The sequence below is a fragment of the Cronobacter sp. HA18006 genome, assembly GCF_011605445.1.
GTDB lineage: Bacteria > Pseudomonadota > Gammaproteobacteria > Enterobacterales > Enterobacteriaceae > Cronobacter > Cronobacter sakazakii.
Genome location: NZ_JAANQB010000011.1, coordinates 571886 through 686469 on the forward strand (window position 1 = coordinate 571886; position 114584 = coordinate 686469).

Here is a 114584-nt window from a genome sequence, read left to right on the forward strand (position 1 = left end):
TTCAAAAAATTTGCAGGCAGATAATGTGGTCTGAATATTCCCTGGAAGTGGTGGACGCCGTGGCGCGCACCGGCAGCTTTACCGCAGCCGCCGCAGAACTGCACCGCGTGCCTTCTGCCGTCAGCTATACGGTGCGCCAGCTTGAGGAGTGGCTTGCGGTATCGCTCTTTGAGCGCCGCCATCGCGATGTGGTTCTGACGCCAGCCGGGGCCTGGTTTTTGCGGGAAGGACGTTCTGTTATCAAAAAAATGATGATCACCCGTCAGCAGTGCCAGCAAATCGCCAACGGATGGCGCGGACAGCTCTCCATCGCGGTGGATAATATCGTGCGCCCGGAACGCGTCCGGCGGCTGGTGCTTGATTTCTACCGGCACTTTTCTGATGTTGAGTTGCAGGTGTCGCAGGAAGTCTTTAACGGCGTCTGGGACGCGCTGGCGGACGGCCGTGTGGAACTTGCCATCGGTGCCACACAGGCGATTCCGGTCGGCGGGCGCTTCGCGTTTCGTGATATGGGCATGCTGAGCTGGCGTTGCGTAGTGGCGCACCATCATCCGCTGGCACAGCACGCGGGCGCGCTCAGCGACGACAGGCTGCGCGATTACCCCTCGCTGGTGCTGGAAGATACATCGCGATCGCTGCCCAAGCGCATTACCTGGCTTCTGGATAACCAGCGGCGCGTGGTGGTGCCGGACTGGCACTGCGCCGCCGATGCGCTCAGCGAGGGGCTCTGTATCGGCATGGTGCCGACGCATTTCGCGAAGCCATGGCTCGATAGCGGGGAGTGGCGCGCGTTGAAGCTGGAAAACCCGTTCCCGGACGCCGCCTGCTGTCTGACGTGGCGGCAAAGCGACGCCTCGCCCGCGCTGCGCTGGCTGCTCGATTATCTGGGGGACAGTGAAACGCTGAACACGGAGTGGCTGCGGGAGCCGCAGTGATACGGCTCCCGGAAGGATTAACGGCGATAGTCGCGGAACGGGCCGTCCGCCACCGAGCGGCGTTCGATCAGGCGCGGATGCACCTCAATCGTCTGCGACTCTTCGCGCTTATTCACGATGCGGTCGAGCAGCATATTGAACGCGGTCTGGCCGAGCGTTTCTTTTGGCTGATGGATCGTCGTCAGTGCCGGGCTAAAGAAACGCGCGTTGCGTACGTTGTCGTAGCCGATGATCGAAATATCCTGCGGCACGCGCAGGCCCATTTCATCGGCGGCGCAGATAGCGCCCATCGCCATGATATCGCCGCCGCAGAACACGGCAGTCGGGCGCTGCGGCTGCGAGAGGATCTGCTGCATGGCGCGGTAACCAGATTCCGGCTCGAAATCGCCCTGCACGATCCAGTTTTCCGGCACTTTGATGGCCGCTTCTTCCAGCGCTTTCATAAAGCCTGAGAAACGACCGACGCCGGTGTTACGCTCAAGCTGCCCCGGAATCACGCCAATATCACGATGGCCGCGCTCAATCAGATAACGCCCGGCGAGATAACCGCCATGGAACGCGTTATCGATAACCGAGTCGGTAAAATCGGCTTTCGCTTCACCCCAGTCCATCACCACCATCGGGATATGACGGTACTCTTCAAGCGTGGAAAGCAGCGGCTGCGGGTATTCCGAGCACATCACCAGCAGGCCGTCGACGCGCTTTTGCGCCATCATAGACAGATACGCGCGCTGCTTTTCCAGATTGTTATGCGCGTTGCCCAAAATCAGCGTATAGCCTTTGGCGAAGCAGCTGTTTTCAACGGCTTCGATAATTTCCGCGAAATAGGGCGCTTCGCTACTGGTCGCCAGCAGCCCGATAGATTTGGTGTGATTCACCTTCAGGCTGCGCGCCACGGCGCTTGGCGAATAGTGTAATTCTTTGATAGCCGCCCAAACCGCATTGCGCGTCTCTTCCGCCACAAAACGGGTTTTGTTAATCACATGTGAGACTGTTGTTGTGGAAACGTTGGCTCGCTTCGCGACGTCTTTAATTGTTGCCATTAATAATCACTCCAGACCCCTGGCTGAGCCCTGCAAAATCACGGGTTAATCGTTTGCCTGTACACACCCCTGACTGCCGCGAGGGGAGTGCGGCATGCCGGGAAACGCGACATTTTTCGTGAGGAGGGGTCGATGGCCGGTACCGAATAAAGTAGCGACGAATTTTGGCTTATCTTTATCGAAAGGGGAAGAGGGAAAACGCATATCTGGTTAAATGTCGCAGGATTTTTCGGCCCGTTTATGCAAAAATGCGCACTACCTGTTTTTTATGGGGTCTTTAAGGAGAATACCATGAGTACCGATCTGAAATTTTCGCTGGTCACGACGCTGGTTGTACTGGGCCTGATTGTGGCGGGCGCATTTACCGCCATTCTGCATTAAGCGACAGGCGGGAGCGCACCTGTTCTCCCGCTTTCTTAAACTTTTCTTGCGTTTAAGCGCCGATTCCCCGCCGTTTTCTTTCTTTTTCCCGTTATTCCCTTTAGATTCGCTAATAACAATGAGCGCGTGTTCTTAACAGCTGCGCAATAATATTTTGCTGTTTTTGTCACTTATCTTTTCTGACCGAGAGTGTCATCCTTTTCTGCATCCTGCTGTAACGTCGGGCGTTCCCGGCGCTGTTGTACAATTTCTGGAGCAATGAATGAAAGTCAATTTTCCGTTACTGGCACTGGCTATCGGTGCTTTTGGCATTGGCACGACCGAGTTTTCCCCGATGGGGTTGTTGCCGGTAATAGCGAACGGCGTCAACGTCTCCATTCCGGCCGCCGGTATGCTGATTAGCGCCTACGCCGTCGGCGTGATGGTAGGCGCACCGCTGATGACGCTTTTACTGTCGCACCGCGCACGGCGTAGCGCGCTGATTTTTCTGATGGCGATTTTTACGCTCGGTAACGTGCTTTCAGCACTGGCACCGGATTATATGACGCTGATGGCCTCGCGTATCCTCACCAGCCTTAACCATGGGGCGTTCTTCGGCCTCGGCTCGGTGGTTGCGGCAAGCGTCGTGCCGAAGCATAAACAGGCGAGCGCCGTCGCGACGATGTTTATGGGGCTGACCATCGCCAATATCGGCGGTGTGCCAGCGGCGACCTGGCTTGGTGAAACCATCGGCTGGCGAATGTCATTTCTGGCGACGGCCGGTCTTGGCCTGGTGGCGATGGCGAGCCTCTGGTTTTCCCTGCCAAAAGGCGGCAGCGGCGAGCGCCCGGATGTGAAAAGCGAACTCGCGGTGTTGATGCGCCCGCAGGTGGTGAGCGCGCTGTTGACAACCGTGCTTGGCGCGGGCGCGATGTTCACGCTCTATACCTATATCGCGCCGGTTCTGCACCATATCACTGATGCCAGCGCGGCCTTCGTGACCGCCATGCTGGTGCTGATTGGCGTTGGATTTTCCATCGGCAACTATCTGGGTGGCCGCCTGGCGGACCGCTCGGTGAGCGGCACGCTGAAAGGCTTCCTGATGCTGCTTATCGTCATTATGGCGGCTATTCCGTGGCTTGCGAAAACGGAAATCGGCGCGGCGGTGAGCATGGTAGTATGGGGGGCTGCGACCTTCGCGGTAGTGCCGCCTCTGCAGATGCGCGTGATGCGTGTCGCCAGCGAAGCGCCGGGCCTGTCGTCATCGGTGAATATCGGGGCGTTTAATCTCGGTAACGCGCTTGGCGCGGCGGCGGGCGGGGCCGTTATCCATGCGGGCTTCGGCTATAGCGTAGTGCCAGTGATGGGCGCGCTGATTGCCGCACTCGGCCTGCTGCTGGTGCTGATCTCCAGCCGTCGCGAAGCGCAAATGGCGTGCAGCGCTGAATAATCCATGCTGCCATATAAAAGAAAACGGAGAAGGGTGACCTTCTCCGTTTTTTTGTGAGGATAAATCGATTAACGAATAGTGCGCGGCGTCATCACCCGGCGCGCGCCGACATAGTGACGCTGCCAGTAATCTTCGCTCAGCGAGGTTATCTGGATTTCCTGGCCGCTGCGCGGTGACTGAATAAATTTGCCGTTGCCGACATAGACGCCGACGTGATCGGCGGTGCCACGGCCCTGAGTGCGGAAGAACACCAGGTCGCCGCTTTCCAGCTCGCCACGGTTAACCGGCGCGGCGTCGCGCAGGTGATACATTTCGTTGGCGGTGCGCGGAATGCGGAATTTCACCAGATCTTTATAGGCATACCAGACGAGGCCGCTGCAGTCGAAACCGGTACGCGGCGACGTGCCGCCCCAGTGGTACGGCTTGCCTATCTGGTTCATCAGCTTGTTCATGGCGGTGGTCTGGGCTTTCTTCACGCGCGCTTTGTGTGCGTCGGCAATCGTGAGCGGCCCGTTCACGCATTTGGCTTTGCGGTTTTTTCGTGTTTTGGCACAGGTTTGCGCGCTCAGGCGGTTGCTGGCCTGTTTGCCAGAAGTGGTGGAGATGCTGCGGGAAGCGGTTTTACTGACGGAAGAGGTGGTTTTGCTGGTGCGTTTTGCGGTGCTGTTTCGCTTCTCGCTGGCGGTTTTCGACGTTTTGGTTTTCGTTGCGTTGTTACTTTTCTTGGCGGTTTTTGTGCTGGTTTTCTTTTTCACCGTACTGGCGTGCGCTTTTTGCACCTTCGAGGCGCGCGTCTGCTCCGACGCCTGCGCGAACGGTGCAAAAGCCAGTGATGAAGTCATTAATAAAGCACAGAGCGTGAGAGCAATTTTTGTTTTGCGCGCCACTGAGCATTCCCCTGCATAAAGCCGGCAATCATGCCAACGGATGAATTTTAAGAGCTTGCTGATTCTAATCTAAAAAAATGACCAAAGTTAAGCAGCAAATCGTCTTCTGAACGTAGTTTCGTTAACCGGCGCACTCTTTTTCGCCAGTTGCCGCTGCGCCGACGCGCATTTTAGCGCGCCTTCTCAGAGGAGAATATCGGCAGCTTACAGAAAAGTGTTATTATTTGCTTCTCTTTCACCACGGCACGGCACCGGGCTTAAGCGCAAGATTATGCATTTTCGGGACGCTCCGGAGCCGCTACAATGTAAAGCTAACGCCGTAATGACGCTTGAGGAAGTAAGACAATGAGCACTACGCTTGAAAAAATTCAACGCCAGATCGCTGAAAACCCGATTCTGCTGTACATGAAAGGCTCCCCGAAACTGCCGAGCTGCGGCTTCTCCGCACAGGCGGTACAGGCGCTGTCTGCCTGCGGCGAGCGTTTTGCGTATGTCGATATCCTGCAAAACCCGGATATCCGTGCAGAACTGCCGAAATACGCTAACTGGCCCACCTTCCCGCAGCTGTGGGTGGATGGCGAACTGGTCGGTGGCTGCGATATCGTTATCGAAATGTATCAGCGCGGCGAACTGCAGACGCTTATCAAAGAGACGGCGGCGAAATATAATTCGGCCACGCCGGACGCAGAGTAATCCCGTTGCGCGTTATCGCGCAGACCAAAAAGCGGCCCTGAGAGGCCGCTTTTTTTTGCGCTGCGTTAGCTTATTCGCCGTCCTGCGGCGTCGCGTTTTCTGCGGCGAGCGGCGGCACCGGCCAGCCGCCCAGACGCTTCCAGCGGTTAACGATTTCACAAAACAGCAGGGCGGTTTGCTCGGTGTCGTAAAGTGCCGAATGCGCCTGGGTGCTGTCAAACGGCATGCCCGCCGCGATACACGCTTTTGCGAGCACCGTCTGGCCAAGCGCCAGCCCGCTTAACGCCGCGGTGTCGAACGTCACAAACGGGTGGAACGGATTACGTTTGAGCGACGCGCGCTCGGCGGCCGCCATCATAAAACTGTGATCGAACGTGGCGTTGTGCGCCACCATAATCGCGCGGTTGCAGTTACTCTCTTTCATGCCCTTGCGCACCATTTTAAAAATGGCATGCAGCGCGTCATATTCGCTGACGGCGCCGCGCAGCGGATTGTGCGGATCGATACCGTTAAAGGCCAGCGCTTCCGGCTGGAGAATAGCGCCTTCAAAAGGCTCAACGTGAAAATGCAGTGTTTCATCGGGGGTGAGCCAGCCGTCAGCATCCATTTTCAGCGTCACGGCGGCGATTTCCAGCAGCGCGTCGGTTTTGGCGTTAAAACCGGCGGTTTCCACATCGATGACAACAGGGTAAAAGCCACGAAAACGGTCGGACAGACCGGTCAGTTGAGCGTTATCGGACATCAGCGTCTCTTAAGTTTGGGGAATTAAAGCAGCGCGCATTATGGCAAATTTCACGACGGGATGCAGCAAGGCGGGCAGAACGCCCGCCGGAGGGATCAGTTGCCGAGGCCGCGACCCGCGTCTTTCTCTTCGATAAGTTCGATTTTGTAACCATCCGGATCTTCAACAAACGCGATAACGGTGGTGCCGCCTTTGACCGGGCCCGCTTCACGGGTGACGTTGCCGCCGTTGTTGCGGATGCGCTCGCAGGCTTCTGCGGCGTTATCAACGCTGATGGCGATATGACCGTAAGCCGTGCCGAGCTCATAGCTCTCCACGCCCCAGTTGTAAGTCAGCTCGATCACAGCTTCTTCGCTCTCCGGGCCGTAACCAACAAACGCCAGGGAATATTTGTATTCCGGGTTTTCACTGGTGCGCAGCAGTTTCATGCCGAGTACGTTGGTGTAGAAATCGATAGAGCGTTGCAGGTCGCCAACGCGCAGCATGGTGTGAAGTAAGCGCATAAGATCCTCTTAAATAAACGGCTTGTGATAATGCTTTTGGGTGAAACAGGGTTTTAGTATAGCGGCGGAAGGCCGCCGCTATCAATTTGGATCACAGGGTGGGGTAATCGATGTAGCCTTCCGCGCCGCCGCCGTAGAAGGATTCCGGGCGCTGCGGGTTAAGCTCCGCTTTTTTACGCAGACGTTCAACGAGATCCGGGTTAGCGATATAGTCGCGGCCAAACGCCACGGCATCGATAAGCCCTTTCTGGATCAGCGCTTCCGCTTTCTCACGGGTGTACGCGCCTGCGCCGATGATGGCGCCATCGAAACGCTCACGCACTTTCTGGCGGAATTCGTCAGTGTAAGGCACGCCGCCCGCCCAGTCCGGCTCGGACATATGCAGGTACGCAATGCCGCGCTTGTTCAGCTCTTCGATGAGGTACAGCGCGTCAGCTTCTTCGTTCGGGCCGTTATCCACGTTCTGGAAAGAGCCAATCGGCGACACGCGAATACCGATGCGATCGGCACTCCACTCTTTACACACCGCATCGACCACTTCCAGTACCAGACGCGCGCGGTTTTCCACGCTGCCGCCATACTGGTCGGTGCGGTGGTTAGAGGACGGCGACAGGAACTGGTGCAGCAAATAACCGTGGGCGGAGTGCAGCTCTGCCATATCGAAACCGGCGTCGCGCGCATTGCCGACCGCCTTGCGAAAATCATCTACGATGCCCGGGATTTCGTGCGTTTCCAGCGCGCGCGGCGTGGTGGTGTCGACACGGATAGCTTTGCCGTTTTCATCACGCAGCGACGTACGGGTACCGGAGTTAATCGCAGAAGGCGCGACCGGCGCTTCGCCGCCCGGCTGAATGCTGCTGTGCGAGATACGGCCGGTGTGCCACAGCTGAACGGCGATGCGGCCATCGGCCCCGTGCACCGCAGCCGTGATTTTCTTCCACGCGGCGATCTGTTCCTCGCTGTGCAGGCCCGGCGCGCCCGCGTAGCCTTTGGCCTGCGCGGAAATCTGGGTGGCTTCGCTGATGATAAGCCCGGCGCTGGCGCGCTGGCGGTAATACTCCGCCATCATCGCGGTTGGAATATCGCCCGGTTCGATGCTGCGCAGGCGGGTCAGCGGGGCCATGAATACGCGGTTAGGGGCGGTAACAGCGCCCACTTTCAGCGGGGTAAACAGCTTTTCGTCTTGCATAGTCACTCCTGAGTAGACCGGTCGTCTTGTAATGAGCGAAATAAAAAAGCGCTGCCTTGCGGCAGGCGCTCTCTTCAAAGGATTTCTTTAACGTGCGCCAGCGCGTTTTCGAGCGGCGCGCCGCTGCGCGACACTTTGGCCTGCAGGCTTGCGCCAAGCCAGAGCACGTATAACACCTGCGCCCGCTGTTGCGCGCTACCGCTGAAGGTCAGCGCCTCTGCATCGCGGCCGCGCTCAAGCGCCTCTGCCAGCAGGGCGATGACCTGCGCCGCACCTTTATCAAGCGCGCCGCGCATATCTTCCGACAGATCGCACACTTCCGCAGAGAGCTTCACGGTCAGGCAGCCCATCATTTTGCCCGTCTGGCAGTAATGGTGAAGCGTCTGTTCAAACCAGGCGATTAGCTGCTCGCGCGCCGGGCCCGCCGGGTCGAAGTGTTGCTCAAGGCATGCCTGATACCGGGCGTAGTGACGCTCCAGCATCGCCACGCCAAACGCCTCTTTCGAGCGAAAGTAGTGGTAGAAGGAGCCTTTCGGTACGCCCGCGGTTTTTAACAGCTCGCTTAATCCCATGCCGGTAAAGCCGCGTTGCAGGCAGAGCTGCTCGCCGGTGGCAAGAAGATGTTCGCGCGTGTCGTGTTCAGGTGTTCGGTTCATACAATCCAATCTAATAGACCGGTCGGTCTAATGCAAGTCGCCTCAGTGAAAACCGCCAGAAACGTTAATTTTTCCGGCAGGCGCTAAGCATATCCTCCTGCGGCTGATAAAGCGAAGTCTGGATGTTCATGATGCCCAGCACCGTTGAGAAGAGATTGTCCTGAGACACCTCATCCGTCGCCGCGCGTTTGCCGAGACAGGCTGTATCGACGCCATACTGACGCGCGTAATCGCCGGAGAGCCAGAACAGCATCGGAATGTGCGTCTGCTGCTCAGGGGCCAGCATATACGGCGCGCCGTGCAGATAGATGCCATTCTCGCCGAGCGATTCGCCGTGGTCTGAAAGATAGACCAGCGCGGTGTTCATGGTGTCCTGACGCTTACGCAGCGCATCTATGGTGCGGCTCAGGACATCGTCGGTATACAGAATGGTATTGTCATACGTGTTAATCAGCGCCTGGCGGTCGCAATTCTGGATTTCATTGGTGTCGCAGGTCGGCGTAAAACGGCGGAAATTATCCGGGTAGCGGCGGTAATAAGCCGGGCCGTGGCTGCCCATCAGATGCAGAACAATCACAGAGTCCTGTTTCACGCCATCCAGGATATTATCGAAACGCCACAGCAGCGCGTCGTCGAGGCAGGAGCCTTCTTTACACAGATCGTTAAGCTTCCATTCAGTCATGTCTGTATGTGGAATGCGGTTACAGGCCCCTTTACAGCCGCCGTCGTTATCACGCCACAGCACATTGACGCCCGCATGCGCCAGCACGTCCATCAGCCCTTCCTGATGATGCGCAAGCCCGGCATCATAATGCGCCCGCGGCATCCCGGAGAACATGCAGGGCACGGACACCGCCGTTTCCGTGCCGCAGGAAGTGGCGTGCGGATAGAACACCACGCCCTGTTTTTTAAGCTGCGGATTGGTCTCGCGCTCATAACCGCCAAGCGAATAGTTCTGTTCGCGGGAGGCTTCGCCAATCACCACCACCAGCACGGTTTTTTTCGCCTGCTGGCGGATCACCGGGCCTTTTTTGGCATCTTCGCCGATGCGCACCAGCGTCTGGTCGCCCGCAAAATACCGTGAATGGGTATATTTTACGATGCCGCTGAGGTAGTTGGGCGGCGTCACCATTTTGGCGATGTTTTTATTGTTGCGAAACAGCGAGGCGTAGTCCTTATAAAAGAGCGACGCCACCAGAATGATAATCAGCAGGCTCGCGAGAATGCTGACCAGACGGCGCAGGGCAGTCCACAGCAGACTGCCTGAAATCACTTCAATGCGGCTAAACAGTAATGCAGGCACCACACCCGCGATAAGCAACCAGCCGATTAGCTGGGGCGTAATCAGCGCTCCGGCCTCCTGGGGATTGGTCTCGAAGATATTGACCATCATGTTCTGGTCAATCACGGCACCGTAGGTATACATAAAATAACTGCTGGCGGCAGAGCCAAACAGCAAGATAACCAGTACGGGTTTACGCAGCCAGGGCACATTGATAATGCTGAAAATGACCAGCCAGGCGCAGAACAGCACCAGCGGTACGCTTGCAGCGAAGAGGATATCGTGAAAATGATGCGGTGCAATAATCGTCCAGCAGCGGGCGATAAACAGCGCATTTATCAGGGTGAAAAGCAGGGCGCTAAAAAGGTTAAAACGTAAATCGCTCCAGCGCCATTTTTTAATCATTGCCATCAGTAAGCTCCATTAATGATGACATCAGTGTAAGACGTAAAGATTAGTTAAACCTTAATCCGTTTTTAAGAGTGGGAGCTTGAGAGTAAACAGCAGGTCAACAATACAGGAATGAGGATGATAAATCGGCGTGATAACAGGTCGACTTGCAACCCGACGCCGTTCAGGCTTCAATTGTAACTATCATGTTAACGAGGAATCGTTGTGGCCGAGCAGCTTGAGTTTTTCCCCGTTCCCAGTCCGTGCCGTGGGATCTGCCAGTCCGATGAACGTGGCTACTGCCGTGGCTGTATGCGCAGCCGCGACGAGCGTTTCAACTGGCAGAAGATGAGCGATTCGCAAAAGCAGGAGGTGTTGCGCCTCTGCCGCCAGCGTATGCTCCGTAAGCTGCGCGCCACTCGCCCCGATCCAGACGAAGAACCACAGCAGCCTTCACTGTTTTAACCGCGTCGCTTGCGTATAATCGCCACAATTTTCCTTTCTGAGGTAAGTACTTATGGTTGAGCGTATTCTTATGGCACCCCAGGGGCCGACATTTTCACGTCTGGTGATGGGGTACTGGCGTTTAATGGAGTGGAACTACTCCGCCCGCGAGCTGGTCGGGTTTATTGAGCAGCATCTGGAGCTTGGGATCACCACCGTCGATCACGCGGATATTTATGGTAATTATCAGTGCGAAGCGGCGTTTGGTGAGGCGCTGCGTCTGGCACCGCATCTGCGCGACAAGATGGAAATCGTCACCAAATGCGGTATCGCCACGACCGCGAAGCCGGAAAACGTGATTGGTCATTACATCACCGAGCGTGCGCATATTGTGCAGAGCGCCGAAAACTCCCTGCGGCATCTGCATACTGATGTGCTGGATCTGCTGCTGATCCATCGTCCCGATCCGTTGATGGATGCCGATGAGATTGCCGAAGCATTTCTTGAGCTGCATAAAAGCGGCAAAGTGCGTCACTTTGGCGTTTCTAACTTCACGCCTGCGCAGTTCTCCTTGGTGCAGTCGCGTCTGCCGTTTACGCTCGCCACCAATCAGGTTGAGATTTCGCCAGTACATCAGCCGCTGCTGCTGGACGGAACACTGGATCTGCTTCAGCAACTGCGCATTCGCCCGATGGCCTGGTCATGCCTGGGCGGCGGGCGGCTGTTCAGTGATGAAAGTTTTGCGCCGCTGCGTGCCGAGCTGCATCAGGTCGCAGAAGAGACGGGCGCGCAGACTATCGAGCAGGTCGTTTATGCCTGGGTGATGCGTCTGCCATCGTGCCCGCTGCCGATTATCGGCTCGGGGAAAATCGACCGCGTGAAAAGCGCGGTGGGCGCGCTGTCACTTGAAATGTCTCGCCAGCAGTGGTTCCGCATTCGCAAGGCCGCGCTCGGTTACGACGTGCCCTGACAGCCAGATTCCCTCCATTCCGGTGAAATTCATTACCTTGTTATAGACTTACGGGAATCACCTGAAACTGGAGGGAATATGAAGCGATTAACACTGGCGGCGATGGCGCTGCTCGTATGCGGTGCCGCGCAGGCCGCCAGCGAAGAAGTGGAACTACACCTGGTGACTGACAAAGGCGTAGGTCAGTCCGTCGGGATGGTCAAAATCACTGAAACCGATAAAGGTCTGGAGTTCGCGCCCGATCTTAACGGCCTTCCGCCAGGCGATCACGGCTTTCACATTCATGCCAAAGGCAACTGCGAACCCGCCATGAAAGACGGCAAAATGGTCGCGGCAGAAGCCGCTGGCGGCCACTTCGACCCGCAAAATACCGGTAAACACGCCGGGCCGGAAGGCGACGGACATTTAGGTGACCTGCCGGTGCTGGCGGTGAACAACGACGGCAAAGCCACCGACCCGGTGACCGCACCGCGCATCAAAAAGCTGGATGAAGTGAAGGGCAAAGCGCTGATGGTACATGTCGGCGGCGATAACCTGTCCGATCATCCGAAACCGCTGGGCGGCGGCGGTGCCCGTTACGCCTGCGGCGTTATTTAACCGCTCGCCGGGCGTTGTCCTCCTGCGGTGAGGGCGACGCCTGTTCCAGCTGTGACAGCGAACACCACAGGCGCCAGATAATTCCCGCCAGCCGCCGCGCGTCCGGCTGATGATGGCGCGCAAGCGTAAAGCTGATGCGTTCAAGCTCGCCGAGCGCCGCCGCTAGCGGCCGCTGGCGAACCCCTTTAACGCTCATGACATCCCGCAGCGTTTCGATGCAGATATCACGCACCTGCGAGAGCGGGTCAGCGCGGGTTTCCCATTCGCGCAGTTGCCAGACCACGTGCGAACAGTTCAGCAGCACCACGCCCCAGCGCAGCAGCCAGCGGCGCGTGGCGTCATCTTTACTGTTGCTGAGCTGGCTGATGTGATGATAAACCAGCGATTCAAACGCCGCTTCACCGCGCTGCGGAACGCGGCTGAGCTGATCGATAAATCCGCGACGCAGGGCGCGGATATGGCGCAGCCCCTTACGCCGGTCAGAGCCGGGCCGAAGTACGGCGAATGCCACCCAGCAGAATGCCACGCCGCAAATCTTCGCCAGATTATCATTCAGAAAATCCGCCAGATCGTAAACCGGCGGGTTCGTCACCGCGATAAACGAGCCCATAAAGACAATCAGCTGTCCCCATAGCCCCGCAAAGCGCGGCTGTTGTAGCTTCAGGAGCTGCATCGTGGTCAGTAGCGGGAAGAGAAACAACAGAAACTGCCAGAGATCGGTGACCTGTACCATCAGCCCGAATTTCACCACAAAGCTGAACAGCGTCAGGAGTAACAGCGTGCGCAGCAGCAGGTTGAGCGAATTATGCGGCGATGGTGAGGCGGAATAAAGCACGCAGCTTATCGCGGCAAGCGTCAGCGCGCCGCTGCCCGACTCCCAGCGGGTGTTAATCGCCCAGGCGCCAATCAGTGTGATGACGCAAAAGGTGCGAAGCGCACTCCACAGCGCCTCGGTGTTATCGGTATGGCGCGCCAGCGGCGGCGCGGCTGGCACGCTTATCGTGTCGTCGGGAATGGGGGTATCAAGCCTGGCAATCCAGCGCTGACAGTTCATCCAGACGCGGCAGAAATCGCGCAGCCGCAGCCAGAACGCCTGATGGCGAAAATCACTGTTTTCATCTGGAGCGAGTGCGACCAGAAGGCGCGCCACCCGCAGCGGGCAGGGCTTCGGATGGCCGAGCTCTTCCAGCAACGCCTCAAGCCCGGCCCACAGGCTTTGCGGCGGCTGTGGCCAGTTCATCAACAGGCGGCGCAGTCCGGAGATATAACTGGTCAGTCGCAGTTGCTGGTGCAGCAGATAATTCAGCAACTGGTTCTGCTGGCGGATACGGTAATGGCTCCAGAACGCCTGGATGCGCAGCACGTTGAGCGTCAGCACCTGCGTAATCACGCCCTCATGGGCGGTGCGGATGGCGTCGGTGGTTTGCGGTTTCCACAGCAGGCTGGCGTGCTCCAGCAGACGCGCCTGCATTTTGCGCAGCGCGCCGAGAAACGTCACGCTGTCGGGCTGGCCCGGCATCACCATCATCATCAGGCCACCGCACAAAATGCCGACGATCACTTCGCAGACGCGCGACTGGGCGATATTCCAGAGCTCTGTGGTTTCAACCGTATTGACCAGTGGAAAAGCGATGATGGCGGCGGTATATCCGGCAAGCTGAAAGGCGTAGGCGGCGTTGTTATGAAAATAGCCCGAAACCCAGGTGCAGAGCGCGAGCCACAGCGCCATTGCCCAGGTGAATAACCACGGATCGTTAAGCGTATGCCCGGCGATAATGAGCGCGGCGCTGGCTCCAATCAGGCTGCCAGCGATGCGTCCGAGACTTTTGCTGATAACGCCGCCCACCGTCGGGAAACTCACTACGGCGGCCGAGGTCATCGCCCAGTAGGGCTCGTCAAGTTCCAGCACATAGGCGATAGTCAGCGCAAGCGACATCGCGATGCCGTTGCGCAGCGCGTAGCGCCACTGCGCGGGCGTCGCTTTGCCCCACGGGGATCGCTGCCAGGTGAGCCATTCGAGATTCATGAGCGGCGCTTAGTCGGTGAGCGAAACGGTGCAGGTGGTGCCGGACACCAGCGTCACGCCATCGGGCAGGCTGTCGAGCGCGATACGCACCGGCACGCGCTGCGCGAGCCGCACCCACGGCACGTTAGGCTTGATATCGGCGACGAGACTGCTGTCGCTCTCGACGCTCTGATCGTAAATGGCGCGTCCGATGCTCTCTACTTTGCCATGCAGCGGCGTATGGGTGCTGTAGAGCAAGATCTGCGCGCGGGCGCCTTCGCGGATATGGCGCAGTTTGGTCTCTTCAAAATAGCCCACCACGTAGAACGAGTGGCTGTCCACCAGTGCGAAGACCGGCTGACCCTGGCTTGCGTAATTCCCAACGCGGCTGGAGAGATTGGTCACCCAGCCATCGACGGGCGCTACCATATGCGTCTGCTCAAGCTGCCAGCGTGCCTGCTCAAGCGACGCTTCGGCCATTTTCAGCGCGGCCTGCGCGGCTTTTACGCTGATATTCGCGGTGTCGAGATCTTCGGCGGAAATATAGTTTTGCGGCAGATGGCGGCGGCGGTTCGCTTCGTTATTGGCTTTGGCAAGATCGGTCTGCGCACGGGCGATTTGCGCTTCGGCGTTCAGCACCGCGATGCGGTAGGGCGTGTCGTCTATCGTGAACAGCAATTCGCCCGCTTTGACTTTCTGGTTGTCGCGCACCAGCAGGCGCGTAATGGTGCCGGAGACCTGCGGCGTGATATTCACCTGCTCGGCGCGAACTTTTCCATCACGCGTCCAGGGCGACTGCATGTAGTAATTCCAGACCAGCCAGCCTGCCAGCAGAGCGGCTGCAACCACAAAGAGCGTGGAGAAATATTTCAGAGTTTTCAGACGCATGAGATTACCACACAATCAGCATCAGCAGCCCGAGGCTGACTGACAAAACGAACAGGGAAAGATCCATTAATGTCGGGTGCCAGATGTCGCCCGCGTAAATCCAGTCACGCAGCAGACGGTGCACTATCAGCCAGATAAAAAAACCGAGAATAACGGCCTTAAAAAGGGGAGGGAAATAGACCGACGCACCGGCGACGAGATCCGAAAGCGCGAACCCTGATGTGAAGAAGCGCGATATCACGAAAGATAATCCTTGAAAATCGGAGAGATGGCACCCGTTTCAGATACGCCGTTGTGGTCTAAAATTATAGACGTCGCGGTATTCATCGCCAGTGTGGCCATTTGTTTTAGCTATCTAAATACTGCACACTAGTCTAAAATCAGCATAATAACTTAGCAAGCTAATTATAAGGAGATGAAATTGGAATCGCCATTAGGCTCTGACCTGACAAGACTGGTGCGCATCTGGCGTGCTCTGATTGACCATCGCCTGAAGCCTCTGGAATTAACGCAGACCCACTGGGTGACACTTCATCATATCCACTCGCTGCCGCCCGATCAGTCGCAAATTCAACTGGCCAAGGCCATCGGTATCGAGCAGCCGTCACTGGTGCGCACGCTCGACCAGCTCGAAGAGAAGGGGCTTATCGCCCGCCACACCTGCGCCAGCGACCGGCGCGCCAAGCGCATTAAGCTGACCGAGAAAGCGGCGCCTATCATTTCGCAACTTGAAGAAGTGATTCTGAAAACGCGCGGTGAAATCCTCTCGGGCATTTCGCAGGAAGAGCACGACCAGATGCTGCACATCGTGGCGCGTCTTGAGAAGAACATTCAGGCGCTGTCGGCGAAAGAGTAAACGGTCTGTATGACGACCGTGTGAAGCAACACCATCACAATCAAAATCGCGCGCATAAAAAAACGGAGGAGCCTGATGCTCCTCCGTTCTTGTATTTACAGCGGTAAAATCGTGCGTTTTAGCGCGGAGAAACGGTGACCTGGCTGCCGTTGCTGGCCAGTACAACACGCTGACCGGCAGAGAAACGGGTATTGCCCTGTTTCTGTACTACCATGATGGTGTTGCCGTCGTCCTTACGGATTTCCAGCTCTACGCCCTGCGTTTTGTTCATTGCGCCCTGAACGCCCTGGCCTGCCACACCGCCTGCGATAGCGCCAGCCGCCGTTGCCAGCGAACGACCCGTGCCGCCGCCGACAGTATTGCCAAGAAAACCGCCCAGCACCGCACCGCCGAGTGCGCCGATAACGTTGGTATCATCCCCGCCCTGGATTTTCACCGGACGCACGTTCACGACAGTACCGTACGTGACGTTCTGTACCTGCTTGGCCTCAGAGGCGGTGTAAACGTCTCCGGAAAGGCTATCATTGTTGACGCAGCCCGCCAGCGTTACCCCTGCCAGTGCAACAACCAGTACACGTGAAATCATGTAAATCTCCTGTTCACCAACAAATGCTCACCTGAGCATCCATCATATTCAAATTATATGGCATAAGACCGCGATATTTCACATTCTTCACGGAGCCGATGATAAAAATCCTAAAATATTCTGCCTGAACGGTAAATCAACAGCGGCTGGAAAACCGGCTTTTTGCACCGCACGGGATTATTCCGTTGCTCAATCAGGGTGAATGTTTATGATTGTGGGTCGCGTTGCACGTTTTCAAACAGGGCTTAAGGATTGCGTATGAAATCAGGTCGCTACATTGGAGTGATGTCCGGCACCAGCCTCGACGGGGTGGATGTGGTGCTGGCGGCCATCGACGAACACATGGTGGCGCAGCAGGCGAGCCTGAGCTGGCCGATGCCGCCTGAGATTAAAAAGGCGATCCTGGATATCTGTCAGGGGCAGCCGCTGACGCTCTCTCAGCTCGGCAGGCTCGATCATCAGCTCGGTTGCCTGTTTGCTGATGCGGTCAACGCGCTGATGGAGCAGCAAAAACTTAAGCCCGAAGACGTCATGGCGATTGGCTGCCACGGGCAAACCGTCTGGCATGAGCCGACCGGCAGCGCGCCGCATACCATGCAGATAGGCGATAACAATCAGATTGTGGCGCGCACCGGCGTCAGCGTCGTGGGTGATTTCCGCCGTCGCGATATGGCGCTCGGCGGGCAGGGCGCGCCGCTGGTGCCCGCGTTCCATCAGGCGCTGCTGGCGCACCCGACGGAGCGGCGCATGGTGCTGAATATCGGTGGCATCGCGAATCTATCACTGCTGTTCCCGGGCCAGCCGGTAAAAGGCTTCGACACCGGCCCTGGCAATATGCTGATGGACGCCTGGATCTGGCGTCAGAAAGGCAAACCGTTTGATAAAGACGGCGAGTGGGCCGCCAGCGGTAATGTGGTGCAGCCGCTGCTGCAAAAGATGCTCCGCGATCCGTATTTCTCAACGCCTGCGCCGAAGAGCACCGGACGTGAATATTTCAACTACGGCTGGATAGAGCGCCAGCTCTCGTCCTTCGTCGGGCTGCCCGCCCAGGATGTGCAGGCGACGCTGCTGGAGCTGACTGCCAGCACTATCGCGCGGGACGTGCAGCTGAGCGGCGGCGCGGAACGGCTGATGATTTGCGGCGGCGGCGGGCGCAACCCGCGGTTGGTGGCGCGTCTTGCCGCGCTGTTGCCGGGCACCGAAGTCTCGTCAACCGATGAGATGGGCATTCGCGGCGATGATATGGAAGCGCTGGCCTTCGCCTGGCTTGCGTACCGCACGCTCAGCGGTAAACCAGGGAATCTTCCCTCCGTGACCGGCGCGCGTGAAGCAAGCGTGATCGGTGCGGTCTTTCCCGCCAACCCCTTAAATAATCGGAGTTTGCCGACTTTTCCTGCACCGCCAGGACGTTAGACTGGATGCGTTACGGGGGCGTCCGGCCCCCTTCAGAAATACGCATTCAGGATATGCCATGAAGAAACTGCTTGTCGTTTTGCTCCCCACGCTGCTGGCTGGCTGTAGCTACTATGACGCTATGGTTGAGCGCATGAACACCGACACCCTCGAATATCGCTGCGATGAAAAACCGCTGACGGTCTCACTCAATAAACAGCGTGAGCAGGTTAGTTTCGTGCTGGATGATAAAATGCTGCATCTGAATCAGGGGCGCGCCGCGTCCGGTACGCGCTACACCGATGGCATCTATGCGTTCTGGTCGAAAGGCGATGAAGCGACGGTCTACCATCGCGACAATATTGTGTTAAATCACTGTCAGTTACAAAATCCGAAGCGTTGAGATTTTAGCGGGTGGGGCGCACAATAGCGCCACCCGATCCTCACTGGTTCAACGCTATGTCTGATATTGACCATCTGCAACAGATCGCGCATCTGCGCCGCGAATATACCAAAGGCGGGCTACGCCGCCGCGACCTCACCGAGACGCCGTTACCGCTGTTTGAACGCTGGCTCGCTCAGGCGTGTGACGCAAAACTCGCCGATCCTACCGCTATGGTCGTCGCCACCGTTGATGAACACGGCCAGCCGTACCAGCGTATTGTGCTGCTTAAACATTTCGATGAGCGCGGTATGGTGTTCTATACCAACCTCGGCAGCCGCAAGGCGCATCATCTTGAAAACAATCCGCGTATCAGTTTGCTGTTCCCGTGGCACATGCTGGAGCGCCAAGTGATGGTCACCGGCAAAGCAGAGCGTCTCTCGACGCTGGAAGTGGTGAAATATTTCCACAGCCGCCCGCGTGACAGCCAGATCGGCGCCTGGGTGTCGAAGCAGTCGAGCCGTATTTCCGCGCGCGGCGTGCTGGAGAGCAAATTCCTCGAACTGAAACAGAAATTCCAGCAGGGCGAAGTGCCGCTGCCAAGTTTCTGGGGCGGTTTTCGCGTCTCGTTTGAGCAGGTGGAATTCTGGCAGGGCGGCGAGCACCGGCTACACGACCGCTTTTTATACCAGCGCGACGGCGATGGCTGGAAAATCGACCGTCTCGCCCCGTAAGTGAGCGATTTTCTTATGCAAGCGCTGGCGCTCCCAGGGCTTGCGCTTTATTCTATGCCTCCCTGAATTTTATTCTTCGCCAGTGGGCGAAAAGCCGTGTACCGGCAAAGGTGCAGTCGTAAATACATGGAGAAATCGATGGCAAGCAGCAATTTGATTAAACAATTGCAGGAGCGGGGCCTTGTGGCTCAGGTGACGGATGAAGAAGCGTTAGCGCAGCGACTGGCGCAGGGGCCGATCGCCCTTTATTGCGGCTTCGATCCCACCGCCGACAGCCTGCACTTGGGCCATCTGGTTCCCTTGTTGTGCCTGAAACGCTTTCAGATGGCGGGGCACAAGCCGGTTGCACTGGTTGGCGGCGCCACCGGTCTGATTGGCGATCCAAGCTTCAAAGCGACCGAACGTAAACTTAATACCGAAGATACCGTCCAGGAATGGGTGGATAAAATCCGCCGCCAGGTCGCGCCGTTCCTCGATTTCGATTGCGGCGAGAACTCCGCTATCGCAGCAAACAACTATGACTGGTTCGGCAATATGAACGTGCTGACCTTCCTGCGCGATATCGGCAAGCACTTCTCGGTCAACCAGATGATCAACAAAGAAGCGGTAAAGCAGCGCCTGAACCGCGACGACGTGGGCATCTCCTTCACTGAATTCTCCTATAACCTATTGCAGGGTTATGACTTCGCCTGCCTGAATAAACTGCACGGCGTGGCGCTGCAAATCGGCGGCTCCGATCAGTGGGGTAACATTACGTCGGGCATCGATCTGACCCGTCGTCTGCATCAGAACCAGGTGTTTGGCCTGACCGTACCGCTTATCACCAAATCTGACGGCACCAAATTCGGTAAAACCGAAGGCGGCGCAGTATGGCTGGATCCGAAGAAAACCAGTCCGTACAAGTTCTACCAGTTCTGGATCAACACCGCGGACGCGGATGTCTACCGCTTCCTGAAGTTCTTCACCTTTATGAGCATTGATGAGATCAACGCGCTGGAAGAAGAAGACAAAAACAGCGGTAAAGCGCCGCGCGCCCAGTACGTGCTGGCTGAACAGGTGACGCGCCTGGTGCATGGCGAAGAGGGCCTTGCTGCCGCAAAACGCATCACCGAAAGCCTGTTTAACGGCAACCTCAACGCGCTGAGCGAAGCGGATTTCGAGCAGCTCGCGCAGGACGGCGTGCCGATGATCGAGATGGAAAAAGGCGCGGATCTGATGCAGGCGCTGGTCGATTCCGAGCTGCAGCCGTCCCGCGGCCAGGCGCGTAAAACCATCGCGTCTAACGCTATTACCATCAACGGTGAGAAGCAGTCTGACCCGGAATACACCTTCAGCGACAGCGACCGCCTGTTTGGCCGCTATACGCTGCTGCGTCGCGGTAAGAAAAATTACTGCCTCGTCTGCTGGAAATAACACTCAGCCAGTCAAGGGCGTGGGAAACCACGCCCTTTATTTTTAACCCGACCTCTCGTTTCACCCGGAAAATCATGAAGAATATTCTCGCCATTCAGTCTCACGTGGTGTTTGGTCACGCCGGCAACAGCGCGGCTGAATTCCCGATGCGCCGTCTGGGCGCCAATGTCTGGCCGCTTAATACGGTGCAGTTTTCCAACCACACGCAGTATGGCCAGTGGACGGGCACGGTGATGCCGCCGTCGCATCTGACGGAAATCGTGCAGGGCATCGCGGCTATCGGCCAGCTGTCGCGCTGTGACGCGGTGCTGAGCGGCTATCTCGGGTCGGCGGAGCAGGGCGAACATATTCTGGAGATCGTCCGTCAGGTGAAAGCGGCCAATCCGCAGGCGAAATATTTCTGCGATCCGGTGATGGGCCACCCGGAAAAGGGCTGCATCGTGGCGCCGGGTGTGGCGGAGTTTCACGCGCGTTTCGCGCTGCCGGCAAGTGATATCATCGCGCCGAATCTGCTGGAGCTCGAAATGCTCAGCGGCCATGCGGTAGCAAGCGTTGATGAGGCGGTCTCGACCGCGCGTGAGCTTATCGCCCGCGGCCCGCAAATTGTGCTGGTGAAACATCTGGCGCGTGCAGGATATCATCAGGACCGTTTCGAAATGCTGCTGGTGACATCCGACGAGGCCTGGCATATCAGCCGCCCGCTGGTGGATTTTGGCGCGCGTCAGCCGGTTGGCGTGGGTGACGTGACGAGCGGGCTGCTGCTGGTGAAACTGCTACTGGGCGCGACGCTTCGTGAGGCGCTGGAACATGTGACGGCGGCGGTCTACGACATCATGGTGACCACCAAACGCATGGAAGAGTATGAATTGCAGGTCGTGGCGGCGCAGGACGGCATCGCGCAGCCTGAGCATTACTTCACGGCAGTGAAACTGTAAAAAAACGCCGCGTCTGCAACAGACGCGGCGCTGACAGGTGTTACGCGCTCAGACCTTCCGCTTTGAGCGCGGCTGCCACGGCAGGGCGCGCTTTCACGCGGGCATGGTAGTCAGCGATATTGTCAAACGCCTGCATCTCAAGTCCGACCGCTTTCGCCCAGTTCAGCACGGTAAACAGATATGCATCCGCCACGCTGAAGCGCAGCCCCATCAGCCACTGTTTCTGCGCCAGCGCCTCATTCACGTACGCGAATTTCTTCTGCAGCTGCGCGCGTGCGATGGTCTTGTACTCATCCGGCGTATCCGGGCGGAACAGGGGCGTAAAGCCTTTGTGCAGCTCGGTGGCGATATAGTTCAGCCACTCCAGCGTATGGTAACGGGTCATACTGCCAACCGGCGCGAGCAACTGACGGTCCGGGACAAGATCTGCGATGTACTGCACAATAGCCACGCCTTCTGTCAGCAGCGTATTGTCATCCAGCAGCAGCGCCGGTACCTGACCTTTCGGGTTGATAGTCAGATAGTCTTCGCCAGTTTCCGTGCGTTTTGCGGCCAGATCCACCGCCACCAGCGTAAAATCGATATTGGCTTCGCGCAGAATGATGTGCGGCGAAAGCGAACACGCGCCGGCTTTGTAAAACAGTTTCATGGCAATGCTCCCTTCTCATGAATAAACCAAATTATGGTAGAGCGCGAACGGGCAAAAAAAAAGCCGTCAGCATAAAATCTGACGGCCTGAACAACGTTTCCCGAACGGTTACGCGTGTGCGGTATCCGTTTCTGTCGCGTTATCATCCTGCGTCATGCGGTTCAGCAGGGGAGCCGTGAGCAGCATCAGCACGGCGATAACGCCGGTGGCGATACCAATCTGCATGAAGACGCGGCCGTAAACGTCCAGCGACTGCAGCGGGTCGGTCACGTTTTCCGGCACGGCCATCAGGTTAGCCACTTTACCGGCGATCATCGCCGCGCCAGCCGTGGTCAGGAACCAGCTACCCATGATGAAGCCCATCAGGCGCTGAGGCACCAGCTGCGCAACCATCGCAAGGCCAAGACCGGAAATCATCAGCTCACCGATACTCTGCAGCGCATAGCTCAGAATAAGCCAGTTTACGGAGACGATACCGGCATCCGAGGCGAATTTCGCGCCCAGCGGCAGCACCAGGAACGCGCCAGAGCACAGCAGCATACCGATGGTGAACTTAAACGGCATCGGCAGGCGATCGCCCAGCTTGTTGTAGATAGCGGCCAGAATCGGGCTACCAATCATGATCCAGAACGGGTTCAGCGCCTGGAACTGCTCTGGCTGGAACGCGATACCCAGAATTGAGTGTTCCACGTTACGGATAGCGAAGAAGTTCAGAGACGTCGGCATCTGCTGGTACAGCACGAAGAACACAATCGCTTCCAGCATGAGAATAAACGCGACGATCATTTTGCGGCGCGCGGCACCCTGCATCGCAAAAGCTTCTTTCGCAAAAATAATCACGATACCGAGAGCGACCACGCCCAGCACCATACGTGCGATGCCCTGGTTGTGCAGCAGCCAGGTGGCGATAGCGACCAGCACCACGATACCTGCGATAGTCGCCAGCAGTTTGCCCACGTGCAGCGGCGCGAAGTCGGGTTTTGAGCCGTAATCTTTCACCCACTTCTTGCAGAAGATGAAGTTCACGAGGGTGATGAGCATACCGACAAAGCTCAGCGAGAACGCCACGCTCCAGCCGAATTTATCAGCGAGCCACGGGGTCGCCAGCATGGAGAAGAACGAACCGATGTTAATCGCCATGTAATACATGGTGAATGCGCCGTCGAGACGCGGGTCATCTTTCTCATAGCAGGTTGAGAGCAGGGACGACGGGTTAGCTTTAAACAGGCCATTACCTACCGCGATGGTCGCCATACCGAAGTAAACGATACCGGCATCGTGACCAGACCACGCCACCAGCGCATAGCCGATAGCCAGCACAATGGTGCCGAGCATAATGACGCGTTTGGTGCCGAGCACTTTATCGCCCAGCCAGCCGCCGATAGCCACCAGGCCATACACCAGCGCACTGAAGGAGGAGAACAACGTAATGGAATCCGCTTCCGACATACCCAGCTGTTTGACCAGGTAAACGGCCATGATCCCTTGCAGGCCGTAGTAACCGAAACGCTCCCATAACTCGATCGAGAAAATCAGATAAAACGATTTCGGTTGTTTGAAAGCGTTCATACTCACGCTTTCTGCTGGTTTTTTGTTTGCAGTCGACACATATACCTCTTTTTTTACAGCCCGCATTAACCGCGGGGGTGGTATGCGCGTGGTGCCTGGCGGCATGCGCTTTTATTGTTATATGAAGTGAGAAACGGCGGGTAATGTTCACTATCCTGACCGCTGGCACAAGGCTTTTGTAATAATCTGTTACATATAAGCCGGGCGGGATAATCCGCCAGTCGTTCCGCTAAGGCTCAGCGTTAAATTTCATGATAATGACTATTGTAGATTTTTTAACTGCTGAAACGGGCGCTGAAGCGGTATTTGGTTATATGTTCTGCTGATATGCCTGTCAGGCAGTCATATAGACCTGATTATCAGAAAATGTCCGATATATATATTATTGGTGATGGTGATAACCGAGGTGCCACATGGCTTTGAGCCCAATAATGCAACGGAAATTTAACAGAATATTGCGAGTGTGATAATTCTCACAAATCTATAGAAAATTCCTGTCGAAAAAAAACGATCAACCTGGCGAACTGATTTAAGACGGGATTTTGGACGGCTATAAACGCTAACGAGACGGATTGCAGGAGCATAATCGGGCGGCAGATGTGACAAAGGTGACATCCGCCGCGTTGTGAATTAATCGTACACTTTTTCAGCGTATTCGCAGAGATCTTCAATAATGCAGGAGCCGCAGCGCGGCTTACGCGCGATGCAGGTATAGCGCCCATGAAGAATAAGCCAGTGATGGCAATCCACTTTAAACTCGGCTGGCACCACTTTTAACAGCTTCTCTTCCACCGCGTCGACATTCTTACCTGGCGCGAATTTAGTGCGATTGCTGACGCGAAAAATATGGGTGTCAACCGCGATAGTCGGCCAGCCGAACGCGGTGTTCAGCACCACATTGGCTGTTTTACGCCCGACGCCGGGCAGTGCTTCCAGCGCTGCGCGGTCTTCAGGCACTTCGCCGCCGTGTTTCTCAAGAAGAATACGGCAGGTCTTGATCACATTTTCCGCTTTGCTGTTAAACAGCCCGATGGTTTTGATGTACTCCTTCACGCCATCCACGCCGAGCGCCAGCATCGCTTCGGGCGTATTGGCGACGGGGTAGAGCTTCGCTGTGGCTTTATTCACGCTCACATCGGTTGCCTGCGCCGAGAGCAGAACGGCTATCAGTAGCTCAAACGGACTGGTGAAATGCAGTTCGGTTGTCGGATGCGGATTGTTAGCGCGAAGCCGGGTAAGGATTTCGATGCGTTTGGCCTGATTCATGACGCTTTTTCCGCCGCGGCCTCCACGACAACCGGCTTCGCGGCGCGGCGTTTCATACGCTCGTCAATCAGGTATTTTACCGCCAGCATCATACCGAGGCCGATAAACGCGCCAGGCGGCAGCATCGCCAGCAGGAAGGGGGTATCGGTGTGGAACACCTCGATGCGCAGCACGCGCGCCCAGCTGCCGAGCAGGCCGTCAGCGCCGTCAAACAGCGTGCCGTTGCCGAGGATTTCACGCAGCGAGCCCAGCACGAACATCGCACCGGTGGCACCCAGGCCAATCGCAAAACCATCAAGCGCCGAGAGCAGCGGGCCGTTTTTGGCCGCGAACGCTTCCGCGCGGCCAACCACAATACAGTTCGTCACGATAAGCGGGATGAAAATGCCGAGCGACTGATACAGACCGAACGCATAGGCATTTATCAACATCTGCACGATGCCCACTACCGCTGCGATAATCATCACGTAAATGGGGATACGGATCTCGCCCGGCATCCAGCGGCGAAACGCGGAAATAGAGGCGTTGGTGAGCGTCAGTACCAGCGTGGTCGCAAGGCCAAGGCCGAGCGCGTTGGTCGCCGTGGACGTCACAGCCAGCAGCGGACACATGCCGAGCAACTGCACCAGCGCTGAGTTATTTTTCCATAACCCGTTAACCAGAATCGATTTCACGTCATTCATGGGTTTTCTCCACAGGAAGGCAGGGTGGAAAGCTGCGGCTCCAGCGTCTGCGCGTACAGCCCCGCGCGTTTAACCGCGTTGACGACCGCACGTGGCGTAATCGTCGCGCCAGTAAACTGATCGAACTGGCCGCCATCTTTTTTCACCGCCCAGCGAGTATCATTCGGCCCATGGATAACCTGGCCGGCAAAACCGGTTATCCAGTCGCTGATGCGGGTTTCTATTTTATCGCCAAGCCCTGGCGTCTCGTGATGCTCCGTCACGCGGGTGCCGAGCACGGTGCCTTTGAAATCCGCACCAACGAGCAACTGTATCGCACCGGAATAGCCATCCGGCGCGGTTGCCTGCATCACGACCGCCACCGGCGTATCGCCTTTTCGCGCCACCCATAGGTGTTTTTCGCCGCGCCCCAGCGCGGGCGCACTGACAAGATAGCAGCTTTGCTGAATATCATTGTCATACATCTCTGGCGGCAGCACCTGATCGAACAGCTGTTTCTGCTGTAGCGCCGCCTGGCCTTCGATGGTGGTCTTCGTCAGCGCATTAACCATCGCGGTCAGCCCGGTTGTCAGGGCCGCGAAAACGGCGAGCGTCACGCCATGTTTCTGAATCGTCTTAAGCATGGGCTCTCCTTATCGGTGACCATAAACCCGCGGACGGGTGTAGTAATCGATGAGCGGCACGGTGATGTTGGCCAGCAGCACGGCAAACGCCACGCCGTCCGGGTAGCCGCCAAAGCTTCGAATCAGCCACACCAGCAGGCCCGCCAGCGCGCCGAAGACCAGACGCCCTTTGTTCGTGGTAGAGGCCGTGACCGGGTCGGTAAGAATAAAGAACGCGCCAAGCATCGTTGCGCCCGAGAGCAGATGCATCAGCGGCGACAGGAATTTCTCCGGCGCGATAAGCCAGCCGAGCGTCGAGCACACCGCGAGCGTCACCAGAAAACTCACCGGGATATGCCAGCGGATGGTGCCACGCGCGAGCAGGAACAGGCCGCCCGCCAGATAAGCGAGATTCACCCACTGCCAGCCGAGGCCCGCCAGCGCGCCGCCATAAATCGGCTGTGCCAGCAGTTCACCGGCAGGATGACCTGCATGCAGGCCGGTCTTAAAGGTATCAAGCGGTGTCGCCTGACTCACGCCATCAATGCCGAGACGCAGTTGCGACATCGTATCGCCACTGGCAGTGACGCCGTGGAAAATGACCTGTAAAGCGTCGAGAAAATCTGGCGCGGTAGCGGCGATCTGCTGAGGCGGCAGCCAGTTGGTCATCTGTACCGGGAATGAGATAAGCAACACCACGTAGCCAATCATCGCCGGGTTAAACGGGTTGTGACCCAGCCCGCCATAAAGCTGTTTGGCGATGATGACCGCAAAAGCGGTGCCGAGCACGACCATCCACCACGGGGCCAGCGGGGGAATGCTTACGCCGAGCAGCAGGCCGGTCAGCAGGGCGGAATTGTCGCCAAGATGGCTTTTCAGCGGCAGTTTGCGCAGGCGTATGACCAGCGCTTCACTGGCAAGCGCGCTGACGATGGCTAACAGAATCTGCACCAGGCTGCCGTAGCCGAAAAAGTACCACTGCACGGCGATGCCCGGCACGGTGGCCAGCGTCACCAGCATCATGATACGCGACGTCTGGCGCTGGTTATGGGTATAAGGGGAACTCGCGATTCTGAAAACCATTTAATCCTCGTTAACAACCTTTTCGGCAGCCTTGCGCGCCTGCACGCGGGCAATCGCGGCGGCAACGGCAGCCTTGCGCGGATCGTCCGCTTCACTTTCTTCATTCGCCGCCTGCGCGCGCTCACCGGCCTGCGCCGCTTTACGCGCTTTGGCGCGGGCAATAGCGGCTTCGACGGCGGCTTTGCGCGGGTCGACCGGCTCGGCAGGTTTTTCGTCTGCGGTCGCGTTTTCCCCGGCCTGCGCCGCTTTACGCGCTTTGGCGCGGGCAATAGCGGCTTCTACGGCGGCTTTGCGCGGGTCGATCGGTTCGGCAGGTTTTTCGTCTGCGGTCGCGTTTTCCCCGGCCTGCGCTGCTTTACGCGCTTTGGCGCGGGCGATAGCGGCTTCGACGGCGGCTTTACGCGGGTCGATTGGTTCGGCGGGTTTTTCGTCTGCGGTCGCGTTTTCCCCGGCCTGCGCCGCTTTACGGGCTTTAGCGCGGGCAATAGCGGCTTCGACGGCGGCTTTACGCGGGTCGATTGGTTCGGCGGGTTTTTCGTCTGCGGTCGCGTTTTCCCCGGCCTGCGCCGCTTTACGGGCTTTGGCGCGGGCAATAGCGGCTTCGACGGCGGCTTTGCGCGGGTCGACGGATTCCGCGCTGGCGTCAATTTCCGGTTCCGTTGCTTCGTGTGCAGGTACGGAGCTGTTCGCGGCCATTTCCTGCTGCACTTTCTCCGCCTGACGTGCGCGGGCTTCCGCTTTACGGGCTTCACGGGCGGCAATCACCGCGCTGTTATCCGGTGTCGCCCCGGCGGCCACTATGATCGGCTGATCATCGCCTTTCTTCTCGCGAACACGTGCCAGCGCCGCCTGAATGGCGTCCTGATCCTGGCCTGAAGGCTGTACGGCAGATTTTTTATGGCGCTCAAGGCGCGCGGCTTTTTCACGTTCGAGACGGGCCTGGCGCGCTTCAAAGCGCGCTTTAGCTTCCGCGGCGCGTTTTTCTTCTTCGGCGATAGCGCGGATTTCCGCTTTTTCCTGACGGAAATATTGCACCAGCGGAATATTGCTCGGGCAGACATACGCACACGCGCCGCATTCGATACAGTCCGCCAGATTGTGGGCGGTGGCTTTATCATGCTGCTGGCCGACGCTGAACCAGTAAAGCTGCTGCGGCAGCAGGTCGGCCGGGCAGGCGTCGGCGCAGGCGCTGCAACGGATGCAGTGCTGCTCTTCCTGCGGCGCGCCCATTTCAGTGGCGGAAGGCGCCAGCAGGCAGTTAGTGATTTTCACCACCGGCACGTCGAGGCCGGGCAGGGTGAAGCCCATCAGCGGGCCGCCCATGATAACCAGCTGTTCGCTGGTCGGGATAAACCCGGCGTGTTCCAGCAGGTGGCGCACCGGCGTACCGATACGCGCCCAGACGTTACCCGGACGGCCGACGGCTTCGCCTGTCAGCGTCACTACGCGTTCAGTCAGCGGCTCGCCATCGATAATCGCGCGCTTGACGGCAAAAGCGGTACCTACGTTCTGCATCAGCACGCCGATATCAGAAGAACGACCCCCATGCGGCACCTGTTTGCCGGTCAGGATCTGGGTGAGCTGCTTAGCGCCGCCCGACGGGTATTTGGTCGGGATCACGCGCAGGCGAATTTTATGCTCGCCGTGCAGCACGGCGCGCATCATTGAGATCGCCTGCGGCTTATTGTCCTCAATGCCGATCAGCACTTCGCGCGGCTGAAGAATATGGGCAAGGATGCGCACACCGTCGATAATCTGCGCGGCGCAATCTTGCATCAGGCGATCGTCAGCGGTGATATAGGGCTCGCACTCCGCGGCGTTGATAATCAGCGTTTCGATTTTATCGCCGCCGCCCTGAAGCTTGGTGCCGGTCGGGAACCCGGCGCCACCGAGGCCCGCCACGCCAAACTGATGAATACGTTCAATCAGCGCTTCGCGGCTGCGGCACTGGTAGTCGCTCCAGCCGTCGCGAGCAATCCACCTGTCTTCGCCATCGGCGTCGATAATCACGGAGAGTTCCGGCAGGGCGGAAGGATGCGCCGTCGGGTGCGGCATAATCGCCGTTACGGTGCCTGAGGTGGGCGCATGTACCGGCAGCATCCGGCCACGGCCAACGGTGAGCGGCTGGCCGCGCAGGACTTTATCGCCTGGCGCTACGCAGATCTCGCCTTCGCTGCCGATATGCTGTTTGAGCGGAATAATAAAACGGCCCGGCAGCGGCAACTGGCGCAGCGGGGTGCCGTTAGACTGGGTTTTCATCTCCGGCGGATGAATGCCGCCGTTGAAATCCCAGACTTTCTCTTTTCTGAACGCAGAAAATAACTTAAGCATGTTGTTCCACAGGAATGTTACGCACCGGAATGGTGTTGAGATCCCATTTCCAGTTATCCGTCGTGGTGGCGGCCGGGCGCAGTTCTATGCACTGCGTCGGGCAGGGGTCTACACAGAGATTACAACCGGTGCAGAGGTCGCTCATCACGGTGTGCATGGCGCGGGTGGCACCGACGATAGCGTCCACCGGACAGGCCTGAATACATTTGGTGCAGCCGATGCAGTTCGGCTCGTCGATCACGGCCAGCATACGCACCGGCTCGGCCATGGCGGCGTCGCCGTCCAGCGGCTGCGGCTCGACGTTAAGTAGCGTGGCGATTTTCTGCATCACCGGCTCGCCGCCAGGCACGCAGCGGTTGATCTGCTCGCCGTTGTTAGCGACCGCCTCGGCATACGGGCGGCAACCCGGATAGCCGCACTGGCCACACTGGCTCTGCGGCAGCAGTTCATCGACCTGATCGACCACCGGATCTTCTTCTGCGGCGAAACGGCGCGAGGCATAGCCCAGCAGCATGCCGAAAAGCAGGGCCAGCAGCGTCAGCGCGACAACCGCGATAACAATCATTTCCATCAGAACTTCACCAGTCCGCTAAAGCCCATAAAGGCCAGAGACATCAGGCCCGCGGTGACCAGCGCGATGGCGTTGCCGCGAAACGGCAGCGGCACGTCGGCCACAACCAGACGCTCGCGAATGGCGGCGAACAGCACCATCACCAGCGAGAAGCCGACCGCGGCGGAGAAACCATACAGCGCCGACTGCATAAAGGTGTGGTTAAGATTGATGCTAAGCAGCGCAACACCCAGCACGGCGCAGTTTGTGGTAATCAGCGGCAGATAAATACCGAGCAGGCGATAAAGCGCCGGGCTGGTTTTGCGCACCACCATTTCGGTGAACTGCACCACGACCGCGATAACCAGAATAAACGCCATCGTACGCAGGTAGACCAGCTCAAGCGGCACCAGAATCAGATGATCGATAATCCATGAAAAAATGGTCGCAAGGGTCATCACGAACGTGGTCGCCATTCCCATGCCAATCGCGGATTCCAGTTTTTTGGAAACACCCATAAACGGACACAGGCCGAGAAACTTCACCAGCACGAAGTTGTTGACCAGCACCGTTCCAACAAACAACAGTAAATAATCAGTCATTATTCGACCTGAAACGAAAAAAGCCGCTCATTATCGGACATACGACAAAGGGCGACAACGGAGAATCTGTAAGGTTATTTTGCCCGGACAAACGTCTGCTTCACGCGCGCAGAGCGCTTGAAATAGGGCACCAGCAGTGCGGCGGCCAGTAGCGGGAACAGCAACTGACGCACCGCCAGCGCGTCGCTCACCGGCGAGAACGCAAAAGATTTTATCGCCAGCAGGACGGTCAGCAGCAGCCAGATAATATAGTGGCGCGGCACACCCTGACGGCATTTGAAAAAGGCGACGGTCAGCCAGAGCGTATAGCCCCACATCGCCATGGCGCACAGCATCGAGCCATACCAGAAAAGCACTTGCGTAGTGCCTTGCGCGCTGAGCGCCTGATGGACTTGCGGGGAGGCAAGCCCCATCACATAGAGCGCGACGGCAAGCGTGGTGCTGAGTAACGACATCAATAACCAGGCGAGAGGGGCGAGCAACCAGCCTCCGATACGCATCGGGGACGCGTCGGTCATATAACCTCCCGGGATATAAATTCAACAAATGGCTAAAGAATAATTACAGCGCAAAGATTATAAAGATTTTCTGTCTGATTGCTACCTTTACGCCTTACTGCACGTAACGCCAGACGGTTTTCGGCACCTGACCCAGATCGAACAGACGTCCACCGGACACCAGTTCGGCACGGCGGTGATCCGCGGCGCGATACATATTGATAATTTCCTGATTATCCGTAAGGGTGTAATTAAGGTGATCGAACAATTTTTCCAGACTTTCAAGCGTACTGATTTTACGAAACTTTAATAAATAGTCCTGAACGGTCATGTTAATCGTTATCCGCGCAATAAAATAATAATGAGATTTCGCCAGAAGAGGCGGGCCGGGTAAAGAATAAACGCAAAAATGGCATTATGCAGGTTTAATAAAAGCCTGAATAACATTTAAGAGTTTTCCTTGAGAATTAACGCAGGCCCGGCTTTCGGGAGAGAAAGAGTAACGCGCTTCACGGAAGCTGGCAATATCCTGTTTGTGCCTCCGGGCGGCCTTTTTACGACAATATGTAAACCGGATTCAGGCACTGTCACTCTGGTTGTCGCGCGTTTCCTGGCGGTACACCTGCTATTTCCAGGTGTTTTATCTACGTTCTCTTGCGCGTTCCGGTTTTATTCTTCCTTCAGGCCATAGCATTATTGACGCGATAAACACCACGCTATTTCTTTTAAGTCGTGTTGCTTATTTCATCAAAACAATAAATTGCTCACGATGCATCGTGAGTCAGACGCTATTGAACAGCAAAGAAGGAAATGCCTGCGCGGTTTCGCCAGAAAGATTCTGGCGCGAGGCAGCAAATGATGAAAATTCTGAAATAAGCCGTTTATTTTCGTTTGGTTATGAAAGCGTTGAGGCGGCGTTGCGAATGGTGTCAAATACAGGGGTTAACTCAGCAGAGGAATGAACATGAACGATAACGTCCGGGTGGGATTAATCGGCTACGGCTACGCCAGTAAAACCTTTCACGCGCCGCTTATCGCAGGTACGCCGGGGATGGAGCTTGCCGTCATCTCCAGCAGCGACGCGGGGAAAGTCCACGCCGACTGGCCGGGAATGCCGGTCGTGTCGGACCCAAAACAGCTGTTCAACGATCCGCATCTTGATCTGATTGTCATTCCCACGCCGAATGATACCCACTTCCCGCTCGCGAAAGCGGCGCTGGAAGCCGGGAAACATGTGGTGGTGGATAAACCTTTCACGGTCACGCTGTCGCAGGCACGTGAGCTGGAAACGCTGGCAAAAAGCGCCGGGCTGGTGCTGTCGGTGTTTCATAACCGCCGCTGGGACAGCGATTTTCTGACGCTCAAACAGATTATCGCCGAAGGGCAAATTGGCGAAGTCGCTTATTTCGAATCCCATTTTGACCGCTTCCGCCCTCAGGTGCGTGACCGCTGGCGCGAACAGGCCGGGCCAGGCAGCGGCATCTGGTACGATCTGGCACCGCATCTGCTGGATCAGGCGGTGCAGCTTTTCGGGCTGCCGGTCAGTATCAACGTCGATCTCGCGGAGTTGCGCCCGAGCGCGCAGGCAACGGACTATTTCCACGCCGTGCTGGCGTACCCGGAGCGGCGCGTTGTGCTGCACGGTACGATGCTGGCGGCAGCGGAGTCCGCGCGTTATATCGTACACGGCACTCGCGGCAGCTACGTCAAGTTTGGCCTTGATCCTCAGGAGGAAAGCCTGAAATCGGGTACGCGTCCGCCGCAGGAAAACTGGGGTTACGACATGCGCGACGGCGTATTAACGGTGGCTCGCGGCGAGATGCTTGATGAACAGACGCTGCTGACGGTGCCGGGTAACTATCCGGCTTATTACGCTGCCGTGCGCAGCGCTATCCGCGGCGAAGGTGAAAACCCGGTGCCGGCAAGTCAGGCCATCGTCGTGATGGAGCTAATTGAAGCGGGGATTGAATCCGCGAAACGCCGCGCCGCGGTTTGTCTGCGCAGTTAAGGCTTACGCTCCGGCGTACCCTCGCCGGGGCAATTCCTCTTCCATTTTAAACGGCGCGTCACTCAGGCGCGCGGTTTCACCCGCATAACTCGCCAGGATCGGCTTTTTGTTGCAAAGTAGATTAACCTGCAACATGACAAGGAACTGACAATGAACTGGCTGAAGCGCCTGAAAATTGACACATTTTTACTGATTATGATTGGCGTCGTGATTGTCGCCTCGCTGTTTCCCTGCGAAGGGCGTGTCAAAACGGTATTTGAATACCTCACTACGGCGGCCATCGCGCTGCTGTTTTTTATGCATGGCGCAAAGCTTTCCCGCGAGGCGATTCTGGCCGGAATGGGGCACTGGCGGCTGCATTTGATGGTCTTTCTCAGTACGTTCGTACTCTTTCCACTCATTGGCCTGGCGATGAAGTTCATCCCGCACAGCGTGCTGCCGCCATCGCTCTATATGGGTTTCCTCTATCTTTGCGCGCTGCCTGCGACGGTACAGTCCGCCATTGCGTTTACCTCCGTTGCGCGCGGCAACGTCGCGGCGGCGGTGTGCAGCGCGTCGGCGTCAAGCATTCTTGGGATTTTCCTCTCACCGGTACTGGTGGGCGTCATGATGCAGGCCCAGCAGGGCGAGACCGATACGCTTGAAGCTATCGGGAAAATCATTCTGCAACTGATGGTGCCGTTTGTGGTGGGGCATCTGTCGCGTCCGCTCATTGGCCGCTGGGTCGACAGGCATAAAAAGCTTATCAATATGACGGACCGTTCATCGATTCTGCTGGTGGTTTATGTCGCCTTCAGCGAGGCCGTGGTAGAGGGCATCTGGCATCAGGTGACGGGTCTGGCGCTGCTGGCGGTTGTCGTTGTGTCGCTGGTGCTGCTGACGATTGTGCTGGTGGTTAACGTCTGGATGTCGCGCCTGCTCGGTTTTAATAAAGAGGATGAGATAACCATCGTTTTCTGCGGCTCCAAGAAAAGCCTTGCAAACGGTGTGCCGATGGCGAACGTGCTGTTTCCGGCAAGCCAGGTGGGGATCATGGTGCTGCCGCTGATGATTTTCCATCAGATCCAGCTGATGGTCTGTGCGGTGATGGCGCAGCGCTATGCGAGACGCAGTGAAGAGAAAACAGGCCAGAAGGCCTCTGCCTCCTGACCTGGCGGCGCGGTTTACGCCGCGCTGACTTTCGCTACCAGCGCCTGTTTTTCGGCGTCCGTCAGGAACGCGATTTTCAGGCCGTTCTCTTGTGCGGTGCGGATCTGCGCCGCACTCAGCCCGGCAGCCGGTGCCGCAACCTCATACTCATGACGAATATCGACGCCCTGCACGCCAGGATCGTCGGTATTAATTGTGGCGAGAATATTGTGCTCCAGGAATGTCTTCAGCGGGTGATGCGCCAGTGAGGCCACTGTGCTGGTCTGGATATTGGAGGTCAGGCACGATTCAATCCCGATACCCTGTTCGGCCAGGAAATCCATCAGCGCCGGATCTTCCACCGCTTTTACACCGTGACCGATACGCTCGGCACCCAGTTCGCGAATCGCCTGCCAGATGCTCTCCGGGCCAGCGGCTTCACCAGCGTGAACGGTGATATGCCAGCCCGCGTCACGCCCACGGTTGAAGTGGTTCAGGAACAGGCTGCCGGGGAAGCCCAGTTCATCGCCCGCCAGATCCAGCGCGGTGATATGGTCGCGATGCGCCAGCAGGCCGTCCAGCTCCGCCACGCACGCCTCTTCACCGAAGGTGCGGCTCAGAATGCCGATAAGACGAGCGTCAACGCCGTAGTCGCGGCTGCCCTGACGCACGCCGTCAATCACGGCTTCCACTACGCCGGCTATCGGCAGGTTGTGCGTCATCGCCATATAGCCCGGCGAGAAACGCAGTTCCACATAATGCAGGCCGTTGCGCGCGGCATCTTCCATATTTTCATACGCCACGCGGCGGCAGGCTTCCAGCGAGCCGAGCACCTTTACACCCCAGTCGAGTTTGGCGAGAAAGCTCACCAGATCCGGTTCATTTTTGGTTATCTGCACGTGCGGGCGCAGCGTCTCCAGCGTATCGGCGGGCAGGGCGAGATTAAACTGGCGGCCCAGGTCGAGAATCGTTTGCGCACGGATGTTGCCGTCAAGATGGCGATGAAGGTCGGTAAGGGGAAGGCGGGTATCAATCATGATGGCACTCTTTTTTAGAATAAAGTGCATACCATTATAAAAATAATTGCCGCCAGAATGCTACGTTGCGCAACAAAAGAGGGGCCGCAACGGCCCCTTTTGCACTTAAAGTGAACGAATTGCGCAAATTAGCCGCTCCACACCTTGCTCCAGTTTGCTGCGCGGACAGCCGACATTCAGCCGCAGGAAGCCGCGACCTTCTTCTCCGTAGGTGTATCCGGGCATAATCGCGACCTTCCCGCGCTCAATCAGCGCCTTTTGTAGCGCCTCGTCATCAAGCCCCAGAGGCCGTAAATCGATCCAGGCCAGATAAGTCGCCTCGGGCGGTTGCCAGTTAAGTTGCGCAAACGCGCCATTGAGCTGCTCCGCCACAAAACGCAGGTTCTCCTGTAAGTAACCGCGCAGCGCATCAAGCCAGGGCGCGCCGTCGCGGTAAGCCGCGATATGCGCGACCAGCGATAACACGGCAGGTGACGAGAGACCGTCGCGGCCTTTCAGCGCCTGAAGATACGTCTCACGGTCTTCAGCCTGTGAGATAAGCCCCCAGGCCCCGGTCAGAGCCGGAATGTTGAAGCTCTTTGAAGCCGACGAGAACAGCGCCCAGCGCCCCTGGCCGACCTCGCACCACGGTATATGCGGATGAACGCTCCAGACCATATCCATATGAATTTCGTCGCTCACCACCCGCACGCCGTGACGCGCGCAGAGCGCCGCCATGGTTTCCAGCTCGTCTCGTCGCCACACTTTGCCGGTCGGGTTATGCGGGCTGCACAGCAGCATGATTTTGCATTCAGGGCGTGCCAGAAGCGCCTCCAGCGCGGTCATGTCACACTGCCAGCCTTTCGCGGTATGCGTCAGTGGCGCGCCAAGCACCCGGCGCCCGTTGCCCTCGATGGTTTTCCAGAACGCGTCATAGGCGGGTGTGTGGATGAGTACCTCGTCACCGGGCGCGGACCACTGGCGGATCAGCTGCGACACCATGTAAATCACCGATGGCCCGTAGACCAGCGCCTCGCGCGGAATGTCACAGCCGAAACGCGTGGCGTACCAGTGGGCAATCGCGCCGGTAAACTCCGGGTTCTGCCAGCGGCTGTAGCCGAGCACGCCGTGAGCCAGCCGCGCTGATATGGCCTCCAGCACGCAGGGCGCGGTCGGGAAGTCCATATCGGAAATGGTAAAGGGCAGGAGATTGTCCACGCCAAATCGGTCGGCCACGTAATCCCACTGGGTGCACCAGGTGCCGCGGCGATCCACGGCCTGTGAAAAATAGAACATGTCGCCTCCTGGTTTACGCCTGCACGGTCTGCATCAGGCTGTCCATTTCATCTTTGACCGACTGCACCTGCGGGCCGATCACCACCTGCAAGTTGTGCTGGTTCAGTTGCACCACGCCGATGGCGCGGTTCGCCTTGAGTGCGGCGCTGTCCACCCGCGACATATCTTTTACCGAAAGACGCAGGCGGGTAATGCAGTTATCGAGCGACGTAATATTCTCCGCGCCGCCGAGCGCCTGTAAAATGGCCGGGACGTCATAGCCAGATTTGCCCATGTGGCCTGAAGGCGCGACATTCACGGTCGCGGTTTCGGCCTCACGGCCCGGCGTTTTCAGGTTAAAGCGGGCGATAGCGAAGCGGAAAATAGCGTAATAGACCACGAACCAGACGCCTGCCACGACCGGCACCCAGTACCATTTGGTGGAAAGCCCGTGCAGTACGCCGAAAACCACAAAATCGATAATATTGCCGTCGGTGTTGCCAATGGTCACGCCAAGCAGCGCCATCATGGTAAAGCCGAGCCCGGTCAGCAGCGCATGGATGAGATAGAGCGCAGGTGCCACAAACAGGAACAGAAACTCCAGCGGTTCGGTGGTGCCGCCCACCACGCAGGCGATCACACCAGAAATCAGCAGCCCTTTGATCTTATGACGATTCTCTGGTTTTGCGCAGTGGTACATGGCAAGCGCTGCACCCGGCAAGCCGCCCAGAAACGCCGGCATTTTCCCCTGAGACAGGAAGCGGGTGGCGCTTTCGGCAAAGCCGTGCGAGGTAGGGCAGTTAAGCTGCGCCTGGAAGATGGTCAGCGCGCCGGAGACGCTGTGCCCGCAGACATCCATCGTGCCGCCCGCCTCGGTAAAGCGGATCAGCGCCACCAGAATATGTTGCAGGCCGAACGGCAGCAGCAGGCGCTCGCCGGTGCCGAAAATCATCGGCGCGAAGCTGCCGGTGCTGTTAATCAGCCAGCCCAGCGCATTAATGCCTTTGGCGAAGAACGGCCAGATGAGCGGAATCGTCAGCCCGACCAGGCCCATCACCACGGTGGTAACGATAGGGACAAAACGGGTACCGCCGAAAAACGCCAGCGCGTCCGGCAGCCGCACTTTATGAAAGCGCTCATGCAAAAGCCAGATGATCACGCCTGCGATCACCGCGCCCAGAATGCCGGTATCGATAGACTGAATGCCGAGCACCGACTGGACGTTGTTGGCTTTCAGCATCGCCGCGTCCTGCGTCGGCAGAATGCCTTTGGCGGTGAGCCAGAAGTTAACCGCCAGGTTCATTACCGCGTAGCCGACGAAACCGGCAAACGCCGCAACACCTTTGTTTTCACGCGCCAGCCCCAGCGGAATCGCGATACAGAACATCACCGGCAGAAAACTGAAGGCGAAAGAGCCCATTTTGCTCATCCACGTAAAGATGAGCTGTAACACGCTATTACCGAGTAACGGCATCAGCGTGATGACGTCATGACTGCTGAGCGAACTGCCAATGCCCATCAGAATGCCGCAAAACGACAGCAGCGCCACCGGCAACATAAACGTCTTGCCGAGCTGCTGCATAAATCCCCAAAGCGTATTTTTTTGACCCGTATTCGCCGTCATAAACGACACCTCGCATTAAATGATCCCAGCCCCTGAACGAAGGATTGCAAGATAAAACGTTTTATCAAAGTTTAATGCGCGGTGAATCACAGAACATTACCCAGGCCTCGCAGTTATAATAGAAGGACAGGTAAAAGGTTTTATCTGCCACTTGTGGAGCAAAAAGCGTAGCCAATGAGTCAGGCGAAAAGAATCACTATTAATGATGTCGCACAGGCGGCGGGGGTGTCGGTCGCTACCGTTTCGTTGGTGCTGAGCGGTAAGGGACGGATCTCCAGCGCCACCGGCCAGCGGGTGAACGAGGCCATTGAGCAGTTAGGATTTGTGCGTAACCGGCAGGCGTCGGCGCTGCGCGGCGGGCCAAGCGGGGTGATTGGGCTTATCGTGCGCGATCTCACCACGCCGTTTTACGCCGAGCTCACCGCGGGCCTCTCCGAGGCGCTGGAAGCGCAGGGGCGAATGCTTTTTCTGCTCCAGGGCGGGCGTGATGAAGCCCAAATGCAGCGCTGTTTCGATACGCTGCTCGACCAAGGCGTTGACGGCGTGGTGGTGGCTGGCGGCACGGGGCAGGTCACCGCGTGGCAGGCGCAGGCCCGCGCGCGCAATATACCGCTGCTTTTCGCCTCACGCGCCAGCCATCACGATGAAGTGGACACGGTTCGCCCGGACAACCAGCAGGCGGCGCGGCTGGTGACCGAGCATCTCATTCATCGCGGCCATCAGCGTATCGCCTGGCTTGGCGGGGCGAGCTCGTCGCTGACCCGCGCCGAACGGCTCGGCGGCTACTGCGCCACGCTTTTACAGTACGGCCTGCCGTTTCACAGCGAGTGGATTGTTGAGTGTCCGGCCGGGCAGAAACAGGCGGCGGAGGCCATTAACGAACTGCTGCGCGTTAACCCGACCATTACCGCCGTGTTGTGCCATAACAGTACCGTGGCGATGGGCGCATGGTTCGGCCTGATGCGTGCCGGGCGGCAGAGTGGCGAAGGGGGTTATGAGAGCTATTTTGAGAACAGCGTGACGCTGGCGGCATTCGCGGAAGTGCCGGAGGCGAGACTCGATGACGTGCCCCTGACCTGGGTAACGACGCCTGCGCGTGAAATGGGGCACTGCGTGGCCGAGCGCATGATGCAGCGTATTCAGCACGGCGATGAATCCACCGGCAGCCTGATCCTCGGCCCGCGGCTGGTGGCGCGGCGCTGAAACGTGCAATATAAAACGGCCTCCTGAGAGGCCGTTTTCGTTTTTACTGCTGCGGCGCGACTGGCGGCGTCACACCCGGCGCTGGCATCGTCTGTGGCTCTGGCGCGGTGATGCCCGGCAGGCCGAACATGCCGACAAATTCCGCGAGCGGCATTTTCTGCCCGTTCAGATTCACCTGGCCGTTAGCGTACTGCAGGCTGGTAACGATGCTGTTGTCCTGCATCGTGGTGATACGGAACATCTGGCCCATCGCCGCAAGGCCTTTCACCTGCTGGCTCGCCAGCTTCTCGGCATCGGCCTGCTGGTAGCCTTCCAGTTTTGCCACCTGCGTCATCATCTCGGTCGCCATATCTACCGGGATAACCAGCTTGCTGTCGAGGCTTTTCACCACGCGATCGAGCTGTTCGGCAGGCGCGGCCTGGGTCGCGCTCACCGGTGCCTGGCCCGGATCTTTCAGGAACAGCGACAGGTTAAAGGTGCTTTCGCCTTTAGCGTTTTTCCAGCTCAGCGGCGCGATAGTAATAACCGGGTTGCCTTTCAGCAGCAGCGGCAGGGAAGAGAGCAGGATTTCGGTCGCCTGCTGCTGATACTGCTCCGGATTATCCATAATGCCCGGCTGCGCCATCAGCGCGCGGCTGCGCTCGTTATACTGCTGGCTGAACTGATGCCACGCCTGGCCGTCGATGTTGCCGATTTTCAGCGTCATCTTGCCGCTGCCCAGATCCTGATTCTGCACTTTCAGGCTGTTCATGACGTAATCCATCTGGCTGTCGATGCTCTTGCCATCTTTCGCCACGTCGGATTTGCCGTTCAGGCTAATGCCTTCCAGCAGCGCCATTTCCTGACCTTCAATGGCAATCGCCAGTTTTTCAAGATCCAGTTTTTGCTCGCCGACGCGCTCGTTAAAGCTTGTCATTTTGGTGTTGCCGTCAGCTTTCAGGCCGTTGAAAGTCAACTGCACATGCTGACCATACTCATTCACCGCGCTCACCAGGCCGCTGGACGCTTCGCCTTTCAGGCTCACGTCGTTGCCGTCTTTGTCCGCATCAAGCTGGAATTCGCCGCCGCTAAAGGAAACTTTTTCGTCCGCGGCTTCGTAATTGAGCGGCTGGAGCTGAATATCGCTGGAGGTCGCGCCGCCGTAGCCGATGCGGGTCTGCACATCGGCAAACGATTTGCCTTTCGCCATATCGAACAGCGCTTTGGTGGTGTCATTGTTCACAAGCGTGGTGTGCACAGACGCCATTGCCGGCAGAATATTCAGTTTTTTCAGATCGGCGAGCGGGAAAGGGCCGTGGCTTACGACCTGCTCCAGTACGACGCTCTGACCAGGCTTCAGCAGCGCTTCCTGCTGACCCGCCGCCGGTTTCACCACCAGTTGCAGATGGCTGCTGAACAGGCCGCGCTGGTAATCCTGGTAGCTCAGCTCAAGCCCCGCCTGCGGCGCGTTGCGCTTAAGCTGCGCGTTGGCTTCTGCCACCATGTCGCCGACATGTTTTTCAAACTGCTTACCGGTGTACCACGCACCACCTGTCCAGACGACCCCGAGAGCGACAATCACGCCCACGGCAACCAGTGATTTTTTCATAGTTCAGTTCCCTTAAAACGAAGCCAGACGGCGGTCCGTCTGGCATGACTGGTAAAGATGTTACCAAGCTTAGCAATCCTTGCTTAAAAGATCAGTAACTTAGTTGAGCTTATTATAGACGCGCGCGAGACGGCCCACGCCGCTTGCGCTGACCGGCGATTCACTGGCCGCGACGAAGGCTGATTCGCCCGGTTTTAAGGTCAAGCGCTCGTCCCCTTTGCTCAGCACCGCTTCGCCCTCAACGCAGAACAGGATCGCGGCGCTCTCCTGCGCGAGGCTTTGCGGCTGCGAATGGAGGTCGTGCAGCGAGAAGGCGAAATCCTCGACCGGAATCGGGAACTCCAGCGCGCTTTCCTGCTTCACCGGCTGCGTCAGCAGTTCGCCCGTCGGTTTGGCGACAAACTTCACGTTGGCGACCAGCTCAGGAATATCGATATATTTCGGCGTGAGGCCCGCGCGCAGCACGTTGTCGGAGTTGGCCATGACTTCCAGCGCCACGCCCTGCAAATAGGCGTGCGGCGTTTCGGCAAACAGGAACATCGCCTCGCCGGGGTTCAGTTTCACCACGTTCAGCAGCAGCGGGGAGAAGAGGCCGCTGTCGTCCGGGTAGAACTGCGCGATAAACCGAATGGTCTCCCACGGCTCGCCCTGCTGGCTTGCGACGGTCGCTTTCAGCACCGCCAGCGCGCGGGATTTCTCCTCGCCCTGCATATTCAGCAGCCCGGCGAAAAGCTCACGCAGGCGGTCGGCATTTGGCTCGGCGAGGAAATGCGCGATAGCGGTATGCGCGCCCGCAACCGGTTGCAGCAGCGAGACAATCTCAGAGAACTCACGAAACGCGTTCATGGCGAGGAACGGCGTTAGTGCAAAAACCAGCTCCGGCTTGTGGTTCGGGTCTTTATAGTTGCGCTCGGCGGCGCTGAGCGGAATGCCCGCCGCGTTTTCACGCGCAAAGCCTTCTTCAGACGCCTGCTTGTTCGGGTGTACCTGAATGGAGAGCGGCTGGTCGGCACACAGCACTTTAAACAGGAATGGCAGCTCGCCGAAGCGCTCCGCCACCGGCGCGCCGAGCAGGGCGGTTTTATCCGCGTCGATCACCTCGCGAAGGGCGCGGGTCTGGCCCTGCGCATCCTGAATTTTCGAGCTGCTTTTCGGGTGAGCGCCCATCCACAGCTCCGCCATTGGCAGGCCTTCCGGGTTCGCCACGCCATAGAGTTCCGTTAACGCCGTTTTGCTGCCCCAGGCGTAGTTTTGCACCGAGTTAATGAGTTTCTGCATGATCAGTCCCTGTATTCGAAGGAAAACACTTTTCGGTATTAAACCAATAAAGTGCCCCGAAGTAACCCGGCTGGGTAAAAAGTCGGTTTAGTCTCAGTTTTTGTTAAAAAATTGTGTACGATGTAGCGACTCGCTTTTTCATGCCGCACACGGACTCAGTGGCGGAACGACAAATTTCTTAACTGTAGCTGTAAGTGAGAGTGCAATGTCTGGCAAACCCTTCTTCTGGCAAGAGCCTTTTCCACTGAAAAAGGACGAGACCGAGTATTACCTGTTAACCCGCGATCACGTCTCCGTTTCCGAATTTGAAGGTCAGGAAATCCTGAAAGTCGAGCCGCAGGCGCTGACCCTGCTGGCCCGCCACGCCTTCCACGACGCCTCGTTTATGCTGCGCCCGGCGCATCAGCAGCAGGTGGCGGATATCCTGAGCGACCCGGAAGCCAGCGAAAACGACAAATATGTCGCGCTGCAATTCCTGCGCAACTCGGAGATTGCCGCCAAAGGCATTCTGCCGACCTGCCAGGACACCGGCACCGCCATCATCATGGGCAAAAAAGGCCAGCGCGTCTGGACCGGCGGCGGCGATGAAGCCGCGCTGGCGCAGGGCGTCTACGAGACCTACACTCAGGATAACCTGCGCTATTCGCAAAACGCGGCGCTCGATATGTACAAAGAGGTTAACACCGGCACCAACCTGCCGGCGCAGATCGATCTCTACAGCGTTGATGGCGATGAGTATAAGTTCCTGTGTATCGCCAAAGGCGGCGGCTCCGCGAACAAAACCTACTTGTACCAGGAAACCAAAGCGCTGCTCACGCCCGGCAAGCTCAAAGCGTATCTGGTGGAGAAAATGCGCACGCTCGGCACCGCGGCCTGCCCGCCATACCACGTGGCGTTTGTGATTGGCGGCACGTCGGCGGAAGCGACGCTGAAAACCGTTAAACTCGCCTCGACCAAATATTACGACGGCCTGCCGACCGAAGGTAACGAACACGGCCAGGCGTTCCGCGATGTTCAGCTGGAAGAAGAGCTGCTGCAGGAGGCGCGCAATTTAGGCCTTGGCGCGCAGTTCGGCGGTAAATATTTCGCGCACGATATCCGTGTTATCCGCCTGCCGCGCCACGGCGCGTCCTGTCCGGTGGGGATGGGCGTCTCCTGTTCGGCAGACCGCAATATCAAAGCCAAAATCAACCGCGACGGTATCTGGATCGAGAAGCTCGAAAGCAACCCCGGCAAATACATTCCCGAAGCGCTGCGTCGCGCAGGCGAGGGCGAAGCGGTGCGCGTCGATCTCAACCGTCCGATGGGCGAAATCCTCGCGCAACTGTCGCAGTATCCGGTCTCCACGCGGCTGTCGCTCTCCGGCACTATCATTGTGGCGCGCGATATCGCCCATGCGAAACTGAAAGAGCGCATCGACAGCGGCGCAGGGCTGCCGCAGTACGTGAAAGATCACCCGATCTACTACGCAGGCCCGGCCAAAACCCCGGAAGGGTACGCCTCCGGCTCGCTCGGCCCGACGACGGCCGGACGCATGGACTCCTACGTGGATCTGCTTCAGGCCAATGGCGGCAGCATGATCATGCTCGCCAAAGGCAACCGCAGCCAGCAGGTGACGGACGCCTGTAAGAAACATGGCGGTTTTTATCTCGGGAGCATTGGCGGCCCGGCGGCAGTGCTGGCGCAGAACAGCATCCGGCATCTGGAGTGTGTCGAGTACCCGGAACTCGGCATGGAAGCTATCTGGAAAATTGAGGTTGAAGATTTCCCGGCGTTTATCCTGGTGGATGACAAAGGCAACGACTTCTTCCAGCAAATCCAGGCCGGGCAGTGCTCGGCATGTCTGAAATAATGTAAAAGCCCCTGATGCAGGCCGGGTAAGGTGCAGCCGCCCGGCCTTTTACCTGTAAAAAGAGCGCACAAAGCGCCATACAAATTCGCTGAAGCCATCAATACTTATTCCTGAAGCATGCGAGCAATCCCATCTTTGTTATCAAGGAGAAAGTAATGACCGCCTACCGCAGTGAAAAAGATTCCATGGGCGCAATCGACGTGCCGGCCGATAAACTCTGGGGCGCACAGACGCAGCGTTCGCTGGAGCACTTCCGCATCTCCACCGAGAAAATGCCGACCGCGCTGATTGCGGCGCTGGCGCTCACCAAACGCGCCGCCGCGAAGGTCAATATGGATCTCGGCTTACTGCCCGCAGAGCGCGGCGAGGCCATCATTAAAGCCGCCGACGAAGTGCTGGAAGGCGCGCATCCGCAGGAGTTCCCGCTTGCTATCTGGCAAACCGGCTCCGGCACCCAGACCAACATGAACATGAACGAGGTGCTGGCCAACCGCGCGAGCGAAATCCTCGGCGGCGAACGCGGCATGGCGCGCAAGGTGCACCCGAACGATGACGTGAACAAGAGCCAGAGCTCAAACGATGTCTTCCCGACGGCGATGCATGTCGCGGCGGTGATCGCGCTGCGTGAACAGCTGATCCCGCAGCTTAAAGTGCTGCATAAAACCCTCAGCGATAAGGCGAGCGCGTTCAGCGATATCGTGAAAATTGGCCGTACCCACCTGCAGGACGCCACGCCGCTGACGCTCGGCCAGGAGATCTCCGGCTGGGTGGCGATGCTTGAGCATAACCTTAAGCATATTGATAACAGCCTGCCGCATCTGGCGGAGCTGGCGCTTGGCGGTACGGCGGTCGGCACCGGACTGAATACGCACCCCGAGTACGCGGAGCGCGTGGCGAAAGAGCTCGCCGCGTTTACCGGCCAGCCGTTCGTCACTGCGCCCAACAAATTTGAGGCGCTCGCCACCTGCGACGCGCTGGTGCATGCCCACGGCGCGCTGAAAGGGCTGGCGGCCTCGCTGATGAAAATCGCCAACGACGTGCGCTGGCTTGCGAGCGGCCCGCGTTGCGGCATTGGCGAAATCTCGATTCCTGAAAACGAACCGGGTTCATCCATCATGCCGGGCAAAGTGAACCCGACGCAGTGCGAAGCGCTGACCATGCTGTGCTGCCAGGTGATGGGCAATGACGTCGCCGTCAATATGGGCGGGGCGATGGGCAACTTTGAACTCAACGTGTTCCGCCCGATGGTCATTCATAACTTCCTGCAATCGGTGCGCCTGCTGGCGGACGGCATGGAGAGCTTTAACCATCACTGCGCTATCGGTATTGAGCCGAACCGCGACCGCATCAGCCAGTTGCTTAACGAATCGCTGATGCTGGTGACGGCGCTCAATACGCATATCGGCTACGACAAAGCCGCCGAGATCGCCAAGAAAGCGCATAAAGAGGGACTGACGCTGAAAGCCTCCGCGCTGAAACTTGGTTATCTCAGCGAGGAGGAGTTTGACGCCTGGGTACGCCCGGAAGAGATGGTGGGCAGCATGAAGCCCTGATCAGGGCGCGAGGTAAAGATGCAGGCGGGGGATCATCATCACCAGTTCTTCCGCCTGCGGCTTATAGCGGTGCTGCACGTTTTCGGCGTCATAGTTCAGCAGTTCGCCAATATCCGGCACTGCGCCGCCGCGCGTTTCGTGACAGAGCACAATCAGCGGCGACGGGCACGCATACTGCACCTGCCGCTGGTTTTGCGCATACCAGACGCGCGCCACCGGCTGCACTTTCACCGGGCGTTTGATCTTCAGCCGCGCCTTCTGCGGGAGGGCGGCGATATCGTTGTACTCCTGCGTGAGGCGCGCGTGCCACTGCTCTTTAGTTAACCCGCCCACCGCGCGCGGCGCTTTCAGCCCGCGCTCCAGCATCGCCAGCACGTCGTCACGCGTCAGATTTTTAATAATATGTTTATTCGCCCAGCCGAAACGCAGCGTGGCGGGGTTATCCAGCACCGTGAGACGACGATACGCGTTGAGCGTAATCAGCCCAGGCAGGTAGCGGTGCACCCATTCAAAACGCTGGGTGGAGGGTAGGCCCGATTCTACGGTGATAATCTCTTCCAGCTGCGTTTTCAACGCGTTGATGTTACCCGCCAGCGCGTGCAGCGCCTCGTGCTGTGCATCATCGACGCTGAAACAGACCGCGCCAGGCAGACGTACCGCCGCCTTGCTGCTGCGCTTTTCCGACTGCTGCTGGATGAACAGGTGCGTAAAGTGACGCAGCGCCGCCTCCTGCGCCTCTTTGCCGATTTTTTGCGTCACCGAAATGGTGAGCAGCGGGTCGTGCTCTTTGCCTTTTTCCACTTCAGGCAGGCTGAACACCCGCGCTGCCAGCAGACGGCAGGCCGCGAGGCCATCTCGCATCTCCATTAATGCATGTTCTAATTCGCGAAAAGTGACGTTAAGGCGTTCAACGAGATCGTAACGGGCCATGATGTGCTCACATTAGTTACAACATACTTTATGTTTAGCACAGTTTCGCCGGGTTTGACCATAGCGAGTTAAAAGTCATGCAGGAAAATTGGCGGGCGAGGCGGGCATGGTAGTGAGATGAAAATGGTGTGGCGGGAAGAGGTTCATATGGAGGAAATGGCGGGTGCGCTGCGCTTACCCACCCTACGAGTCTTATGCGTAGTGTTTTGTAGGGCGGGTAAGCAAAGCGCACCCGCCGCGGAACAGAAGACAACGCCAATGCAGTTAACCGTAGGGCGGGTAAGCAAAGCGCACCCGCCACAGAACAGAAGATAACGCTAATGCAGTTAACCATAGGGCGGGCAAGCGCAGCGCACCCGCCATGCGCCATAACCACTACACGCCTTCTGATGGCAACACCACCGGCCAGCGAAAACGAAAATGCGCGCCGCCGAGTTCGCTTTGCGTCACGCTCACTTCACCGCTCATGGCGGTCGCAATCGAATGCACAATCGCAAGCCCCAGCCCGCACCCGCCGGTGGCGCGATCGCGGCTCGGGTCGAGACGCACGAACGGCTCAAACACCCGGCTGCGCTCATCTTCTGGTATCCCAGTTCCGTCATCTTCCACTTCAAGCGTCGCCTGCGCGCCCTCAAGCGACAGCCCGATTCGCAGCCGCTGCTCGCTGTAACGCAGCGCGTTATTCACCAGATTATCCAGCACGCGCTCCATAAGACGCATATCCAGCGCGCCATAATCGCCGTCATCCACACGCGCGACGATAAGCTCCCGCTCCGGGTGCAGCAGGCGCGCGTCGTCCACATAATCCTGCAGCCAGCGCGGCAGTTCCGGGTGCGTCAGATGAAGCTCGGTTTGCGGGCGGTCCAGCCGCGCGTAAGTCAGCAACTCCTCGATCAACGCTTCCAGCTGGCCGATATCGCGGTTCAGCGCCTGCGATTCTGTGGTACTCAGGTTATCGCTCATCTCCAGCCGGTAACGCAGGCGCACCAGCGGCGTTCGAAGCTCGTGGGCGATGCCGTCAATCAGCTGCTTTTTACTGGCAATCAGGGTGTTAATGTTATTTGCCATCTGGTTAAACGCCACGCCGAGGCGCGAGAAACTCGACGCCTTATCAAAATGGATGCGCTCATCGAGATGACCTTCGCCCAGGCGCTGCGCCGCGGTTTCCAGCCGCAGCATCTCCTGCCAGTGTGGACGTATCCAGATAAACACCGGCAGCGCCAGCGAAATCGCGATCAGCGCAATCAGGGCGATATCCAGGAGCCGCATCTGGTGCAGGAAATAGAGATAGGGCACCGGGCCAACCGCCAGCACATAGTGGCTGCGCGGAATACGCTGTATAAACGTATATTCATCGTCCAGCGCCACAATTTCACCTTCGCGCAGGCGACGGCTGTTGATGTCGTTAAGGTGATACTGATTCATCGGCTGAATACGCAGCTTAAACGACAGGTTTAAATCCAGCTCTTTGATGGTTTTGTTCCACTCATGCGGCGGGATTTCACGCAGTTCGCTGCGCATCAGGTAGAGCGAGCTTTTCATCAGATCATCGAGCGACTGCCGACCGGCACGCTCGGCGGTGAACTTATAGACCAGCCCGACCAGCATCGTCATCACCAGAAAGCAGACAAACAGCAGCAAATAGAACTGTATAAAGAGTTTTTTCATGAAAATCTCTCACGCCCGCGGCGCGGTTACTGGATAGCCGAAGTGGTACGCGGAAAGTGCGCGGCCAGATGATCGATAAACGCTCTGACCGCGGGCGGCAGACCGCGACGCGTGGTAAACACCAGATGCACAATTCCGCGCTGGCCCTGCCAGCCGCGATAAACATGCACCAGCTCGCCGGTTTTCAGCGCTTTCGCGCAGACATGGTCAGGCAGCAGCGCAATCCCCAGCCCCGCGATAGCGGCCATGCGGACAGCCGTAAAATCGCTACAGCTGAACCGCGGCTGATGGCGAATAAGACAGCGCTTGCCCTGTTCATGTTCCAGTGCCCAGCTGATTTCGCCGGGCTCGTCGCTGGTGCCAAGCGTCGGATGGCAGGCGAGGGTATCAATAGCCCCGTTAAGTTTACTGGCAAGCTGCGGGCTCGCGACCAGGATGCGGTTTGACGTGCCCAGTGTGCGCAAAATCAACTCGGCGTCGCTGGTCAGTTCGGTGCGCACCCGCAGCGCCACATCCACGCGCTCTTCGATTAAATCGACAGGGCGGTCAATGGCGATAATTTGCAAATTCACCTGCGGGTAGCGGTGCATAAACGCAGGCAGCATGGCCTGGATAATTTCGACCATACCCGTCGGACAACTAAAACGCACCATGCCCTGCGGCTCCTTGCGCGCCTGGGCAATCACCGCCTGCGCTTTTTCCGCCTCCAGCAGCATCGCGCGGCACTGGTCATAAAACGCCTGGCCGATATCGGTGACGCGAAAACGGCGGCTGGAGCGCTCAATGAGCCGCACGCCGAGCTGCGCCTCAAGCCCGGCCACGCGGCGGCTGAGCTTCGATTTTGGCTGTTTCAGCGCCCGGCTGGCGGCAGCGAAACCGCCGTGGCTCACCACTTCGGCATAGTAAAAATAGTCGTTTAGATCGTGTTGCATTATCGTTCCTCAGACAGAACGCAGGGTGCCATTTTGTCCTGGTACACAGCCCGATGGGAAGCGCTTATTCTCAGCCCATGACAAACAGTCACATTCATGAGGATAAAACTATGAACGCACGTTTCAGTAATAAAGTGGTTATCGTGACCGGCGGCACCAGTGGGATTGGTCTCGCCACGGCTAAAGCGTTCGCGGATGAAGGCGCGCATGTGTTCATTACCGGGCGTCGACAGGCGGCGCTGGATGCGGCATTACAACAATTAGGTGACAACGTCACCGGTGTGCGTGGCGATATGAGCCAGCTTGCGGATATCGATCGTCTGTATGAAGCGGTGCAGCAGCGCCACAGTCATATCGATGTGCTCTTCGCCAACGCAGGCGGCGGGGAGCTTGCCCCTCTCGGCGCGATTTCCGAAGCGCATTATCACGATACCTTCGACACCAACGTCAAAGGCGTACTGTTTACGGTGCAGAAGGCGCTGCCGCTGCTGCGTGACGGTGCCGCTGTGGTGCTGAACGCCTCTACCGCCGGCTCCAGCGGCACGCCCGCCTTCAGCGTCTATGCCGCGAGCAAAGCCGCGGTACGCAGCTTTGCGCGCAACTGGATCCTCGATTTAAAAGACCGTCATATTCGCGTCAACGCCATCAGCCCCGGGCCGGTCAACACGGCAGGGCTCAATGAACTCTTTGGCGGAGGCGAGCAGGCGGAAGACGTTAAAAACGAACTCACCACGCAGATCCCGCTCGGGCGCGTCGGCAAACCGGAGGAGATAGCTAACGCGGTGCTTTTCCTGGCGTCTGACGAGGCGAGCTTTGTGAATGGCGTCGAGCTGTTTGTTGATGGCGGGATGGTGCAGATATAAGCGTCAGCGCCGCGCGGGAAGCGCGGCGCGTTGCGTTACGCCTCGCTTTCCCAGGCGTGCGGCGCAAACAGATACCCTTTGTTGCGCACCGTCTTGATGCGATAAGGCTCGGTCGCGCTGTCGTTGAGCTTTTTGCGCAGTCTTGAAATCGCCACGTCCACGCTGCGATCCAGCCCGTCATACGTCACGCCGCGCAGGTTTTTTAACAGCGCGTCGCGATCCATAATCTGCCCGGCGTGGGTCGCAAGCTCCCAGAGTAAGTCAAAATCCGCGGTTGAGAGCGCAATCTGCTCACCCAGCAGCGTGACCTGGCGGTTGAGCGGGTCGATGCACAGCGTGCCGAAACGCAGCGCCTTGTGCGGTTGCCGCGTCGGCGCGTTCTCCGCTGCGGTCACGGGCGCGGCAGCCATATGCTGGCGAAGATGCAGTCGCAGGCGCGCCAGCAGTACCGCGGGCGGCGTGGTTTTGAGAATGTAATCGCTGGCACCCATTTCAAGCGACAGAATATGATTCATATCGCTGTCGAGTGAGGTCAACAGCACCACCGGCCCCTGCCAGCGGGCGCGCAAATCGCGGCACAGCGTCATGCCGTCTTTACCTGGCAGCATAATATCCAGCAGCACCAGATCCGGGTTCTCGCGCTCAATGACCGCCTCAGCGCGATCGCCGCGGCTTTCGACAATCACATCAATATCATGGCGGCCCAGATAGGCGGCGATAAGCTCGCCGACTTCCGGGTCATCTTCAACAAAAACGATCTTGCTCATAGGCTTCTGCGTTGCGGTAAAAACACCAGGATACACCGGGCAGACGCAACGCGCCAGCAACGGCAGCTCAACCGATTAACGCAACGGGCGGCCGCCGTTCACCGGATAGCTGTGGCCCGTCACATAGCGGCTGGTGAGGAGATAATCCACCAGGTCGATAATCTCTTTTTCGCCGGGCGCGATTTTCATCAGCGATTTATTCAGCGCCTTCTGCCGGTATTCCGGGTCGTCATGTTCGTTAAAGAGGATTTGCGACGGGGCGATGGCGTTAACTTTGACCTCCGGCGCAAGCTTGCGGGCAAACGAACGGGTGAGATTATCGAGCGCCAGCTTTGCTGGCGGCATAGGCGATATACTTCGCGCTGCCGCGCTCCACGACATAATCGGTAAAGTGAATAATATCGCAGGCGGCGTGGCCTTGGCCGCGCATCAGCGGCTCCAGGGCAAAGTTCAGGAGATAGGGCGCGTGAACGTGAATTTGCAGCATGGCGTTCAGCACCTCAGCGGGCGGCACAGGCGGACTTTCATCCTGCCAGGTGCTGGCGTTATGCAACAGCGCGCGAATATGCGTGGTGCGCGCTTTTACGGCGTCGGCAAACGCCAGAATGCCCTCGTCATGGCAGAAATCGGCTTCGATGCACACCGCGCCTGCCTCTTCCAGCACGTCAATCGCCGGGTAACGGGTGCGGTAACTGACAATCACATCATGATGCTGCGCCAGGAAATGGTGCGCCAGCGCAAGGCCGATACGGCGGCCCGCGCCGGTGATAACAATGGGTTTATCCAGTTTTTTCACCACAACTCTCCTTAAGCGTTAGCGGCAGGAGATTAGCGCACCAGCATCCAGGTCGCCGGCAGCGCGGCAATCAGCAACAGGCCGATGACGATTTTCTCCTGACCTTTCAGCGCCACGTTATCCACATGGGTACGGCGCGCATAGAGGAAAAACACCACCCCAGGCGCGTACAGCACAACGGAAAGCAGCAGATGCATCGGGCCTGAGGCATACAGCAACCATAGGCCATAAATGCACGCCCCGACAGCAATCGCCTGATGTAAAGGACGCTTTGCGATTTTGAGCAGGTAAGCGCCGACCAGGAAATAGGGCACCAGAATCATCTCGGAGGCGATGGTCAGCAGGGTGTTGTAATCCGAGTCGGTCGCCCAGATAAGCACCAGACAGATTTGCACGCTGGCGTTTGTCAGCCACAGCGAGGCCGACGGCGCGTTACGCGCATTCTGGCGGGCGAAGAGGCGCGGGAACGCTTTATACTGCGCGGCCAGCAGCGGCACTTCGGCTGCCATAATGGTCCAGCTCAGGTACGCGCCGCACACCGAGACAATCAGCCCGGCGGCGATGATCACTTCGCCCCACGGTCCCATCATTTTCACCATCAGGCCCGCCATTGACGGGTTACGCATCTGCGCCAGTTCCGGGCGTGCCAGCACGCCGAGCGACAGTAGTGTGACCAGCAGATAGACCGCGAGCGCCGCGAGCACGGCGAGAAGCGTAGCCAGGCCGACATCTTTTTTCTGCCGCGCGCGGGCCGAGACGACCACCGCGCCTTCAACGCCGATAAACACCCACAGCGTAATCAGCATGGTGTTTTTCACCTGCTCCCAGACGGGTACGCCGAGATCGACGCCGGTGAAATCCAGCGTAAAGGTCGGCAGGCGGAACGCGATGATGGCCAGCACCACAAACAGGCCGAGCGGCAGGAGTTTGGCGAGCGTCGCCGCGAGATTAATGCTCGCGGCGGTCTGCACGCCGCGCAGCACCAGAAAATGCACCACCCACAGCAGTACCGACGCGCCAACGATCGCCTGCCAGGTGTTGCCGTCGCCGAAAAGGCGCAGCTGCGGCGTGTCGGTAAAGAAGCTCAGCGCGGAGAAGACGATAACCAGATACGAGACGTTAGCGATGACGGCGCACAGCCAGTAGCCCCAGGCGGAACAGAAGCCAATCAGTTCACCGAACCCTTCGCGGGCGTAGGTAAAAATGCCGCCGTCAAGGTCGGGGCGCAGGCGCGTTAAAAACAGCATCGCCAGCGCTAAAAGCAGGATCCCGGCACCGGTAATTCCCCAGCCAATCAGCAACGCCGCGGGGCTCGCCACCTCGGCCATATTCTGCGGCAGACTAAAAACCCCGGCACCCAGCATGGAACTTAAAACAAGCGCGGTTAACGCGGCGAGGCCCAGCTTCTTTTCCATAGACAACCTGTTTAGCAAAAGGAAAGATCCAGAATAATTATTGTGCCAGAGCGCATAAAAATGGTGGATCGCACTAAGGCGCGGGATTTTACGGAGTGCGAAGCTCGCTTGCAATGCGGCGTACACAAAATGTAGCGGAAAAACAAAAAAAGCGGCCGTAGCCGCTTTGTTTTGAGAATCTGTCTTACTTGTAGAGGTCGGCGCTGATGGTCATGTTGCCGCCGCGCTCTTCCCACTGACGGGTGATGTGATAGTACTTAGCCCCTTTCTTCGCGGCACGTTTCGCCACGTTGTAAGAGATATCGGTCATACTGCTGTAGTGGCCGGTAAACTTCACGCTGTCGAAAGGCACCATCTGAGCGGCGGTGATTTTGTTTACTTCTTCCACTTTAGTTCCGTCCGGCAGGGTGACAGTGTAACGTCCGCCTTTCGATTCCTGGGTTTCAAAGAAACGGCCAACATCACTGCTTGGTGAGGCGGTCGTGGCGACACCCGGAATTTCCACTTTTTTGGCTTCTTCGCCGCCTTTGGCGAGCGCCGCGCGGCCAGCTTCGGAATCTGCCGGGATAGCGTCAGGGCTTTGCAGTACGCGTTTTTTAGCATCGGCTTTATAGATAAACGCGGTAATACGCTGGTTGCCGCCCTGGTTGGTGTCGACCTGGCGCACGATCCAGAAAGAGGCCGCGCCTTTGGCTTTCGCCGCTTTGGTGATGGCGTCGTTCACTTCCGGCTGGCTGCGATAGAAGCCCTGCACGGTCACGGTGTCATACGGCTCAAGCGCGATAGCCTGATCTTTTGGCAGCTCAACCACACCGTTAATAACGCGGTTTTTCGGCGCATCGGCTTTCGGCGCGTTTTCACGGTAGACATCAGCCACCACGCGCCAGTTGCCGCTGTTGCCGGTGTCGCTGGTGTCCTGAATGTAATATGACGCCGCGCCCATAGCGTCCGCGCGACGAGAAACGGCAGTTGCCGCTTCGTTAATGGCGTTGAAACGGCCCGTAATCACAATACGGTCAAATGGTTTCAGCGCCGCGGCTTGTTCCGGCGTTAACTCTGTCGCCGCCTGAGCTGACAGAGAGGCCGCGGAAAAGAGGGCGGTCGCCAGAAGGGTATGCTTGAGCTTCATAAAAATAGTCCTTCGCCTTGCGCAAAACAGGTACTGATACAGCCTGTGTGAAATGGTTAGTCGTTGATTATTGCATTGAAAGGTGCCGGATGTCTGCGCCATTTTTCACACCTTATGCTACCGCTCGTGGATTAAAAATAACTTCAGGTTATGAATGGTGAAAATCCTCCTCTGACCATTAAAATTGATAAAGCTTATGACTTTTTAAGTTAAATCCTTGTTAAATCAGCCTGCTTCTGTGGCGCAGAATCGTTTTTTCTGCCTCTTAAAGCGCGTAAACGTAGCGGCTGAACGCGGTTTTTAAGCAAAAATCCCTGTCAGACCGCAACGACGCTACACTTTCACCCATTAACCGTTAAATAGTTGTCCCGGACGGTGGATCGAAGGCGTGTAATTCAGTAGGTTATAGAAAGTTTGTGACAACGATATGGATGGCGAACACCACGGCACCGCGCTTTTTCGCCGGGCGTTTTCGTCTGCTAAGCGAGTGACAGACCATCTTAAAAATCGATGGAAGGGAATACTATGCGTATTGGTGTACCAAAAGAGCGGGTCGCGCTGGAAACCCGCGTCGCGGCGACCCCAAAAACGGTGGAACAGCTGCTGAAGCTCGGTTTCAGCGTCGCGGTGGAGCGCGATGCCGGCAAACTGGCGAGTTTCGATGACGAGGCGTTTATCGCCGCTGGCGCAAGCGTGGTGGATACTACGGAGGTCTGGGAATCGGATGTCATTCTTAAGGTCAACGCGCCGCAGGACAATGAAATCGAGCGGCTGCGTCCCGGCACGACGCTGATTAGCTTTATCTGGCCTGCCCAGAACCCGCAACTGCTGGAAAAACTGGCCGCGAAAAACGTCACCGTGATGGCGATGGATTCCGTACCGCGCATCTCCCGCGCGCAGTCTCTGGATGCCTTAAGCTCGATGGCGAACATCGCCGGTTACCGCGCGATTGTCGAAGCCGCCCATGAGTTTGGCCGCTTCTTTACCGGGCAGATCACCGCCGCCGGTAAAGTGCCGCCTGCGAAAGTCATGGTGATTGGCGCAGGCGTCGCGGGCCTCGCCGCTATCGGTGCCGCCAATAGCCTCGGCGCTATCGTGCGCGCGTTTGACACCCGCCCGGAAGTAAAAGAGCAGGTGCAGAGTATGGGCGCCGAGTTCCTGGAGCTGGATTTTAAAGAAGAAGCGGGCAGCGGCGACGGCTACGCCAAAGTGATGTCCGAGGCTTTCATCAAAGCGGAAATGGCGCTGTTCGCCGCGCAGGCGAAAGAAGTGGATATCATCGTCACCACGGCGCTGATCCCGGGCAAACCGGCACCGAAGCTCATTACCCGTGAAATGGTCGACTCCATGCAGCCGGGCAGCGTGATTGTCGATCTCGCGGCGCAAAACGGCGGCAACTGTGAATACACCGTGCCGAATGAGATTTTCGTTACTCCCAACGGCGTGAAAGTGATTGGTTATACCGATCTGCCGGGCCGCCTGCCGACGCAGTCGTCACAGCTCTACGGCACCAACCTGGTTAACCTTCTGAAGTTGCTGTGCAAGGAGAAAGACGGCGCGGTGACCGTTGATTTCGATGATGTTGTGGTGCGCGGCGTGACGGTGATCCGCGAAGGGGAAGTCACCTGGCCTGCGCCGCCGATTCAGGTTTCCGCGCAGCCGCAGGCCGCTGCCAGCGCAAAACCGCAGGCCGCGCCGGTCGAACCGCCGGCACCTGCTTCGCCATGGCGTAAATATGCGCTGATTGCGCTCGCCATTATTCTGTTCGGCTGGCTGGCGAATGTCGCCCCGAAAGAGTTCCTCGGCCACTTCACCGTCTTCGCACTCGCCTGCGTGGTCGGCTATTACGTCGTCTGGAACGTCTCCCATGCGCTGCATACGCCACTGATGTCGGTAACGAATGCAATTTCAGGGATTATCGTCGTCGGCGCGCTGTTGCAGATTGGCGATGGCGGCTGGATTAGCTTCTTCAGCTTTATCGCTATCCTCATCGCCAGCATCAATATTTTTGGTGGTTTCACCGTCACTCAGCGCATGCTGAAAATGTTCCGGAAGAACTAAGGGGTAAGTTATGTCTGGAGGATTAGTTACGGCTGCGTACATCGTCGCCGCAATTCTCTTTATTTTCAGCCTGGCGGGGCTTTCAAAGCACGAGACGTCACGGCAGGGCAACCTGTTCGGCATCGCGGGGATGGCGATTGCGCTGATCGCCACCATTTTTGGGCCATACGCCAGTAACGTGGGCTGGATAATCATCGCGATGGCGATCGGTGGGGCTATCGGTATTCGCCTTGCTAAACGTGTCGAAATGACCGAAATGCCGGAGCTGGTCGCTATTCTGCACAGCTTTGTCGGCCTCGCGGCGGTGCTGGTGGGCTTTAACAGCTACCTGCACCATGAGCCGGGCCTCGCGCCGGTGCTGGTCAATATTCATCTGACCGAAGTTTTCCTCGGCATTTTCATCGGTGCGGTAACGTTCACCGGCTCGGTGGTGGCGTTTGGCAAGCTGCGCGGCAAGATCTCCTCTAAACCGCTGATGCTGCCGAACCGCCACAAGCTGAACCTGGCGGCGCTGGTGGTCTCCTTCATTCTGCTGCTGATTTTCGTGCAGACAGAGAGCGCCGGCACGCAGGGCTTTGCGCTGTTTGTCATGACGATTATCGCGCTGGCGTTTGGCTGGCATCTTGTGGCGTCTATTGGCGGCGCGGATATGCCGGTGGTGGTTTCCATGCTGAACTCCTACTCCGGCTGGGCAGCTGCGGCGGCGGGCTTTATGCTGAGTAACGATCTGCTGATCGTTACCGGCGCGCTGGTGGGCTCGTCGGGTGCGATTCTCTCGTACATCATGTGTAAGGCGATGAACCGCTCTTTTATCAGCGTGATTGCCGGAGGCTTCGGCACCGACGGATCTTCCACCGGTGAGAGCGACGAAGTGGGCGAGCACCGCGAAATCACGGCGGAAGAGACGGCAGAAATGCTGAAAAACTCAACGTCCGTCATCATCACGCCGGGCTATGGTATGGCGGTGGCGCAGGCGCAGTATCCGGTGGCGGAAATCACCGAGAAACTGCGCGCGCGCGGCATCAAGGTGCGTTTCGGTATTCACCCGGTGGCGGGGCGTCTGCCAGGCCATATGAACGTGCTGCTGGCCGAGGCGAAAGTGCCTTATGACATCGTGCTGGAGATGGATGAGATCAACGACGATTTCAGCGATACCGACACGGTGCTGGTGATTGGCGCGAACGACACCGTCAACCCGGCGGCGCAGGACGATCCAAAAAGCCCCATCGCCGGTATGCCGGTGCTGGAAGTGTGGAAGGCGCAGAACGTGGTGGTCTTCAAACGCTCTATGAACACCGGTTATGCCGGCGTGCAGAATCCGCTGTTCTTTAAAGAGAACACGCAGATGCTGTTTGGCGATGCCAAAGCGAGCGTCGACGCCATTCTGAAAGCGCTGTAATTCGCGTGTATCTCTAAAGCCGCCAGCCCGCTGGCGGTTTTTTTTCGCCTGTCGCATGCGTTGCGGCAATAAAAAACCCGCCGGGCGGCGGGTTTTCTTCTGGCAAGATGAGACCTCAGTCGTCATCGTCCTCTTCATCATCCAGCTCCACGGTGCTCTGGAAATCGTCCGGCTTAATCACCAGCAGATCGCAGCGCAGATGATCAATCACCTGCTCGGCAGTGTTGCCGAGAAACGCCGCAGAAATCCCGGTGCGCCCGATGGTGCCTAGCACCACAATCCCGGCCTGTAAATGCTCAGCCAAATCCGGGATGACTTCTTCCGGCAGCCCTTTTTCAACATGCGTGACGCGCTCGCCGATGCCGAATTTCTGACGCAGGGCTTTCATCGCCAGCAGATGCTGGCCGCGAATGGCGTCGTTGTAAACGCTCGGGTCAAAATCGGGGAGTTCGATGGCGATGTTAATCGGCGTTGCCGGGTAGGCACCCACCAGATGCACTTCGGTATGATTAACCTGCTCGGCCAGGTGCAGCGTTTCGCGCACCAGTTTTTCGTTGAGGCCCGTGTGGTAAGGCTCTTCGCTCGCGAGATTGACCGCCACCACGGCTTTACCGCCTTCCGGCCATGGCTGGTCTTTCACCATCCAGACCGGGCAGGGGCATTTACGCAGCAGGTGCCAGTCGGTCGGCGTGAAAATCACCGATTCCAGACGGTCGTGCTGGTGCGCCATTTTCAGCAGCAGATCGTGACCGCCGCTGATCACTTCCTGAATGATGGCTTCGAAGGGGCGGTTATGCCAGACCACTTTAATATCAATGGGCACGCCCGCTTCTAAATAATATTTCGCCTGCTCGCGTATCCACGCGGTGCGCTGGCTGATGACGCCTTGGCGCATGGCGGTGCGCTCATCCGGGGAGAGCAGGGTGGTCATTTCGTAAGAAAAGTCATAAATCGGCAGAAAGGCTTTGATACGCCCGCCGATTCGCTGATGTAGATAAACTGCTCGCCGTAAAGCCGGTTGGTCATCCTGATTGGGGTCGATGGCCACCAGCATGTTTTGATACCTTGCCATACAGGGTCTCCTTACAACTGCTTACCCACAGTTTGTCATTTAAGAGTAACCCATATGGTGTGAATGAAACAGGAGAGAATTCCCAGCCGGATCAATAAATCACGAAAATTTAACGATCCGGCGGGAGAGGAAAAATTTATGCCACGTTGCGGGATTGTCCGGCCAGTTCTGCCAGGATTTCATGGTTTTCGATAGTGATATATTTGCCTTTTACCGCCAGCATGCCGCTCTTCTGGAAACGACCGAGCAGACGACTGATGGTTTCCACGGTCAGACCGAGATAGTTGCCGATATCGCCACGGGTCATCGTCAGGCGGAATTCGCGCGGTGAGAAACCACGTTCGGCGAAACGGCGCGACAGGTTATAGATAAAGGCCGCGAGGCGCTCCTCGGCGTTCTTTTTCGACAGCAACAGGATCATATCCTGGTCGCCTTTGATCTCGCCGCTCATCAGACGCATCATCTGCTGGCGCAGGCTCGGCATTTTGCCGGAGAGATCGTCTAACGTCTCGAACGGGATTTCGCAGACCATAGAGGTTTCCAGCGCCTGAGCGAAGCTTGGGTGATGCGCGGTGCCAATAGCATCAAAACCCACCAGATCGCCTGCCAGGTGAAAGCCGGTGATCTGCTCGTCGCCCTGTTCGGTGATGGTGTAGCTCTTAATCGTGCCGGAGCGGATGGCGTACAGCGATTTTAATTCATCGCCCGCTTTAAAGAGCGTTTGCCCTTTCTGGATGGGCTTTTTGCGCTCGATAATATTATCGAGCTGATCAAGCTCATGCTCATTCAGGGTAAAAGGGATACACAACTGGCTGATACTGCAATCCTGGCAATGGATGGCACAACCGCCAGACTGAATGCGTCGTATAATTCGCTTTTCCGGGATCATAAGTTCGCTCAAGCCTTAATTGATATTAGTCAATTTTAACATATTTTGACCGTACAGGTAAATCCGGCTAATGCGCAAACAAAGAAAAGATCCTGGTCTAAATCTGACGTTTACTGCCATCCATCTGAATTACGGCGTATTTAATAAATTCCAGAAAATATTATTTTACAGTGTGAATTAAATCAGCAAATAACCTTCATGACGCAATAACCACTCCTTGCGCGCCACGCCACCCGCATAGCCGGTTAATGTGCCGTTACGGCCGATAACGCGATGGCATGGCACCACAATGCTAATGGGGTTCGAGCCGTTCGCGGCACCCACCGCGCGTGCCGCGCCCGGACGTCCTAAGCGCTCTGCCATCTCGCCATAATGCATCACCTGGCCGCATGGAATGGTGCGCAGCATCTGCCAGACTTCACGCTGAAACGGCGTGCCAGCCGTGGCGGTCGGCAGTGAATCAATCACCGCGAGATCGCCTGCAAACCACGCGCGAAGCGCGTCTGAGAGCCCGCCGGGGTTGACGCAACCCACGCGACGAAAGCCCTCCTGACGATAGTGAATGGCAAGCAACTGCTCCATACGGTCGCTGTGTTCTTCCCATTCCACCGCGCGCAGGCGCGACTGTTCATCAGCGATAACCCACAGCGGGCCTAACGGCGTCTCGATTTTATCTTCCAGTAATGTCAGCATTCGCGGTCTCCTTTTGAGGCGTCAACATAGCATGGCGCTCAGTGGCTCGCCATACCGCCACAGGGGGAGCGGAGAAGGGGGAATAGCGGGCATTCCCTTGCCCGAAGCAGCCGGTAAACGGCGTGCTGATGTCATTCTGGACCGGAAAGTAAAAAACTTTTCGCTAAGCCGCCACATTTCCGGAAAAAAGAAAGCGGCCTCTTTTTTTTCTGGAAAATAAAAAAATAGAGCCTGAAGACATCATATTCAGGCCCCACAGTACACACAGCAGCGCGTCCAGGCTTTGTTACCGCGATTATTATTCCTTAACATGCGGATAAAGAATTTATAGCAACTGAAACGCATATTGTCACAGCGAAGGGGTGATTTCATTCACATATATTTAACACCAACGATTAGCGAAACTGAATAATGTGATCCCGCCAGGCAATGTTCATCACCGCAGCGCGAAAAGCCCGCCGTATTCTTTGACGTTTATCGTCTCGCTATCCCTGGATGAAAAACCACGACAGAAAATAGTGCGCACAGCGCCACACATTGAGCCATCCTGAAAGGGAGGCTATAGTGTGCGCCCTGACGAAGTCCCGGAGGATTGACCGTGAACCCTGACGACAAATCACTCTTTCTTGACGCCATGGAAGATGTCAAACCCCTGAAAAACGCCAACGTCGCGCCGTGCCTGAAACCGAAAGCGCCGCGTCTCGTGCCGCGAGTCGACACCTTACAACTCGACAACCCGCTGACCACCGGTTTTCTGGATCTCATCCCGCGCGATGAGCCGCTGGAGTTTCGCCGCGAGGGGCTCCAGCAGGGCGTGCTGGATAAACTGCGGCTCGGTAAATATCCCCAGCAGGCGAGCCTCAACCTCCTGCGCCAGCCGGTGGAGCAGTGCCGCCAGAGGCTCTTTGCGTTCATCCACCAGGCGAAACGCGACGGGTTGCGTAATCTGCTTATCATCCACGGCAAGGGCCGTGAAGATAACTCCCACGCCAATGTCATTCGCAGCTATCTGGCGCGCTGGCTGACCGAGCTTGATGACGTGCAGGCGTTTTGCACCGCGCTCGCCCACCACGGCGGCGGTGGAGCCTGCTATGTGGCGCTGAAAAAATCCGCTGAGGCGAAGCAGGAGAACTGGGAGCGCCACGCCAAACGCAGCCGCTAATCCGCACCGGGCGAAGTCGCCCGGTTGCTCTTCATCACACCTTCCACCTGCCGCGCTGCGGTTTCCGCTATCTTTAAACAGCGACGCATCGCTGTACCCTGAAGGTTTCATATGAAAATGATTAGGCCTTTACTCATATGGAATCTGCATGAAACAGTGATAGCATGAGCCGCTTATGTGGTAATGACTCAATGAGGCAGTATGAAAATTCAGCTCATCGCAGTAGATATGGACGGCACCTTTCTTAACGATAACAAACAGTACGATAAAGAAAGGTTTACAACGCAGTATGCGGCGCTGAAGCAGCAAGGCATTAAATTCGTGGTGGCGAGCGGTAACCAGTATTACCAGCTCATCTCGTTCTTCCCGGAGATCAAAGACGAGATAGCGTTTGTCGCCGAAAACGGCGCGCTGGTCTATGACCACGGCGAGCGCATTCATCACGGCGAGTTGACCCGCGAGCAGTATCACCAGGTGGTGAAAACGCTCTCGGAACAGGGCGATTTCAACTATGTGGTCTGCGGGCTTGCGAGCGCGTATTACCAGGCGGGCGCGCCGGAGGCGTTCATCAGCCTGATGTCAAAGCACTATCACCGCCTGAAGCCGGTGGAGAACCTGCTCGATATCGACGACGTCATTTTCAAATTCTCGCTTAACCTGCCGGATGACCAGATCCCGGCGCTGATTGAGAACCTGCATAACGAGCTGGAAGGCGTCGTTAAGCCGGTCACCAGCGGCTACGGTTTTGTGGATCTGATTATCCCCGGATCGCACAAAGCGAGCGGCCTGGAGCGCCTGATGGCGCGCTGGAACATCACGCCGGAGGCCTGCGTGGCGGTGGGCGACAGCGCCAATGACCTCGAAATGCTGCGTCTGGTGAAGTATTCCTTTGCGATGGATAACGCGGCGGCCGAAGTGAAAGAGACCGCGCGTTATGCGACCGGCTCCAACAACCAGAGCGGCGCGCTGCAGGTGATTGACGCTGTGCTGAACCACCACAGCCCGTTTAACGCGCCGTAGCCGGGCACTCACGCGCCCGGCGGCAGATCAGGCAGGAATAAAAGGCTCGCCGAGCGTCAGCATCAGCCGGTTGGCCCAGGCGAAAAACGCGGTGGCCTGCACCAGATCCAACAGTTCCAGGTCGGTCAACGCCTGCTCACGCAGCGCGGCCACGTGCGCAGCACCTGCCGTGGCGGGGGTGGCCGACAGCGCCGCGCTGAAATCGATAATCGCCTGCCAGCGCGCCGACTGTCCGGCGCTCAGGCTCCCGCCCGGCGCCACCTCCAGCAAGCGCTGCACCGCATCATTATCTTTTGAGAGCTGGCTTGCCTTACGGGCATGGACCGAGGCGCAGTAAATGCAGCCATTCACTTTGCTCGCGACCGTCGCCGCCAGCTCGCGCTCCGCCCGCGACAGCCCGCCTGGGGTGTAGAAAATCCCTTTGTCCGTCAGCGTTCGCGCCTCCAGCACGGGCAGGTTACGCGCCAGCAGGCGGAAATAGCCGGAATCCTGATGCCCGAATCGGCGCAGCGTCTCCTGCTCATCCGGGCTGAAGGCGGCGAACGGTTTCGGTGCAAGCCACGGCTCCCAGTCCAGCTCATCCTGCGTGAAGGCGGTCGGGGCAGGCTGTCCACTGTGCGTGGTGGGCGCGGTATGCCAGCGGCCCGCGGGCGGAATGGCGGTTTCGCCCGCCACGCGCCCGCCGTTAATCAACCGGTAGCCGCGCAGCAGTCGGCTCTCAAAACTGACGAACGCCACCACCTGCGCGAGCGTCACAATGGCTTCTTCGCTGAATCCGGCTTCCGTCAGCGCCGCGATTTCCTGCGCGGTCGTCTGCACCGGATGAAACGTGAGGATCTCCGCATGGCCGAGCGCGACGGAGAGACGCGCGGGCGGTGCCGGTTCGTCTTGCAGCAACGCCGAATAGTGCGCAGACAGCGCCTCATCCTCATGCCAGCGCGCCACCTCGCGGGCGAGATGCAGGCGCTCGGCACGGGTGAGATCGCTTGCGCCGTTAAACAGCGCCTCGCGGCTGCGGGCAATATTTAACGTGGCGGCGTCGCGGGTGCCGCGCGCCAGCGCCAGCGGGGAGCCGGGGGCGATATCCGCCAGGGTATCGAGAAGATCGGGCGAGCGGGTCATAAGGTTTCCTTGATCGGGTTAGGGGTGGAGACATCAAACGGGACGGCCTGTTTCCAGCCAAGCGCGGGGGCCACCTGCTGCGCCAGCAGTGAGATGGAGCGCAAGATAAACGGGTGCGGCGGATCGATGGAATGCACCTGGAACGACAGATCGGTGGCGCGTGCGAGCGCCGTATCGCGCGACAGCGTGGCGAGCGTTTCCCGCGGCGTGCCGAGATGCACATCGAACGCGGCGATATAATCTTCCAGCGTCTCGCCCGTAAGCCGGTGGCCCTGCGCGCGGAACTGGGCGGCCTGGGCCGCCAGCCCGGTTTGCGCGAAGCGGCGGGCGTCGTCACTGTTATCCGTCACAAACGCGGTGCGCGAGGCCATAATGCGCGGCGCAACGCCTGCGGGCAGCGCATCGAGATAAGCGTCGATAATCGGGTTTTGCAGCGCGTCCAGCGGCATATCCGGCTCGCCCGCCGGGCGCGGCTGGGTGCGTGACAACATCAGGCCGTCACCGGCGCGTCCGGCACGCGCGCCGCCATCCACTGAAAACGTCGCCTGCCAGAGCCGCAGGCGCAACCCGCGCGCCGCCGGGTAGAGATGATTATCGGTGCCCGCCAGCGGCTCATCGTTCAGCGCCGCGCGCAGCAGCGCCAGATGACGCCCATACGCCTCGCCACGTTCTTCGCTTTGCAGCCCGAACGGCGGGAACGAGGAGGGCGTGCCGCCGGAGCCCAGCCCCAGCTCCACGCGCCCGTCACTGAGCAGATCCAGCACGGCGGCGTCTTCCGCCACGCGCAGCGGCGATTCCATCGGCAGCGTAATGATCCCTGTACCGAGCCGGATGCGCCGGGTCTGCGCCGCCACGTGCGCTAAAAACAGCAGCGGCGAGGGCAGCCCGCCTTCCGCTTCATGAAAGTGATGCTGCGCCACCCAGGCGGTGTCAAAACCGCTGCGCTCGGCGTGCAGGATCTGCTCGGTGGCGAGGCGGTAGCGCTCGGCCGCGCTGACGCGGTCCAGCAGGCGGGTGAAAAAACCTAAGCGTTTTTGGGTCATGCGACATCCTTATTCAACGGGCGGGGGGCCGGAATGGCGTTAAGCAACTGGCGCGTGTAGTCGTTTTGCGGCGCGCGGAAGACCGTGGCGACATCGCCATGCTCCACAAGCTTTCCGGCGCGCAGCACCGAGACCTGATGCGCGAAGCGGCGCACGGTCGCCAGATCGTGAGAGATAAACAGGTAGGTGAGGCCAAGCTCATCCTGCAGGGTTTCAAGCAGCGACAGGATCTGCGCCTGCACGGTGACATCCAGCGCTGACGTCGCCTCATCAAGAATGACGATTTGCGGGCCGGGGATGAGCGCCCGCGCAATCGCGACGCGCTGACGCTGGCCGCCGGAGAGCTGATGCGGCTTATGCGCCAGCAGCGCAGGGGCCAGCGCCACGCGCTCGGCCATGTCATAAACCTTCTCGCGCCGCTCGGCGCGGGAGAGGCGGGTAAAGTTGCGAAGCGGCTCCTCAATGATGGAAAAAAGACTCTGGCGCGGGTCGAGGGACGAGAACGGGTTCTGCCACACCATCTGAATCGTCTGGCGCAGCGGGCGTCGCGCCTCGCGGCTGAGCGTGGCGTAATCGTTACCATCAATCGTCACCGTGCCGCTGACCGGTGTCTGAAAGCCGAGCAAAATGCGCGCCAGCGTGGTTTTGCCGCTGCCGGATTCGCCCACCAGCGCATGGGTCATGCCGCGCTCCAGCGTCAGGTTTACCGCGTCCAGCGCGGTCAGCGTATGGCCGCCGCCGAGCGTAAAACGCTGCGTCAGCGCGCGGATCTCCGCAGCCGGTGGGCCATTTCGCGCCGGGCGCGTCCGAAAACCGTCGGCGAACGCCGGGGCGTCGGCAAAGAGCTGCCGGGTATAGGCCGCGCGCGGCGCGTGGGTAATTTGCGCGGCACTCCCAATTTCCTGGATCTCGCCATGACGAAACACCAGCAGCCGGTCGGCGCGCGAGGCGGCGAGCGCCAGATCGTGCGTGATAAACAGCACGGCGGTACCGGCGTCGCGACGCAGTTCATCCAGCAGATCGAGAATGCGCGCCTGCACCGTCACATCCAGCGCGCTGGTGGGCTCATCGGCGATGATAAGCGCAGGCTTCAGCGCCAGCGCAATGGCGATCAGCACCCGCTGTTTCATACCGCCGGAGAGCTGGTGCGGATACTGCCTCGCCCGCAGCGCCGGTTCGCTCAGGCCGACACGCGCAAGCAGCGCCACCACTTCCGCGTCACGCGCGCGACGGCTAAGCCCGGTGTGAAGCGCTAACACCTCCGCGACCTGATCGCCGATGGTTTTCACCGGGTTCAGCGAACTGCCGGGATCCTGCGGCACCAGGCTGATAACTTTGCCGCGCAGCGCGTTCATCCGCCGCTCGCTTGCGTGGGTTATCGTTTCGCCGTTCAGGCGGATATCCCCGCCCAGCCAGACGCCGTTTTCGCCCGCAAGCCCGATAATCGTCTGCGCGAGCGTCGTCTTGCCGGAGCCGGATTCGCCGACAATCGCCAGCACTTCGCCGGGAGCGACGGAAAAAGAGACGTTATGAACCACGCGGCGCACGTCGCGCCCGTGACGCCAGCCGAGGCTCAGATTGCGCACGTCCAGTACAGGTTCGCTCATCATGCTCTCCGGGTGTAATAGTGGCTGAGGGTATTGGCGGCCAGCACCACGGCGATCGCCGCAAGGCCGGGGAAGGTGGTGAGCCACCAGGCGGTTGAGAGATAGTTGCGCCCTTCGGCAATGAGCAGCCCCCATTCCGGCGTGGGCGGCGGCGTGCCGTAACCGAGAAAGCTCAGCGTGGAAAGCGCAAGAATGGCGTTGCCAAACTGGAGCGCCGCGAAGGCCAGCACCGAGGTCAGCGAATTGGGCAGGATATGTCGCCACAGCGTGCTGAAGAACGTGCCGCCGCAGGCGATCGCCGCCTCGACATAATCGGTATGCCGCACGCGGACGACTTCGGCGCGGGCAAGACGCGCAAAGCTCGCCACCGAGGTGACGCCCACCGCCAGCGCGGCGTTCACCGTGCCAAAACCAAGCAGAATGATGACGCACAGCGCCAGCAGCAGGCCGGGGATCGCGAGCAGCACATCCACCAGCCGCATCAGCCATTGCTCTGTGCGCCCGCCCGCGGCACCGGCGACGACGCCATAGAGCGTGCCTGCGCCAAGCCCCAGCGCGACGGCCACCAGCGCGCCGCTGAGCGTATGCGACGCGCCCCAGACCAGCCGGGCGTAAAGATCGCGCCCCAGTTGATCGGTGCCGAGCCAGTGTTCGGCCCCTGGCGGCAGACGCTGCGCGCCCGGCGTGCCGGTGAGCGGATCAAATGCGGTGAAAAGGGACGGAAAGAGCGCCCACAGCGCGGCCAGCAACAGCGTAAGCCAGGCGAGCATCAGCCCTGGCGGCAGGGGCGGGCGGCGCAGAAAACGCGTGCGGCGCGCCCGGACATGCGAGAGGTCAAGTGTGGTCATCAGGCGGCCCTCCGCGACAGTGACAGCCGGGGATCGAGCAGCGGATAGAGCAGATCCACCAGCAGATTGATGAGTACAAACCCGAGCGCCACCACCACCACAATCGCCTGTAACACCGCCAGATCCTGATTATTCACCGCGTCGCGGGTCAGTTGTCCGAGCCCGTTTAAGCCAAACACGGTTTCGGTCACCAGCGCGCCGGCGATAAGTTCACCCAGCAGCAGGCCCGCGACGGTCAGCACCGGCAGCAGGGCGTTGCGCGCCACGTGACGCCACAGCACGCCGCGGTGGCTGGCGCCTTTGGCGCGCGCGACGGTGACAAACGGCTGGTGCATCACCACGTCAATATTGCGAATCAACAGTTGCGCCAGCGGGGCGCTGATGGGCACCGCAAGCGTCATCACCGGCAGTATCAGCCCCTCCCAGAAGCCCGGATTAATCACCGGGATCAGCCGCCACTGGAAAGAAAAAAGCTGAATAAGCGTAATCCCGAGCCAGAACGTCGGCACCGCGACAAACAGCGACGGCAGCGCCGCGAACGCCCGACGCAGCGCGCGCCCGTAACTCAGCGTGGAGAGCGCGGCGAGCAGGACGGCGATAACCAGCGCCAGCGTAAACCCGAGCGCGGCGAGGCGCAGCGTGGCGGGGAGGCTTTCGGCGAGCAGGGCGCTCACCGGTACGCCCGCCTGAAGGGAAAAGCCGAAATCACCACGCACCGCGCCGCCGAGGCTTTCCAGATATTGCCGCCACAGCGGCGCGTCCGCGCCGTAGGCTGTGCGCATCTGCGCTATCTGGGCAGCGTTTAACCCCAGTTCCGGGTTCTGAAACTTAATGGCGATCGCATCGCCCGGCAGCAGTTGCAGCAGCACAAACGAGACGGTAAAGCTCGCCCACAGCACCAGCAGCGCCTGACCGACGCGCGCGCCGAGATAACGCCCGTCCATCAGTGTTTCTCCAGCCAGACACCGTAAAAGCTCGGACGGCCTACCGCTTCAAACGTGAGGTTTTTCACCCACGGCGCGGCGGCGTAGACCTGCGGCTCTTCGAAAATCGGAATGATGTAGGCGTTATCAATGAGATACGCCTGCGCGTCGCCCGCTGCCGCGAGACGTTTTTGCGGGTCAACCTCCGAGGCGATGGTGGTGAGCAGCGCATTGAGTTTGTCGTCGATAAAGTTGGTTTTCTGGCTCAGGCCGCCTTTTTGCAGCAGCGCGTCGCGGTTTAACGGGTGGAACTGGCTTTTGATGACGTCCGGATCGGCGCGGCCCACTTCCACCACGTTAACCGGCGTTTTGGCCGGATTCAGGCTGTCCTGCGCTTTGGTGCCCGCGTCGCCCGCGCGCACGTTGAGCTGCACGCCCACTTGTTTCCACTGCTGCGCCACCAGTTGCAGCACCTCTTTATTCTGCGGCTGCGGCAGCGATTCATAGACGGTCAGGCTCAGCGGCTGTCCCGCTTTGGTTCGGATCCCGTTCGCGCCTTTTTGCCAGCCCGCTTCGTCCAGCAGACGGTTCGCAAGCGCGGGGTCAAAGGTCAGTCTGGCGCTTAAATCGCGATAGCCAGGCGCGCTTTTCGCCACCACAGAAGTAGCGACCGGATAGTTCGGTGAAAAGAGAGTATCGACAATCTGGCGCGCGTTGGTCGCGTGAAGCAGCGCCTGGCGCACTTTCAGGTCAGCCACCAGCGGGTTGGCGGGGCGAAAGGCGATGCTGTCATTGACGCCACGGGTCGGCGCGGCATAGATGGGGAACTGCTGATCCGCCGCCTGTTTTTCATCATACGCCTGCACCTGGCGAATGGCGTCCGCCTGGCCTGCCAGCAGCGCGCCGATGCGCACGCTGTCTTCGGGCGTCACCACAATCTTAATGCCGTCGAGATTCGCCGGGCCTTGCTGCGTGCTGTTCTGCGGCCCCCACCGGTAATCCTTGCGCGCGATAAGATTCACCTCGCGGCCCAGCGTCTCGCTTTGCACCACAAACGGGCCGGAGCCGATGATATGGCGCGCGTCGCCAAGCTCATCAAGATTGCGCGCGAGCGTACTGAGCGACACCAGCCCGGAGCCAATCGCCGAGGTGCCCTGTAAAAAACCGGGCGAGGGTTTGCTGAAATAAAACTTCACGGTCAGCGGATCGATGACTTCGCTGCGCTGATAGTTGTTAATCACCTCGGAAACCGGCAGGCGCTGCGCCTTATTGCCAATCCCGTAGGTATCAAAGTTTTTCGCCACGGCATTAGCGTCAAGTGGCGTGCCGTCAGAGAACGTCACGCCGGGGCGGATTTTAAAGGTGTATTCGGTTTTATCCGCGTTACTGCTCCAGGACTGCGCTATCCACGGCTCTATCTCCAGCGTTTTCGGGTTCTGCCAGGTGAGCTTATCGGTTATCTGGTTCAGGATGCCGCCGTTGGGGTAAAAGCCGCCTGCGGGCGGGTAGAGCGTCGTGTGCGCCTGCTGCTCCAGATAAATCAGCGTGCCGCCTTTCACCGGCGCGGCGCTGGCCGTATTGATCAGACCAAACGCGAGGCCGAGCGCCACGCCGCGCGCGGTAATGGAAAAGTGCATGGTGAATGTCCCTTATCGTCCGTTGTTATTAACTGTCTGTCGACGTTATAAAAACGCAGGGCGTCAGGGATGAGAACCAACAAAAATCGCTATCTAAATGCGGAAAATATATTTGGCCCCTCCGCGGGCGCGAAGGGGCAAAGGCGTCAGAAGAAATATTTAAAGCGCACGCGTGCGCCGTAGCGGTCTTTATCGCCTTCGTTATCGTAGTCGCTCTCTTTAAGCGAGAGCTGCGACCAGTAAGCGCCGAGATAGATATTGAAGTTGTCCATATCCATCACGTTGGTGAAACCGTAGGAGAGATGCACGGTGTGAATGTCATATTTGCCGGGGTATTTCAGCTGGCCGTCTTCTTCACCGACGCTCGACATATTGAAGTCATCAATATTGTTGTGCGCGTAGATATAACCAAGCTCCAGATGACGCCACAGCACGTTGGCCCCGGCGCTGAAGTCGGTTTCGTCATCGGCGTCCATATACGCGGTATTGATGTTAATCACCGTACCGTCGTCCGGATCGTTCTTCAGGCTGTTCCAGGTGAAGGTCGCGCCATAGCCGGTGCGGTCTGACTGATCCTGAAAACGCCCCTGGGCGTCGTTATAGCCGTAAGCGTTGCTCACCACGTTGGTTTCCATCGCCACGGCGGCGGAGAAGTGGTCGTCGCGCCACGCAACCACCGGGCGCATATAGATAACGTTCTTTTTATTCTCCAGCGCGTTGCCGTGATAGGTATCGTCGGCAAACAGCGTGGTGCCGTCTTTCACCATATTGTTCAGCTCGAAATACCAGTTGCCGTATTCGCCGCTGAACTGCACCGCGCCGCCGTTGCTGCTGCGCCCGCGGCCCTCTTTCATCATGTAGACGTAGCCGAAGCCGTCGCCGTAAATATCGTTCGCGGTGTTGCCGGAATACTGAATAAAGGTGTCCTGATTGAGCGGGAACATATCGTAGGCTTCAAAACGACCGACCTTGATTTTCCAGGCCTGCGGCTGGCCGAAGTAAAACGCCGCGTCATCAAGATTGGTGTGCCCCGACAGATCCGCGAGCGGCTGCACCGTGAAGCCTGCGAAATTGCCGTTTTTCTCGCGGTAACCATCCACGCCCAAAAGAATACGGCCGTTGACATCCCATTTTTCATGGTCGCCCGGTTTCCAGTCTTTATCGTCAGAGGTGCGCAGCGACGTAAGCTGCCCGGTGCGGCTCGCCGCATCGACGTTAAACTCCACGTCGCCGTAGAATTTCAGATCGCCCTGCGGCGTATTCACTTTCATTTCCGCCATCGCGCAGGGCGCCAGCAGGCTGAACACACAGGGCAGTACCATCATCTTTTTCATCGTGTCTCTCTTATTGTTGTCAGTTTTTGGGCATAAGGCGGCCTTACCGCCGTTCGTAAACGGCGGTGCGGGCTTCTCAGAGGTGATTCAGCGCATCACGCGCGGGGCGTACTCCTTACGCGCGGGCGACCGACAGCGTGATGCGATTCCAGGTCAGCGGCGCGAGCGTGAGCGTGTTCTCACGCAGGCTGCCGTGCGGGTAATCGATAATCTCCGGGCGCACGCGGTTCGGATCGTCGAAAGTGTTTTTCGCGTACAGATCGTCGCTGCGCAGCACGCTGTGCTCTTTCAGACGGCAGTCGCTGAAGGCGGGCAGGTTGATATCAAGCTCATAAGCGGTAGTGAAATCGCAGTTCACGGCGAAAATATAAATTTCGCCGCGCGCCTCGTTATACACCACTGACGACTGAACGCTGCGGGCGTCGCCATATTTGCTCGCAAACGTTGGCACCGGCAGCTGGTGGCGCAGCACCACGCCGTCGCTGACGCTCGCGACCATCTCAAACGGCCAGTAGAGCGTCTGGCAGAGCGCGCCTTTGCCAGGCTCGGTGAAAATCGGCGCGATGACGTTCACCAGCTGCGCCAGGCTCGCCATTTTCACCCGGTCGGCGTGGTTCAGCAGCGAGCAGAGCAGGCCACCCATCACTAGCGCGTCGAGGAACGAGTAGCGGTCTTCCAGCAGCGGCGGGGCCTCACGGAAGCGGTTCGCCGGATCTTTCATCGGCGCGTCCCACGGATCGCCGCGCAGATACCAGACGTTCCACTCGTCAAAGGAGATCATCATCTCTTTATTGCTGCGCCGCACCGCTTTGGCGTAATTGGCGGTGCTGACGATGGTTTCGATGAAATTGTCCATATTGACGAACGAGGCGAGGAAATCGGTCTCGCTGCCTTCGTTCTCGTAATACTGGTGACAGGAGATAAAATCGACGTAATCGTAGAGTTCTTCCAGCACGATACGGTCCCACTCCGGGAATGTGGTCATCGCCGAGCTGGAGCTGCCGCACGCCACCAGCTGCGCCTTAGGGTCGATACAGCGCAGGATTTTCGCGGTTTCGCGCGCCTTGTGCGCATACTCGCGGGCGTTCATTTGCCCGGTCTGCCACGGCCCGTCCATCTCATTACCAAGGCACCACAGGCGGAAGTTATACGGCTCGCGGCGGCCATGCTGAATGCGCAAATCGCTGAGCGTCGTGCCGCCGGGATGATTGCAATACTCGGCGAAATAGCCCGCCTCCTGCGGCGTGCCGGTGCCGAGGTTCACGGCGATCATCGGCTCGACGCCGGTTTTTTCGCACCAGCGCGCAAACTCATCAATGCCAAACTGGTTGGTCTCTTTACTTATCCAGGCGTAATCGAGGCGCACCGGGCGATCTTCCTTCGGGCCGATGCTGTCGCGCCAGTTAAAGCCGGAGACATAATTGCCGCCGGGGTAGCGTACCGTGGTGACGTGCAGCCCTTTGACGAGATCAATCACGTCCTTACGAAACCCGTCCTCGTCCGCGAGCGGGTGCTCCGGCTCATAGACGCCGGTATAGACCGCGCGGCCCAGATGTTCAATGAACGAGCCAAACAGGCGCGGGTCGATGGCAGAAATCACGTTCTGCGGGTCGAGCGTAAATGAAAGCGTGGTCATAACGTCTCCTTATTAACGAAGGGCGGCATCGCTGGCATATTTGCCGACGCTCAGGTCATCCTGAATTTTCTGCATCGTCTTTTTGTCGAGCTTATAAAACAGGAAAATGGTGGAGGTCAGTACGCCGCCGATGGCCGGAATAAAGGTAATCAGCATCATAATGGCCTGCTGTGTCGCGGGTGCCTGCACGGCGGCTTCAGGAACATAATGCGTGGCGGAAAGCACCAGCGCGGTAATGGCACCGCCGATGGCGAGGCTGACTTTCAGCGCGAACAGGTTGCCGGAGGCATAAATACCGGACATGCGTTTTTTGAGTTTCCATTCGCCATAATCGTCGGCATCGGCGATAAACGACCAGAATACCGGAACGGTAATCGCGCCAATCCACGCACGCAGCGTATTCAGAATAAAGATCAGCATCACATTTTGCGGGTCGACAAAATAAATCACGACGGAAATGGCGGCCGTAATAAAACCGACGGCGATATACAGTTTCACTTTACAAATATAACGGGTGACGAAACTCGTCGCGAGATTACCGAGCACGCAGGCGACCACGCCAATACTGATAAACAGCGTCGTCATGGTGTTGTCGAGATGCATTAAATATTTGGTGAAATAGATAGTCGCGCCGCCGCAGACGAACGCCGGAATACAGCCAATAAACATCCCGGCGACGACCATCAGCCACTGGTCATTTTTAAAGGCCGAGCGGAAATTACGCACGATATTTTCCTGCTTTTCGCGCTGCGGCATAATGCGCTCGCGGGTATTAAAAAAGCAGAGTAAAAACAGGCACAGGCCGATAACCGAGAACATCGCGTTGGTAATAAAAAAGCCTTTTTGCTGGTTGCCGCCGCCCAGATAATCGACCAGCGGCAGCAGCGTCAGAGAGCAGAGCAGCACGGCGCTGTTAGCCATGGTGAAGCGATAGGACTGGCAGGCCACGCGGTCTACCGGGTTCGCGGTGATCACGCTGCCAAGCGAGCAGTAAGGAATATTCACGGTGCTGTAGAGAATGGAGAGCAGCAAATAGGTGACGAAAGCGTATATCTCTTTCGCGCCGGTGCTTAAATCCGGCGTATAAAACGCAAAAATACAGATGGCGCAAAAAGGCACGCAGCCGTAGAGGATCCACGGGCGAAAACGGCCGTGGCGGGTCGGGTAACGGTCCGCCAGCGCGCCAATGACCGGATCAATAAACGCATCGAGCAGCCGCACCACTAAAAACATTGTGGCGATAAGGGCGGCGTTTAAGCCAAATATATCGGTATAAAACCAGGTTAAAAACATGGTTACCGGCCCCCAGCTCATATTGCAGGCCGCATCACCAAATCCGAAACCTAATTTCTCCCGGACCGTCAGTCGGTCCTGGGCAGGCGTCACTTTATCCAGCACTGCTGATTGCTGCACCATGATAAACCTCGTTAAATGAAATACCTGAAAGCCAGGGTGAGCATAAGGTAGCGGAGGAATACCCGGTGCGATGTGGCGCGCTTTTTATATTTTATAAATACCGCTTCCCATCCATATAAATGACAAAAAAATACATACCGCTATTTCGAATGAAAATAAGCGCGGCGAGATAATTGGTTTCTTATGGTGATTATCATTTCACGGAATAGTCGCGGAAATTTCAAATGATATATTTATTTGCCGCTGCGCTTATAGGCTTAATAATACTATGCCTATATTTACGCAGGTAATAAAACTATTTCCCGGCTTAGGATTATCCTTAGGTCGAGAAAGCAATAAAGCCAGGACTGGCAGGGAGTAATAATAAGAAAAGGTGATAGCCGGGCAACTGTGCCCGGCGGAAAATCAATGCGCGACGGCGTGGGAGAACAGGTTTATCACGAGTACGCCCGCGATAATCAGCCCCATGCCGAGCATGGCAGGCAGATCGAGCTTCTGGCCGAGAAAAATCCAGCCCACCACGCCAATCAGCACAACACCGACGCCAGACCAGATAGCGTAAATAATGCCGGTCGGAATGGTGCGCATGGTGACGCTTAAACACCAGAACGCGATGCCGTAACAGACCGCCGTTACCAGCGTCGGCACCAGACGGGTAAAGCCTTCAGAGAGCTTTAAAAAAGTCGTGCCAATCACTTCACACACAATCGCCACAGAGAGCAGCAGCCAGGTCATGATGTTACTCCGTCATTGCCAGTAGAGTTTCGATTAACGCCGCCCGATCGTCAGGCGGCACCGTGTGGTCGCCGCAGAGCGCGGCAAACCAGAATCCATCTGCCGTCATGCGGCAGAGCAGCCGACGCCGTGCCTTCTCAGGCGAGGTATGTTCGTCGTCGTCGCGCGGCAGGGCGTCCCGCAGAAAGACGCCCCAGCGTTGCTGAAGGGCCGGGTCGGCGAAAATCGCCGTCATTAGCGCGCGTTGCATGGCCTGTTCACTGTCCGGCATTTTTCTGACACAGGCATGAATATAAGCGCGGGTGGCGCGGCCGTTCGGGTTCGGATCCTGCGCCATCAGCGTCTGGATCTCTTCCAGCAGCGCCTGTTCAAGGTGGTGCATCACGCCGTCCACCAGCGCCTGGCGGGTCGGGAAGTGGTGCTGTAAACCGCCTTTGCTGATCCCGGCGCGGCGAATGACTTTTTCCTGCGTAAGGCCCGTCAGACCTTGCTCGGCGATAACCCCGGCGGCGCATTCCAGCAGCGTCTGGCGCAGCGCCTCGGGTGATTTTGAACGATGATGTGCTTTGCTCATAATAAACAATCCGTCTGGATGGATTGTTTAATCGTATCGCCTGCACAGACAACTTTCAATAAACGGAATTTAAACGCGGTGGGGGAAGAAAAAGGCCAGCGCGAAAGCTGGCCTGAAAGAAGATTAGTGGGTTTTTAACCCGGCGGCGCTCATCAGCAGGCGCAACACCATGCTGACCGCGCCGAGCGCCAGAACGCTCGCGGACCAGATGACCACCAGCCACAGCAGCTTTTTCCAGCGCGGCGAATCGTGATGTTCCATCAGTGATAGCCCTCCCCATGCTGAACTTTGCCGCGGAACACGTAGTAGCTCCAGAAGGTATAGACCAGAATTATCGGGATAATCAGCAGCGCGCCCACCAGCATAAAGCCCTGGCTTGCCGGCGGCGCGGCGGCCTCCCAGAGCGTGATATCAGGCGGAATGATGTGAGGCCAGATGCTGATGCCAAGCCCGCTGAAGCCTAAGAAAATCAGCCCCAGCGTCAGCACGAACGGCAGCGTGTGGCTCTCAGAGTCCGCAAGCTTGCGCCACAGCCAGAGGCTGAACAGCGCCACCAGTACCGGCACCGGCAGCAGGAACCAGAGATTAGGCAGCGTGAACCAGCGATCGGAAACCGCCTGATGGGCGATCGGCGTCCAGGCGCTGATAATGGCGATCACCGCCAGCAGCGCCAGCAGCAGCGAACGGGCGAGGCGACGCATATTCTGGTGCAGCTGGTTTTCACTCTTCATGACAATCCAGGTTGCGCCGAGCAGTGCATAGGCCACCACCAGCCCCACGCCGCAGAAGAGGTTAAATGGCGTCAGCCAGTCGAGCGCCGAACCGCTGAAGGTGCGGCCGGTGACTTTAAAGCCGTTGATCACCGCGCCCACCACTACGCCTTGGCAGAAGGTCGCCAGGATCGAGCCGCTCAGAAACGCCTTATCCCAGAAGGGCCGATGGGCGGGCGTCGCTTTAAAGCGGAACTCAAACGCCACACCGCGAAAGATAAGACCAATCAGCATCAGCGTCAGCGGAATGGTCAGCGCGTCGATAATCACCGCGTAGGCCAGCGGAAACGCGCCGAACAGACCCGCGCCGCCCAGCACCAGCCAGGTTTCGTTGCCGTCCCACACCGGGGCCACGCTGTTAACCATCACATCGCGGTCGTGACCGTCACGCACAAACGGGAACAGAATGCCGATGCCGAGATCAAAGCCGTCCATCACGATATACATCAGCGTGGCGAAGACGATAATCACGAACCAGATGATGGAGAGATCGATGCCCATTACGCTTTCTCCTCTGCGCTATCCAGAGATTCGCCTGCCGCCGACAGCGGACGCGCGGGTCTGCCGTCGGTGCTGGAAGGGATATCATCCAGCGGCTGCGGCCCTTTTTTAATCAGTCGTACCATGTAGCTGTAGCCGACGCCGAAGACCGAGGTGTAGACCACGATAAAGGCGATAAGGCTCAGGCTCATCTGCAGGTCGCCGTGGCCGGAAACCGCGTCGCGGGTGCGTTGCAGCCCGTACACCACCCACGGCTGGCGGCCCACTTCGGTCGTTACCCAGCCTGCGAGAATGGCAATCAGCCCGGCAGGCCCCATCCAGAGCGCGAAGTGGTGGAAGGGGCGAGACGTGTAGAGGCGGTTCTTGTAGCGCAGCCAGACGCTAATCACACCAAGCAGGATCATCAAAAGCCCCATCGCCACCATAATGCGGAACGACCAGAACACGATGGTGGAGTTCGGCCGATCTTCTTTCGGGAACTCCTTAAGCGCCGGCACCTGTTTATCGAGGCTGTGGGTCAGGATAATGCTGCCGAGTTTTGGCACTTCCAGCGCGTATTTGGTGCGTTCTTCGTCCATATCCGGGATGCCGAAGAGCGTCAGCGGCGTCGCCTCGCCCGGCGGGTTCTCCCAATGGCCTTCAATGGCCGCGATTTTGGCGGGCTGATGTTTAAGCGTATTCAGCCCGTGCATATCGCCAATCATCGCCTGAATGGGAGCGACTATCAGCGCCATCCACAGCGCCATAGAGAACATGCGGCGAATCGCGGGTGTATCGTTGCCGCGCAGCAGATGCCAGGCGGCAGACGCGCCGACAAAAAACGCACTGCTTAAAAACGCCGCTATCGACATATGCAGCAGGCGGTACGGGAAGGAGGGGTTGAAAATCACCGCCACCCAGTCCACCGGCACCACCTGGCCGTTGTGGATCTCAAAGCCCTGCGGCGTGTGCATCCAGCTGTTGGAGGCGAGGATCCAGAAGGTCGAAATCAGCGTGCCGAGCGCCACCATGCAGGTGGAGAAAAAGTGCAGGCCGGGGCCGACTTTGTTCCAGCCAAACAGCATCACGCCGAGGAAACCGGCTTCCAGGAAGAAGGCGGTCAACACTTCGTAGGTCAGCAGCGGGCCGGTAATGCTGCCCGCGAACTGCGAAAAGCCGCTCCAGTTCGTACCGAACTGATAGGCCATCACCAGGCCTGAGACTACGCCCATCCCGAAGTTAACGGCGAAAATTTTCGACCAGAAATGGTACAGCGAGCGCCATACCGGATTTTTTGTTTTCACCCACAGTCCTTCCAGCACCGCCAGATAGCTGGCGAGACCGATAGTGATAGCGGGGAAAATAATGTGGAAAGAAACAGTAAAGGCGAACTGAATCCTTGCCAGATGAAACGCATCTAAACCAAACATGCAAACCTCATGACATAATGTTGTCCGCGATCATGGTAATCCGGGGCAGCACGAACGTGCAGAAACAGAAAAACGTTATTTGACTATAACAGTTAAATAAAAAGTTGCGATTTTGCTTGCCTGATCTAACCAGACGGCACGATGATACGCGCTCTGCGTTAACCCCTTGTGAATGCGGCCGGATGCCGCGAGGTGCGATGAAAAAATACCAGCGGCTGGCTCAGCAGATAACCGATCAGATTGCGCTCGGGGTGTGGCACCCTGGCGACCGGCTGCCGTCCCTGCGCGAGCAGGTGGTGAGCAGCGGCATGAGCTTTATGACCGTGAGCCACGCCTATCAGACGCTGGAAAGTCAGGGGATCATCGTGGCACGCCCGCAGTCCGGTTACTACGTCGCCCCGAAGCCCACGCCGCGCGCGCCGCAGGCGCTCGAACAGGTGACCCGCGACGAACAGGTCGACATCAACACCTATATTTTTGACGTGCTCCAGGCGAGCACCGACGCCGCCGTGGTGCCGTTCGGCTCGGCGTTTCCCGATCCGCGCCTCTTTCCACTGGCGCAGCTTAACCGCTCGCTCTCAAGCGTCAGCCGCTCGGCCAACGCCATGAGCGTGATTGAGAACCTGCCGCCGGGCAACGAGGCGCTGCGCCACGCTATCGCCCGGCGATACGCGATGCAGGGCATGAACGTCTCGCCCGATGAAATTGTCATTACCGCAGGGGCGCTCGAAGCCTTAAATCTGAGCCTCCAGGCGGTGACCGAGCCCGGCGACTGGGTGATTGTCGAAAACCCCTGTTTTTACGGCGCGCTTCAGGCGCTGGAGCGTTTACGGCTGAAGGCGCTCTCTGTGGCGACCGACGCGGTCAACGGCATCGATCTCGCGGCGCTCGAAAAGGCGCTGCAGGAGTACCCGGTGAAAGCCTGCTGGCTGATGAGCAACGCCCAGAACCCGCTCGGCTTTACGCTGAGCGCGCAGAAAAAACAGCAGCTGATGGCGCTGCTTTCGCGCTACAACGTGGTGCTCATTGAAGATGATGTTTACAGCGAGCTTTACTACGGGCGCGAGAAACCGCTGCCGGTGAAAGCCTGGGATGACCAGGGGCTGACGCTGCACTGTTCGTCGTTTTCCAAATGTCTGGTGGCCGGGTTTCGCATCGGCTGGGTGGCGGCGGGCCGCCATGCGCAGCGCATCCAGCAGCTTCAGCTGATGAGCACGCTCTCTACCAGCTCGCCGATGCAGATGGCGCTGGTGGATTATCTCGCCACACGACGCTACGACACCCACCTGCGGCGTTTGCGCCGCGTGCTGGCGGAGCGCAAACAGGCGGCGTGGCAGTCGCTGCGCCGTCACTTTCCGCAGGCCGTTAAAATTCACCGCAGCGAGAGCGGCTATTTCCTCTGGGTAGAATTGCCCGCATCGCTGGATGCAGGAAAGCTTCACGAGCAGGCGCTGGCGCACCAGATAAGCATTGCGCCCGGCAAAATGTTCACCACCAGCGCGCGCTGGCATAACTATTTTCGCTTTAACGCCTCCTGGGCGTGGGGCGAGCGCGAAGAGCAGGCGGTGAAGACGCTCGCGCGGCTCATCCGCGAGGCAATGGCGAAAGCGCCGCAATGAAGCGATAAACGCGCGAAATAACCTTTCGGTAATGCGCGTTTATATTCTCAAATAAAGAAAAGGTTATTGCCGAAATAAAAAACCATGCCTGATTCAGGCTTATTCCACAGCGATTATTTCTGTTAATCGTCTTTCCGCTCGGGCATATGAAATCATAATAGTTAACGGAAAAGGCTTCACATCGCTAAGCGCCTGTCTACACTGTGAAAAACCACCACCTGATTTATGCAACGACAGCGCTGAAACAATAAAGAGTGCGCGGTTTGTCACAACCTGAATAAATTCCGCCAGCGCCCGCAGGCGCGTTTATCTGTGCCTGTATATGGTTATTTTGGGAGATATTTTTACGGCACGGCGGCCGACTCATCATTCAGACAGGAGCAACGACCATGACCAAATCCTTCGCGCTTAGCGCGGCCGCCGCGCTGTGCCTGACGACCAGTATCGCCAGCGCCGCCGAGCCGCCTTCCCAACTCGGCCAGGGGGAAGGCCGCCTCGATATTATCGCGTGGCCGGGCTATATCGAACGCGGCCAGACCGACAAAGCTTATGACTGGGTGACGGAGTTTGAAAAATCGACCGGCTGCGCGGTGAATGTCAAAACCGCCGCCACGTCCGATGAAATGGTCAGTCTGATGGCGAAAGGCGGTTACGATCTGGTCACGGCCTCCGGCGACGCCTCGCTGCGCCTCATTATGGGCAAACGCGTACAGCCGATTAACACCGCGCTCATCCCGAACTGGAAAAATGTCGACCCGCGCCTCGTCAAAGGCGAATGGTTTAACCTCGACGGTAAAGTCTACGGCACGCCCTACCAGTGGGGGCCAAACCTGCTGATGTATAACACCAAAGCGTTCCCGACGCCGCCGGACAGCTGGGCGGTGCTGTTTGTGAAACAAACGCTGGCGGATGGCAAATCGAATCAGGGCCGCGTGCAGGCTTACGACGGGCCAATCTATATCGCCGACGCGGCGCTTTACGTCAAAGCGACCCAGCCTGAGCTCGGCATCACCGATCCTTATCAGCTGACCGAGGCGCAGTATGGCGCGGTACTGAAAGTGCTGCGCGATCAGCATCAGTTGATCCATCGCTACTGGCATGACACCACGGTACAGATGAGCGATTTCAAAAACGAAGGCGTCGTGGCCGCCAGCGCCTGGCCATACCAGGCGAACGCGCTGAAAAACGAAGGCCAGCCTATTGCCACCGTTTTCCCGAAAGAGGGCGTGACCGGCTGGGCCGACACCACCATGCTGCACGCCGACGCGAAACACCCTAACTGCGCCTATCAATGGATGAACTGGTCGCTGACGCCGAAAGTGCAGGGCGATGTCGCCGCCTGGTTTGGCTCGCTCCCTACAGTGCCGGAAGGCTGTAAGGCCAGCACGCTGCTCGGCGAGAAAGGCTGCGAAACCAACGGCTTTACCTTCTTCGACAAAATCGCCTTCTGGAAAACCCCGGTGTCGCAGGGCGGGAAATATGTGCCCTACAGCCGCTGGACCCAGGATTACATCGCCATCATGGGCGGGCGCTAAGCGCGGGGGACGTATGGCTTACGCAGTGGAGTTTCAGCAAGTTTCCAGGCGCTACGGCGACGTGCGCGCGGTTGACAACGTCAGCATGACGATTGAAGACGGGGAGTTTTTCTCGATGCTGGGGCCGTCCGGCTCCGGCAAAACCACCTGCCTGCGGATGATTGCGGGCTTTGAGCAACTGAGCGACGGCGCTATCCGCCTGTTCGGGCGCGAAGCCAGCGAGCTGCCGCCGTGGGAGCGCGACGTTAACACGGTCTTTCAGGATTACGCGCTGTTTCCGCATATGTCGGTGCTGGAGAATGTCGCCTACGGGCTAATGGTCAAAGGCGTCGATAAAAAAACGCGGCTTGCCCGCGCCCGCGAGGCGCTGGAGCGGGTGGCGCTCGGCTTTACCCATGCGCGCAAGCCCTCGCAGCTCTCCGGCGGGCAGCGCCAGCGCGTCGCCATCGCCCGCGCGCTGGTCAATCAGCCGCGCGTGCTGCTGCTCGACGAACCGCTCGGCGCGCTCGATCTCAAACTGCGCGAGCAGATGCAGGTGGAGCTGAAAAACCTGCAACGCTCGCTCGGCATTACGTTTGTGTTCGTCACCCACGATCAGGGCGAGGCGCTGTCGATGTCCGACCGGGTGGCGGTGTTTAATAACGGGCGTATTGAGCAGATTGACGCGCCGCGCGAGCTCTACATGCGCCCGCGCACACCGTTTGTCGCGGGCTTTGTCGGCACCGCCAATGTGCTGAGCGAATCCATGATGCGACACCTCGGCGGCGAGCCAGGCACCTTTTCGCTGCGTCCTGAGCATATCCGGCTTAACGAACCTGGCGACATCCAGGTGCGCGGCACGGTGCAGACGGTGCAGTTTCAGGGCGCGGCCACGCGCGTAGAGCTGGCGCTTGAGGGCGGCGAAAAACTGCTGGTAAGCCAGGCGAACCCGTCGCCCGTGGCCGATGCGTCGCTACCGCGGGCAGGCCAGGCGGTGACCGCCTCCTGGGCGCGCGCCGCCATGATCCGGTTGCAGGGAGAGGGGTGAGATGGACATGACGCTTTCGCCTCCCTCCCGCGCCAGCGGCCCGCTGCGACGCGCGGCGGCGCTGCTGTGGCGGCGTCCGACGCTCTGGCTGTTCCTGCTGTTGCTGCCGCCGCTGATGTGGTTCGGCATTATTTATCTCGGCTCGCTGCTGACGCTGCTGTGGCAGGGCTTTTACACCTTCGACGACTTTACGATGTCAGTAACGCCGGATTTCACGCTCGCCAACCTGAGCGCGCTGTTTAATCCCGCTAATTACGACATCATTGTGCGCACGCTGGTGATGGCGATGGTTGTGTCGATCGCCTGCGCCATTCTGGCGTTCCCGATGGCCTGGTATATGGCGCGCTATACGCGCGGCTCGCTGAAGGCGTTTTTCTATATCGCCGTCATGCTGCCGATGTGGGCGAGCTATATCGTGAAAGCCTACGCCTGGACGCTTCTGCTGGCGCGCGACGGCGTGGCGCAGTGGTTCCTGCAACATCTGGGCCTTGAAGGGGCGCTCACTGCGCTGCTGACGCTGCCGGGCATTGGCGGCAACACGCTCTCCACCTCCGGGCTCGGGCGGTTTCTGGTGTTCGTCTATATCTGGCTGCCGTTTATGATCCTGCCGGTGCAGGCGGCGCTTGAGCGTCTGCCGCCGTCGCTGTTGCAGGCGTCCGCCGATCTCGGTGCCAGGCCCTCTCAGACGTTTCGCCACGTGGTGCTGCCGCTGGCGGTGCCGGGCATCGCCGCCGGTTCGATTTTCACGTTTTCATTAACGCTCGGCGATTTCATCGTGCCGCAGCTCGTCGGCCCGCCGGGCTTTTTCATCGGCAATATGGTCTATTCCCAGCAGGGGGCGATTGGCAATATGCCGATGGCGGCGGCATTTACGCTGGTGCCGATTGTCCTGATTGCCGTTTATCTGGCGTTCGTGAAGCGCCTGGGAGCGTTCGATGCACTCTGACCGCGCGCCGTGGCCGCTCAAAATCGCCGCCTGGGGCGGCGTGATTTTCCTGCACTTCCCGCTGGCGATTATCGCGCTTTACGCCTTTAACACCGAAGAATCCGCCTTTAGCTTTCCGCCGCAGGGCTTCACGCTGCGCTGGTTTGAGGTGGCGGCGCAGCGCGCGGATATTCTCGAATCCGTGACGTTGTCACTTAAAGTGGCGACGCTTGCGACGCTGCTGGCGCTCGTGCTTGGCACGCTGGCCGCCGCCGCGCTCTGGCGGCGCGAGTTTTTCGGCAAAAGCGCGGTGTCGCTGCTGTTACTGCTGCCCATTGCACTGCCGGGGATTATCACCGGTATCGCGCTGCTGACCGCCTTTAAACAGCTCGACATCGAACCGGGCTTTCTCACGATGGTAGTGGGCCATGCCACCTTTTGCGTGGTGGTGGTCTTTAATAATGTGATAGCGAGGCTGCGGCGCACGGCATACAGCCAGATTGAGGCGTCGATGGATCTCGGTGCCGACGGCTGGCAGACCTTTCGCTATATCGTGATGCCCAATCTTGGCACCGCGCTGCTGGCGGGCGGCATGCTCGCCTTCGCGCTCTCGTTTGATGAAATTATTGTCACCACGTTTACCGCAGGCCACGAGCGCACGCTGCCGCTGTGGCTGCTGAACCAGCTTGGCCGTCCGCGCGACGTGCCGGTGACCAACGTGGTGGCGCTGTGCGTCATGCTCCTCACCATGATTCCTATTCTGGGCGCATGGTGGCTGACGCGCGATGATGAAACTGTCGCCGGTAGCGGCAAATAACCTCAAAGGAACACGCTATGCAGAGTCAATTACTGATTAACGGCGCGCTGGTGGAAGGCAAGGGCGAGCGCCTGCCGGTCTATAACCCCGCGACGGGCGAGGTGCTGCTGGAGATTGCCGAAGCCAGCCCGGAACAGGTGGATGCGGCGGTGAAGAGTGCCGACGCGGCGTTTGAACAGTGGCGTCTCACCACACCCAAAGAGCGCGCCGAGGCGCTGCTCAAGCTTGCAGATGTGATTGAGGCCAACGCGCAGACATTCGCGCAGCTTGAATCTAAAAACTGCGGTAAGCCGCTGCACTGCGTGGCGGGTGACGAAATCCCGGCGGTGGCGGATGTGTTCCGCTTCTTTGCCGGTGCCGCGCGCTGCTTAAACGGGCTTGCCGCCGGGGAATATCTGGCGGATCACACCTCGATGATCCGCCGTGATCCGGTGGGCGTCGTGGCCTCTATCGCGCCCTGGAACTACCCGCTAATGATGGCCGCCTGGAAGCTGGCCCCCGCGCTGGCGGCGGGCAACTGCGTGGTGCTCAAGCCCTCTGAAATTACGCCGCTGACCGCGCTTACGCTCGCGGAGCTTGCCAAAGATATCTTCCCGGCGGGTGTGCTGAATGTGCTGTTTGGCCGCGGCCAGACGGTGGGCGACCCGCTCACCAGCCATGAGAAAGTGCGTATGGTGTCGCTCACCGGCTCTATCGCCACCGGCGAGCACATCATCAGCCGCACTGCGTCGTCCATCAAGCGCACCCATATGGAGCTCGGCGGCAAAGCGCCGGTGCTGGTGTTTGACGACGCCGATCTCGACGCCGTCGTCGAAGGCATTCGCACGTTCGGGTTCTATAATGCAGGCCAGGACTGTACGGCGGCGTGCCGCATCTACGCCCAAAAAGGGATTTACGACACGCTCGTTGAAAAGCTCGGCGCGGCGGTGGGCAGACTGAAAACGGGCGCGCCGGAGGATGAAACCACCGAACTCGGGCCGCTTAGTTCACAAGCGCACCTGGAGCGCGTGAGCCAGGCGGTAGAAGCCGCGAAAGCGCTGCCGCATATCCGCGTGGTGACTGGCGGCGCGAAAGTCGACGGGCCGGGCTATTACTTCCAGCCGACCGTTCTCGCCGGCGCGAAGCAGGAGGACGCCATCGTGCAACGCGAAGTGTTCGGCCCGGTTATCAGCGTGACGCCGTTTGAAGATGAAGCCCAGGCGCTCACCTACGCCAACGATTCGCAATATGGCCTGGCGTCATCCGTCTGGACCCGCGACGTTGGCCGCGCGCACCGCCTCAGCGCCCGCCTGCAATATGGCTGCACCTGGGTGAATACGCACTTCATGCTGGTCAGTGAAATGCCCCACGGCGGCCAGAAACTCTCCGGCTACGGCAAGGATATGTCGATGTACGGGCTTGAGGATTACACCGTGGTGCGGCATGTAATGATAAAGCACTAACGGGTGGTGAAGTGGCTGATATTTCAGGTATCAGCCACTTTGCCCTTGGGAATTAGTGGGTATTTATGCCCAAGTTCTGGTTCAGTATGGCTATTTATTTTTATAATACTGTAATATCGGTTTTTGTAGTGTTTTATTTAAAAAAACACCGAGTAGTCCATGTTTAAGATTTTTACCACATCTTATCAAAATCCTGATTAACAAAAAATCGGCGTCATCATCATCTCAAGTTGCTATGGAGGCAATGTTGAACACGATTTCACCAAGGGTACAGAACTGGATAAGAAAGTAGCGCAAAACAACTGGCATCATTTAATTCATTGTTTTAATTGCTTAATTTATTGTCTGAAACATGGTTTTCTACCACATCAACGCAGTTCTGAAGTAAAATTCGCTCAACGAAAAATCACTGAGTTTGGTGAAGAGGCTAATAGCTAAGAAATATCAGCCCCGGTGACAAATCGTTCACAAAAAAGCTCTGGATTATTGTCATACGATAATATCGATCAACAGGTAAAACAAGATGCTATATATGGTCAGTAATGATTATTGTTAACCTATAGACCGATCAATCGTAGTAACGGTTATGTTTCGTTCTGGATAATTATTCTGTTACCTTATAAAAAGGAGCTCTCTCCATGCTTTATTTTTTCAGGGAAATCTCAGAGAAGGAAATGGCTCTGGATCCGAAGATAGTTGTCCAGTTTCTTGAGAGCTTTATACTCATGGAGTCGATATATTTCTGGTAAAAAATAGCAACTCCATATATAGCTATTAAGCATAATACCGATGTAAAAACAGAAGATGAAATGTATCCAAGGCCAATCTCTCTTAACCTGAATGAAAATGGGGTGATTAGATAAAATATTGGCATTTGCACAAGGTAAGCGGAAAAAGAAACCTTTCCCAGCCAGACCGATATTATATTATCCGTTAATTTAGAGAGAATGTTTGACTTTATCCCTACCAGAACAATGAGACAACCTCCAATCATAGAGTAGAAGAACGAGCCATCCACTCCCATGCTTCTCATCTCATGCGTTTCAATATGTGATAAGAATGAATAAATATCTTGTTTATAGTGATATCCTGTAAGGTATAAACCTAACAATAATAAAAAAGAGATTAGTATTTTACTTTTAATTGGTGGAGTATAGTAAATACTCGCCCCCAGGAAAAAAGCAGCATATCCAAAACCATGCTTTTCAGGTAAGTTACAGCAGAAAAGGAGAGCCATGATTACATAAATCAAGGGTCTGAAGCGAAGCTGGTTTATGACAGGGACTGAGAAAAATATAAGAAATGAACCATAGAGCTCAATCTTCATCGTCCATACTACCCAGTTATACGTGGCGTCCCCCAACAGAATTGAAGAAAAAAATGCATTATAGAGTATGGCTGAAAAGCTTAAATCAAGTGAGTTACCCCATCCGGATATCCAATCGAGACCATTTGCATTATTTGGGAGCAGTTTTAATACCAGCGCGCTCAGTACAATAGAAATCGAAGCCGGTATAGCGAGCCTGAAAAATCTCGCAGAAAACATTTTCCCCGCATTTATTAATTCGTTTCCCTTGTTTGCACAAGCATAAGTCAGGATAAATCCGCTTAATGCAAAAAATATGTATACCGCAGTAGAACCTGAATATAAAAATCCAAACGGTAACTGGAATATTACTTTGTCTAAATGCGTTTTAATCAGATGATCTTGCTGTCCGTGAAGATAAGGAAAAAATATAAGCGTTAAATGGGATATTAACACCATCAGGCATGCTAGCCCACGAATGCCCTCAACTGAGGATATCTTGTTCATAGAACTCATTGTTTCTCCATGACAACCATTGTCATCAATGATGAAGATTTCAGTTTCAATAACTTATTGATATTTATAGTTTTTTTTGGAAAGTTAATACATCAATTTCGTTGCCTTTTTATGATATGTAGTGTGTATAGTCTAATCAGGGTAAAACTATGAGCCTCATAACAACCTACCAAAATTCAAATACTGTAAAGTCCAGAATACCGTTGTTAAATAGCCCTTTTTCGGCGCTTTGTTTAACATGCCTTAAAGGTTACGCACAAGGTAGAATTCACAAAAACCGTCCTCTATATCCCAACGTAGCGATTCGTATGTTGCATGATAGGTTTGATATCTCTCCCCCCAAAAACCGCAGTTGACACAGCCACTTATCGCGGCACAGGCTAATGTCATTCCATCACCACTCGTACCTTGCCAGCGTAAAGAGACAGATAACGATGATAACGACCCGCACCGCGACGCCTTCTGATGCCACAGCTATCAGCGCCTTATTAACCGAACTGGATTACCCGGATACGGCGCACTTTATCGACCAACGCCTCGCTGAGCTGCTGGCGCACCCGGATGAAAGGGTGCTGGTGGCGGAAGAGGATGGCGCGCTGCTGGGCGTTCTGTCACTGCATTTTATTCCCCAACTGGCGCTTAAAGGGGATTTCTGCCGTATCAGTTATTTCTGCGTTAGCAGCAACGCGCGCAGCAAAGGGATCGGCAGGCTGCTGGAAAGTGAAGGCGAAGCGCTTGCCCGTGCGCGCGGCTGCGATCGCATTGAGGTTCACTGCCACAGCCGTCGCAGCGACGCGCACCGCTTCTATTACCGTCAGGGCTACACCGAATCGCCGAAGTATCTGTGTAAATCGCTGGCTGCTGCCGGGCGCGAAGGAGGCGAGCAGTGATAATTCGCCATGCAACCATTGACGATGTGCCCGCGCTTTGCCGGCTGTTTGAACAGCTCGGCTATATGATTGCCTTGTCAGATGTGACCGCAATGCTTGCGCACAGCGAGGCTAATAGTTCACGTGTGCTGGTGGCCGAAACCGCCGGGACGCCTTGTGGCGCAATAGTGCTGCACGTTATTCAGCCGCTGCATGAGACCGGAAAATGGGGGCTCATTTCCGCGCTGATTGTCGATGAAACATTACGCGGCGCGGGAACTGGCGCGAGGCTGCTTGAAGCCGCGCACGACGAGGCGCGCGCGCAGGGCTGCACCCAGATTGAGCTTTCGAGTAGTGAAAGCCGCGTTCGCGCGCATCACTTTTACGACGCGCAGGGTTATCGCGAAGTCCGTAAGCGGTTTGTGAAGCGCCCGGTATAAACACCAATTCCGCTACCTCTTAACATTCACATCCCTTTACCCTTTAGCGGTTTTGCTGGTTAAATCGACGTTATGAATCAGTTAACATTCTGAACAGACATCACACCCGTATAACCCTGAGAACGCATGAAATCACTTTTAACCCTGTTTGCGCTCGCGTGCGCGCTGTTTATCCAGTGCGCGCGGGCGGATATCGCGCCGGTGGCGCTCACTGATGTCCATTTTGTAAAAACCGAGGCGGGGAAACTACGCCTTGAAGGTATGGTCAAAAACCTTACCGACCGCTCCTTACGGCAGGTCTATGTGGCGTTTAATCTCCTGCGTAACGGCATGGTGGTGGGTTATACCACCGCCATCACCTTCAACCTCGCGCCGGATGATACCTGGCATTTTGAAGCGCCATGCCGCACGCGCATATTCAAACCCGATCACTTTCGGCTGGCTGAGCTTTCGGCGATCCCCTGACGCAGTGCGCGAAAATACTCTACCTTTTAAGAGATAACGACTGAAAGGAGGATGTATGTCACTGTCTATCGACAAAAAACAGCAGCCGGGCGGGGCGTATGAATATACGGCCACCTGTCGCGAGGAAAATTACCACTTTGTCATTACCGGCAAAGGTGAAACGGCGACCGAGGCAGACACCAATCTGCTGAATAACCTGAAAGAGATGCAACAGCGGCTCGATGAAGTCGCGCAAACCGGCAAACTTTCTGCATAAACCTTCCGCAATCCACGCCTGCCGGGGTGTCTGGCAGGCAAAAATTCTGTACCATTATATAACAAACTGAAAACAATAATTTTTGTCCTTTAAGGAAGTTCTATGGCAATCACCCGACGTGATTTTCTCAATGGCGTCGCCATCACCGTGGCCGCCGGAATGACGCCGTGGCAAATTCTGCGCGCCTCGCCACAGACGGCAGCGCAGTCGCTCTATTATCCGCCGACCCTCACGGGGCTTCGCGGTAACCATCCGGGCTCGTTCGAACAGGCGCACGCGCTGGGGCGTGAAGGTAAGCACTTCGACCCGGCCAGCGTTCCGGTGGAGGAGGAGTACGATCTGGTGATTGTCGGGGCGGGGATCAGCGGCCTTGCCGCCGCTTGTTTCTGGCAGGAGATGCGCGGCAAGCAGCAGCGCATTCTGCTGCTCGATAACCATGACGACTTCGGCGGCCACGCCAAACGCAACGAATTTCACGTCGACGGGAAAACCGTGCTCGGCTACGGCGGCAGCGAATCTTTCCAGTCGCCCGCCAGTAATTTCAGTGAAACCGCGATGGGGCTGCTGAAAACGCTGAACGTCAGCATTGAGCGCATGGCAAAAAGCTTCGATCAAACCTTCTACCCGGATCTCAACTTAAGCCGCGGCGTCTATTTCGATAAAACCAACTTTGGCGTCGATAAAATCGTCAGCGGCGATCCGGGGCGCGCGGTGGCGGACGATATTCCGCCCGATCGCATGAACGCCCGCGACATTCGCGCCTTTATTAACGATTTCCCGCTGCCGCAGGCGGACCGTGACGCGCTTATCGCGCTGCACACTGAGAAAAAAGATTATCTCGCCGGGATGCGCGTTGAGGAAAAAGTCGCGTGGCTCGATTCCCACAGCTACAGCCAGTTCCTGCGCGACAAGGTGGGGCTCAGTGACAGCGCCATCCGCTATTTCCAGCAGCGTACCAACGATTTCCAGGCGATTGGCATCGACGGCACGTCGGCGAGCGACGCGCGTATCTGCGCGCTGCCGGGGCTGGATGGCATGGATCTGCCGCCGCTTGACGCTGAATCGCTGGCGGATCTCGAAGAGCCGTACATTTATCACTTCCCGGACGGCAACGCCGGGCTGGCGCGCCTGATGGTGCGGCATCTTATTCCGGCCGTAGCGCCGGGTAACAGCATGGATGATATCGTGCTGGCGACCTTCGACTACAGCCAGCTGGATAAACCCGAGCATCCGGTGCGTCTGCGCCTCAACAGCACTGGCGTACATGCCGCCAATGTGGCGGGCGGTGTAGAAGTGACGTACCTGCGCGACGGGAAACTGAACAAGGTAAAAGCCGGGCAGACCGTAATGGCGGGCTACAACATGATGATCCCTTATCTGGTGCCGGAAATTCCGCACGAGCAGCAGGAGGCGCTGAAGCAGAACGTCAAAGCGCCGCTGGTCTACAGCAAAGTGGTCATTCGCAACTGGCAGCCGTTTATGAAGCTCGGCGTACATGAAATCTACTCGCCCGCGGCACCTTATAGCCGGGTCAAGCTCGATTATCCGGTGGATATGGGCGGCTATCAGCACCCACGCGATCCGAACGCGCCCATCGGTCTGCACATGGTTTACGTGCCGACGTTTCCCGGCAGCGGGCTCAGCGCCAGAGAGCAGTTCCGCAAAGGGCGCGCGTTTCTGCTCGGTACGCCGTTCGAGGTGCATGAGAAGATGATCCGCGACCAGCTCCAGGGCATGTTTGGCGCGGCCGGGTTTGACCACGAGCGGGATATCGCGGCGATCACGGTTAACCGCTGGTCCCACGGCTACTCCTACTTCTTCAGCGGCCTGTTTGACGACGAAGAGGGCTCGCAGAAAATCATCGAAAAAGCCCGCCAGCCGGTCGGGCGCATCACCATCGCCAACTCAGACGCCGACTGGAGCCCGTATGCCAACTCGGCCATCGATCAGGGCTACCGCGCGGTGAAAGAGCTGCACGAGATGGCGAAGGAGGGCGCATGAAACGTATCGCGTTACTGGCGTTAAGCCTGTGGGCGGCGCAGGCGGGCGCGCAGGAGATGTCGCGCGGCGAATATGTGGCGCGCGCGGGCGACTGCATGGCCTGCCATACGGCCGCGGACGGCGCGCCGCTCGCGGGCGGGCTGAAATTCGCCACACCGCTTGGCGATATTTACTCCACCAATATCACGCCGGATAACACCCACGGTATCGGCAGCTACAGCTACGACGAGTTCGCTCGCGCCATGCGTGAAGGTATTGCGAAAGATGGCCATCATCTTTACCCGGCGATGCCGTATCCGTCCTATGCGAAGATGAGCGATGACGATCTGCGCGCGCTCTATGACTATCTGATGAAAGAGGTCAAACCGCAGGCCACCGCCAACCGCGAGAGCGACATTCCGTGGCCGCTCTCGATACGCTGGCCGCTTGGCATCTGGAACAGCCTGTTTGTGGACGATACGCCGTTTACGCCGCGCGCGGATAAAAGCGCGGCCTGGAACCGCGGCGCGTATCTGGTGCAGGGGCCGGGCCACTGCGGCGCATGCCATACGCCGCGCGGCGTGGGGATGCAGGAGAAAGCCTTTGACGAACGCGACGAGCAGTTCCTCGCGGGCGAGGCGCTGAACGGCTGGTACGCGCCGTCGCTGCGCGGGCTGAAAATGTCTGAAGCGGATCTCGCCGTGCTGCTGCGCGACGGGCGCAGTAAACACGCGGCGCTCAGCGGGCCGATGGATGAAGTCGTCACCAACAGCACGCAATACCTGAGCGATGACGACAACCGCGCCATCGCGGCTTATCTCTTAAGCCTGCCGGGCAGCGAGCCGGTGAAACGTGATGCGTCGAAGGTGGCGAAAGCGGAAATGGAGAACGGTCATCGGCTCTATGCCCGCTACTGCGCTACCTGTCATGCCAGCAACGGTGAAGGGGCGGAATACGCCGTTCCGGCGCTGAAAGACAATCTCACCGTCAACGCCGATAACCCGCTGACGCTGCTGCGTGTGGTGCTGGAGGGCGGCAAAACAGCGGTGACGCAAAATCATCTGCCGTACAGCATGCCAGGCTACGGCTGGGCGCTCAGCGACCAGGACGCGGCGGATGTGACTAACTACATTCGCGGCAGTTTCGGCAACCACGCCGCGCCCGTCACGCCTGCGCAGGTGAAAGACGCCCGCGAGCAACAGCACCACGAGTAACCGATACGGCGCCGCTCGCCAACGGCGGCGCCGTTTTCCTCCTTTTCATCTTTTTCCCCGCCCGTTTTTCTGAAACTTTCCGCTACGCGCCGTCCAGTTTTTTCCCGTTGATACTCATCAAGCTTTCCCGTTAAGGGGCTTTGCAGAATACGCCCTTTTTATGAGGGAACAGAATGGAACCATTAACCCCAAAGGATGAACCGGACGAAAGCGGGCTGTCGCGCCGCGACTTTCTGCGCGCCACGTCGGCGCTCGCGGCCGCGCCGCTCTTTGTGCAGGCCGGCGTGGCGAAAGCACAAACGCCCGCGGTAGAGGTACAGAAAACGGAAACCGTCGTGCCCACCTGCAGCACCTTTGACTGCGGCGGCAAATGCGATATCCGCGCGCACGTTAAAGAAGGCGTAGTGACGCGCATCTCCACCTGCCCGGATAACGAAGTGGATCCTGATATGCCGCTGATGCGCGCCTGCGTGCGCGGGCGCGGCTATCGTCAGTTTGTCTACCATCCGGACCGGTTGAAATACCCGATGAAGCGCGTCGGCAAACGTGGCGAAGGGAAATTCGAGCGTATCAGCTGGGATGAGGCGACGACGCTTATCGCCGATAACCTGCGGCGTATCACCGCGAAATACGGCCCGGCGTCGCGCTTTATGCACACCGATACGGCGGTCTCCGGCGGCGCGTTCTCGGGCGACAAAATGGCGCGGCGTTTACTGAACCTGACCGGCGGTTATCTGGAGTCCTATCACTCAGTGAGTATGGGAAACACCGCCGCCGCCACGCCCTATACCTATGGCACCGCCGCCAGCGGCAGCTCGCTTGATACACTCAAAGACACAAAGCTTGTGATCCTCTGGGGCCATAACCCGAACGAAACCGTTTTTGGTCACACTAACCACTACTTTCAGCAGATGAAGCGCAACGGTACGCGGTTTATCGTGGTCGATCCGCGCTACTCCGACACCGTGGCGTCGCTCGCCGATCAGTGGGTGCCGCTGCTGCCCACCACCGATAACGCGCTGATGGACGCGATGATGTACGTCATCATCAGCGAGAACCTGCACGACAGCGCGTTTATCGCGCGTCACGCCATTGGTTTTGATGAAAATACGATGCCGGAAGGCGTACCGGCGGGCGAATCGCTGATGGCGTATCTCTCTGGTGAAAAAGATGGCGTGAAAAAAACGCCGGAGTGGGCGGAGCGCATCACCCATGTGCCTGCGCAGACCATCCGCCAGCTTGCCCGCGACTACGCCACCACCAGACCGGCGGCGCTGATCCAGGGCTGGGGACCGCAGCGCCATATCTGCGGCGAGCGCACCGCGCGCGGCTCCACGCTGCTTGCCACCATCACCGGCAATGTCGGCGTGAAGGGCGGCTGGGCCGCCGGCTACGGCGGCATCGGCAACCGATTGTTCTGCGCCGATCCCTACAGCGTGCCGAACCCGGTGGCGGAAAAAATCTCCATCATGAACTGGGTGCAGGCCTGCGACGACGCGGCGAAAGTCACGCCGGAAAACGGCTTAAAAGGCGCTGAAACGCTCTCCAGCAACATCAAATTCATCTTTAATCTTGCGGGCAACTATCTGGCGAACCAGAACCCGGACATCAACCAGACTGTGAAAGTGCTGGAAGATGAAAGTAAGGTCGAGTTTATCGTGGTAAGCGATCTCTTCCTCACGCCAAGTGCCCGCTACGCCGATCTGCTGCTGCCAGAAACCAGCTTTATGGAGCGCTGGAACATCGGCGAAACCTGGGGCACTGGCAACTATCTGCTGCTGTCGCAAAAGCTGGTGGAGCCGGAGTTTGAGCGCCGCTCGGACTACGACTGGCTGCGCGAGGTCGCGCGCAAGCTCGGCATCGAGGCGCGTTTTAGCGAAGGGCGCAGTGAAAAAGCGTGGGTGGAACATATATGGGAGAAAACCCGCGAGGCGCTGGCGGATCACGACCTGCCGGATTTCGCCGGGCTTTGCAAAAAACCGCACGTCTACCTGAAATCGCCGCCGTATGTCGCGTTTGAAGAGAACATTCTCGACCCGGACAACCATCCGTTCCCGACACCCTCGGGCAAAATCGAAATCTTCTCAAAACGGCTCTGGGAGATGAATCACCCGGAGAGCCCGGCGCTGTCGCACTATGTGCCCGCGAAAGAAGGGCCACAAGACGCGCTGCGAGACAAATACCCGCTACAGCTCATCACGTGGAAGGGGAAAAACCGCGCCAATTCGACGCAATACGCCAATCCGTGGCTTCAGGAGGTACAGCGCCAGCAGCTCTGGATTAACCCGCAGGACGCCCGCGCGCGCGGCATTCAGCAGGGCGATCTGGTGCGGATTTATAACGATCGCGGCGTGGTACGCATCCCCGCCGACGTGACGCCGCGCATTATTCCCGGCGTGGTGGCGATGCAGGCAGGCGCCTGGTGGCAGCCGGACGCGGAAGGCGTCGATAACGGCGGCTGCCCGAATGTGCTCACCAGCGCGCGTATCACTCCGCTTGCCAAAGGCAACGCCCATCAAACCCTGCTCGTTGAGGTAACCAGACATGAGCCAGTTTAAGGATTATCCCCCGGTCAGCGGCGAGCAACTGGGCTTTTTTATCGATTCGTCGCGCTGCTCCGGCTGTAAAGCGTGCCAGGTGGCGTGCAAAGACAAAAATAATCTCGAACCGGGGCGGCGCTTTCGGCGCGTCTATGAAGTTCATGGCGGCGGCTTCACGCCGACCGGCGCAGGCGGGCTTATGCAAAACGTCTTCGCTTATACCTTATCGATTTCGTGTAACCACTGCGCCGATCCCATCTGCACGCGCAACTGCCCGACGACCGCCATGCACAAGCGCGACGGCGACGGCATCGTGCGTGTAAACACCGACAAATGCGTCGGCTGCGGTTACTGCGCCTGGTCGTGCCCTTACGGCGCGCCGCAGCGTAATACGCAGACCGGGCAGATGTCGAAATGCGATTTCTGCATCGATCGGCTGGCGAAGGGCGAGCCGCCGGTGTGCGTCGCCACGTGCCCGCTCGGGGCGATTCAGTTCGGCCCGATTAGCGCGCTGCGCGAACGCTTCGGCGCGCTCTGTGACGTAAAAGGCCTGCCGCCGTCATCTGTCACCAGACCCAATCTGGTCATTAAGCCGCATCAGGGCGCACAGCAGGAGGAACAGCACGATGCATGAGTTTCCGTTAGTGATTTTTACGCTGTTCATGCAGGGCGCAGAGGGCTTTACGCTGATGCTCTGCTTCACCGCCGGGCAGATGCCGCGCGCGGGGCGACACACGCTCGCGACGCTGCCTGCGCTGGTTTGTACAGGCATCGCCGCGGCGCTTGGTTTACTCGCCTCGACGCTGCATCTGGGGTATCCGCTGAACGCCTTTAATGCGCTGCGCCACCTTTCCAGCTCCTGGCTCAGCCGGGAGATTGCGCTGGCGGGTGTGTTTATGGCGCTGATTGCTCTTAGCATTTTGCTTTTGATGACGAAGCGCGCAACACCGTGGCCGCTGCTGTGGCTGACAGCCCTGGCGGGGCTTGCAGATATGTTCGCTATGGCGTCCATCTACTGCCACGCGTCGGTCGTAACCTGGCAGCACGTTAACACCTGGGCCATGTTCCTGGGTTCGGTCGTGCTTATCGGCGCGTCGGTGTTACAACTGCGCCTCGCGTTGCGTCCGGCTTTTAATGCAAAGGCAGAACTCGCGGCAAGCCGTCGCCTTTCGCTGCTGGCGCTGGCGGTGGTATTGATCCGGCTTCTCATTCAGCCTGCGTACTATCATTATTTAGCGCAAACGGTAGTGCCGGTGACCTTTCCGCTACAGCCGCTTTCGGCCTTTAACGCCTGCGCAGGGCTGCGTCTTACGGGCTGGTGCTGCTCTGCCGCAGGGGCGATGCTGCTGATGACCGGGCTGACGCGCCCGCACGGCTCGCGCTCGTCGCAAATGACGGGCAGCGCGTTGATTCTTCTTGGCGAACTGCTGCTGCGCCTCGCGTTTTTCTCTATCGACGCCTGATGCGTCTCTTCAACACCATAGCGCCCGCACAACCCTGTGTGGGCGCGCGCTGCGCCAGAAAACGGCTGGCCAAAAGCCGTTGCGATGCCTGCGTGAAACGCTGCCCGACCGGCGCGCTGAGCATCCACCATCATGAGGTGATTCTCGCGCCGGAGCACTGCACCGGTTGCGGGATCTGCCTGTTTGTCTGCCCGGCGGACGCCTTGGAGAATCTCGTACCGCTGTCGCGAATTCACCGCGATGGCGTGCTGCTCGGGCCGTTTACCCAGCCTGTCGCGGCAGAGGAGTTGATGCTCTGGCATATGCAGTACCGCATTCGCGCGGTCGCGGTGGATCTCACGCGTGACACGCTCTGGCTGCGGCCGCTGGCAGAACTTAACCTGTGGCTGAAAAAGCGCGGCGAGCCGGGCTGGCAGTGTGTTGCAGTTTCACCGGCGGCAGGTGAGTCGAAGCGCCGTCTGCTGCGCCCGGACGGTGAACGCGCACGCGTAGCGCACGACGTTGCCACCCGGCGTGCGGCGGGGGCGTTTTTATGCGCATACGCCGTCATGCTGGATACCACGCGCTGCCTGCTATGCGGTGCCTGTGGCCGGGCATGCGCCAGCGGCGCGATACGCTTTGGCGAACAGGCGGTCGCGATCGATACAAAATGCTGCGATGGCTGTGGCGACTGCGAGGCCGTTTGCCCGGTTGATGCTATAACGATAACGGAGGGCGACGCCGGGCCGCTGATCCGCAGGGCGTTGTATCACGCCCGCTGCGAGCGCTGCGGCGAGCCGTGGCGCGCCTGGCATCCGGGCGAGAAAGTGTGCCCGGTTTGTCAGCGTCACGGCTTCAGCATGCGCGGCGGTTAACGCGGTGACTCGCTGAATCCACAGGAGAAAAGGGCGCTGTCATTAATCTGTCACGCCTGCGTCTTATAACAGTGCCACCCCGACTCTGGATCTGAGAACCATGAAATTCAAACCGCTTACGCTCGCTTTCGCGGCGCTTTTCCCGCTCTGTTCCCTTGCCGCCGCGCCGCAGGTGGAACGCTATGTCGTGACGTTTCCGCAGGAAGATCACGTAGTCTATTCCGGCAACTACGCCAGCGCGTTTCCTGATGGCCTGCCGGTAGGCGTGGGCTCCGGCCTGCTGTTTTTACGCAAAGAGGGCGATGACCTGATTTTCGCGACCGTCACCGACCGCGGCCCTAACGCCGACTCGCCGAAAATGGGCAAGCAGGAGTCGAAAATCTTCGCAAGCCCGGAGTACACGCCGCTGATGATGACCATTCGCGTCAGCAAAGACCAGGCGCAGGCGAGCGATCCGATGCCGCTGCATGACGATAAAGGCAATATCAGCGGTCTGCCGCTGCCCGCCGGGCTCATCGGCGCCACCAATGAGCTGGCGCTCAATGACGCGCTGCAAACGCTCACCGGTGATAAACGCGGGCTGGACACCGAAGGGATCACGCCGGACGGCAAGGGCGGCTACTGGCTGTGTGACGAATATGGCCCGTTTATTATTCATGTCGACGCCGGCGGCGCGATCCTCGCTAAACAGGGCCCGCAGGCGGGCAAGGGCGAAGAGGGCGTGGCGGGCGGCCTGCCGAATATCATTAAATGGCGTCAGCCTAACCGCGGCTTTGAAGGGCTGACCCGGATGCCGGACGGGCGCATTATCGCGGCGGTGCAGAGCACGCTGGATATCGACGGCAAAACCAAAAACACCGCGCGCTTTACGCGGCTGGTGAGTTTTGACCCGGCGACCGGCAAAACCGCAATGTACGGTTATCCGATCGACATCGACGTCTATAAAAAAGCCAAAGACGCCAAAGTCAGCGATATCGTGGCGCTGGATGACCACCGCATTCTGCTTATCGAGCAGGGTGGTGATAAAAACAAAACCATGCGCAACCGTGTTTATGTAGTCGATCTCAGCAACGCCACCGATCTGAGCACGCTGGATAAGACCGAACCGCCGGAATTTGACGATGCGGAAAAACTCAACGCGCGCGGCGTGAAGCTCGCCACAAAACAGCTGGCGGTGGATTTGCGTGAACTGGGCTGGCAGCAGGAGAAAGCGGAAGGGCTGGCGCTTGTCGACCCGCAAACCCTCGCGGTCATCAACGATAACGACTTCGGTTTACAGTCAGAGCTGCTGGAGCCGCAGGGCGATAAAAAAGAGATGGATGACTATAACGTGGACGGCCAGGGGCATTTGACGCTGGACGGCAAGCCGGTTGCCAGCAAAATCGGCATCAAGCCGCTGGATAAACCCGCCTCACAAAATGAACTGTGGGTGATAAAGCTCGATAAGCCCCTGTAAAGGCAATAAAAAAGGGCAGGCCGAGGCCTGCCCTGACTCGTTTTACAACCGTTAGCTCAGTTTAAATACCGCGACCGCCTGATTGAGCAGCTGTGACTGCTCTTTCAGCGAGTGGGCGGCGGCAGAGGCTTCTTCCACCAGCGCGGCGTTCTGCTGGGTAACGGAATCCATCTGCGCGACGGCCTGGTTAATCTGCTCAATTCCACGGCTCTGCTCGCCGGTGGAGAGCGCGATTTCTGACATCAGCTCAGAGACCTGTTTAATCGAGCCGATAATGCGCTTCATGCTCTCGCCCGCGCGCGCCACGCGGTCACTGCCCAGCACCACCTGCTCGCCGGACTGCTCGATAAGCTCTTTGATCTCCTTCGCAGCCACCGACGAGCGCTGCGCCAGATTACGCACTTCGCTTGCCACCACCGCAAAACCTCGACCCTGCTCACCCGCACGGGCGGCTTCCACCGCGGCGTTGAGCGCCAGGATGTTAGTCTGGAAGGCGATATCTTCGATAATGCCGATAATGTTGTCGATCTTGCTGGAGCTGGATTCGATCTCCTGCATGGAGACGACAACTTCTTCGACAATCGCGTTGCCTTCCTGGGCGGCGCTGCGCATATTGCCCGCGAGCTTATTCGCCTCGGCGGTGTTCTCCGAGGTGTGCTTCACGGTCGAGGTCAGCTGTTCCATGCTGGCGGCGGTTTCGCCGAGCGACGCAGCCTGCTCTTCGGTACGTGCCGAGAGATCGACGTTACCGGCGGCGATCTCTTCCGCGGCGTGGGCCACGCTCTGGCTGGAGTCGCGCACCTGGGCGATGATATTGACCAGCGACAGACGCATCTGCTCAAGCGAGCCGAGCATCTCGCCAATCTCATCTTTCGAGCCGGAGAGCACCGGCGTGTGCAGCTCGCCTTCCGCCATCTGCTGGCAGTGGCGACGCGCGGCATCCAGCGGCGACAGTACGCGGCGTTTCAGCAGAATAAACATCGCGCCAATCAGCAGCGTAAACAGCAGGGCGAACACCGCGATGGTAACGATGCTGTTTACAAAACGCGCCTGCGCCTCCTGGTTCAGACGCTGGGCATATTTCTCACGAAACGCCAGCAGCTGATCGAGCGTAATTTCAAACTGACGATCCAGTTGCGGAATTGTGGTGCTTACGAGCTGGTTAAACCGCGCGGTATCGTTGCGACTCGCCGCATCCATCAGCGGACGCAGGCCGTCATCGACATACGCCTGCCAGGCCTGACGGTACGGGGCCGCCAGCGCTTCTTCGCCTTTAACCGCAGGGGCTGCTTTGTAGTTATTGAACGCCGCGATGGCTTTTTGCATCACCTCGTTGGCGGTTTCAAGCGACGCCTGCGTTTTCTGGGTATCGCCAAGAGAGGCGTTAATCATCGCCTCCATCAGGCGCACGCGCAGCGTACGGCTATGGTTAATCGGATCAATCACCGAAAGCACCACGCGAATTTCTTTATTCACGTTATCCAGCGACTGGTTACTGCGCGTGAGCGACCAGAGGTTAGAGACGGTACTGACGAGAAAGATGAAAAGTAACAGACTGAAAACGAGAAATGAAAAACGCCTTACTGACATGTTGTTCCCTTGCGTGAGGTTGTAACACAGCGACCCGGTCACTCAAAAAGAGGAGTGCCACCAGACGGTTATCGGAATGTCAGCCAAAAAATTTAGGTTAAATGGGTTTTTCCCAACAAAACAAAGGGTTATATCTATATCAGGTACAATAAGCGAGGCTTATGTTTCGCCAGGCTATGCTTAACGCTGGCATCAGCGATTCGCGCATGTGCGCCATAGGAGTGAGATTGAAAACGCTACAGGGGCCATCTCTTTTTCTTTCGCAATTTATCAGCGACCGTCCGCCGTTTAACCAGCTCGATACGCTGGCGGCCTGGGCTGCCGGGCTCGGCTATAAAGCGGTGCAGCTGCCGACCCATTTGCCGCATATTTTTGATCTGGCCAAAGCGGCGGAAAGCCTGGATTACTGCGCGCAGGTGCGCGAGACGCTCGGCAATATGGGCCTGCAAATCAGCGAGCTCTCGACGCATTTCCAGGGACAACTGGTGGCGGTACACCCGGCGTATGACCAGGCGTTTGCCGGTTTCGCACCCGAGGCGGTGCGCCACGATCCGGTTGCGCGCCAGCAGTGGGCGGTCAGCACGCTGAAGCTTGCGGCGCGCGCCTCGCAAAACCTCAATCTCACGGCGCATGCCACCTTTTCCGGTTCGCTCGCCTGGCCGTTTTTCTATCCGTGGCCGCCGCACAATCCGCTGCTGGTGGAAGAGGCGTTTAACGAGCTGGCCAGCCGCTGGCTGCCGATTCTTAACCGTTTTGACGAGGCTGGCGTGGATCTCTGCTTTGAGCTGCACCCCGGTGAAGATCTGCATGATGGCGTGACGTTCGGGCGTTTTCTGGAACTCACTGGCCACCACCCGCGTTGCCATATCCTCTACGATCCGAGCCATATGCTGCTTCAGCACATGGATTATCTCGGGTTTATCGATCGCTGGCATTCGCGCATCCGGGCGTTTCACGTGAAAGACGCCGAGTTCAGGCCGTCAGCGGACAGCGGCGTTTATGGCGGCTATCAGCCCTGGATAGACCGGCCAGGCCGTTTCCGCTCGCCGGGCGACGGGCAGATAGATTTCAGGGCTATTTTCAGTAAGCTTGCGCGCTATGACTATCCCGGCTGGGCGACGCTTGAGTGGGAGTGCTGCCTTAAAGACGGCGAAACCGGCGCGCGGGAAGGGGCCAAATTTATCGCCGAACATATCATCAAAGTGTCTTCGCAAAACTTTGAGGATTATGCGCCCGGAAGCCATGAGCGCGAGGCGGTGCGCGAGATGCTCGGTTTGGAACCTCAATAAAAACGCCGGGCGCTGCGCCCGGCGTTACTCTCTGAGAAAGCATTGATCAGTCAAATACGTTGTTGATAACGGCCGTCACCAGCGCCGTGCTGAGCGCAATCAGCACCAGATCGTCACCGACCATTTTCCATTCATAACCCGGATAATACGGCAGTTCGTTCAGCATGCTGGCCGGTACCGTTTTTTTCGCGATGCCCGGCGGCAGCGGCTTACCGCGTGCGAGATTCTTCGCGATACCTGGCGGCAGCGACTCATAGCCGGTGAGGCCGTAATTCACAGCGAGGCTGCGCGCGCGGCTATAACTGATATCCGCCTCAACGTGGTCGGGTTTACCGTAGTTTTTACGGCCCGACGCGTTGCCGCTGTCATTCTGGTCGTGGGCGCCATGATGACCATTGTTGCCGTGATTGCCGCTGTTACCATGACCGTTACCATTTCCGTGGCCGTTCCCGTTGCCGGGATTCGCCAGCGCAGGCGTGGCGCACACCGTAAACGCTGCCAGCAGAAGCGCCAGCGCACTTAAACGTTTCGTTTTCATAACCCTTCCTCATTCAGGTGGTGCAGCGTTATTTCAGCACAACGGCAACAAAAATCGATGGCGCTTTTTCCTGGATTTCACACTTCGGAAGATGTCTCGCAAAATTGTAACGCCGGTTTGCCTGCGCCCGTTTGTAGCGGCAATATAACTGTATAAATAAACAGTTAATCAGGGCGCAAACAGCGTCGCAGAAACGAACAGCGTTTCGGGAACAGCTTATTAAAAGTGGGCAGCGCGTTTAGCACACCGCAACAGAGAATCGCAGGATAAAAACGCCGGTGCGGGTGCACCGGCGGGAGGGGTTAACGCAGTCCGATGATTTTCGCCAGTGCCTGACGGTCGGCGGGTTTAATATCGAGCGGATGTTCGTAGCCGATATTCTCAATCGCGCGGGTGTAAAGCGCGACCAGCCAGTCGTAGACATAACGGGTGGCGGCATGCACCGGTTTTTCGCCAAGGCGCGTCAGACGCTTATCCTGCGCGACGGCGGAGGCGAACAGGCGCTCGTTCGGATTGACGCGGCTCGCCGGGCGCTCGGCCTGCGGCACGCGCTCGAAGCCCAGCCAGCTTACGAAGTTGCCAAGCTCCGCGCGTAGCTGCGCGCCGGAAAGCCCTTCGTGCGCAGCCAGCGTCTCCAGACGGGCCGCGAGATCCAGCCGGTAGCTGGCAATAATCAGCGTGTCGCCGAGCCAGTGCAGCGTGGCGGGATCAATGCCGAGCTGCGCGGCGTGTTCCTCGCTTTGCATCCACTGGCGAACGTGATTCACCCACAGGCGATGCGCGCGACGGGCGAGCGACGCGCCGGAGGCGGTATCAACCGGACGCGCGGAGGTGGATTCGCCGAAAAGATCGATCTCGGCGCTGAACAGCCCCTGCGGCGTCTCTTCGTGGCGCTCTTCGGTTTCGCACAGCGCCTGCAGTGCGGCCGGGTCAGGCAGCAGCGCCTGGAGCAGATCGCCGTGGCGCGCGGCCTGGCGCTGCAATGTGCGCACGCCGTTTTCCGCCGTGGACCGCAGCGTCGCCGCGTCAGTGGTCAGCGGGGCCAGATAACGGCTGAACAGCAGCGCGGGCTGCGCCTGTGCCTGCTCGATGAGTAACGCAAGGCGACGCTCGCGGCTGCTCTGGCTCAGCGCCTGCGAGAGCCATTCGGTCAGACGTTGCAGATTACGCCCGTCGAGCGCCTGCAATGTACCCCAGGTGTGGCCCGGCTTGCCGAGTAAGCGCTGAACGCCTTCGTCCAGATGCTGGCCGTCAAGGAAGCGGGCGTCGTGCGGCGTAATGGCCCACACGAGCCCCGGCAGCGCGTCCGGAGAGGCCGGTTGCGTGGCGTTCACCCAGCGCAGCAGCGCGCGCGCGACCGGCGCGATATCAGCACGGCGCTGTACGGCGTTACACACCATCAGCACGTCCGGCTGCTGGTGCTGACGGTAATAGTCGAGCAGAAACGCGATTTTACTGGCGTTCAGGCTGTCATTCTGGCCAAACGTCGCGCCGGGAATATCCAGCAGATCGACGCCTTCCGGTACAGAAGGGGTGGCGAGCGGCAACGTCAGTTCGGCGCACAGCAGCGTCAGCGTCGTAAGCGGGAGGCTGACCATACCCTGTAACTGCTGCTGTTCGAGGGCGCGTACCAGGACTTCATCCGGCAGCGCGTCTTCACCGGAGCCCGCAGGGAGCAGAAAGCCTTCCACCGGGAGCGAGAAGTTATCGACGAGCAGGCTCAGCGGCGCGGCCACTTCACGGGCATGGCCGAGCAGCAACAGGCCTTCGGAAAGGGTGATGAACTGCTGCGTCAGCTCTGCGATATCGCCCCACAGCAGCGCGTACAGCCGCACGCGTTCTGGGAGATTCAGCGCCGGCAGCAGCTCTGCGAGCTGATGCCACGCGTCGTCGCTCAGCGTGCGCTGGCGCGCGGGCGTCAGTTCACGCCAGCGGGCGGCGAGCGTCATGACGTCTGGCGCGCTGATGGCCGGGTGGCTCTGCGGCTGGCCGAGGCTTTGCAACTGGGCTAAACGCTGGCGCAGTTCCTCTTCGCTGACGGCGCGCGACTGACCGCTGGTCTGGTAGTGCGCGAGGAAAATCTGCACCAGTTCCGCTTCGCTGAAAAGGCGCAGGCGCAGCGGAAACTCCTCCGGAAGCGTTGGTGGCGTGCGGGTAAAGCGCACCGCCATCGCGGTCGCGCTGTGACCGGGGTTGATATGGGTCAGCCAGTCGAGGTGTTTATCGCCAGGTGCCACGGACACCTGGCCCTGCGAACCATTGGCAAGCGTCGCCAGCAGGTGCGCTTTGCCCGCCTGGGAATGACCATAAAGGCCGAGCGTGCGCGGCTCACTGGCGAGTGCGTTAAGCGTCTGTGCGCTGGCGCGCAGCGCGTTCAGACGCGCCAGCAACGGGCCTGCGTCCTCATCCAGCAGCGGCGCGTGCGCGCGGGTGGTTTCGACCCACCGGGTCAGGGCGACAGTTGTAGTGAGTGTCTGGTTAATGAGGGTAGAAACTGTCATTTCAGATAAACGCTCCCGCTGTCGATCCAGTAATGGCTGCCGGAACTGCGACGGTCAGCCAGCGTATTCAGTTTAAAAGTGACCTGCTCCGGCGGCACGCGGGTGCCGTCTGAGAGCCAGGCTTCGCTGAGCGTAAAGCCTTCCGGTGCTTCATGCTTGCTGCCACCGGTCAGTTGCAGGCGCACGTTCAGTACGCCGTCGCCAGCAATGGCTTTCGCGAGCTCTGGTGAGTTGACCGAGAGCGTATAGAGCGGCGTGGCGGGCCAGCGGGCGTTATCGAGCTGGCGGAAGCCGAGCGTCACATTGCCGCGCAGCGGGAAGTGTAAGCGGGCGTCGAGCTTCGCGCCCGGCGCGTCAAGATCGATATCGCGATACCAGACGTTTTCGTCGCGCAGCGTGTTGACGACATTATCCAGCACGCCCAGGTAACGCACGGTGGAATACGCGCCAATATCCGCCGCTTTAAAGTTAAAGCGCGGCAGGCGCAGATCCAGCGCCAGGCTGCAGAGCATCGCGCCAACGGCGGCGGTGGATTTTGGATTGCCCACGCGGCGGTGCTGACTGAAAGGATACCATTCATGCACTTCATAGTTATCGAGCCAGACCATACGGCTGACCGGCACCGGCTGCAGCAGACGGATCAGCGACTGCAGGCCCGGCAGGCAGCCCGGACGACCAGTGATAAGCAGCACGTCACAGCAGTAGTAAGAGATAGCTTCGCACAGCGCCTGAATGGGCGCGCAGATGCTGAACTTCCCGCTATGCAGCGCTTCTTCAAGCTCGCTGAAGCTCACCTGCAGCGGTACGTCCAGCACGTTAAACGCCGGGCTGCCGGCGGGCAGCGCATGCTCAATCGCCTGGTGGAGATAGTTATGCACGTTGCGGGTCGGCGGTTGTTTTAGCAGTTCGCCGAACGTGGTGTAGAGGCCGCTTTGGGTATCAGTCGGGTCGCTGTTTTCCCACGCCGAGAGAATGGCGTGGCCGAGTGGCATAAAGAGCTGCAGCGCGGTCTGCTGGCGCAGAATCGCCTGCGTGTCCATACGCCCGGAATCGCCGAACAACGTGGACATCAACGTCGCAGCGTCAGCCACGCCCGCTTTTTGCAGATGTTCCTGAAGCGCAGGCAGTACGCAGCGCTGAATGACATCCAGCAGAATGTCATCGCCCGCCACTTTAAAGCCTTCGCGAAACAGCAGCGTCGGGCTGATTTTCACATTGCTGCCAACGCCGTCATCAAGCTGATATTCGGCGATCGCCATATCCGTCGTGCCGCCGCCGATATCAATCGAGGCGACGCGCAGCTGACGGCCCGGTGTCGCGCCTGGCGGCGTTTCGCGGTCCGGGCGGGCGAGGCTTGCGAAAAAGCGCTCGGTCTGCCCGGCGAAATGCACCATCGCTTCGTTATAAAGCCACACCAGCTGGCCGCAGCTCGCTTCATCCCACTCCATCTGGATCTCTGGCACCGGCACGCGGCTCTTGCGCTGACCTTTATCGGCGCTGAAATCGTCATCGTGCGGGTGCCAGCCCAGCGCTTTCCAGACCAGCGCGATGGCCTCCTGCATGCGGCGGCGGAAAATCTCGCGCTCCTGTTTCGGCATCGCCGAAGGGAGCGTCAGAATCAGCTGGCGCAACTGGCGCGGCGAACTGGCGTTGCCCATGCGCAGACGGCTGGCAACGCTGTTAATCTGGCAGACCGCCTGGGCGAGCAGCTCGCACAACATGTGCGTCATCAGAGAGCTGCGGCTGTATTGCGGCGAAAAAACCGGCAGACGCTCTTCCGGCGGCAGCTGCCAGAGCGGCTCGCCGTCGTCATTCATCAGGTTCATCAGCGGGCCCGCGGTCGCCAGCGGCTCGCGCTGGGTTTTCGGGGTCATCAGGTTAAAGCGCCACTCCTGAGCCGCCGGGGTTTCATCCCACAGATAGCGGCGCGGGCTGGAAATACCGCTGTTGCCCTCGGTGCCGAGACGCTGCATCGCGAGTTTGCGTGCTTCGTCACCGACACGCACGATAGAAGGCCAGACGAACGCCTCGTCGCGCCCGCTCTCCACCGAAAAATGCTGTTTGCCAAAGCGCGCCTCAGCGAAGGCCAGACGGCTGGTGAACATCAGCGCATTCATAAACTGCGGCTCGCTAAGCGATCGTACCTGCAACTCCATCGTCTGGCGCAGGCCGTCATTCGCTTCACCGTGATCTTCAATAATCACGCCGCAGGTGTGGGTGTTGCCGACATCCAGGATGAGATCCACCGCCACCGGCTGCGAGCTCAGCGTGCCGGTCACGATTTTCAGCTCAGGCACATTGAGCTGGTTGCCGAGGAGCGACATCAGGTTGAGCCAGTGAGCCTGATATTCAAACACTTTCAGCGCGCGCTGGATCTCCTGCTCGCTGCGGCCCTCATTCGCGCCGACAAACTGGGTGAAGGCTTCACGCAGCCAGCCGTCAACCCAGGTCTGGTCAAGGAAATCAGCCACTTCGTCATCGCGCCAGGCAAGCGCGAAACGCGTGCCGTTGCGCACGTCATTCTCGACGGGCGCGAGCTGGGAGGTCGCGCCTTCATCGGCCTGGATTTGCGTATCGAACGCCAGCGTCACGCGGTGGGTGTTGCCCGCGCCGTCCGGCTCGCTGAGTTTGCGGATCTGCACGCGCGCCCAGTTGTCAGGGCCCTGCACAAAGGTACGCGGTGGGTTAAAGCGCAGCACCGGCAACGGCAGCCAGACGCCATCCAGGATGGCGAGCGACTGGCTCAGCGCGACGCTGCTTTCCGGTTTCACCACTTCAGGCTGGCCGCCGTGGCGGGCGGGCAGGGTGAATTTGCCGGAGGTGATATCGTAATCGAGGCGCAGCAGTGGCCCGTTGGCCGTTTTGCGCACAAAGCGCCCGTCGTGAGGCGCTTCAACGGGCGTCAGGCCAAAATCAAGAAATTGCACCCCGCTGTTTTCAATCAGGGTGACGCTCTGTTTGTAATCACACAGGTTTGCCAGCATAAATCAGGCGCTCACTTTCTTCATGGTCAGGGGCAGCACGGTCTTTTCATCATAGCGACCGGTACATTCGGCAACATCGTTCGGGCCAGCTTTACAGGCGATTTCCGGCATCGGGTAGCGGGAGCCGTCGCTGCAGCGGGCTTTACCGCGCGTCTTGATCATCAGCTCGCCAGTCTGGTGCAGGCCCGAGAACAGCTCGGCTTTGCAGACGACGTTATCGCCAAGCGTCACGCGGGCGGTGCCTTTGTTGTTTTTCATCTCAACACGCATCGAGGTGGCTTTACCGGTGATCGGGTCCGGGCTGCCGATGCTGAGCCGCCAGGTGCCGTTCAGGAAGCGAGTGGTCCCGGCTTTTACCTGGTTGGCGTCCATGACCAGTGCGTTTTTATCAACCGGTGCGGGGGCAGCGACAGGCTTCTCTTCCACAACCGGCGCAGGCGGAGTGACTTTCGCTTCAGCCAGCGGCAGAGAGGTTGTCGGTGCCACCGGGACGACAGGAGCAGCAGGCGCGTCGACCGATTTCACCGGCGCGGGCGCGATTTCCTGCGCTTTGATCTGCGCGACCGAAACGGTTGGCGCGGCGGTTTCTTTCTGCTGCAACAGATACCAGGTCACAGGTGCGGCCACGGCCCCCATCACGACGGCGGCGGCAAGCGGCCATGTCCAGAGCGGTACGCGCGAGCGGCGGGCTGGCGTTGGCGCTTTTACCGGGGCTGGCGCGGTCTCTTCAGGTGGTGTGGTCGCCTCGGCTTCAGCGGCATAGGCCGCCAGCGCGGCGGCAGACGCGTGTACGGGGGCGGCAGGCGCTGGCGCTACGGGCGCAGGCGAGACAGGCGGCGTTGCCAGCAGCGGCGCGTCCGGCTCGGTCATCATCACCGGCGTGGGTTCCGGCTCCGGCTCTTCCTGCGGCGTCATGATGATTTCCGGCTCAATGGGCTCAGCTTCACGCAGACATTCCAGCACGTCATCGCGCGCGCCCTGGTTCAAATTCACGAAGCCCCAGAAGGTGATAACCGGTTTGCCGTCCACCAGATAGAGGAAATTCGCGCCGGGGAACTGCACGGCTTTGGCGAGCAGCGCGCCAAAAAGTTGCTGGGCGGTCTTTTCCGATTCCAGGCAGCGCTTGCTCAGCGCGCGGGCGCTGGAGAGCGCGCTTTCCAGAAAGCGCAGGGCGCGCTCGCGCTCCTCGCGGCTGGCGGACGCCCAGCCCATGACTTTGCCGCTGACCGGCGAATACCAGTCCACGCGGTCACCTTCTTCATTAAGCTGAGGGATAGCAAGCAACTCCACCAGCGGCTGTTTGCGCAGGCGAAGCGTTTCACGGATTTGCAGTGCCGACTCGAAAACTGCCTGACCGTTTTCGCCTACCGACTGGAAGTCGTCAAGGTCGCCACTGCGCAATAAAATTTTTGCCACGTCATTCTCTCTGCTGGGAAAACTTTTTCACGGCTCTACTTTGAACGATAGACCGGTCAAGCAAAAGGCGAAAGAAACGCGAAAAAGCGTAAATTCTCGGGTCATTGAATCTTAGGAATTTTCTTGACTTAAGCAAAAATTCGCGGAGTTAACGCGACTTAACCGGAGCGTAAATCATTTTTATCTGAAATTGACTGATATTCAGGCGAAAAATGCCGGAAAGGTATAAAGCTACAGTTTTTTGTTATTTGCCACTCAGAGCGTGCTGTGATGAGATGGCTTTCCTCCTGAAAAGTAAAATAAAAGGCGCAAGATGAAGACAGGAAAAACATTGATCGGGCTGCTGTTAAGCGCCCTGTTACCGGCAAGCGCGATCGCGGCGAACAGCGATACCCTGATTTACTGCTCTGAAGCATCACCCGAGTCCTTCAACCCGCAGATCGCGAGTTCCGGGCCGAGCTTTGTGGCAAGCTCCCAGGTGCTTTATAACCGTCTGGTGAATTTCGATCCGAAAACCAATACGCCGGTGCCGTCGCTGGCGACCGAGTGGAAGGTGAGCCCGGATGGCAAAACCTGGACGTTCACGCTGCGTCAGGGCGTGAAATTTAACAGCAATAAATTCTTCAAACCGACGCGCGATTTTAATGCCGACGACGTTATCTTCTCGGTGATGCGCCAGAAAGACCCGAATCATCCGTACCACAAGGTGTCACAGGGCAACTACGAATATTTCCAAGATGTGGGTCTTGATAAGCTCATCACGGAGGTGAAAAAGCTCGACGATTACCACGTCCAGTTCACGCTGAGCGAGCCGAACGCCGCGTTCCTGGCCGACTGGGGGATGGATTTCGCGTCTATTCTTTCAGCGGAATACGCTGATGCGATGATGAAAAAAGGCACGCCAGAGAACGTCGATAACTGGCCCATCGGCACTGGCCCGTACGCACTGCAACAGTACAAAGTCGATTCGCTTATCCGCTACATCGCCAACCCGAACTACTGGGATGGCGAAGTGCCGACCAAACACCTGATCTTCTCCATTACTCCGAACGTCGAGACGCGCCTCGCGAAGCTTAAAACGAACGAGTGCCAGATTATCCCGGCCCCCAGCCCGGTACAGTTTGACGCAATTAAAGTCGATAAAAACCTGACGCTGCACAGCGTCGAGGCGCTGAACGTCGGTTATCTCGCGTTTAACACCGAGAAAAAACCGTTCGATAACGTGCTGGTGCGCCAGGCGCTGAATTACGCCGTTGATAAAAAATCGATCATCAACGCGGTGTTTATGGGCAGCGGCACGGTGGCGAAATCGCCGATCCCGCCGAATATGCTCGGTTACGATAAAGACCTGAAAACCTACGATTACGATCCCGAAAAAGCGAAAGCGCTGCTGAAGCAGGCGGGGCTGGAGAAGGGCTTTGAAGCGACGCTGTGGTCGATGCCGGTGCAGCGCCCGTATAACCCGAACTCCCGCCGCATCGCCGAGATGATCCAGAGCGACTGGGCGAAAGTGGGCGTGAAGGCGAAAATTGTCAGCTATGAGTGGGGTGAATACCTCTCCGGCATTCGTAAAGGCGAGCACGACACCGCGCTGTATGGCTGGATGTCAGACAACGGCGACCCGGATAACTTTGCCGATGTCCTGCTGAGCTGCGACAGCATCCAGAGCGGCTCGAACGCCGCGCGCTGGTGCGATAAGAAATACACCTCGCTTATCGATCAGGCGAAGCGCGTCAGCACGCCTGCGGAACGCGCTAAACTTTATGTACAGGCGCAGGAGATCTTCTACCAGCAGGCACCGTGGGTGCCGCTCGCCAATGGCCGCACCTTCTACGCGACCCGCAGTAACGTGACGGGGTACAGCGTAAGCCTGATGGGCAGCGACTTCTCGAAAGCAAAAATCAACTAAGCACTGCGCCGCGGCCCCTGCCGCGGCGATGCGTTTAAGGAGGTTTTATGTCACATCGTGAGGACATGCAGCGCCGCGTTGACGCGGTGATTGCACAACACGTGATAGCGCCGATGAATGAACTGCTGATTGCGCTCAGCGATGACGCGCAACTCAGCCGTGAGGAGCGTTACGATCTGCAGCAGCAGTTGCGCACCGCGATTGCCCATCATGGCCGTCAGCATAAAGAAGATCGCGAGCGCGAGGCGGCGGAACGCCTGGCGGAGCTGACCCGCGGCGGCACCATTTTATAAACTTTAAGGAATTTTTATGCATATTGCTTTTCTCGGTCTTGGCGGCATGGGCCAGCCGATGGCGGAAAATCTGGTTAAAGCGGGCTTTACGGTGACGGTCTGGAACCGCTCGCCAGCGCCCGCAGAGGCATTGCGCGCATCCGGCGCGCAGGTAGCGGCAAGCCCGAAAGATATTCACGGCGCTGATGTGCTCATCACCATTCTGGCGGATGACGCGGTTACTGAAAACGTCGTGGTGGAGCAGGGCGCGCTGGCGTCGCTCGCGCCGGGGGCGCTGTGGATCAACATGGCGACGGTTTCCGTGGCGTTGACTGAAGCGATGGACGCGCTGACCCGTCAGCGGAACATCGGCTATCTCGCCGCCCCGGTGCTCGGGCGCGTGGATGTCGCCGCCGCAGGCAATCTGAATATTCTCGCGGCGGGCGAGTCGCAGTGGCTAGCGAAAGCGCAGCCGATTTTCGACGTGCTGGGCCAGAAAACCTGGACCTTCGGCGACAACCCGGCGCAGGCCGCGGCGGTGAAACTGGCGGCAAACTTTATGCTGGCGAGCGCCATTGAGACCATGGGCGAGGCGTCGGCGCTGGTCGAGGCCTATAACGTTGGCAAAGGCGATTTTCTCGGTATGCTGACCAGCACGCTGTTTTCCGCGCCTGCGTATAAAAACTATGGCGCGATGATTGCCGAAGACCGTTATACGCCCGCAGGGTTCACCATGAAGCTGGGGCTTAAAGATGTGCGTCTCGCGCAGCAGGCGGCCGAGAGTAAAAACGTACCGATGGGAATTGCAGGGGTGCTTCGCGATAACTACCTTGACGCGCTGGCGCACGGTGATGAGCAGCTCGACTGGGCGGCGCTGGCGACCGTCAGCGCGCGCCGCAGCGGGCAGAAACCGAAAGCGTAACCTTCAGAACGTGCGCCTGGCGACCAGCCAGGCGCCAATCACCAGCAGCACCGCGCCCGCCACCGGCCCGGCGAGCATACGCAGCGTCAGGCCGCTGGTGCGCGCAATATCAAACAGTAACCCGCCAATCAGCTGGCTTGCGACCAGCACCGCAATCGTCGTGGCCGCGCCAAGATGCTGATAGCCGTTAATGCTCGCGAAGACGAAAAACGACCCGAGCAGCCCCGGCAGCAGCGTCCACCAGCGTACGGTGGCGATAAGCTCGCTGAACCCTGCCGTGCCGTTACGCAGCAGCAGAATGGCGCAGAACAGCACAATCCCTACCAGTGAATTGAGCAGCATGGCGATGAGGATCGTGGAGGCCGACTGCGTGATCCGCACCATCAGCATATTCTGTACCACCAGCCCCACACCGGCGGCGGTCAGGAACAGCAGGCTTAATGACGAGTTCATCCAATGGCGTCCGGTTCGGTGCGATTATCAAGCTGCAATTGCATAAACGTCAGATCCAGCCAGCGACCAAATTTGGTGCCTACCTGCGGCATCTGCGCGGTGATGGTAAAGCCGAGCTTTTCATGCAGCGCGATGGAGGCGGCGTTGCGCGATTCGATTCCCGCCACCATCACATGCTTGCCGATAGCCCGTGCCTCAACGATGAGTCGCGTCATCAGCGCTTTGCCGATGCCTTTGCCGTGGTGCTCCGGGTGCACATAGACCGAGTGCTCAACGGTATGGCGAAAGCCGTCAAAGGCGCGCCAGTCGCCGAACGAGGCGTAACCGACGACCCGATCGCCTTCCACCGCCACCAGCACCGGGTAGCCCGCGTTGCCGCGCTGATAAAACCAGGCGAGGCGGTTTTCAGTATCGACCGTGGCGTCATTCCAGATGGCGGCGGTGTGTAACACCGCATAGTTATAAATCTCAGCGATAGCGGCGCAGTCGTCCGCAGTGGCATGGCGAATCAGCATGGTTGAACCCCGGCAGTCGTTCACTATAATGTTACGTTATGAATAATATAATCGACACATTAAATCAACGGATTGGTGAACGCATTCGCGTCGAGCGCGAAACCCGCGGCTGGTCGCTGAGCGAACTCGCCGAGCGCGCCGGGGTTTCCCGCGCCATGATCCACAAAATTGAGCGCGGCGAAAGTAGCCCGACGGCGATGTTGTTAGGGAGGCTCTCCGGCGCGCTGGGGCTGAGCATGTCCACGCTTATCGCCCGCGCGGAGATGAACGAAGGGCGGCTGCTGCGCTTTGCCGATCAGCCGGTCTGGCGCGATCCGCAGAGCCACTATTTGCGCCGCCACGTCTCGCCGAAATCTGATCTGCCGCTGGATATGGTTCAGGTGGAGTTGCCCGCCGGCAGCGACATCCCGATGCCGGCCTCGGCCTATGCCTTTGCCCGCCAGCTCATCTGGGTTCAGCAGGGTGAACTGGTGTTTCAGGAAGGCAATATCCGCCACCAGATGCATGAAGGCGACTGCCTCGAACTCGGCCCGCCGAATGAATGCCATTTCATCAACCAGAGCGACGCGCCGTGCATCTATCTGATTGTGCGTCTGAATAACGTCGCCAGTTGACGTGAATGCACTACGCTTTCTGGACGCCCTGAAAACAAGGAGAACATCATGACTCAATCATCGTCCCGTAATCGCCGCTGGGTGCTGGCCTCGCGTCCGCATGGCAAACCGGTGGCGGAGAATTTTCGCCTTGAGGAAGATTCCATCGCCGAGCCGGGCGAAGGCCAGGTGCTGGTGCGCACAGTGTATTTGTCGCTCGACCCGTATATGCGCGGGCGCATGAGCGATGAGCCGTCCTATTCGCCGCCGGTGCAAATCGGTGAAGTGATGGTCGGCGGCACCGTTGGCGTGGTGGAAAAATCGAGTCATCCGGATTTCCACCCCGGCGACTGGGTGGTCGGCTACAGCGGCTGGCAGGATTACGCCATCTGCGATCCAAAACAGCTGACGCCGCTTGGAAAATCGCCCGAGCATCCGTCGTGGTTCCTCGGCGTGCTGGGCATGCCAGGATTTACCGCCTATATGGGCCTGCTGGATATCGGCGCGCCGAAAGCGGGTGAAACGCTGGTGGTCGCCGCCGCGACTGGCCCGGTCGGCGCAAGCGTCGGGCAGATAGGCAAAATCAAAGGCTGTCGCGTGGTCGGCGTGGCGGGCGGTGAAGAGAAGTGCCGTTACGCGGTGGAACACCTGGGCTTTGACGAATGTATCGATCACCGCGCGGCGGATTTCGCCGATAAACTCGCCGCCGCCTGCCCGCAGGGCATTGACGTTTACTACGAGAACGTCGGCGGGAAAGTTTTCGATGCCGTGATGCCGCTGCTCAACACCGGCGCGCGCGTGCCGCTGTGCGGTCTGGTCTCCGGCTATAACGCCACCG

General features: G+C 58.4%; 105 protein-coding genes and 1 pseudogene (1 of these 106 cut by a window edge). 47 read left to right on the plus strand and 59 right to left on the minus strand.

Annotated elements, in window-relative coordinates:
• Positions 1 to 23 precede the first annotated feature (23 nt).
• Positions 24 to 935, plus strand: a complete 912-nt coding sequence (gene punR, locus G9X48_RS04440; RefSeq protein ID WP_097641909.1) for a DNA-binding transcriptional activator PunR — start codon at positions 24 to 26, stop codon at positions 933 to 935.
• Positions 936 to 952: 17 nt separating this feature from the next.
• Here the strand turns inward: punR and purR are convergent, their stop codons facing one another.
• Positions 953 to 1978 (minus strand): HTH-type transcriptional repressor PurR, encoded by a 1026-nt coding sequence (purR, locus tag G9X48_RS04445; RefSeq protein WP_097641910.1) that lies wholly within the window; start codon positions 1976 to 1978, stop codon positions 953 to 955.
• A 291-nt stretch (positions 1979 to 2269) separates the two neighbouring features.
• Here purR and G9X48_RS04450 point away from each other — a divergent pair, with 291 nt between their 5' ends.
• Together G9X48_RS04450 and G9X48_RS04455 are read left to right on the plus strand one after the other, a co-directional pair.
• Positions 2270 to 2359: a YnhF family membrane protein gene (locus tag G9X48_RS04450; protein ID WP_015386754.1), complete on the plus strand. Its 90-nt coding sequence runs from the start codon at positions 2270 to 2272 to the stop codon at positions 2357 to 2359.
• A 262-nt stretch (positions 2360 to 2621) separates the two neighbouring features.
• On the plus strand, positions 2622 to 3788 hold the full coding sequence (locus G9X48_RS04455) for an MFS transporter (RefSeq protein ID WP_012124921.1): 1167 nt from the start codon (positions 2622 to 2624) through the stop codon (positions 3786 to 3788).
• 68 nt (positions 3789 to 3856) lie between these two features.
• Here G9X48_RS04455 and G9X48_RS04460 read toward each other — a convergent pair whose 3' ends face one another.
• Positions 3857 to 4675, minus strand: a complete 819-nt coding sequence (locus G9X48_RS04460) for a C40 family peptidase (RefSeq protein WP_097641962.1) — start codon at positions 4673 to 4675, stop codon at positions 3857 to 3859.
• Positions 4676 to 5020: 345 nt separating this feature from the next.
• Between G9X48_RS04460 and grxD the strand changes: the two genes are divergently transcribed.
• Positions 5021 to 5368: a monothiol glutaredoxin 4 gene (gene grxD, locus G9X48_RS04465; RefSeq protein ID WP_004385024.1), complete on the plus strand. Its 348-nt coding sequence runs from the start codon at positions 5021 to 5023 to the stop codon at positions 5366 to 5368.
• 70 nt (positions 5369 to 5438) lie between these two features.
• On the opposite strand, the gene rnt is transcribed toward grxD, so the two are convergent.
• The 5 genes from rnt to eptA all read right to left on the minus strand — a co-directional run bounded on the left by rnt (position 5439) and on the right by eptA (position 10151).
• The gene (rnt, locus tag G9X48_RS04470) at positions 5439 to 6110 is read right to left on the minus strand and encodes a ribonuclease T (RefSeq protein ID WP_063264649.1); all 672 of its coding nucleotides are present in this window, start codon (positions 6108 to 6110) and stop codon (positions 5439 to 5441) included.
• 95 nt (positions 6111 to 6205) lie between these two features.
• A complete protein-coding gene (gene gloA, locus G9X48_RS04475) occupies positions 6206 to 6613 on the minus strand; it encodes a lactoylglutathione lyase (RefSeq protein WP_004385022.1) in 408 nt (135 codons plus the stop codon).
• A 91-nt stretch (positions 6614 to 6704) separates the two neighbouring features.
• Entirely contained in the window at positions 6705 to 7802 is a 1098-nt protein-coding gene (locus G9X48_RS04480; protein ID WP_012124917.1) for an alkene reductase, read from the minus strand.
• Between the two features lie 74 nt (positions 7803 to 7876).
• The gene (locus tag G9X48_RS04485; protein ID WP_014728996.1) at positions 7877 to 8458 is read right to left on the minus strand and encodes a TetR/AcrR family transcriptional regulator; all 582 of its coding nucleotides are present in this window, start codon (positions 8456 to 8458) and stop codon (positions 7877 to 7879) included.
• Positions 8459 to 8522: 64 nt separating this feature from the next.
• The gene (gene eptA, locus G9X48_RS04490; protein ID WP_097641963.1) at positions 8523 to 10151 is read right to left on the minus strand and encodes a phosphoethanolamine transferase EptA; all 1629 of its coding nucleotides are present in this window, start codon (positions 10149 to 10151) and stop codon (positions 8523 to 8525) included.
• 204 nt (positions 10152 to 10355) lie between these two features.
• Between eptA and G9X48_RS04495 the strand changes: the two genes are divergently transcribed.
• From G9X48_RS04495 to sodC, 3 genes are all read left to right on the plus strand, one after another.
• On the plus strand, positions 10356 to 10595 hold the full coding sequence (locus tag G9X48_RS04495; protein ID WP_004386102.1) for a DUF1289 domain-containing protein: 240 nt from the start codon (positions 10356 to 10358) through the stop codon (positions 10593 to 10595).
• Between the two features lie 52 nt (positions 10596 to 10647).
• A complete protein-coding gene (locus G9X48_RS04500) occupies positions 10648 to 11544 on the plus strand; it encodes an aldo/keto reductase family oxidoreductase (RefSeq protein WP_097641964.1) in 897 nt (298 codons plus the stop codon).
• Between the two features lie 78 nt (positions 11545 to 11622).
• A complete protein-coding gene (gene sodC / locus G9X48_RS04505) occupies positions 11623 to 12141 on the plus strand; it encodes a superoxide dismutase [Cu-Zn] SodC (protein WP_097641965.1) in 519 nt (172 codons plus the stop codon).
• On the opposite strand, the gene G9X48_RS04510 is transcribed toward sodC, so the two are convergent.
• From G9X48_RS04510 to G9X48_RS04520, 3 genes are read right to left on the minus strand one after another with little or no spacing between them, the layout of a single operon-like run.
• Positions 12134 to 14167 (minus strand): FUSC family protein, encoded by a 2034-nt coding sequence (locus G9X48_RS04510; protein WP_097641966.1) that lies wholly within the window; start codon positions 14165 to 14167, stop codon positions 12134 to 12136. The genes sodC and G9X48_RS04510 overlap by 8 nt on opposite strands.
• Positions 14168 to 14176: 9 nt before the next feature.
• Positions 14177 to 15034 (minus strand): HlyD family secretion protein, encoded by an 858-nt coding sequence (locus tag G9X48_RS04515; protein WP_097641967.1) that lies wholly within the window; start codon positions 15032 to 15034, stop codon positions 14177 to 14179.
• A 4-nt stretch (positions 15035 to 15038) separates the two neighbouring features.
• Positions 15039 to 15275: a DUF1656 domain-containing protein gene (locus tag G9X48_RS04520; RefSeq protein WP_004386097.1), complete on the minus strand. Its 237-nt coding sequence runs from the start codon at positions 15273 to 15275 to the stop codon at positions 15039 to 15041.
• Between the two features lie 174 nt (positions 15276 to 15449).
• On the opposite strand from G9X48_RS04520, the gene slyA reads away from it, so the two are divergent.
• Positions 15450 to 15890 carry a transcriptional regulator SlyA gene (gene slyA, locus G9X48_RS04525; RefSeq protein ID WP_012124911.1) on the plus strand — a complete coding sequence of 147 codons (441 nt, stop codon included), beginning with the start codon at positions 15450 to 15452 and terminating at the stop codon, positions 15888 to 15890.
• A gap of 118 nt (positions 15891 to 16008) precedes the next feature.
• Here the strand turns inward: slyA and slyB are convergent, their stop codons facing one another.
• Positions 16009 to 16476, minus strand: a complete 468-nt coding sequence (gene slyB / locus G9X48_RS04530) for an outer membrane lipoprotein SlyB (protein ID WP_004386095.1) — start codon at positions 16474 to 16476, stop codon at positions 16009 to 16011.
• Between the two features lie 258 nt (positions 16477 to 16734).
• Here slyB and anmK point away from each other — a divergent pair, with 258 nt between their 5' ends.
• From anmK to pdxY, 5 genes are all read left to right on the plus strand, one after another.
• Positions 16735 to 17889: an anhydro-N-acetylmuramic acid kinase gene (gene anmK, locus G9X48_RS04535; protein ID WP_097565372.1), complete on the plus strand. Its 1155-nt coding sequence runs from the start codon at positions 16735 to 16737 to the stop codon at positions 17887 to 17889.
• Between the two features lie 58 nt (positions 17890 to 17947).
• Positions 17948 to 18271, plus strand: a complete 324-nt coding sequence (gene mliC / locus G9X48_RS04540) for a C-type lysozyme inhibitor (protein ID WP_004386093.1) — start codon at positions 17948 to 17950, stop codon at positions 18269 to 18271.
• A 56-nt stretch (positions 18272 to 18327) separates the two neighbouring features.
• Positions 18328 to 18984, plus strand: coding sequence for a pyridoxamine 5'-phosphate oxidase (gene pdxH, locus G9X48_RS04545; RefSeq protein WP_004386092.1), 657 nt, complete (start codon positions 18328 to 18330; stop codon positions 18982 to 18984).
• Between the two features lie 138 nt (positions 18985 to 19122).
• A complete protein-coding gene (tyrS, locus tag G9X48_RS04550) occupies positions 19123 to 20397 on the plus strand; it encodes a tyrosine--tRNA ligase (RefSeq protein WP_004386091.1) in 1275 nt (424 codons plus the stop codon).
• Positions 20398 to 20471: 74 nt separating this feature from the next.
• On the plus strand, positions 20472 to 21332 hold the full coding sequence (pdxY, locus tag G9X48_RS04555) for a pyridoxal kinase PdxY (RefSeq protein ID WP_097641968.1): 861 nt from the start codon (positions 20472 to 20474) through the stop codon (positions 21330 to 21332).
• Between the two features lie 40 nt (positions 21333 to 21372).
• Here the strand turns inward: pdxY and gstA are convergent, their stop codons facing one another.
• The 11 genes from gstA to ydgT form a co-directional block, all read right to left on the minus strand.
• The gene (gene gstA, locus G9X48_RS04560; protein ID WP_004386089.1) at positions 21373 to 21981 is read right to left on the minus strand and encodes a glutathione transferase GstA; all 609 of its coding nucleotides are present in this window, start codon (positions 21979 to 21981) and stop codon (positions 21373 to 21375) included.
• Between the two features lie 108 nt (positions 21982 to 22089).
• On the minus strand, positions 22090 to 23589 hold the full coding sequence (dtpA, locus tag G9X48_RS04565; RefSeq protein WP_032990215.1) for a dipeptide/tripeptide permease DtpA: 1500 nt from the start codon (positions 23587 to 23589) through the stop codon (positions 22090 to 22092).
• A 591-nt stretch (positions 23590 to 24180) separates the two neighbouring features.
• On the minus strand, positions 24181 to 24816 hold the full coding sequence (gene nth, locus G9X48_RS04570; RefSeq protein ID WP_004386087.1) for an endonuclease III: 636 nt from the start codon (positions 24814 to 24816) through the stop codon (positions 24181 to 24183).
• Positions 24813 to 25499 carry an electron transport complex subunit E gene (locus G9X48_RS04575; protein ID WP_166499914.1) on the minus strand — a complete coding sequence of 229 codons (687 nt, stop codon included), beginning with the start codon at positions 25497 to 25499 and terminating at the stop codon, positions 24813 to 24815. The genes nth and G9X48_RS04575 overlap by 4 nt, the downstream gene beginning before the upstream one ends.
• A complete protein-coding gene (gene rsxG / locus G9X48_RS04580) occupies positions 25496 to 26122 on the minus strand; it encodes an electron transport complex subunit RsxG (protein WP_097641969.1) in 627 nt (208 codons plus the stop codon). Before rsxG ends, G9X48_RS04575 begins: the two co-directional genes overlap by 4 nt.
• A 9-nt stretch (positions 26123 to 26131) precedes the next feature.
• Positions 26132 to 27184 carry an electron transport complex subunit RsxD gene (rsxD, locus tag G9X48_RS04585; RefSeq protein WP_097641970.1) on the minus strand — a complete coding sequence of 351 codons (1053 nt, stop codon included), beginning with the start codon at positions 27182 to 27184 and terminating at the stop codon, positions 26132 to 26134.
• The gene (gene rsxC / locus G9X48_RS04590) at positions 27185 to 29515 is read right to left on the minus strand and encodes an electron transport complex subunit RsxC (RefSeq protein ID WP_087599901.1); all 2331 of its coding nucleotides are present in this window, start codon (positions 29513 to 29515) and stop codon (positions 27185 to 27187) included. It lies immediately after the preceding gene.
• The gene (gene rsxB, locus G9X48_RS04595; RefSeq protein ID WP_004384913.1) at positions 29508 to 30086 is read right to left on the minus strand and encodes an electron transport complex subunit RsxB; all 579 of its coding nucleotides are present in this window, start codon (positions 30084 to 30086) and stop codon (positions 29508 to 29510) included. Before rsxB ends, rsxC begins: the two co-directional genes overlap by 8 nt.
• Complete coding sequence (gene rsxA, locus G9X48_RS04600; protein ID WP_004384912.1) at positions 30086 to 30667, minus strand: electron transport complex subunit RsxA; 582 nt, start codon at positions 30665 to 30667, stop codon at positions 30086 to 30088. Before rsxA ends, rsxB begins: the two co-directional genes overlap by 1 nt.
• A gap of 74 nt (positions 30668 to 30741) precedes the next feature.
• Entirely contained in the window at positions 30742 to 31185 is a 444-nt protein-coding gene (locus tag G9X48_RS04605; RefSeq protein ID WP_004384911.1) for a DUF2569 domain-containing protein, read from the minus strand.
• Between the two features lie 94 nt (positions 31186 to 31279).
• Positions 31280 to 31495 (minus strand): transcription modulator YdgT, encoded by a 216-nt coding sequence (ydgT, locus tag G9X48_RS04610; RefSeq protein WP_004384910.1) that lies wholly within the window; start codon positions 31493 to 31495, stop codon positions 31280 to 31282.
• 445 nt (positions 31496 to 31940) lie between these two features.
• On the opposite strand from ydgT, the gene G9X48_RS04615 reads away from it, so the two are divergent.
• The 3 genes from G9X48_RS04615 to G9X48_RS04625 all read left to right on the plus strand — a co-directional run bounded on the left by G9X48_RS04615 (position 31941) and on the right by G9X48_RS04625 (position 34321).
• Positions 31941 to 32126, plus strand: a complete 186-nt coding sequence (locus G9X48_RS04615; protein ID WP_124753024.1) for a hypothetical protein — start codon at positions 31941 to 31943, stop codon at positions 32124 to 32126.
• Between the two features lie 2 nt (positions 32127 to 32128).
• Positions 32129 to 33172 (plus strand): oxidoreductase, encoded by a 1044-nt coding sequence (locus tag G9X48_RS04620; RefSeq protein ID WP_032989648.1) that lies wholly within the window; start codon positions 32129 to 32131, stop codon positions 33170 to 33172.
• Between the two features lie 150 nt (positions 33173 to 33322).
• Positions 33323 to 34321 carry a bile acid:sodium symporter family protein gene (locus tag G9X48_RS04625; RefSeq protein ID WP_097641894.1) on the plus strand — a complete coding sequence of 333 codons (999 nt, stop codon included), beginning with the start codon at positions 33323 to 33325 and terminating at the stop codon, positions 34319 to 34321.
• Positions 34322 to 34335: 14 nt separating this feature from the next.
• Here the strand turns inward: G9X48_RS04625 and add are convergent, their stop codons facing one another.
• From add to malX, 3 genes are all read right to left on the minus strand, one after another.
• Entirely contained in the window at positions 34336 to 35337 is a 1002-nt protein-coding gene (gene add / locus G9X48_RS04630; protein WP_004384907.1) for an adenosine deaminase, read from the minus strand.
• A gap of 105 nt (positions 35338 to 35442) precedes the next feature.
• Positions 35443 to 36612, minus strand: a complete 1170-nt coding sequence (locus tag G9X48_RS04635) for a MalY/PatB family protein (protein ID WP_097641895.1) — start codon at positions 36610 to 36612, stop codon at positions 35443 to 35445.
• 13 nt (positions 36613 to 36625) lie between these two features.
• Positions 36626 to 38215 carry a maltose/glucose-specific PTS transporter subunit IIBC gene (malX, locus tag G9X48_RS04640; RefSeq protein ID WP_097641896.1) on the minus strand — a complete coding sequence of 530 codons (1590 nt, stop codon included), beginning with the start codon at positions 38213 to 38215 and terminating at the stop codon, positions 36626 to 36628.
• A 174-nt stretch (positions 38216 to 38389) separates the two neighbouring features.
• Between malX and G9X48_RS04645 the strand changes: the two genes are divergently transcribed.
• Positions 38390 to 39418 (plus strand): Mal regulon transcriptional regulator MalI, encoded by a 1029-nt coding sequence (locus G9X48_RS04645; protein ID WP_007890869.1) that lies wholly within the window; start codon positions 38390 to 38392, stop codon positions 39416 to 39418.
• 43 nt (positions 39419 to 39461) lie between these two features.
• Here the strand turns inward: G9X48_RS04645 and G9X48_RS04650 are convergent, their stop codons facing one another.
• Both G9X48_RS04650 and manA read right to left on the minus strand, forming a co-directional pair.
• A complete protein-coding gene (locus G9X48_RS04650) occupies positions 39462 to 41006 on the minus strand; it encodes a YdgA family protein (RefSeq protein ID WP_097641897.1) in 1545 nt (514 codons plus the stop codon).
• 99 nt (positions 41007 to 41105) lie between these two features.
• Complete coding sequence (gene manA, locus G9X48_RS04655; RefSeq protein ID WP_097641898.1) at positions 41106 to 42284, minus strand: mannose-6-phosphate isomerase; 1179 nt, start codon at positions 42282 to 42284, stop codon at positions 41106 to 41108.
• 205 nt (positions 42285 to 42489) lie between these two features.
• On the opposite strand from manA, the gene fumA reads away from it, so the two are divergent.
• Positions 42490 to 44136, plus strand: a complete 1647-nt coding sequence (gene fumA / locus G9X48_RS04660; protein ID WP_097641899.1) for a class I fumarate hydratase FumA — start codon at positions 42490 to 42492, stop codon at positions 44134 to 44136.
• Between the two features lie 155 nt (positions 44137 to 44291).
• Positions 44292 to 45689, plus strand: a complete 1398-nt coding sequence (fumC, locus tag G9X48_RS04665) for a class II fumarate hydratase (protein WP_054625018.1) — start codon at positions 44292 to 44294, stop codon at positions 45687 to 45689.
• Here the strand turns inward: fumC and tus are convergent, their stop codons facing one another.
• The 3 genes from tus to G9X48_RS04680 all read right to left on the minus strand — a co-directional run bounded on the left by tus (position 45690) and on the right by G9X48_RS04680 (position 49219).
• Positions 45690 to 46619, minus strand: coding sequence for a DNA replication terminus site-binding protein (gene tus / locus G9X48_RS04670; RefSeq protein WP_097641900.1), 930 nt, complete (start codon positions 46617 to 46619; stop codon positions 45690 to 45692).
• Between the two features lie 375 nt (positions 46620 to 46994).
• On the minus strand, positions 46995 to 48287 hold the full coding sequence (gene rstB, locus G9X48_RS04675; protein ID WP_097641466.1) for a two-component system sensor histidine kinase RstB: 1293 nt from the start codon (positions 48285 to 48287) through the stop codon (positions 46995 to 46997).
• A gap of 26 nt (positions 48288 to 48313) precedes the next feature.
• Positions 48314 to 49219 carry a LysR family transcriptional regulator gene (locus tag G9X48_RS04680; RefSeq protein ID WP_105629567.1) on the minus strand — a complete coding sequence of 302 codons (906 nt, stop codon included), beginning with the start codon at positions 49217 to 49219 and terminating at the stop codon, positions 48314 to 48316.
• A gap of 110 nt (positions 49220 to 49329) precedes the next feature.
• Between G9X48_RS04680 and G9X48_RS04685 the strand changes: the two genes are divergently transcribed.
• Positions 49330 to 50082, plus strand: coding sequence for a glucose 1-dehydrogenase (locus tag G9X48_RS04685; RefSeq protein WP_097569555.1), 753 nt, complete (start codon positions 49330 to 49332; stop codon positions 50080 to 50082).
• Between the two features lie 35 nt (positions 50083 to 50117).
• On the opposite strand, the gene rstA is transcribed toward G9X48_RS04685, so the two are convergent.
• The 4 genes and pseudogenes from rstA to ydgH all read right to left on the minus strand — a co-directional run bounded on the left by rstA (position 50118) and on the right by ydgH (position 54189).
• Complete coding sequence (rstA, locus tag G9X48_RS04690) at positions 50118 to 50849, minus strand: two-component system response regulator RstA (protein ID WP_085661323.1); 732 nt, start codon at positions 50847 to 50849, stop codon at positions 50118 to 50120.
• A 75-nt stretch (positions 50850 to 50924) separates the two neighbouring features.
• A pseudogene (folM, locus tag G9X48_RS04695) lies at positions 50925 to 51648 on the minus strand (dihydromonapterin reductase).
• 29 nt (positions 51649 to 51677) lie between these two features.
• Positions 51678 to 53060 carry an amino acid permease gene (locus G9X48_RS04700; protein ID WP_097641465.1) on the minus strand — a complete coding sequence of 461 codons (1383 nt, stop codon included), beginning with the start codon at positions 53058 to 53060 and terminating at the stop codon, positions 51678 to 51680.
• A 184-nt stretch (positions 53061 to 53244) separates the two neighbouring features.
• Entirely contained in the window at positions 53245 to 54189 is a 945-nt protein-coding gene (ydgH, locus tag G9X48_RS04705) for a DUF1471 family protein YdgH (protein ID WP_097641464.1), read from the minus strand.
• 525 nt (positions 54190 to 54714) lie between these two features.
• Here ydgH and pntA point away from each other — a divergent pair.
• Positions 54715 to 56250, plus strand: a complete 1536-nt coding sequence (gene pntA, locus G9X48_RS04710; RefSeq protein ID WP_054625196.1) for a Re/Si-specific NAD(P)(+) transhydrogenase subunit alpha — start codon at positions 54715 to 54717, stop codon at positions 56248 to 56250.
• 10 nt (positions 56251 to 56260) lie between these two features.
• Positions 56261 to 57649, plus strand: coding sequence for a Re/Si-specific NAD(P)(+) transhydrogenase subunit beta (pntB, locus tag G9X48_RS04715; RefSeq protein WP_004385867.1), 1389 nt, complete (start codon positions 56261 to 56263; stop codon positions 57647 to 57649).
• Between the two features lie 115 nt (positions 57650 to 57764).
• On the opposite strand, the gene uspE is transcribed toward pntB, so the two are convergent.
• The 3 genes from uspE to ogt form a co-directional block, all read right to left on the minus strand.
• Entirely contained in the window at positions 57765 to 58721 is a 957-nt protein-coding gene (gene uspE, locus G9X48_RS04720) for a universal stress protein UspE (RefSeq protein WP_007793150.1), read from the minus strand.
• A gap of 136 nt (positions 58722 to 58857) precedes the next feature.
• Positions 58858 to 59610 carry a fumarate/nitrate reduction transcriptional regulator Fnr gene (gene fnr / locus G9X48_RS04725; RefSeq protein ID WP_004385865.1) on the minus strand — a complete coding sequence of 251 codons (753 nt, stop codon included), beginning with the start codon at positions 59608 to 59610 and terminating at the stop codon, positions 58858 to 58860.
• Between the two features lie 177 nt (positions 59611 to 59787).
• The gene (ogt, locus tag G9X48_RS04730; RefSeq protein WP_004385864.1) at positions 59788 to 60303 is read right to left on the minus strand and encodes a methylated-DNA--[protein]-cysteine S-methyltransferase; all 516 of its coding nucleotides are present in this window, start codon (positions 60301 to 60303) and stop codon (positions 59788 to 59790) included.
• A gap of 598 nt (positions 60304 to 60901) precedes the next feature.
• Between ogt and smrA the strand changes: the two genes are divergently transcribed.
• Together smrA and G9X48_RS04740 are read left to right on the plus strand one after the other, a co-directional pair.
• Positions 60902 to 61465, plus strand: a complete 564-nt coding sequence (smrA, locus tag G9X48_RS04735) for a DNA endonuclease SmrA (protein WP_004385862.1) — start codon at positions 60902 to 60904, stop codon at positions 61463 to 61465.
• A 201-nt stretch (positions 61466 to 61666) separates the two neighbouring features.
• Positions 61667 to 62485, plus strand: a complete 819-nt coding sequence (locus tag G9X48_RS04740) for a Cof-type HAD-IIB family hydrolase (protein ID WP_085661319.1) — start codon at positions 61667 to 61669, stop codon at positions 62483 to 62485.
• Positions 62486 to 62512: 27 nt separating this feature from the next.
• Here the strand turns inward: G9X48_RS04740 and G9X48_RS04745 are convergent, their stop codons facing one another.
• The 14 genes from G9X48_RS04745 to G9X48_RS04810 all read right to left on the minus strand — a co-directional run bounded on the left by G9X48_RS04745 (position 62513) and on the right by G9X48_RS04810 (position 78040).
• A complete protein-coding gene (locus G9X48_RS04745; protein ID WP_097641463.1) occupies positions 62513 to 63607 on the minus strand; it encodes an alkylhydroperoxidase domain protein in 1095 nt (364 codons plus the stop codon).
• Positions 63604 to 64650, minus strand: a complete 1047-nt coding sequence (locus G9X48_RS04750; RefSeq protein WP_097641462.1) for a putative FMN-dependent luciferase-like monooxygenase — start codon at positions 64648 to 64650, stop codon at positions 63604 to 63606. Before G9X48_RS04750 ends, G9X48_RS04745 begins: the two co-directional genes overlap by 4 nt.
• Positions 64647 to 66257, minus strand: coding sequence for an ABC transporter ATP-binding protein (locus tag G9X48_RS04755; RefSeq protein WP_097641461.1), 1611 nt, complete (start codon positions 66255 to 66257; stop codon positions 64647 to 64649). Before G9X48_RS04755 ends, G9X48_RS04750 begins: the two co-directional genes overlap by 4 nt.
• Positions 66257 to 67105 (minus strand): ABC transporter permease, encoded by an 849-nt coding sequence (locus G9X48_RS04760; RefSeq protein ID WP_015386742.1) that lies wholly within the window; start codon positions 67103 to 67105, stop codon positions 66257 to 66259. The genes G9X48_RS04755 and G9X48_RS04760 overlap by 1 nt, the downstream gene beginning before the upstream one ends.
• Entirely contained in the window at positions 67105 to 68049 is a 945-nt protein-coding gene (locus tag G9X48_RS04765) for an ABC transporter permease (RefSeq protein WP_105629566.1), read from the minus strand. Before G9X48_RS04765 ends, G9X48_RS04760 begins: the two co-directional genes overlap by 1 nt.
• A complete protein-coding gene (locus G9X48_RS04770; protein ID WP_105629565.1) occupies positions 68049 to 69665 on the minus strand; it encodes a TIGR04028 family ABC transporter substrate-binding protein in 1617 nt (538 codons plus the stop codon). The genes G9X48_RS04765 and G9X48_RS04770 overlap by 1 nt, the downstream gene beginning before the upstream one ends.
• Positions 69666 to 69811: 146 nt before the next feature.
• A complete protein-coding gene (locus tag G9X48_RS04775) occupies positions 69812 to 70999 on the minus strand; it encodes a carbohydrate porin (protein ID WP_004386947.1) in 1188 nt (395 codons plus the stop codon).
• A 115-nt stretch (positions 71000 to 71114) separates the two neighbouring features.
• On the minus strand, positions 71115 to 72635 hold the full coding sequence (locus tag G9X48_RS04780; protein WP_097641458.1) for an alpha-N-arabinofuranosidase: 1521 nt from the start codon (positions 72633 to 72635) through the stop codon (positions 71115 to 71117).
• Positions 72636 to 72647: 12 nt separating this feature from the next.
• Positions 72648 to 74051, minus strand: coding sequence for an MFS transporter (locus G9X48_RS04785; protein ID WP_032989606.1), 1404 nt, complete (start codon positions 74049 to 74051; stop codon positions 72648 to 72650).
• A gap of 405 nt (positions 74052 to 74456) precedes the next feature.
• Positions 74457 to 74786 (minus strand): SMR family transporter, encoded by a 330-nt coding sequence (locus G9X48_RS04790; RefSeq protein WP_032989605.1) that lies wholly within the window; start codon positions 74784 to 74786, stop codon positions 74457 to 74459.
• 4 nt (positions 74787 to 74790) lie between these two features.
• The gene (locus G9X48_RS04795; protein ID WP_032989604.1) at positions 74791 to 75360 is read right to left on the minus strand and encodes a TetR/AcrR family transcriptional regulator; all 570 of its coding nucleotides are present in this window, start codon (positions 75358 to 75360) and stop codon (positions 74791 to 74793) included.
• A gap of 123 nt (positions 75361 to 75483) precedes the next feature.
• Positions 75484 to 75621, minus strand: a complete 138-nt coding sequence (locus tag G9X48_RS04800; RefSeq protein WP_004387121.1) for a DUF2474 domain-containing protein — start codon at positions 75619 to 75621, stop codon at positions 75484 to 75486.
• Positions 75621 to 76631 (minus strand): cytochrome d ubiquinol oxidase subunit II, encoded by a 1011-nt coding sequence (cydB, locus tag G9X48_RS04805; RefSeq protein ID WP_097641457.1) that lies wholly within the window; start codon positions 76629 to 76631, stop codon positions 75621 to 75623. The genes G9X48_RS04800 and cydB overlap by 1 nt, the downstream gene beginning before the upstream one ends.
• Complete coding sequence (locus G9X48_RS04810) at positions 76631 to 78040, minus strand: cytochrome ubiquinol oxidase subunit I (protein WP_004387119.1); 1410 nt, start codon at positions 78038 to 78040, stop codon at positions 76631 to 76633. Before G9X48_RS04810 ends, cydB begins: the two co-directional genes overlap by 1 nt.
• Before the next feature lie 197 nt (positions 78041 to 78237).
• Here G9X48_RS04810 and G9X48_RS04815 point away from each other — a divergent pair, with 197 nt between their 5' ends.
• The 6 genes from G9X48_RS04815 (at position 78238) to patD (ending at position 85405) form a co-directional block, all read left to right on the plus strand.
• Positions 78238 to 79659, plus strand: a complete 1422-nt coding sequence (locus G9X48_RS04815; RefSeq protein WP_097641456.1) for a PLP-dependent aminotransferase family protein — start codon at positions 78238 to 78240, stop codon at positions 79657 to 79659.
• Positions 79660 to 80048: 389 nt separating this feature from the next.
• Positions 80049 to 81194, plus strand: a complete 1146-nt coding sequence (gene ydcS, locus G9X48_RS04820; RefSeq protein ID WP_097641455.1) for a putative ABC transporter substrate-binding protein YdcS — start codon at positions 80049 to 80051, stop codon at positions 81192 to 81194.
• Between the two features lie 13 nt (positions 81195 to 81207).
• Positions 81208 to 82221: an ABC transporter ATP-binding protein gene (locus G9X48_RS04825; RefSeq protein ID WP_032989601.1), complete on the plus strand. Its 1014-nt coding sequence runs from the start codon at positions 81208 to 81210 to the stop codon at positions 82219 to 82221.
• A 7-nt stretch (positions 82222 to 82228) separates the two neighbouring features.
• Entirely contained in the window at positions 82229 to 83167 is a 939-nt protein-coding gene (locus G9X48_RS04830) for an ABC transporter permease (protein ID WP_234451463.1), read from the plus strand.
• Positions 83157 to 83963, plus strand: a complete 807-nt coding sequence (locus G9X48_RS04835) for an ABC transporter permease (RefSeq protein ID WP_007774780.1) — start codon at positions 83157 to 83159, stop codon at positions 83961 to 83963. The genes G9X48_RS04830 and G9X48_RS04835 overlap by 11 nt, the downstream gene beginning before the upstream one ends.
• Positions 83964 to 83980: 17 nt before the next feature.
• The gene (patD, locus tag G9X48_RS04840; protein WP_097641453.1) at positions 83981 to 85405 is read left to right on the plus strand and encodes an aminobutyraldehyde dehydrogenase; all 1425 of its coding nucleotides are present in this window, start codon (positions 83981 to 83983) and stop codon (positions 85403 to 85405) included.
• Between the two features lie 643 nt (positions 85406 to 86048).
• Here the strand turns inward: patD and G9X48_RS04845 are convergent.
• The gene (locus G9X48_RS04845; RefSeq protein WP_097641452.1) at positions 86049 to 87227 is read right to left on the minus strand and encodes an acyltransferase; all 1179 of its coding nucleotides are present in this window, start codon (positions 87225 to 87227) and stop codon (positions 86049 to 86051) included.
• 434 nt (positions 87228 to 87661) lie between these two features.
• On the opposite strand from G9X48_RS04845, the gene G9X48_RS04850 reads away from it, so the two are divergent.
• From G9X48_RS04850 to G9X48_RS04900, 11 genes are all read left to right on the plus strand, one after another.
• Positions 87662 to 88117, plus strand: a complete 456-nt coding sequence (locus G9X48_RS04850; RefSeq protein WP_097641451.1) for a GNAT family N-acetyltransferase — start codon at positions 87662 to 87664, stop codon at positions 88115 to 88117.
• Positions 88114 to 88536, plus strand: coding sequence for a GNAT family N-acetyltransferase (locus G9X48_RS04855; protein ID WP_097641450.1), 423 nt, complete (start codon positions 88114 to 88116; stop codon positions 88534 to 88536). Before G9X48_RS04850 ends, G9X48_RS04855 begins: the two co-directional genes overlap by 4 nt.
• A 126-nt stretch (positions 88537 to 88662) precedes the next feature.
• Complete coding sequence (locus tag G9X48_RS04860; protein WP_097641449.1) at positions 88663 to 89001, plus strand: FxLYD domain-containing protein; 339 nt, start codon at positions 88663 to 88665, stop codon at positions 88999 to 89001.
• A gap of 55 nt (positions 89002 to 89056) precedes the next feature.
• The gene (locus tag G9X48_RS04865) at positions 89057 to 89257 is read left to right on the plus strand and encodes a hypothetical protein (protein WP_014728940.1); all 201 of its coding nucleotides are present in this window, start codon (positions 89057 to 89059) and stop codon (positions 89255 to 89257) included.
• 102 nt (positions 89258 to 89359) lie between these two features.
• Positions 89360 to 91258: an FAD/NAD(P)-binding protein gene (locus G9X48_RS04870; protein ID WP_097641448.1), complete on the plus strand. Its 1899-nt coding sequence runs from the start codon at positions 89360 to 89362 to the stop codon at positions 91256 to 91258.
• Entirely contained in the window at positions 91255 to 92451 is a 1197-nt protein-coding gene (locus G9X48_RS04875) for a cytochrome c (RefSeq protein WP_097641447.1), read from the plus strand. The genes G9X48_RS04870 and G9X48_RS04875 overlap by 4 nt, the downstream gene beginning before the upstream one ends.
• A 173-nt stretch (positions 92452 to 92624) precedes the next feature.
• Positions 92625 to 95009: a DMSO/selenate family reductase complex A subunit gene (locus G9X48_RS04880; protein ID WP_097641446.1), complete on the plus strand. Its 2385-nt coding sequence runs from the start codon at positions 92625 to 92627 to the stop codon at positions 95007 to 95009.
• Positions 94996 to 95625, plus strand: coding sequence for a DMSO/selenate family reductase complex B subunit (locus G9X48_RS04885; RefSeq protein ID WP_063265538.1), 630 nt, complete (start codon positions 94996 to 94998; stop codon positions 95623 to 95625). The genes G9X48_RS04880 and G9X48_RS04885 overlap by 14 nt, the downstream gene beginning before the upstream one ends.
• On the plus strand, positions 95618 to 96454 hold the full coding sequence (locus G9X48_RS04890; protein WP_097641445.1) for a DmsC/YnfH family molybdoenzyme membrane anchor subunit: 837 nt from the start codon (positions 95618 to 95620) through the stop codon (positions 96452 to 96454). The genes G9X48_RS04885 and G9X48_RS04890 overlap by 8 nt, the downstream gene beginning before the upstream one ends.
• On the plus strand, positions 96454 to 97308 hold the full coding sequence (locus G9X48_RS04895) for a 4Fe-4S binding protein (protein WP_097647595.1): 855 nt from the start codon (positions 96454 to 96456) through the stop codon (positions 97306 to 97308). The genes G9X48_RS04890 and G9X48_RS04895 overlap by 1 nt, the downstream gene beginning before the upstream one ends.
• 100 nt (positions 97309 to 97408) lie before the next feature.
• On the plus strand, positions 97409 to 98764 hold the full coding sequence (locus G9X48_RS04900) for an esterase-like activity of phytase family protein (protein WP_105629563.1): 1356 nt from the start codon (positions 97409 to 97411) through the stop codon (positions 98762 to 98764).
• 51 nt (positions 98765 to 98815) lie between these two features.
• Here the strand turns inward: G9X48_RS04900 and G9X48_RS04905 are convergent, their stop codons facing one another.
• A complete protein-coding gene (locus G9X48_RS04905; protein WP_097641407.1) occupies positions 98816 to 100354 on the minus strand; it encodes a methyl-accepting chemotaxis protein in 1539 nt (512 codons plus the stop codon).
• Between the two features lie 227 nt (positions 100355 to 100581).
• Here G9X48_RS04905 and G9X48_RS04910 point away from each other — a divergent pair, with 227 nt between their 5' ends.
• Positions 100582 to 101643 carry a sugar phosphate isomerase/epimerase gene (locus G9X48_RS04910; protein WP_097641420.1) on the plus strand — a complete coding sequence of 354 codons (1062 nt, stop codon included), beginning with the start codon at positions 100582 to 100584 and terminating at the stop codon, positions 101641 to 101643.
• Between the two features lie 46 nt (positions 101644 to 101689).
• Here G9X48_RS04910 and G9X48_RS04915 read toward each other — a convergent pair whose 3' ends face one another.
• The 4 genes from G9X48_RS04915 to G9X48_RS04930 form a co-directional block, all read right to left on the minus strand.
• On the minus strand, positions 101690 to 102181 hold the full coding sequence (locus tag G9X48_RS04915) for an anti-virulence regulator CigR family protein (RefSeq protein WP_097641408.1): 492 nt from the start codon (positions 102179 to 102181) through the stop codon (positions 101690 to 101692).
• Between the two features lie 302 nt (positions 102182 to 102483).
• Positions 102484 to 104682 (minus strand): virulence factor SrfC family protein, encoded by a 2199-nt coding sequence (locus G9X48_RS04920; protein ID WP_097641409.1) that lies wholly within the window; start codon positions 104680 to 104682, stop codon positions 102484 to 102486.
• Positions 104679 to 107666, minus strand: a complete 2988-nt coding sequence (locus G9X48_RS04925; protein WP_087599867.1) for a virulence factor SrfB — start codon at positions 107664 to 107666, stop codon at positions 104679 to 104681. The genes G9X48_RS04920 and G9X48_RS04925 overlap by 4 nt, the downstream gene beginning before the upstream one ends.
• A gap of 3 nt (positions 107667 to 107669) precedes the next feature.
• A complete protein-coding gene (locus G9X48_RS04930) occupies positions 107670 to 109082 on the minus strand; it encodes an SrfA family protein (protein WP_097641410.1) in 1413 nt (470 codons plus the stop codon).
• 313 nt (positions 109083 to 109395) lie between these two features.
• On the opposite strand from G9X48_RS04930, the gene G9X48_RS04935 reads away from it, so the two are divergent.
• From G9X48_RS04935 to G9X48_RS04945, 3 genes are read left to right on the plus strand one after another with little or no spacing between them, the layout of a single operon-like run.
• Positions 109396 to 110991, plus strand: coding sequence for an ABC transporter substrate-binding protein (locus tag G9X48_RS04935; protein WP_105629562.1), 1596 nt, complete (start codon positions 109396 to 109398; stop codon positions 110989 to 110991).
• Positions 110992 to 111038: 47 nt separating this feature from the next.
• Positions 111039 to 111284, plus strand: coding sequence for a DUF2526 family protein (locus G9X48_RS04940; protein WP_012124836.1), 246 nt, complete (start codon positions 111039 to 111041; stop codon positions 111282 to 111284).
• A gap of 16 nt (positions 111285 to 111300) precedes the next feature.
• Positions 111301 to 112185 (plus strand): NAD(P)-dependent oxidoreductase, encoded by an 885-nt coding sequence (locus G9X48_RS04945; RefSeq protein WP_097565528.1) that lies wholly within the window; start codon positions 111301 to 111303, stop codon positions 112183 to 112185.
• A 3-nt stretch (positions 112186 to 112188) separates the two neighbouring features.
• Here G9X48_RS04945 and G9X48_RS04950 read toward each other — a convergent pair whose 3' ends face one another.
• Complete coding sequence (locus tag G9X48_RS04950) at positions 112189 to 112638, minus strand: DMT family transporter (protein ID WP_007888805.1); 450 nt, start codon at positions 112636 to 112638, stop codon at positions 112189 to 112191.
• The gene (locus G9X48_RS04955; RefSeq protein WP_012124833.1) at positions 112635 to 113153 is read right to left on the minus strand and encodes a GNAT family N-acetyltransferase; all 519 of its coding nucleotides are present in this window, start codon (positions 113151 to 113153) and stop codon (positions 112635 to 112637) included. Before G9X48_RS04955 ends, G9X48_RS04950 begins: the two co-directional genes overlap by 4 nt.
• A gap of 38 nt (positions 113154 to 113191) precedes the next feature.
• Between G9X48_RS04955 and G9X48_RS04960 the strand changes: the two genes are divergently transcribed.
• The gene (locus tag G9X48_RS04960; RefSeq protein WP_097641412.1) at positions 113192 to 113767 is read left to right on the plus strand and encodes a helix-turn-helix domain-containing protein; all 576 of its coding nucleotides are present in this window, start codon (positions 113192 to 113194) and stop codon (positions 113765 to 113767) included.
• A 48-nt stretch (positions 113768 to 113815) separates the two neighbouring features.
• Positions 113816 to 114584: the 5' portion of an NADP-dependent oxidoreductase gene (locus G9X48_RS04965; protein ID WP_004387850.1), read on the plus strand. Its footprint extends 272 nt past the window's final position; 769 of the gene's 1041 nt are visible here — the first part of the coding sequence; it begins with the start codon at positions 113816 to 113818; the stop codon falls past the right edge of the window.

What these genes read in the sequence shown, in the direction of transcription:
- G9X48_RS04860 (WP_097641449.1), top strand. Translation starts at nt 88,663, where the DNA reads ATGAAATCACTTTTAACCCTGTTTGCGCTCGCGTGCGCGCTGTTTATC.
- G9X48_RS04515 (WP_097641967.1), bottom strand. Translation starts at nt 15,034, where the DNA reads ATGCGTCTGAAAACTCTGAAATATTTCTCCACGCTCTTTGTGGTTGCA.
- pntA (WP_054625196.1), top strand. Translation starts at nt 54,715, where the DNA reads ATGCGTATTGGTGTACCAAAAGAGCGGGTCGCGCTGGAAACCCGCGTC.
- malX (WP_097641896.1), bottom strand. Translation starts at nt 38,215, where the DNA reads ATGACGGCGAATACGGGTCAAAAAAATACGCTTTGGGGATTTATGCAG.
- G9X48_RS04700 (WP_097641465.1), bottom strand. Translation starts at nt 53,060, where the DNA reads ATGGAAAAGAAGCTGGGCCTCGCCGCGTTAACCGCGCTTGTTTTAAGT.
- G9X48_RS04955 (WP_012124833.1), bottom strand. Translation starts at nt 113,153, where the DNA reads ATGCTGATTCGCCATGCCACTGCGGACGACTGCGCCGCTATCGCTGAG.
- G9X48_RS04950 (WP_007888805.1), bottom strand. Translation starts at nt 112,638, where the DNA reads ATGAACTCGTCATTAAGCCTGCTGTTCCTGACCGCCGCCGGTGTGGGG.
- G9X48_RS04940 (WP_012124836.1), top strand. Translation starts at nt 111,039, where the DNA reads ATGTCACATCGTGAGGACATGCAGCGCCGCGTTGACGCGGTGATTGCA.
- G9X48_RS04685 (WP_097569555.1), top strand. Translation starts at nt 49,330, where the DNA reads ATGAACGCACGTTTCAGTAATAAAGTGGTTATCGTGACCGGCGGCACC.
- G9X48_RS04455 (WP_012124921.1), top strand. Translation starts at nt 2,622, where the DNA reads ATGAAAGTCAATTTTCCGTTACTGGCACTGGCTATCGGTGCTTTTGGC.
- rsxD (WP_097641970.1), bottom strand. Translation starts at nt 27,184, where the DNA reads ATGGTTTTCAGAATCGCGAGTTCCCCTTATACCCATAACCAGCGCCAG.
- G9X48_RS04650 (WP_097641897.1), bottom strand. Translation starts at nt 41,006, where the DNA reads ATGAAAAAATCACTGGTTGCCGTGGGCGTGATTGTCGCTCTCGGGGTC.
- G9X48_RS04625 (WP_097641894.1), top strand. Translation starts at nt 33,323, where the DNA reads ATGAACTGGCTGAAGCGCCTGAAAATTGACACATTTTTACTGATTATG.
- eptA (WP_097641963.1), bottom strand. Translation starts at nt 10,151, where the DNA reads ATGGCAATGATTAAAAAATGGCGCTGGAGCGATTTACGTTTTAACCTT.
- G9X48_RS04740 (WP_085661319.1), top strand. Translation starts at nt 61,667, where the DNA reads ATGAAAATTCAGCTCATCGCAGTAGATATGGACGGCACCTTTCTTAAC.
- fnr (WP_004385865.1), bottom strand. Translation starts at nt 59,610, where the DNA reads ATGATCCCGGAAAAGCGAATTATACGACGCATTCAGTCTGGCGGTTGT.
- G9X48_RS04785 (WP_032989606.1), bottom strand. Translation starts at nt 74,051, where the DNA reads ATGGTGCAGCAATCAGCAGTGCTGGATAAAGTGACGCCTGCCCAGGAC.
- G9X48_RS04790 (WP_032989605.1), bottom strand. Translation starts at nt 74,786, where the DNA reads ATGACCTGGCTGCTGCTCTCTGTGGCGATTGTGTGTGAAGTGATTGGC.
- slyB (WP_004386095.1), bottom strand. Translation starts at nt 16,476, where the DNA reads ATGATTTCACGTGTACTGGTTGTTGCACTGGCAGGGGTAACGCTGGCG.
- G9X48_RS04890 (WP_097641445.1), top strand. Translation starts at nt 95,618, where the DNA reads ATGCATGAGTTTCCGTTAGTGATTTTTACGCTGTTCATGCAGGGCGCA.
- G9X48_RS04815 (WP_097641456.1), top strand. Translation starts at nt 78,238, where the DNA reads ATGAAAAAATACCAGCGGCTGGCTCAGCAGATAACCGATCAGATTGCG.
- fumC (WP_054625018.1), top strand. Translation starts at nt 44,292, where the DNA reads ATGACCGCCTACCGCAGTGAAAAAGATTCCATGGGCGCAATCGACGTG.
- G9X48_RS04510 (WP_097641966.1), bottom strand. Translation starts at nt 14,167, where the DNA reads ATGAATCTCGAATGGCTCACCTGGCAGCGATCCCCGTGGGGCAAAGCG.
- rsxC (WP_087599901.1), bottom strand. Translation starts at nt 29,515, where the DNA reads ATGCTTAAGTTATTTTCTGCGTTCAGAAAAGAGAAAGTCTGGGATTTC.
- G9X48_RS04845 (WP_097641452.1), bottom strand. Translation starts at nt 87,227, where the DNA reads ATGAGTTCTATGAACAAGATATCCTCAGTTGAGGGCATTCGTGGGCTA.
- ydgH (WP_097641464.1), bottom strand. Translation starts at nt 54,189, where the DNA reads ATGAAGCTCAAGCATACCCTTCTGGCGACCGCCCTCTTTTCCGCGGCC.
- G9X48_RS04905 (WP_097641407.1), bottom strand. Translation starts at nt 100,354, where the DNA reads ATGTCAGTAAGGCGTTTTTCATTTCTCGTTTTCAGTCTGTTACTTTTC.
- pdxH (WP_004386092.1), top strand. Translation starts at nt 18,328, where the DNA reads ATGTCTGATATTGACCATCTGCAACAGATCGCGCATCTGCGCCGCGAA.
- patD (WP_097641453.1), top strand. Translation starts at nt 83,981, where the DNA reads ATGCAGAGTCAATTACTGATTAACGGCGCGCTGGTGGAAGGCAAGGGC.
- purR (WP_097641910.1), bottom strand. Translation starts at nt 1,978, where the DNA reads ATGGCAACAATTAAAGACGTCGCGAAGCGAGCCAACGTTTCCACAACA.
- ogt (WP_004385864.1), bottom strand. Translation starts at nt 60,303, where the DNA reads ATGCTGACATTACTGGAAGATAAAATCGAGACGCCGTTAGGCCCGCTG.
- rsxG (WP_097641969.1), bottom strand. Translation starts at nt 26,122, where the DNA reads ATGCTTAAGACGATTCAGAAACATGGCGTGACGCTCGCCGTTTTCGCG.
- G9X48_RS04620 (WP_032989648.1), top strand. Translation starts at nt 32,129, where the DNA reads ATGAACGATAACGTCCGGGTGGGATTAATCGGCTACGGCTACGCCAGT.
- G9X48_RS04770 (WP_105629565.1), bottom strand. Translation starts at nt 69,665, where the DNA reads ATGCACTTTTCCATTACCGCGCGCGGCGTGGCGCTCGGCCTCGCGTTT.
- G9X48_RS04450 (WP_015386754.1), top strand. Translation starts at nt 2,270, where the DNA reads ATGAGTACCGATCTGAAATTTTCGCTGGTCACGACGCTGGTTGTACTG.
- uspE (WP_007793150.1), bottom strand. Translation starts at nt 58,721, where the DNA reads ATGGCAAGGTATCAAAACATGCTGGTGGCCATCGACCCCAATCAGGAT.
- G9X48_RS04680 (WP_105629567.1), bottom strand. Translation starts at nt 49,219, where the DNA reads ATGCAACACGATCTAAACGACTATTTTTACTATGCCGAAGTGGTGAGC.
- G9X48_RS04850 (WP_097641451.1), top strand. Translation starts at nt 87,662, where the DNA reads ATGATAACGACCCGCACCGCGACGCCTTCTGATGCCACAGCTATCAGC.
- pdxY (WP_097641968.1), top strand. Translation starts at nt 20,472, where the DNA reads ATGAAGAATATTCTCGCCATTCAGTCTCACGTGGTGTTTGGTCACGCC.
- manA (WP_097641898.1), bottom strand. Translation starts at nt 42,284, where the DNA reads ATGCAGAAACTCATTAACTCGGTGCAAAACTACGCCTGGGGCAGCAAA.
- G9X48_RS04915 (WP_097641408.1), bottom strand. Translation starts at nt 102,181, where the DNA reads ATGAAAACGAAACGTTTAAGTGCGCTGGCGCTTCTGCTGGCAGCGTTT.
- ydgT (WP_004384910.1), bottom strand. Translation starts at nt 31,495, where the DNA reads ATGACCGTTCAGGACTATTTATTAAAGTTTCGTAAAATCAGTACGCTT.
- G9X48_RS04935 (WP_105629562.1), top strand. Translation starts at nt 109,396, where the DNA reads ATGAAGACAGGAAAAACATTGATCGGGCTGCTGTTAAGCGCCCTGTTA.
- G9X48_RS04485 (WP_014728996.1), bottom strand. Translation starts at nt 8,458, where the DNA reads ATGAACCGAACACCTGAACACGACACGCGCGAACATCTTCTTGCCACC.
- gstA (WP_004386089.1), bottom strand. Translation starts at nt 21,981, where the DNA reads ATGAAACTGTTTTACAAAGCCGGCGCGTGTTCGCTTTCGCCGCACATC.
- G9X48_RS04865 (WP_014728940.1), top strand. Translation starts at nt 89,057, where the DNA reads ATGTCACTGTCTATCGACAAAAAACAGCAGCCGGGCGGGGCGTATGAA.
- rstB (WP_097641466.1), bottom strand. Translation starts at nt 48,287, where the DNA reads ATGAAAAAACTCTTTATACAGTTCTATTTGCTGCTGTTTGTCTGCTTT.
- fumA (WP_097641899.1), top strand. Translation starts at nt 42,490, where the DNA reads ATGTCTGGCAAACCCTTCTTCTGGCAAGAGCCTTTTCCACTGAAAAAG.
- G9X48_RS04835 (WP_007774780.1), top strand. Translation starts at nt 83,157, where the DNA reads ATGCACTCTGACCGCGCGCCGTGGCCGCTCAAAATCGCCGCCTGGGGC.
- rsxA (WP_004384912.1), bottom strand. Translation starts at nt 30,667, where the DNA reads ATGACTGATTATTTACTGTTGTTTGTTGGAACGGTGCTGGTCAACAAC.
- G9X48_RS04480 (WP_012124917.1), bottom strand. Translation starts at nt 7,802, where the DNA reads ATGCAAGACGAAAAGCTGTTTACCCCGCTGAAAGTGGGCGCTGTTACC.
- G9X48_RS04645 (WP_007890869.1), top strand. Translation starts at nt 38,390, where the DNA reads ATGAGTCAGGCGAAAAGAATCACTATTAATGATGTCGCACAGGCGGCG.
- G9X48_RS04605 (WP_004384911.1), bottom strand. Translation starts at nt 31,185, where the DNA reads ATGACCGACGCGTCCCCGATGCGTATCGGAGGCTGGTTGCTCGCCCCT.
- G9X48_RS04500 (WP_097641964.1), top strand. Translation starts at nt 10,648, where the DNA reads ATGGTTGAGCGTATTCTTATGGCACCCCAGGGGCCGACATTTTCACGT.
- G9X48_RS04745 (WP_097641463.1), bottom strand. Translation starts at nt 63,607, where the DNA reads ATGACCCGCTCGCCCGATCTTCTCGATACCCTGGCGGATATCGCCCCC.
- G9X48_RS04765 (WP_105629566.1), bottom strand. Translation starts at nt 68,049, where the DNA reads ATGGACGGGCGTTATCTCGGCGCGCGCGTCGGTCAGGCGCTGCTGGTG.
- G9X48_RS04760 (WP_015386742.1), bottom strand. Translation starts at nt 67,105, where the DNA reads ATGACCACACTTGACCTCTCGCATGTCCGGGCGCGCCGCACGCGTTTT.
- slyA (WP_012124911.1), top strand. Translation starts at nt 15,450, where the DNA reads ATGAAATTGGAATCGCCATTAGGCTCTGACCTGACAAGACTGGTGCGC.
- rstA (WP_085661323.1), bottom strand. Translation starts at nt 50,849, where the DNA reads ATGAGCAAGATCGTTTTTGTTGAAGATGACCCGGAAGTCGGCGAGCTT.
- tyrS (WP_004386091.1), top strand. Translation starts at nt 19,123, where the DNA reads ATGGCAAGCAGCAATTTGATTAAACAATTGCAGGAGCGGGGCCTTGTG.
- G9X48_RS04795 (WP_032989604.1), bottom strand. Translation starts at nt 75,360, where the DNA reads ATGAGCAAAGCACATCATCGTTCAAAATCACCCGAGGCGCTGCGCCAG.
- G9X48_RS04830 (WP_234451463.1), top strand. Translation starts at nt 82,229, where the DNA reads ATGACGCTTTCGCCTCCCTCCCGCGCCAGCGGCCCGCTGCGACGCGCG.
- sodC (WP_097641965.1), top strand. Translation starts at nt 11,623, where the DNA reads ATGAAGCGATTAACACTGGCGGCGATGGCGCTGCTCGTATGCGGTGCC.
- mliC (WP_004386093.1), top strand. Translation starts at nt 17,948, where the DNA reads ATGAAGAAACTGCTTGTCGTTTTGCTCCCCACGCTGCTGGCTGGCTGT.
- G9X48_RS04885 (WP_063265538.1), top strand. Translation starts at nt 94,996, where the DNA reads ATGAGCCAGTTTAAGGATTATCCCCCGGTCAGCGGCGAGCAACTGGGC.
- G9X48_RS04810 (WP_004387119.1), bottom strand. Translation starts at nt 78,040, where the DNA reads ATGTTTGGTTTAGATGCGTTTCATCTGGCAAGGATTCAGTTCGCCTTT.
- anmK (WP_097565372.1), top strand. Translation starts at nt 16,735, where the DNA reads ATGAAATCAGGTCGCTACATTGGAGTGATGTCCGGCACCAGCCTCGAC.
- G9X48_RS04800 (WP_004387121.1), bottom strand. Translation starts at nt 75,621, where the DNA reads ATGGAACATCACGATTCGCCGCGCTGGAAAAAGCTGCTGTGGCTGGTG.
- tus (WP_097641900.1), bottom strand. Translation starts at nt 46,619, where the DNA reads ATGGCCCGTTACGATCTCGTTGAACGCCTTAACGTCACTTTTCGCGAA.
- G9X48_RS04635 (WP_097641895.1), bottom strand. Translation starts at nt 36,612, where the DNA reads ATGTTCTATTTTTCACAGGCCGTGGATCGCCGCGGCACCTGGTGCACC.
- nth (WP_004386087.1), bottom strand. Translation starts at nt 24,816, where the DNA reads ATGAATCAGGCCAAACGCATCGAAATCCTTACCCGGCTTCGCGCTAAC.
- G9X48_RS04870 (WP_097641448.1), top strand. Translation starts at nt 89,360, where the DNA reads ATGGCAATCACCCGACGTGATTTTCTCAATGGCGTCGCCATCACCGTG.
- G9X48_RS04925 (WP_087599867.1), bottom strand. Translation starts at nt 107,666, where the DNA reads ATGCTGGCAAACCTGTGTGATTACAAACAGAGCGTCACCCTGATTGAA.
- punR (WP_097641909.1), top strand. Translation starts at nt 24, where the DNA reads ATGTGGTCTGAATATTCCCTGGAAGTGGTGGACGCCGTGGCGCGCACC.
- rnt (WP_063264649.1), bottom strand. Translation starts at nt 6,110, where the DNA reads ATGTCCGATAACGCTCAACTGACCGGTCTGTCCGACCGTTTTCGTGGC.
- G9X48_RS04895 (WP_097647595.1), top strand. Translation starts at nt 96,454, where the DNA reads ATGCGTCTCTTCAACACCATAGCGCCCGCACAACCCTGTGTGGGCGCG.
- G9X48_RS04825 (WP_032989601.1), top strand. Translation starts at nt 81,208, where the DNA reads ATGGCTTACGCAGTGGAGTTTCAGCAAGTTTCCAGGCGCTACGGCGAC.
- grxD (WP_004385024.1), top strand. Translation starts at nt 5,021, where the DNA reads ATGAGCACTACGCTTGAAAAAATTCAACGCCAGATCGCTGAAAACCCG.
- add (WP_004384907.1), bottom strand. Translation starts at nt 35,337, where the DNA reads ATGATTGATACCCGCCTTCCCCTTACCGACCTTCATCGCCATCTTGAC.
- G9X48_RS04960 (WP_097641412.1), top strand. Translation starts at nt 113,192, where the DNA reads ATGAATAATATAATCGACACATTAAATCAACGGATTGGTGAACGCATT.
- G9X48_RS04750 (WP_097641462.1), bottom strand. Translation starts at nt 64,650, where the DNA reads ATGACCCAAAAACGCTTAGGTTTTTTCACCCGCCTGCTGGACCGCGTC.
- G9X48_RS04575 (WP_166499914.1), bottom strand. Translation starts at nt 25,499, where the DNA reads ATGAATGACGTGAAATCGATTCTGGTTAACGGGTTATGGAAAAATAAC.
- G9X48_RS04755 (WP_097641461.1), bottom strand. Translation starts at nt 66,257, where the DNA reads ATGAGCGAACCTGTACTGGACGTGCGCAATCTGAGCCTCGGCTGGCGT.
- G9X48_RS04880 (WP_097641446.1), top strand. Translation starts at nt 92,625, where the DNA reads ATGGAACCATTAACCCCAAAGGATGAACCGGACGAAAGCGGGCTGTCG.
- rsxB (WP_004384913.1), bottom strand. Translation starts at nt 30,086, where the DNA reads ATGGAAATGATTGTTATCGCGGTTGTCGCGCTGACGCTGCTGGCCCTG.
- G9X48_RS04775 (WP_004386947.1), bottom strand. Translation starts at nt 70,999, where the DNA reads ATGAAAAAGATGATGGTACTGCCCTGTGTGTTCAGCCTGCTGGCGCCC.
- gloA (WP_004385022.1), bottom strand. Translation starts at nt 6,613, where the DNA reads ATGCGCTTACTTCACACCATGCTGCGCGTTGGCGACCTGCAACGCTCT.
- G9X48_RS04945 (WP_097565528.1), top strand. Translation starts at nt 111,301, where the DNA reads ATGCATATTGCTTTTCTCGGTCTTGGCGGCATGGGCCAGCCGATGGCG.
- G9X48_RS04900 (WP_105629563.1), top strand. Translation starts at nt 97,409, where the DNA reads ATGAAATTCAAACCGCTTACGCTCGCTTTCGCGGCGCTTTTCCCGCTC.
- G9X48_RS04920 (WP_097641409.1), bottom strand. Translation starts at nt 104,682, where the DNA reads ATGACAGTTTCTACCCTCATTAACCAGACACTCACTACAACTGTCGCC.
- G9X48_RS04780 (WP_097641458.1), bottom strand. Translation starts at nt 72,635, where the DNA reads ATGACCACGCTTTCATTTACGCTCGACCCGCAGAACGTGATTTCTGCC.
- ydcS (WP_097641455.1), top strand. Translation starts at nt 80,049, where the DNA reads ATGACCAAATCCTTCGCGCTTAGCGCGGCCGCCGCGCTGTGCCTGACG.
- G9X48_RS04875 (WP_097641447.1), top strand. Translation starts at nt 91,255, where the DNA reads ATGAAACGTATCGCGTTACTGGCGTTAAGCCTGTGGGCGGCGCAGGCG.
- cydB (WP_097641457.1), bottom strand. Translation starts at nt 76,631, where the DNA reads ATGGGCATCGATCTCTCCATCATCTGGTTCGTGATTATCGTCTTCGCC.
- pntB (WP_004385867.1), top strand. Translation starts at nt 56,261, where the DNA reads ATGTCTGGAGGATTAGTTACGGCTGCGTACATCGTCGCCGCAATTCTC.